This window comes from Thalassotalea ponticola (genome assembly GCF_041379045.1).
Classification (GTDB): domain Bacteria; phylum Pseudomonadota; class Gammaproteobacteria; order Enterobacterales; family Alteromonadaceae; genus Thalassotalea_A; species Thalassotalea_A ponticola.
On record NZ_CP166871.1, the window covers coordinates 3,113,220 to 3,228,562 of the forward strand.

The 115,343-nt window shown below is 45.3% G+C and carries 101 protein-coding genes, 3 tRNA genes, 3 rRNA genes and 1 pseudogene (2 of these 108 cut by a window edge); 27 read left to right on the forward strand and 81 right to left on the reverse strand.

All coding sequences use genetic code 11. The features are described 5' to 3' along the window. The 14 genes from ACAY30_RS13705 to ACAY30_RS13770 form a co-directional block, all read right to left on the reverse strand. Positions 1 to 412, reverse strand: partial view of an SDR family oxidoreductase gene (locus tag ACAY30_RS13705; RefSeq protein WP_290252659.1) — the 5' end (the start) only. Its footprint begins 473 nt before the window's first position; 412 of the gene's 885 nt are visible here — the first part of the coding sequence; the start codon lies at positions 410 to 412; its stop codon lies beyond the left edge, outside the window. Positions 413 to 424: 12 nt separating this feature from the next. Further along, entirely contained in the window at positions 425 to 1,579 is a 1,155-nt protein-coding gene (locus ACAY30_RS13710; RefSeq protein ID WP_290252660.1) for an acetyl-CoA C-acetyltransferase, read from the reverse strand. Positions 1,580 to 1,581: 2 nt separating this feature from the next. Beyond that, positions 1,582 to 2,643 carry an acyl-CoA dehydrogenase family protein gene (locus ACAY30_RS13715; RefSeq protein WP_290252661.1) on the reverse strand — a complete coding sequence of 354 codons (1,062 nt, stop codon included), beginning with the start codon at positions 2,641 to 2,643 and terminating at the stop codon, positions 1,582 to 1,584. An 11-nt stretch (positions 2,644 to 2,654) separates the two neighbouring features. Next, the gene (locus ACAY30_RS13720; protein WP_290252662.1) at positions 2,655 to 3,818 is read right to left on the reverse strand and encodes an acyl-CoA dehydrogenase family protein; all 1,164 of its coding nucleotides are present in this window, start codon (positions 3,816 to 3,818) and stop codon (positions 2,655 to 2,657) included. Between the two features lie 8 nt (positions 3,819 to 3,826). Then, a complete protein-coding gene (locus tag ACAY30_RS13725) occupies positions 3,827 to 4,579 on the reverse strand; it encodes an enoyl-CoA hydratase family protein (protein WP_290252663.1) in 753 nt (250 codons plus the stop codon). Next, positions 4,576 to 5,703 carry a nitronate monooxygenase family protein gene (locus ACAY30_RS13730; RefSeq protein ID WP_290252664.1) on the reverse strand — a complete coding sequence of 376 codons (1,128 nt, stop codon included), beginning with the start codon at positions 5,701 to 5,703 and terminating at the stop codon, positions 4,576 to 4,578. The genes ACAY30_RS13725 and ACAY30_RS13730 overlap by 4 nt, the downstream gene beginning before the upstream one ends. Further along, the gene (locus ACAY30_RS13735; RefSeq protein ID WP_290252665.1) at positions 5,700 to 6,575 is read right to left on the reverse strand and encodes an enoyl-CoA hydratase; all 876 of its coding nucleotides are present in this window, start codon (positions 6,573 to 6,575) and stop codon (positions 5,700 to 5,702) included. Before ACAY30_RS13735 ends, ACAY30_RS13730 begins: the two co-directional genes overlap by 4 nt. A gap of 4 nt (positions 6,576 to 6,579) precedes the next feature. Continuing rightward, complete coding sequence (locus ACAY30_RS13740; protein ID WP_290252666.1) at positions 6,580 to 7,395, reverse strand: CoA-transferase subunit beta; 816 nt, start codon at positions 7,393 to 7,395, stop codon at positions 6,580 to 6,582. A gap of 9 nt (positions 7,396 to 7,404) precedes the next feature. Beyond that, a complete protein-coding gene (locus ACAY30_RS13745; RefSeq protein WP_290252667.1) occupies positions 7,405 to 8,280 on the reverse strand; it encodes a CoA transferase subunit A in 876 nt (291 codons plus the stop codon). A 2-nt stretch (positions 8,281 to 8,282) separates the two neighbouring features. Continuing rightward, complete coding sequence (locus tag ACAY30_RS13750; protein WP_290252668.1) at positions 8,283 to 9,191, reverse strand: VOC family protein; 909 nt, start codon at positions 9,189 to 9,191, stop codon at positions 8,283 to 8,285. A gap of 202 nt (positions 9,192 to 9,393) precedes the next feature. Then, positions 9,394 to 11,745, reverse strand: coding sequence for a TonB-dependent receptor (locus tag ACAY30_RS13755; protein ID WP_290252669.1), 2,352 nt, complete (start codon positions 11,743 to 11,745; stop codon positions 9,394 to 9,396). A gap of 460 nt (positions 11,746 to 12,205) precedes the next feature. Continuing rightward, positions 12,206 to 13,138, reverse strand: coding sequence for an OB-fold domain-containing protein (locus ACAY30_RS13760; protein WP_290252670.1), 933 nt, complete (start codon positions 13,136 to 13,138; stop codon positions 12,206 to 12,208). Beyond that, on the reverse strand, positions 13,138 to 14,352 hold the full coding sequence (locus tag ACAY30_RS13765) for a thiolase family protein (RefSeq protein ID WP_290252671.1): 1,215 nt from the start codon (positions 14,350 to 14,352) through the stop codon (positions 13,138 to 13,140). The genes ACAY30_RS13760 and ACAY30_RS13765 overlap by 1 nt, the downstream gene beginning before the upstream one ends. After that, on the reverse strand, positions 14,352 to 16,199 hold the full coding sequence (locus ACAY30_RS13770; protein WP_290252672.1) for a long-chain-acyl-CoA synthetase: 1,848 nt from the start codon (positions 16,197 to 16,199) through the stop codon (positions 14,352 to 14,354). The genes ACAY30_RS13765 and ACAY30_RS13770 overlap by 1 nt, the downstream gene beginning before the upstream one ends. A 208-nt stretch (positions 16,200 to 16,407) precedes the next feature. On the opposite strand from ACAY30_RS13770, the gene ACAY30_RS13775 reads away from it, so the two are divergent. From ACAY30_RS13775 to ACAY30_RS13785, 3 genes are read left to right on the forward strand one after another with little or no spacing between them, the layout of a single operon-like run. Continuing rightward, positions 16,408 to 17,250, forward strand: a complete 843-nt coding sequence (locus ACAY30_RS13775; RefSeq protein WP_290252673.1) for an alpha/beta fold hydrolase — start codon at positions 16,408 to 16,410, stop codon at positions 17,248 to 17,250. A 13-nt stretch (positions 17,251 to 17,263) separates the two neighbouring features. Continuing rightward, positions 17,264 to 19,381 carry an FAD-dependent oxidoreductase gene (locus ACAY30_RS13780; protein WP_290252674.1) on the forward strand — a complete coding sequence of 706 codons (2,118 nt, stop codon included), beginning with the start codon at positions 17,264 to 17,266 and terminating at the stop codon, positions 19,379 to 19,381. 12 nt (positions 19,382 to 19,393) lie between these two features. Continuing rightward, positions 19,394 to 20,530 carry a dienelactone hydrolase family protein gene (locus ACAY30_RS13785; protein ID WP_290252675.1) on the forward strand — a complete coding sequence of 379 codons (1,137 nt, stop codon included), beginning with the start codon at positions 19,394 to 19,396 and terminating at the stop codon, positions 20,528 to 20,530. 68 nt (positions 20,531 to 20,598) lie between these two features. Here ACAY30_RS13785 and ACAY30_RS13790 read toward each other — a convergent pair whose 3' ends face one another. Next, positions 20,599 to 20,736: a hypothetical protein gene (locus ACAY30_RS13790; RefSeq protein ID WP_290252676.1), complete on the reverse strand. Its 138-nt coding sequence runs from the start codon at positions 20,734 to 20,736 to the stop codon at positions 20,599 to 20,601. A 281-nt stretch (positions 20,737 to 21,017) separates the two neighbouring features. Here ACAY30_RS13790 and ACAY30_RS13795 point away from each other — a divergent pair, with 281 nt between their 5' ends. After that, complete coding sequence (locus tag ACAY30_RS13795) at positions 21,018 to 22,178, forward strand: IS256 family transposase (RefSeq protein WP_371189934.1); 1,161 nt, start codon at positions 21,018 to 21,020, stop codon at positions 22,176 to 22,178. A gap of 145 nt (positions 22,179 to 22,323) precedes the next feature. On the opposite strand, the gene ACAY30_RS13800 is transcribed toward ACAY30_RS13795, so the two are convergent. The 6 genes from ACAY30_RS13800 to ACAY30_RS13825 all read right to left on the reverse strand — a co-directional run bounded on the left by ACAY30_RS13800 (position 22,324) and on the right by ACAY30_RS13825 (position 27,862). Then, a tRNA-Tyr gene (locus ACAY30_RS13800) sits at positions 22,324 to 22,408 on the reverse strand. 10 nt (positions 22,409 to 22,418) lie between these two features. Further along, positions 22,419 to 22,533 (reverse strand): 5S ribosomal RNA (gene rrf / locus ACAY30_RS13805). A 92-nt stretch (positions 22,534 to 22,625) separates the two neighbouring features. Then, positions 22,626 to 25,510, reverse strand: a 23S ribosomal RNA gene (locus tag ACAY30_RS13810). Between the two features lie 551 nt (positions 25,511 to 26,061). Then, positions 26,062 to 26,138 (reverse strand) — tRNA-Ile (locus ACAY30_RS13815). 32 nt (positions 26,139 to 26,170) lie between these two features. Beyond that, positions 26,171 to 26,246 (reverse strand) — tRNA-Ala (locus ACAY30_RS13820). A 76-nt stretch (positions 26,247 to 26,322) separates the two neighbouring features. After that, positions 26,323 to 27,862, reverse strand: a 16S ribosomal RNA gene (locus ACAY30_RS13825). Together the 16S, 23S and 5S rRNA genes with 3 tRNA genes alongside form the textbook arrangement of a ribosomal RNA operon. A gap of 800 nt (positions 27,863 to 28,662) precedes the next feature. On the opposite strand from ACAY30_RS13825, the gene ACAY30_RS13830 reads away from it, so the two are divergent. Next, positions 28,663 to 29,115, forward strand: a complete 453-nt coding sequence (locus ACAY30_RS13830) for an RNA-binding protein (protein ID WP_290251684.1) — start codon at positions 28,663 to 28,665, stop codon at positions 29,113 to 29,115. Between the two features lie 74 nt (positions 29,116 to 29,189). On the opposite strand, the gene purD is transcribed toward ACAY30_RS13830, so the two are convergent. The 6 genes from purD to prmA all read right to left on the reverse strand — a co-directional run bounded on the left by purD (position 29,190) and on the right by prmA (position 35,794). Then, positions 29,190 to 30,482, reverse strand: a complete 1,293-nt coding sequence (gene purD, locus ACAY30_RS13835; RefSeq protein ID WP_290251685.1) for a phosphoribosylamine--glycine ligase — start codon at positions 30,480 to 30,482, stop codon at positions 29,190 to 29,192. A gap of 29 nt (positions 30,483 to 30,511) precedes the next feature. Further along, positions 30,512 to 31,324, reverse strand: coding sequence for a class I SAM-dependent methyltransferase (locus ACAY30_RS13840; protein WP_371189935.1), 813 nt, complete (start codon positions 31,322 to 31,324; stop codon positions 30,512 to 30,514). A 134-nt stretch (positions 31,325 to 31,458) separates the two neighbouring features. Beyond that, a complete protein-coding gene (gene purH / locus ACAY30_RS13845) occupies positions 31,459 to 33,045 on the reverse strand; it encodes a bifunctional phosphoribosylaminoimidazolecarboxamide formyltransferase/IMP cyclohydrolase (protein ID WP_290251686.1) in 1,587 nt (528 codons plus the stop codon). A 378-nt stretch (positions 33,046 to 33,423) separates the two neighbouring features. Next, complete coding sequence (gene fis / locus ACAY30_RS13850) at positions 33,424 to 33,711, reverse strand: DNA-binding transcriptional regulator Fis (protein WP_135438976.1); 288 nt, start codon at positions 33,709 to 33,711, stop codon at positions 33,424 to 33,426. A gap of 16 nt (positions 33,712 to 33,727) precedes the next feature. Next, entirely contained in the window at positions 33,728 to 34,696 is a 969-nt protein-coding gene (gene dusB, locus ACAY30_RS13855; protein ID WP_290251687.1) for a tRNA dihydrouridine synthase DusB, read from the reverse strand. A 213-nt stretch (positions 34,697 to 34,909) separates the two neighbouring features. Continuing rightward, on the reverse strand, positions 34,910 to 35,794 hold the full coding sequence (prmA, locus tag ACAY30_RS13860) for a 50S ribosomal protein L11 methyltransferase (RefSeq protein ID WP_290251688.1): 885 nt from the start codon (positions 35,792 to 35,794) through the stop codon (positions 34,910 to 34,912). Positions 35,795 to 35,949: 155 nt separating this feature from the next. On the opposite strand from prmA, the gene ACAY30_RS13865 reads away from it, so the two are divergent. Together ACAY30_RS13865 and ACAY30_RS13870 are read left to right on the forward strand one after the other, a co-directional pair. Then, complete coding sequence (locus ACAY30_RS13865) at positions 35,950 to 36,885, forward strand: bifunctional precorrin-2 dehydrogenase/sirohydrochlorin ferrochelatase (RefSeq protein WP_290251689.1); 936 nt, start codon at positions 35,950 to 35,952, stop codon at positions 36,883 to 36,885. A gap of 283 nt (positions 36,886 to 37,168) precedes the next feature. Next, positions 37,169 to 38,479 (forward strand): alpha-amylase family glycosyl hydrolase, encoded by a 1,311-nt coding sequence (locus ACAY30_RS13870; protein WP_290251690.1) that lies wholly within the window; start codon positions 37,169 to 37,171, stop codon positions 38,477 to 38,479. Positions 38,480 to 38,550: 71 nt separating this feature from the next. Here the strand turns inward: ACAY30_RS13870 and ACAY30_RS13875 are convergent, their stop codons facing one another. Next, a complete protein-coding gene (locus tag ACAY30_RS13875) occupies positions 38,551 to 40,104 on the reverse strand; it encodes an AbgT family transporter (RefSeq protein WP_290251691.1) in 1,554 nt (517 codons plus the stop codon). A 119-nt stretch (positions 40,105 to 40,223) separates the two neighbouring features. On the opposite strand from ACAY30_RS13875, the gene ACAY30_RS13880 reads away from it, so the two are divergent. Beyond that, the gene (locus ACAY30_RS13880) at positions 40,224 to 40,775 is read left to right on the forward strand and encodes a hypothetical protein (protein WP_290251692.1); all 552 of its coding nucleotides are present in this window, start codon (positions 40,224 to 40,226) and stop codon (positions 40,773 to 40,775) included. Positions 40,776 to 40,851: 76 nt separating this feature from the next. Here the strand turns inward: ACAY30_RS13880 and ACAY30_RS13885 are convergent, their stop codons facing one another. Beyond that, positions 40,852 to 41,349 carry a lactoylglutathione lyase family protein gene (locus tag ACAY30_RS13885; protein ID WP_290251693.1) on the reverse strand — a complete coding sequence of 166 codons (498 nt, stop codon included), beginning with the start codon at positions 41,347 to 41,349 and terminating at the stop codon, positions 40,852 to 40,854. Between the two features lie 94 nt (positions 41,350 to 41,443). On the opposite strand from ACAY30_RS13885, the gene ACAY30_RS13890 reads away from it, so the two are divergent. Continuing rightward, the gene (locus ACAY30_RS13890; RefSeq protein ID WP_290251694.1) at positions 41,444 to 42,319 is read left to right on the forward strand and encodes a LysR family transcriptional regulator; all 876 of its coding nucleotides are present in this window, start codon (positions 41,444 to 41,446) and stop codon (positions 42,317 to 42,319) included. 346 nt (positions 42,320 to 42,665) lie between these two features. Here the strand turns inward: ACAY30_RS13890 and ACAY30_RS13895 are convergent, their stop codons facing one another. Beyond that, entirely contained in the window at positions 42,666 to 43,103 is a 438-nt protein-coding gene (locus ACAY30_RS13895; RefSeq protein ID WP_290251695.1) for a hypothetical protein, read from the reverse strand. Positions 43,104 to 43,114: 11 nt separating this feature from the next. Beyond that, positions 43,115 to 43,513 carry a phosphoenolpyruvate carboxykinase domain-containing protein gene (locus ACAY30_RS13900; protein ID WP_290251696.1) on the reverse strand — a complete coding sequence of 133 codons (399 nt, stop codon included), beginning with the start codon at positions 43,511 to 43,513 and terminating at the stop codon, positions 43,115 to 43,117. A gap of 345 nt (positions 43,514 to 43,858) precedes the next feature. Between ACAY30_RS13900 and ACAY30_RS13905 the strand changes: the two genes are divergently transcribed. After that, positions 43,859 to 45,112 carry a trypsin-like peptidase domain-containing protein gene (locus ACAY30_RS13905; protein ID WP_290251697.1) on the forward strand — a complete coding sequence of 418 codons (1,254 nt, stop codon included), beginning with the start codon at positions 43,859 to 43,861 and terminating at the stop codon, positions 45,110 to 45,112. Further along, positions 45,103 to 46,080, forward strand: a complete 978-nt coding sequence (locus ACAY30_RS13910; protein ID WP_290251698.1) for an FHA domain-containing protein — start codon at positions 45,103 to 45,105, stop codon at positions 46,078 to 46,080. Before ACAY30_RS13905 ends, ACAY30_RS13910 begins: the two co-directional genes overlap by 10 nt. Positions 46,081 to 46,165: 85 nt before the next feature. Here the strand turns inward: ACAY30_RS13910 and trpS are convergent, their stop codons facing one another. Further along, positions 46,166 to 47,170 (reverse strand): tryptophan--tRNA ligase, encoded by a 1,005-nt coding sequence (gene trpS / locus ACAY30_RS13915; RefSeq protein ID WP_290251699.1) that lies wholly within the window; start codon positions 47,168 to 47,170, stop codon positions 46,166 to 46,168. A gap of 20 nt (positions 47,171 to 47,190) precedes the next feature. Next, positions 47,191 to 47,868, reverse strand: a complete 678-nt coding sequence (gene rpe, locus ACAY30_RS13920; RefSeq protein WP_290251700.1) for a ribulose-phosphate 3-epimerase — start codon at positions 47,866 to 47,868, stop codon at positions 47,191 to 47,193. Between the two features lie 293 nt (positions 47,869 to 48,161). On the opposite strand from rpe, the gene ACAY30_RS13925 reads away from it, so the two are divergent. Beyond that, positions 48,162 to 48,815: a TorF family putative porin gene (locus ACAY30_RS13925; RefSeq protein ID WP_290251701.1), complete on the forward strand. Its 654-nt coding sequence runs from the start codon at positions 48,162 to 48,164 to the stop codon at positions 48,813 to 48,815. A 146-nt stretch (positions 48,816 to 48,961) separates the two neighbouring features. Beyond that, positions 48,962 to 49,147: a DUF2970 domain-containing protein gene (locus ACAY30_RS13930; protein ID WP_290251702.1), complete on the forward strand. Its 186-nt coding sequence runs from the start codon at positions 48,962 to 48,964 to the stop codon at positions 49,145 to 49,147. A gap of 14 nt (positions 49,148 to 49,161) precedes the next feature. Here the strand turns inward: ACAY30_RS13930 and ACAY30_RS13935 are convergent, their stop codons facing one another. The 8 genes and pseudogenes from ACAY30_RS13935 to ACAY30_RS13970 form a co-directional block, all read right to left on the reverse strand. Further along, positions 49,162 to 49,989, reverse strand: coding sequence for a Dam family site-specific DNA-(adenine-N6)-methyltransferase (locus ACAY30_RS13935; RefSeq protein WP_290251703.1), 828 nt, complete (start codon positions 49,987 to 49,989; stop codon positions 49,162 to 49,164). Positions 49,990 to 50,064: 75 nt separating this feature from the next. Then, complete coding sequence (gene aroB / locus ACAY30_RS13940) at positions 50,065 to 51,126, reverse strand: 3-dehydroquinate synthase (protein ID WP_290251704.1); 1,062 nt, start codon at positions 51,124 to 51,126, stop codon at positions 50,065 to 50,067. A 4-nt stretch (positions 51,127 to 51,130) separates the two neighbouring features. Then, entirely contained in the window at positions 51,131 to 51,649 is a 519-nt protein-coding gene (aroK, locus tag ACAY30_RS13945) for a shikimate kinase AroK (RefSeq protein WP_290251705.1), read from the reverse strand. Positions 51,650 to 51,847: 198 nt separating this feature from the next. Beyond that, positions 51,848 to 53,908 carry a type IV pilus secretin PilQ gene (locus ACAY30_RS13950; protein ID WP_290251706.1) on the reverse strand — a complete coding sequence of 687 codons (2,061 nt, stop codon included), beginning with the start codon at positions 53,906 to 53,908 and terminating at the stop codon, positions 51,848 to 51,850. 29 nt (positions 53,909 to 53,937) lie between these two features. Beyond that, positions 53,938 to 54,483 (reverse strand): pilus assembly protein PilP, encoded by a 546-nt coding sequence (locus tag ACAY30_RS13955; RefSeq protein WP_290251707.1) that lies wholly within the window; start codon positions 54,481 to 54,483, stop codon positions 53,938 to 53,940. Continuing rightward, positions 54,483 to 55,082, reverse strand: a complete 600-nt coding sequence (locus ACAY30_RS13960; protein ID WP_290251708.1) for a type 4a pilus biogenesis protein PilO — start codon at positions 55,080 to 55,082, stop codon at positions 54,483 to 54,485. The genes ACAY30_RS13955 and ACAY30_RS13960 overlap by 1 nt, the downstream gene beginning before the upstream one ends. Continuing rightward, positions 55,082 to 55,660, reverse strand: a complete 579-nt coding sequence (locus ACAY30_RS13965; protein WP_290251709.1) for a PilN domain-containing protein — start codon at positions 55,658 to 55,660, stop codon at positions 55,082 to 55,084. Before ACAY30_RS13965 ends, ACAY30_RS13960 begins: the two co-directional genes overlap by 1 nt. Continuing rightward, positions 55,648 to 56,730, reverse strand: a pseudogene (locus ACAY30_RS13970) (pilus assembly protein PilM). The gene ACAY30_RS13965 and the pseudogene ACAY30_RS13970 overlap by 13 nt, the downstream one beginning before the upstream one ends. A 122-nt stretch (positions 56,731 to 56,852) precedes the next feature. Here ACAY30_RS13970 and ACAY30_RS13975 point away from each other — a divergent pair. After that, positions 56,853 to 59,447: a penicillin-binding protein 1A gene (locus ACAY30_RS13975; RefSeq protein ID WP_290251710.1), complete on the forward strand. Its 2,595-nt coding sequence runs from the start codon at positions 56,853 to 56,855 to the stop codon at positions 59,445 to 59,447. A gap of 119 nt (positions 59,448 to 59,566) precedes the next feature. On the opposite strand, the gene argH is transcribed toward ACAY30_RS13975, so the two are convergent. The 5 genes from argH to argC are packed head-to-tail and all read right to left on the reverse strand — an operon-like array spanning position 59,567 to position 65,512. Then, positions 59,567 to 61,504, reverse strand: coding sequence for an argininosuccinate lyase (gene argH, locus ACAY30_RS13980; RefSeq protein WP_290251711.1), 1,938 nt, complete (start codon positions 61,502 to 61,504; stop codon positions 59,567 to 59,569). A gap of 1 nt (position 61,505) precedes the next feature. After that, on the reverse strand, positions 61,506 to 62,720 hold the full coding sequence (locus ACAY30_RS13985) for an argininosuccinate synthase (protein WP_290251712.1): 1,215 nt from the start codon (positions 62,718 to 62,720) through the stop codon (positions 61,506 to 61,508). A 42-nt stretch (positions 62,721 to 62,762) separates the two neighbouring features. Next, a complete protein-coding gene (locus tag ACAY30_RS13990; RefSeq protein ID WP_290251713.1) occupies positions 62,763 to 63,674 on the reverse strand; it encodes an ornithine carbamoyltransferase in 912 nt (303 codons plus the stop codon). Positions 63,675 to 63,702: 28 nt separating this feature from the next. Continuing rightward, complete coding sequence (argB, locus tag ACAY30_RS13995) at positions 63,703 to 64,485, reverse strand: acetylglutamate kinase (RefSeq protein ID WP_290251714.1); 783 nt, start codon at positions 64,483 to 64,485, stop codon at positions 63,703 to 63,705. Continuing rightward, positions 64,475 to 65,512, reverse strand: coding sequence for an N-acetyl-gamma-glutamyl-phosphate reductase (gene argC / locus ACAY30_RS14000; RefSeq protein WP_290251715.1), 1,038 nt, complete (start codon positions 65,510 to 65,512; stop codon positions 64,475 to 64,477). Before argC ends, argB begins: the two co-directional genes overlap by 11 nt. Positions 65,513 to 65,785: 273 nt before the next feature. Here argC and argE point away from each other — a divergent pair, with 273 nt between their 5' ends. Then, positions 65,786 to 66,940, forward strand: coding sequence for an acetylornithine deacetylase (gene argE, locus ACAY30_RS14005; protein WP_290251716.1), 1,155 nt, complete (start codon positions 65,786 to 65,788; stop codon positions 66,938 to 66,940). Between the two features lie 19 nt (positions 66,941 to 66,959). On the opposite strand, the gene metF is transcribed toward argE, so the two are convergent. Both metF and metB read right to left on the reverse strand, forming a co-directional pair. Continuing rightward, complete coding sequence (gene metF, locus ACAY30_RS14010; protein WP_290251717.1) at positions 66,960 to 67,841, reverse strand: methylenetetrahydrofolate reductase; 882 nt, start codon at positions 67,839 to 67,841, stop codon at positions 66,960 to 66,962. 45 nt (positions 67,842 to 67,886) lie between these two features. Beyond that, the gene (metB, locus tag ACAY30_RS14015; protein WP_290251718.1) at positions 67,887 to 69,041 is read right to left on the reverse strand and encodes a cystathionine gamma-synthase; all 1,155 of its coding nucleotides are present in this window, start codon (positions 69,039 to 69,041) and stop codon (positions 67,887 to 67,889) included. Positions 69,042 to 69,234: 193 nt separating this feature from the next. Here metB and metJ point away from each other — a divergent pair, with 193 nt between their 5' ends. Beyond that, on the forward strand, positions 69,235 to 69,561 hold the full coding sequence (gene metJ / locus ACAY30_RS14020; RefSeq protein WP_290251719.1) for a met regulon transcriptional regulator MetJ: 327 nt from the start codon (positions 69,235 to 69,237) through the stop codon (positions 69,559 to 69,561). A 68-nt stretch (positions 69,562 to 69,629) separates the two neighbouring features. Here the strand turns inward: metJ and ACAY30_RS14025 are convergent, their stop codons facing one another. Then, positions 69,630 to 70,877 carry a malic enzyme-like NAD(P)-binding protein gene (locus ACAY30_RS14025; protein WP_290251720.1) on the reverse strand — a complete coding sequence of 416 codons (1,248 nt, stop codon included), beginning with the start codon at positions 70,875 to 70,877 and terminating at the stop codon, positions 69,630 to 69,632. A gap of 190 nt (positions 70,878 to 71,067) precedes the next feature. On the opposite strand from ACAY30_RS14025, the gene ACAY30_RS14030 reads away from it, so the two are divergent. Then, on the forward strand, positions 71,068 to 71,652 hold the full coding sequence (locus tag ACAY30_RS14030; protein ID WP_290251721.1) for a hypothetical protein: 585 nt from the start codon (positions 71,068 to 71,070) through the stop codon (positions 71,650 to 71,652). Positions 71,653 to 71,764: 112 nt separating this feature from the next. Here ACAY30_RS14030 and ACAY30_RS14035 read toward each other — a convergent pair whose 3' ends face one another. The 11 genes from ACAY30_RS14035 to ACAY30_RS14085 form a co-directional block, all read right to left on the reverse strand. Beyond that, positions 71,765 to 73,063: an adenylosuccinate synthase gene (locus ACAY30_RS14035; protein WP_290251722.1), complete on the reverse strand. Its 1,299-nt coding sequence runs from the start codon at positions 73,061 to 73,063 to the stop codon at positions 71,765 to 71,767. Between the two features lie 144 nt (positions 73,064 to 73,207). Next, on the reverse strand, positions 73,208 to 73,363 hold the full coding sequence (locus ACAY30_RS14040) for a DUF2065 domain-containing protein (RefSeq protein WP_371189936.1): 156 nt from the start codon (positions 73,361 to 73,363) through the stop codon (positions 73,208 to 73,210). Positions 73,364 to 73,532: 169 nt separating this feature from the next. Then, positions 73,533 to 74,417 (reverse strand): protease modulator HflC, encoded by an 885-nt coding sequence (gene hflC / locus ACAY30_RS14045; protein ID WP_290251724.1) that lies wholly within the window; start codon positions 74,415 to 74,417, stop codon positions 73,533 to 73,535. A gap of 2 nt (positions 74,418 to 74,419) precedes the next feature. Beyond that, positions 74,420 to 75,577 (reverse strand): FtsH protease activity modulator HflK, encoded by a 1,158-nt coding sequence (gene hflK / locus ACAY30_RS14050; RefSeq protein ID WP_290251725.1) that lies wholly within the window; start codon positions 75,575 to 75,577, stop codon positions 74,420 to 74,422. Positions 75,578 to 75,694: 117 nt separating this feature from the next. After that, positions 75,695 to 76,981, reverse strand: a complete 1,287-nt coding sequence (hflX, locus tag ACAY30_RS14055) for a ribosome rescue GTPase HflX (RefSeq protein WP_290251726.1) — start codon at positions 76,979 to 76,981, stop codon at positions 75,695 to 75,697. A 30-nt stretch (positions 76,982 to 77,011) separates the two neighbouring features. Continuing rightward, positions 77,012 to 77,254 (reverse strand): RNA chaperone Hfq, encoded by a 243-nt coding sequence (gene hfq, locus ACAY30_RS14060; RefSeq protein ID WP_290251727.1) that lies wholly within the window; start codon positions 77,252 to 77,254, stop codon positions 77,012 to 77,014. Positions 77,255 to 77,437: 183 nt separating this feature from the next. Beyond that, on the reverse strand, positions 77,438 to 78,391 hold the full coding sequence (gene miaA, locus ACAY30_RS14065; RefSeq protein WP_290251728.1) for a tRNA (adenosine(37)-N6)-dimethylallyltransferase MiaA: 954 nt from the start codon (positions 78,389 to 78,391) through the stop codon (positions 77,438 to 77,440). A gap of 24 nt (positions 78,392 to 78,415) precedes the next feature. Beyond that, the gene (gene mutL, locus ACAY30_RS14070; protein WP_290251729.1) at positions 78,416 to 80,326 is read right to left on the reverse strand and encodes a DNA mismatch repair endonuclease MutL; all 1,911 of its coding nucleotides are present in this window, start codon (positions 80,324 to 80,326) and stop codon (positions 78,416 to 78,418) included. Continuing rightward, entirely contained in the window at positions 80,326 to 81,633 is a 1,308-nt protein-coding gene (locus ACAY30_RS14075; RefSeq protein ID WP_371189937.1) for an N-acetylmuramoyl-L-alanine amidase, read from the reverse strand. The genes mutL and ACAY30_RS14075 overlap by 1 nt, the downstream gene beginning before the upstream one ends. A 38-nt stretch (positions 81,634 to 81,671) precedes the next feature. After that, entirely contained in the window at positions 81,672 to 82,145 is a 474-nt protein-coding gene (gene tsaE / locus ACAY30_RS14080) for a tRNA (adenosine(37)-N6)-threonylcarbamoyltransferase complex ATPase subunit type 1 TsaE (protein WP_290251731.1), read from the reverse strand. A 24-nt stretch (positions 82,146 to 82,169) separates the two neighbouring features. Then, positions 82,170 to 83,660 (reverse strand): NAD(P)H-hydrate dehydratase, encoded by a 1,491-nt coding sequence (locus ACAY30_RS14085; protein WP_290251732.1) that lies wholly within the window; start codon positions 83,658 to 83,660, stop codon positions 82,170 to 82,172. Positions 83,661 to 83,679: 19 nt separating this feature from the next. On the opposite strand from ACAY30_RS14085, the gene queG reads away from it, so the two are divergent. The 3 genes from queG to ACAY30_RS14100 all read left to right on the forward strand — a co-directional run bounded on the left by queG (position 83,680) and on the right by ACAY30_RS14100 (position 88,112). After that, positions 83,680 to 84,822 carry a tRNA epoxyqueuosine(34) reductase QueG gene (queG, locus tag ACAY30_RS14090; RefSeq protein ID WP_290251733.1) on the forward strand — a complete coding sequence of 381 codons (1,143 nt, stop codon included), beginning with the start codon at positions 83,680 to 83,682 and terminating at the stop codon, positions 84,820 to 84,822. Positions 84,823 to 84,983: 161 nt separating this feature from the next. Further along, a complete protein-coding gene (locus ACAY30_RS14095; protein ID WP_290251734.1) occupies positions 84,984 to 86,996 on the forward strand; it encodes a DUF3857 domain-containing protein in 2,013 nt (670 codons plus the stop codon). A 12-nt stretch (positions 86,997 to 87,008) separates the two neighbouring features. Next, on the forward strand, positions 87,009 to 88,112 hold the full coding sequence (locus ACAY30_RS14100; protein ID WP_290251735.1) for a hypothetical protein: 1,104 nt from the start codon (positions 87,009 to 87,011) through the stop codon (positions 88,110 to 88,112). 172 nt (positions 88,113 to 88,284) lie between these two features. Here ACAY30_RS14100 and ACAY30_RS14105 read toward each other — a convergent pair whose 3' ends face one another. The 6 genes from ACAY30_RS14105 to ACAY30_RS14130 all read right to left on the reverse strand — a co-directional run bounded on the left by ACAY30_RS14105 (position 88,285) and on the right by ACAY30_RS14130 (position 93,400). Further along, positions 88,285 to 88,488, reverse strand: a complete 204-nt coding sequence (locus ACAY30_RS14105) for a YcxB family protein (protein WP_353958585.1) — start codon at positions 88,486 to 88,488, stop codon at positions 88,285 to 88,287. Between the two features lie 314 nt (positions 88,489 to 88,802). Then, entirely contained in the window at positions 88,803 to 89,165 is a 363-nt protein-coding gene (locus ACAY30_RS14110; RefSeq protein WP_290251736.1) for a hypothetical protein, read from the reverse strand. A gap of 111 nt (positions 89,166 to 89,276) precedes the next feature. Continuing rightward, positions 89,277 to 89,645 carry a hypothetical protein gene (locus ACAY30_RS14115; protein ID WP_290251737.1) on the reverse strand — a complete coding sequence of 123 codons (369 nt, stop codon included), beginning with the start codon at positions 89,643 to 89,645 and terminating at the stop codon, positions 89,277 to 89,279. A 103-nt stretch (positions 89,646 to 89,748) separates the two neighbouring features. Then, positions 89,749 to 91,854, reverse strand: a complete 2,106-nt coding sequence (locus tag ACAY30_RS14120) for an ATP-binding protein (protein ID WP_290251738.1) — start codon at positions 91,852 to 91,854, stop codon at positions 89,749 to 89,751. A 147-nt stretch (positions 91,855 to 92,001) separates the two neighbouring features. Then, positions 92,002 to 92,376 carry an energy transducer TonB gene (locus tag ACAY30_RS14125; RefSeq protein ID WP_290251739.1) on the reverse strand — a complete coding sequence of 125 codons (375 nt, stop codon included), beginning with the start codon at positions 92,374 to 92,376 and terminating at the stop codon, positions 92,002 to 92,004. A 520-nt stretch (positions 92,377 to 92,896) separates the two neighbouring features. Continuing rightward, positions 92,897 to 93,400 (reverse strand): hypothetical protein, encoded by a 504-nt coding sequence (locus ACAY30_RS14130; RefSeq protein WP_290251740.1) that lies wholly within the window; start codon positions 93,398 to 93,400, stop codon positions 92,897 to 92,899. A gap of 127 nt (positions 93,401 to 93,527) precedes the next feature. On the opposite strand from ACAY30_RS14130, the gene ACAY30_RS14135 reads away from it, so the two are divergent. Then, the gene (locus ACAY30_RS14135; protein WP_371189938.1) at positions 93,528 to 94,682 is read left to right on the forward strand and encodes an IS110 family transposase; all 1,155 of its coding nucleotides are present in this window, start codon (positions 93,528 to 93,530) and stop codon (positions 94,680 to 94,682) included. A gap of 401 nt (positions 94,683 to 95,083) precedes the next feature. Here ACAY30_RS14135 and ACAY30_RS14140 read toward each other — a convergent pair whose 3' ends face one another. The 3 genes from ACAY30_RS14140 to orn form a co-directional block, all read right to left on the reverse strand. After that, positions 95,084 to 95,557 (reverse strand): hypothetical protein, encoded by a 474-nt coding sequence (locus tag ACAY30_RS14140; RefSeq protein WP_290251859.1) that lies wholly within the window; start codon positions 95,555 to 95,557, stop codon positions 95,084 to 95,086. Positions 95,558 to 95,835: 278 nt separating this feature from the next. Beyond that, positions 95,836 to 97,500, reverse strand: a complete 1,665-nt coding sequence (locus ACAY30_RS14145) for a hypothetical protein (RefSeq protein ID WP_290251858.1) — start codon at positions 97,498 to 97,500, stop codon at positions 95,836 to 95,838. 161 nt (positions 97,501 to 97,661) lie between these two features. Beyond that, positions 97,662 to 98,207, reverse strand: a complete 546-nt coding sequence (gene orn, locus ACAY30_RS14150) for an oligoribonuclease (RefSeq protein WP_290251857.1) — start codon at positions 98,205 to 98,207, stop codon at positions 97,662 to 97,664. A 126-nt stretch (positions 98,208 to 98,333) separates the two neighbouring features. On the opposite strand from orn, the gene rsgA reads away from it, so the two are divergent. Genes rsgA through ACAY30_RS14165 form a run of 3 tightly spaced genes read left to right on the forward strand, consistent with a single transcriptional unit; the run spans position 98,334 to position 101,022 of the window. Further along, positions 98,334 to 99,365: a small ribosomal subunit biogenesis GTPase RsgA gene (gene rsgA, locus ACAY30_RS14155; RefSeq protein WP_290251856.1), complete on the forward strand. Its 1,032-nt coding sequence runs from the start codon at positions 98,334 to 98,336 to the stop codon at positions 99,363 to 99,365. 57 nt (positions 99,366 to 99,422) lie between these two features. Further along, positions 99,423 to 100,289: an archaetidylserine decarboxylase gene (asd, locus tag ACAY30_RS14160; RefSeq protein WP_290251866.1), complete on the forward strand. Its 867-nt coding sequence runs from the start codon at positions 99,423 to 99,425 to the stop codon at positions 100,287 to 100,289. A 4-nt stretch (positions 100,290 to 100,293) separates the two neighbouring features. Beyond that, positions 100,294 to 101,022, forward strand: a complete 729-nt coding sequence (locus ACAY30_RS14165; protein WP_290251855.1) for a glycerophosphodiester phosphodiesterase family protein — start codon at positions 100,294 to 100,296, stop codon at positions 101,020 to 101,022. A 52-nt stretch (positions 101,023 to 101,074) separates the two neighbouring features. Here the strand turns inward: ACAY30_RS14165 and ACAY30_RS14170 are convergent, their stop codons facing one another. The 12 genes from ACAY30_RS14170 to gspC are packed head-to-tail and all read right to left on the reverse strand — an operon-like array spanning position 101,075 to position 112,559. Further along, entirely contained in the window at positions 101,075 to 101,821 is a 747-nt protein-coding gene (locus ACAY30_RS14170; RefSeq protein ID WP_290251854.1) for a type II secretion system protein N, read from the reverse strand. A 1-nt stretch (position 101,822) separates the two neighbouring features. Then, positions 101,823 to 102,296, reverse strand: a complete 474-nt coding sequence (locus tag ACAY30_RS14175; protein ID WP_290251853.1) for a type II secretion system protein M — start codon at positions 102,294 to 102,296, stop codon at positions 101,823 to 101,825. Next, entirely contained in the window at positions 102,293 to 103,537 is a 1,245-nt protein-coding gene (gene gspL, locus ACAY30_RS14180) for a type II secretion system protein GspL (protein ID WP_290251852.1), read from the reverse strand. The genes ACAY30_RS14175 and gspL overlap by 4 nt, the downstream gene beginning before the upstream one ends. Then, positions 103,538 to 104,647, reverse strand: a complete 1,110-nt coding sequence (gene gspK / locus ACAY30_RS14185; protein WP_290251851.1) for a type II secretion system minor pseudopilin GspK — start codon at positions 104,645 to 104,647, stop codon at positions 103,538 to 103,540. After that, positions 104,637 to 105,257 (reverse strand): type II secretion system minor pseudopilin GspJ, encoded by a 621-nt coding sequence (gspJ, locus tag ACAY30_RS14190; protein ID WP_290251865.1) that lies wholly within the window; start codon positions 105,255 to 105,257, stop codon positions 104,637 to 104,639. Before gspJ ends, gspK begins: the two co-directional genes overlap by 11 nt. Then, positions 105,257 to 105,631 carry a type II secretion system minor pseudopilin GspI gene (gene gspI / locus ACAY30_RS14195; RefSeq protein WP_290251850.1) on the reverse strand — a complete coding sequence of 125 codons (375 nt, stop codon included), beginning with the start codon at positions 105,629 to 105,631 and terminating at the stop codon, positions 105,257 to 105,259. The genes gspJ and gspI overlap by 1 nt, the downstream gene beginning before the upstream one ends. Beyond that, complete coding sequence (gene gspH, locus ACAY30_RS14200) at positions 105,618 to 106,196, reverse strand: type II secretion system minor pseudopilin GspH (protein ID WP_290251849.1); 579 nt, start codon at positions 106,194 to 106,196, stop codon at positions 105,618 to 105,620. The genes gspI and gspH overlap by 14 nt, the downstream gene beginning before the upstream one ends. A 19-nt stretch (positions 106,197 to 106,215) precedes the next feature. After that, a complete protein-coding gene (gene gspG, locus ACAY30_RS14205) occupies positions 106,216 to 106,680 on the reverse strand; it encodes a type II secretion system major pseudopilin GspG (RefSeq protein ID WP_290251848.1) in 465 nt (154 codons plus the stop codon). 10 nt (positions 106,681 to 106,690) lie between these two features. Continuing rightward, a complete protein-coding gene (gene gspF, locus ACAY30_RS14210; protein WP_290251847.1) occupies positions 106,691 to 107,905 on the reverse strand; it encodes a type II secretion system inner membrane protein GspF in 1,215 nt (404 codons plus the stop codon). 5 nt (positions 107,906 to 107,910) lie between these two features. Continuing rightward, a complete protein-coding gene (gspE, locus tag ACAY30_RS14215; RefSeq protein ID WP_290251864.1) occupies positions 107,911 to 109,485 on the reverse strand; it encodes a type II secretion system ATPase GspE in 1,575 nt (524 codons plus the stop codon). Further along, a complete protein-coding gene (gene gspD / locus ACAY30_RS14220) occupies positions 109,478 to 111,595 on the reverse strand; it encodes a type II secretion system secretin GspD (RefSeq protein WP_290251846.1) in 2,118 nt (705 codons plus the stop codon). Before gspD ends, gspE begins: the two co-directional genes overlap by 8 nt. A 13-nt stretch (positions 111,596 to 111,608) precedes the next feature. Next, a complete protein-coding gene (gene gspC / locus ACAY30_RS14225; RefSeq protein ID WP_290251845.1) occupies positions 111,609 to 112,559 on the reverse strand; it encodes a type II secretion system protein GspC in 951 nt (316 codons plus the stop codon). A 390-nt stretch (positions 112,560 to 112,949) separates the two neighbouring features. Here gspC and hslR point away from each other — a divergent pair, with 390 nt between their 5' ends. The 3 genes from hslR to pckA all read left to right on the forward strand — a co-directional run. Beyond that, on the forward strand, positions 112,950 to 113,360 hold the full coding sequence (gene hslR, locus ACAY30_RS14230) for a ribosome-associated heat shock protein Hsp15 (protein ID WP_290251844.1): 411 nt from the start codon (positions 112,950 to 112,952) through the stop codon (positions 113,358 to 113,360). A 7-nt stretch (positions 113,361 to 113,367) separates the two neighbouring features. Next, positions 113,368 to 114,219, forward strand: a complete 852-nt coding sequence (gene hslO / locus ACAY30_RS14235; protein WP_290251863.1) for an Hsp33 family molecular chaperone HslO — start codon at positions 113,368 to 113,370, stop codon at positions 114,217 to 114,219. A gap of 233 nt (positions 114,220 to 114,452) precedes the next feature. Next, positions 114,453 to 115,343, forward strand: partial view of a phosphoenolpyruvate carboxykinase (ATP) gene (pckA, locus tag ACAY30_RS14240; protein WP_290251843.1) — the 5' portion only. The gene runs 717 nt beyond the window's last position; 891 of the gene's 1,608 nt are visible here — the first part of the coding sequence; it begins with the start codon at positions 114,453 to 114,455; the stop codon falls past the right edge of the window.

Below are 115,343 nucleotides of genomic sequence, written 5' to 3' on the forward strand. Positions count from 1 at the left end.
TTTCGCCCGCTTTGGCTAAATCGCGCCAATAACGCACAGCGTGAGAACTTATACAGAAATGGCCTTTGAGGTGGATGCGCATAATATCATCCCAATCTTGTTCAGACATTGAGGCAAACATCTTATCGCGATTAATACCGGCGTTATTGACCACTATGTGTAAACCAGCAAACTCATTTATTGCGTGTTCGACAATGCCTTTACTTGCCGCATAGTCGGTGATATCGGCCGTATTAACAATAGCGCGACCGCCCTTGGCTTGAATGTCCTCAACCACAGCCTCGGCTGCCTGATAATTAATATCATTAACTACCACCGCACAGCCGTGGGCAGCGAACACCTTAGCGTGAGCTGCGCCTAAGCCACCACCGGCTCCAGTGATAATAGCCACTCTGTTTTCAAGTAACGACATAAGTACTCCTCATTAACCTAATCGTTCAATAATGGTGACATTGGCTTGACCACCACCTTCACACATAGTCTGCAAGCCAAAACGGCTTTGACTGTGTTCTAATTGATGTAATAAGCGCGTCATCAAACGCGCCCCACTGGCCCCTAATGGATGACCTAGTGCAATCGCACCACCGGCGGCATTGACCCGCGAAGGATCCATATCCATTTCGTGTTGCCATGCCATAACGACTGATGCGAACGCCTCATTAACTTCAGCGTAATCGATATCACTGATCCGCATGCCTGCTTTTTTCAACGCGTGATGTGTCGCCCCAATAGGGGCGCGTAAGTGCCAAATTGGGTCATCGCCGTACACACTGAGATGGTGAATACGCGCTCTCGGCGTCAAGTTATAGCGTTTTAATGCTTGTTCAGAGACGATCAGCATCGCCGCCGATGCATCACAAACTTGGCTTGATACAGCCGCGGTAATACTTGGATATTGTGCAAATACCGGCTCTAGCTCAGCCATTTTAGCCAAATTCGCTTGACGCGGTGTTTCGTCCTCGGCCAGTAACTGATGAGCGACAATTTCTCGGCTAAACAAACCAGCTTCGCGCGCTGCTATTGCGCGAGTGTGACTTTCGGCTGCAAAGCGCTCCATATCAGCTCGAGAAAATTGCCAATGATCAGCAATGCGTTGTGCCGCGTAAAACTGATCAACGGGCTGATTGCCGTAACGTTGCTGCCAACCTTCACTGCCGGCAAATGGCGTGCTAAAGCCCAACGGTTGCCCCGCGAGCATGGCCGATGAAATAGGTATTTGCGTCATCGTTTGCACGCCGCCAACGGCTATCACATCTTGGGTGCCACTCATCACCGCTTGCGCAGCAAAATGAACCGCTTGCTGCGATGAACCACATTGGCGATCAACGGTGGTGCCGGGCACATTATCCGCCAACCCCGCAGCCAACCAGCTGGTGCGCGCAATGTCACCCGCTTGTGAACCTATGGTATCAACACAGCCAAAAATAACATCATCGTACTCGCTATCTGGAATATTATTCCGCTCAACTAAAGCCTTTAAAATGTAGGCACCTAAATCAATGGCGTGCACGCCGGCAAGGCTGCCTTTGCGTTTGCCAGTAGGGCTTCGCACCGCATCTACAATGTACGCTTGACTCATAATCACTCCTGTACAAAGGTCGCTGTTGGACCTATCTCGGCGCCATCGGCGGTGATGTGATCGAAAAGAACTTGCTGATGATAGCCGTCAACACCCCAGTGTGATTGCAAAGCATAACAGCGCTTCATAAACATTTGTAAGTCAACTTCCCAGGTGTAGCCCATTGCACCGTGCACCTGAATGCCGTGTTTGGCCGCTAGAGCCCCTGCGCTGCGGCACAGCAACACGGTTTCAGAGGCGTGTAATTGAGCAAGCGGATGATCGTTTTGCATCGAGTAGGCGGCGCGGTACAGCGCGGGTTTGGCAATCTCTATTTTACTGGCCACATCGGCGAGTTTGTGCTTGATTGCTTGGAAACTACCGATGGGTTTACCAAATTGCTTGCGCTGAGTGACGTAATCGATACTCAAGTCCAACATGCGCTGTGCTAAGCCGATCATTTGTCCGGCATTGGCCAATGTGCCTTGTGTTTGTGCTCGGCGCATTAAACGCTGTGCAGCACTGCTGTCGGCAATGAGTGTAGCTTGACTGTTCTTGATCGCCATCGCATATAAACGGCGCGACGTATCGATACTGCCATTCAAGGTTAACTCTACATCCTCAGGAGACAGTGCATACAACCCATCGTTATCGAAATGTAAAATCAAGTCACATAAGTGCGCATCACCAACCAACGGGTTACTCGGGTGCGAGACAGCCACCCGCAATTGGCCAGTACAGATTTGTTCTAACCATTGCGATTTCTGTGGCACGTCATCGGCTAAGCCACTGATAATGCCCACACCAATGTAGGCGGTACCGATTAACGAATCTGGAATGGCGTAATAGCCCAATTCTTGACTCATCAAAGACCACACTAAGTCGCCCATCGCCAAACCGCCGTACTGCTCGTCTATCGACAACGCGGTTAATCCCTGTTCGACCATTGCTTGGCGCAACTGGGGTGATCGACCAGAGTCCTCTTGCCATATTTCACGCAGCACTTCTGGCGCTGCTTCTGTCATTAAGAAGCGATTAACGGCATCGCGCAACGCCAATTCGTCTTCGCTAAAAGTAAAGTCCATGATCACTCCGTTTATCTTGGTAGGTTAAGTAAGCGTTCGGCAATGATATTGCGTTGAATTTCATTGGTTCCCGCATAAATAGGACCCGCTTGTGCAAATAAAAAGCCCTCAAGCCAGTCGTGATCGCTATAGGCAAACGGCGCATCGTGTAAAAGTTCCGCACGAGGACCGAGTATGCGCATCGCCGTTTCGTGAATTTTCAAATCGAGTTCCGACCAAATCACCTTGTTGATACTTGATTCAGCCCCGATTTGTTCGCCGTTTTGCAGACGTCCTACCGTGTAATAAGCTGATAATGCGTAGCTTTGTGCGAGATTCCAGCACTCAAGCACATCATTGCGAATACTCGGATCTAAGTCGCCTTGCTGCTGATGTTGCTTGTATAGCTCGACCAATTTTTTTGCTGGTTGCTGAAAGCGCGCAGGTGAGCGCAACAACAAGCCGCGCTCAAAGCCGGCTGTCGCCATGGCCACTTTCCATCCCTGCCCTTCATCACCGATGCGGTTTTCAACCGGTACCCGTACTTCGTCGAAGAAGATTTCAGCAAATGCATCTTTGCCGTTGAGTGCTTTGATCGGCCGAATGGTCACGCCTGGAGCATCGAGCGGTACCATGATGTAAGACAAGCCGTGATGACGACTCGATTCAGGATCTGAGCGGAACAAACCAAACGTCCAATCGGCGAAGGTGGCTCTTGTTGACCACGTTTTTTGACCACTGATAACGTATTCATCACCATCGCGAATGGCTTTACTGCGAATCGCCGCCATATCAGAGCCGGCATTGGGCTCTGACCAACCTTGCGCCCACATATCTTCAGAAGCAGCCATGCGTGGTAAGAAACGTTGCTTTTGCTCTTGGGTACCAAATTCCATCAACGTTGGTCCCAACAACAATTGACCATTTTGGTTCACCCGCATCGGCGCGTCAGCTGCGTAATACTCTTCCTCAAAGATCAACCACTCGATTAGGTCACAACCGCGACCTCCAAGGTGCTCTGGCCACATCACCATTGAATAGCGAGCATCAAATAACACTTTTTCCCATGCGCGATGTTGCTCAAAGCCTTCTTTGGTGTCGTAGCTTTTCAATCTTTGCTTCGGTTTGTTTTCCGCTAACCACGTTCGCACTTGTTGGCGAAATTGTTGTTGTTTTTCAGTAAATTTTAATTGCATTACTCACCTCAAAATTCAGCATCGCGCTTTTCGACAAACGCACGTCGAGTTTCCGCCGAGTCGGGAACCGTGTACGCTTCAAGAGTAAACCCCTGCTCCCAACGATACTTCTGTTCTAAATCGCCATCCTCGATACCGTTTAACGCTTCTTTGGCGATGCGAATCATCGCCGGACTTTTAGCGGCAATTTTTTCAGCGATAAGACGCGCTTCACTGGCGAGCTCTTCACGAGCGCAGATTTTTTCTATAAAGCCGTAACGATCGGCTTGCTCTGCGGTAACGGTTTCACCGGTAAAAAACATGTAACGCACCTTTTGTACCGGAAATAACCGCTGTAAGTGCGCACCGCCGCCCATAGCGCCGCGGTCAACTTCTGGTAAGGCAAAGCTTGCACAATGCGACGCTAATACGATATCGGCGGCACCTGTCATACCAATACCACCGCCCAGTACATAACCGTGTACGGCAACAATCACCGGCACCGGACAACGGTGGATGGCTTTAAATGTTGCGTAGTTACCCGCATTTACAGAGACGATGCGCTCTGGATGCTGGTCTAATTCTTTGATATCGACTCCCGCGCAAAAACCTCGACCTTCTGAACGCAAAATAATCACGCGAACATCTTGGTTGGCGCCAAGCTCGTTAATGATATTGGCCAATGCATGCCATTCTTGACTATCAAGTGCATTGACAGGCGGTTTATCAATCACGATTTCAGCAATGTGATTGGCGATATTATTGGTAAATGCGTTACTCATAATGAGGCTTCCTTATCTGCAAAATCGACGTCTTGACGGGGTTGCTTTGCCATAAACGCGTTTAATAGGGGAGTTAGACACTGATTCGCCTCAATGATGATGCTGTTAATGAGGGTTTCAACGCTTACCAGCGAATCAATGCATGCGGCGACTTGCCCGCTGGGTAAAATACCTTGTTGCGGTTGCCCTTCAACCATAGACTTTTGCAACAGTACCGGCTGATTAGCCGCCATGACCAATTCAGATACCGCCTTGGGGTCGTCTTTAATCCCCTGCCACAACAGTTTCATCATATGCGACAACGACATGTCTGTTGTCGTCTTCCATTGCCATGCACTTTTCAAAGCAACGAATAAACGCGACAGCCCACTGCGAGACTCCAACTGGCGAATAAAGTCATTGCTGATCATCCGGTGGCGCATGCCATCAACGGCTTTAGTGACTTTTATTTGGGTCGGGTCTTGTGTGGCCAAATATTCGGCTAGAGTTGCTTGCGGCGTTGGCGAGTCCGTGGTCATCATAAACCGCGTACCCATGGCAATCCCTGCAGCACCAGCGGCTAGAGCAGAAGCCAATCCTCGTCCGCTCGAATAGCCACCGGCGGCTATAACCGGAACATCGACGGCTTCAATAACTTGGTTGAGTAATATAGCCGTTGGTACTTCGCCAGTGTGGCCACCGCCTTCACTACCTTGAATGACGATCATATCAGCGCCTAGTGCTATCGCTTTTTGAGCGTGCTTCAATGCGCCAACAGTCGGAATACACAATACGCCAGCAGCTTTTAGGCGAGCGATGGTTTGTTGATCTGGACCCCGTCCATAGCTAACCGCTTTGAGTTTATATTTAATCGCCAACTCTACGCATTGCATGGCATTCGGTTGAAACATGTGAAAGTTGAGACCAAAGTTACTGCCGCCGGTGCGCTCAACAATGGTTTTTATCTGGGCTTCAAGCTCGTCTTGTGCAATAGTCGCACCGGCTAAAAAGCCAAAACCGCCGGCGTTGGTGGTGGCACTGACCAAATTGGCATCAGACACCCAGCCCATCGCTGTTTGAATAATCGGATAGCGACAATTTAATCGACGAGTCAACTCTGTTTCGATAAATGCTTGTTCGCTCATGACTCCTCCTGCTTAGCTGCTTGCGTCTTGTTCGCTGCAGCCATAGCCTTGCCATCAAAGCCCGCTAACTTATCGCCAGAGACAAGTTCGTTGTGCACATGCGCAAAGTGGTGGTAGCCAAACACCATATCCATAGTATTGCGTTTGCCCATATTATCTTCAGCGGTGTTAATCACTTGCTTGGTCAACTGTAAACCCAAACGCGGCATTTGTGCAATCCGCTGTGCCACATCCATTGTCGTGTCGAATAGTTGCTCGCGCGGTACCATGCGGTTGATCATGCCCACTTGGTAAGCGCGTTCTGCCGGCATGCGCTCACCGAGAAATAAAAATTCTTTAGCGATACGCGGTGGCATTTCGTAACAGTGAGCGAAGTACTCAACCCCAGGAATGCCCATTTTCACCACAGGGTCTTGAAAAAACGCATCATCGGAGGCGACGATCAAATCACACACCCACGCCAGCATTAATCCTCCGGCAACGCAGGCGCCTTGCACCATAGCGATGGTAGGCTTGGGGATATCGCGCCAACGACGACACATTCCTAAATAAACTTCCTGCTCACGAGCATATAAAAACTCGCCACCCGGCTTATTGGTGTGATCGTACCAAAGGTGTTTGCGCTCAAACGTTTGATCGACATCGCGACCTGGGGTACCGATGTCATGCCCAGCAGAAAAATGCTTTCCCGCGCCTGCTAAAATGATAACTTTAACCTCATCGTCATCAACAGCTTTGGCAAATGCAGCATCCATGGCATAGGTCATTTTTGAGTTTTGCACGTTGTTGTAACGCGGTCTGTTCATGGTGATAATGGCAATATTGTCGCGCTTTTCATATTCGACGATGACGCTATCTTGTACTTCACTCATGCGATTATCCTTGTACCGACGCCGCTAGACCATCGGGGTTGCCTTTGATCTGCATCGCGCGTTGATTATGTGGGTCAAACTGTCGAATAATGGCTAATTGCTCCGCCGTGGGATGAGCCGTTTCACCAAGATCAGCGATTTTACATAGGGCAAAAGAGGTATTTTCTTGCACTTGTTCAAAGGTCACGCCCGGATGCAAACTGATAACGCGAAGCTGTTTATTCGGTCCGTTCCAATCCATAACACACAAGTTGGTAATCACCAGACGAATGTCGATATCGTCAAAACTATATCCTTTTGGCAAACGCTCTGGGTTGTAACCAATGGAACAAACCACGTCACACTCGCCCTCTACAAACACTTTCTTGTTGTGATTTGGAACAAAGAATGAGTTGGCATGAGAGATTGAATTCCCCGGTAGGCCGCGCACACCGAGCATCTGAATTTTTGGTTGCTGATAATCATTACCAATGGCTGAAATATTGGTTTGGCCAAAGCGATCAATTTGGGTTGGGCCGATCATCGCATGGCGTTTGCCACTCCACACGTTGTCAAAGATACGTGCAAATCCCATCCACGACTCATTCGCTTGTACGAAGGCTCCATCGCGCTTACCCAGAGGATTTGGCTGTGCCAACATATAGGCCTCAGAGTCGGTCATCATTAAATCAGGATTAAACGTTTGCTTAGCTAAACTAGCCGCTAGGCGGGGTAATACGCCAATTCCAGTAGCGAGATTTTCGCCGTCGTTGCGAAACGCTTCTGCCGCTGCGCAGATCATTAATTCAGCCAGGGTAAATTGTTGAGTTTCTACTGTCATGTTCCGTCCTTAATATACCGGCAGGGCTAATGATTGAATGTAAGCAAGTCCGCCAACAGCCGACTGGTAAGCTTGTTCATCTTGGTTATTGATAAACTGCTCAGCGTACCCTGAAAAGCCACCCTCTTTAGCCGCTCGGCTATACGCCTTAAAGTGTTCTACGTCAAACCCGTATTCAGGTTGACATGATGTTGGATGTGCACCGCCAGGAATATGAACAACACCAGTGGTATGATTGCGCTCCCAATGCACGCGGTTTGCTTGTTCGGCTTGGTAAAAATGATCGCTATCGACCAAGTTTTCGGTACTGACAAATGCTTTATCAGCTGCCCTTACAAACCATTCGTCCATAAAGCAATCCGGCGCATTAATTTGACACACCCCGTGTTGATCAGCGCTATTGACGTGGACTAAAGCGACATCCAGCTTAATGGCTGGCATCGCCACCCATTCTTTATCGTCATAAGGGCTATTAATTACTTGAATATCGGGATTATGGGTGAGGACATCGGTACCTAAGCCGACGGCAGTTGGAATAAACGGACAGCCCCAAGAAGCAGCGCGCAATCCGTGTAACAACATACCTTCGTCAACTTCCATTACCTCAATACTGCCACTTTGACGAGCTTGTCGAAAAAACGGCTCAAGTGGAATAAAGTCAAGGGAAACAAAGGCAAAGATGACTTTTTTAACTTTACCAGCAGCGCATAACATACCCACATCAGCGCCGCCATAGGCAACGATAGTGAGATCCTTAACATCGGAATTTAAAATAGCGCGAATTAACGCCATCGGCTTGCGACGAGGACCCCAACCACCAATACCAATGGTCATGCCGTCGGTTAAATTTGCCACGACATCAGCAATAGACATTAACTTGTTCATTATTACTCTGCCTCTTGTTCTGCTGTTACTTGGCCGACGCTAAAATCGTGTCCCCAAAGGCTAACGCGAGTAAATTCAAATACCGAGTGCTCTTGCCAGTCAACTTGCAATCCACCATAGCCGTATTCCATGTCAAAGCCCGATGGCGTTTTCATATAAAACGAAATCATTTTGTCGTTTAAGTGCTGACCTAAGGTCGCAGATAAGGCGACACCGTGTTGCTCAAAGCGATCGTACGCGCGACCTACTTCGGTCATATTTTCCACTTCCACCATGGTGTGAACGCAACCGCTTTCTACTGGAAAGGCGCAAATTGCCAAGCTGTGGTGTCTTGGGTTGTTGCAGTGCATAAAGTAAATCGGCAACGGGTCAGCGTCTGGCGTCGGTTTAAAGTTAAAAATATCACTGGTTGAGAAACCCAATACGTCCTCTAAAAATGCCAGTGTTTCGTCAAATAATGGTGCTGGTAAGACCGTGTGACCTAAACCCATTTCACCGGTAACAAATTTACCAACGCCTTGTGGAGAGATGAATGGTTGGCAATCAGAGCAGTGGCCCCAAAACAATTCATGGGTATTACCAGAAGGATCTCTAACGATGGCGATATCTTGTACACCGCGCTGTTGACATTGCACTTGATTAGCTTTTTCCCAGCTCACTCCTTTGCTTTGTAATTCATTTACAGCACTATCAAAGTCGGCTTTCGATGCTAACTCCCAGCCTGACGCCAAGTAGCAATCACGTTCCCCTTCGAGAATTAGAAAGCGAAATGGACGATCATCCATTTTCACATATAAGCCACCTTGAGGAGCTGGGCTAACCATCATGCCTAATACGTTTTCGGCGTAGTCTTGCCATTTTTTTAAATCGGTAGTTTGTGCAACAAAATAACCTAAAGCTTGAATATCCATTGAATTCTCCGGTTTCTTAACTGTTAGCCATTATTGATAAACGGTGCTACAGACTCATCGTCCGTAAAGACTAAAATTTGTCGGTGGATAAAGAGCGTTTCAGCCGGTGAGTAAAGTGTCTGAAATACATAGAAAAAACGGGCATGTCACAATGACATGCCCGCTTGCGTATGATGTAGAGTTGTTTAACTCGCTAAGTTGACTAGAAGGTGTATTTGACGTCAACTCCCCAAGTTGCTGGCGTCCCGTATGTTTGAGCATCGAAGAACGACATGTTTGCGCCGTGAACGATGTACTCTTCATCGGTAATGTTGCGTCCCCAAGCAGCGACGTTTAACGTTGAGCGCTCACCAACATTGATATTGGCTAAACTCAATCGCGCATTTAGCAGTTGATACGCATCTGCCACTAGGGTTGGATCCGATACCGAGAATTGGTATTCGTCGACTAACACGTAATCGGCGTGGAAAACCAGATCACCCCAACCCATCTCAGCAACGTACCAGTCCATCGCTAGAGTACCAGAATAAGACGTCTGATCGGTATATTCAGGATCCGTGTACTCGGTATCTTGATAACCTAAGGTCGCCGTAAACGATAAGTCTGGCGTGGCAATGAACTTAGCATCAACCTCGATGCCTTTGGTTTCTGACTCACCAGTATTACGAGAAACACGGATGCTACCGACCAACTCAGTTTTCTGCAGGTTGGTATTGTCGTTGTAGAACACCGCGGTGTTAAACATTAGGCGGTCGTTAAAAGAAACCGACTTCATACCAATTTCATAAGCGACTGTATCTTCCGGATCAGACGGTGTTAGTGTACCTTCAAAGTTAGCACGACCCGTTGATAAAAACGCAAAGCGATCGATAGAACCTGGATTAAACACTCCTGACGCATAACCTTGTTGAATACTTGCGTACAGTGTTAAGTCGTCATCATACAGGTAGTTGGCAACTAACGAACCAACCGTTTTTGACCAGTCTTTTTCAGATTTTAGATCGTTGCGCAACATAACATCCGGCGCGGCTAAGTTGGTTAGTGAACGATCGTCTTTGGTATGACGCAAACCAGCAATAATATTTAACTTGTCAGTTAATGCGTAATCGATATTACCATATACGGCCTGTGATTCTGCCGTGACTTCGTAGAAGTTACCAAAGGGCAGAGGGTCGGCAAATAGAATATTCGCACCTTGACCGGTAAAGATACTCAGTGCCCAAGGATTGATTTCTCGTCCCTCTTCTTCAAAGTAGTAATACCCGGCCACATATTTAACTTTGCCGTTGTTAAAATCACCTAACAGTTGGAACTCTTGTGATGTTTGATCTTGCTCTTTTGTCCCCTTAAAGTGAAAGCCTGGCAAGGTAATAACGTCATTGGGGTTAACACTCGGTGGCATGGTTGAAAAGTCTAACGCATAGCCAAAATATGCGCCGCCGTCCAAGTCTACACCGTCGAGAATACGAGATTCATAGTCGCGATAAGAACTGATCGACTTAAACGTATGATTATCAGAAAAATCCCACGCGACCGTCAGGTTATGACCTGTGATATCGACATGTTCTGCGCCGTGATTGTCCAGTTCAAATTTCGTTTGACGACTTGAGTCGTGTTCATTTGCCGCCATCATGGCAAACACATTACCGGCGTATAAGGTATTGTTGCCGAGAAATAACGTCGGTACCGTTGGGTCGGTAAAGGCTTCGCGCACATTACTAATTTGTACCGGAATAGACACTGATTCACTGTCGGTTTGATCATAGCTGTAATCGACGGTGAAGTTATCACCTGAGTAGCGCAAAGCAAAGCGCAGCGCGTCCAAATCTTCTGCGCCTAGGTGTTTTTCTTTGGCACCTTCAAAGGTATTCTCAGCCCAGCCATCTTGCTGGCCGTGCATATACGTTAACTTAGCGGTAAAGTTAGCAAACTCACCAGTATCAATTGACGTTTTTGATTTAAATTCGTTGTATGAGCCCACCGTGAACGTTTGATTAAACTCAAACTCTTCCGACGGCTTTTTGGTCACTAAACTCAACGCACCACCGGTGGTGTTTTTACCCCAAAGAGTACCTTGCGGACCACGCAATACCTCAACTCGCTCTAAGTCGACCACGTTAAATATCGCACCCGCGTTTCTAGCCAAGTACACACCGTCAAGGTAAATACCAACCTTGGGGTCAATCGCTAAAGATGGCTCGGTGACTCCGAGACCGCGAATATTAATGCCCACGTTAAACGAACTACCAATCGCCGGAGAAATGCGCACGTTAGGAGCCAGCGCATTGATGTCGCTGATGTCTTCAATGCCAAATTTTTCAATCGCTTCAGGATTAAATGCAGTGATTGCCACTGGCGTTTCTTGCAAAGACGTCACCCGCTTTTGCGCGGTAACTTCAATGCGTTCAATCGTGGATTTGTCGGCGTTTTCACTCTGTTCTTGAGCGTAGGTAGTGGAGGCAAACAAAGCGCCGGCAATAGCAAATGCTATCGGTGCAATGGCAAAGCGTCCTCGATTATTTCCTGCTGTTAACTTCATATGATGAATATCCATTTGTAGTCGTTATTATTAGATTTTTACGATCTTGTTGTAATCATTTGTATGGAACATCAAAGTTGTATATCTATTAACCAACTGCCTCATCGTCCGTTTAGACTAAAAATCCACCACTGACGAACTCATCGTCCGTTTGGACTATGACGAGATTTGGTGGGCCTTTGTTATCGCGACAAATGCGTTACAAAACAACGCCTAACAAAGGGAAAATAGGGTGAACATCGGCGAAAACATCGAATATTCACCTATTAATAAGCACAAATTGATTGCACTAACGAGCGACGGGGAGCGACGGGAAAAATCTACATGAGCTGTCAATGACCAGGTCAACGGCGCTAAACCGAGTCGCGAGGTTGCGCTGCTGCAACAGGAAGATGATCAGAAGGTGGTAATAAAAAAGTGCTACTTGCAACGAACGCAAGTAGCACTAACCGAGGGAGAAACTCTAACTAGGGCGTTAGCGATAGTAGATAACTAGCTCATTGATCACCGATGGCCGCTCTGAGCCGACCACGTGAGTGTGCACTTCAAGGATAAGCTGTACCCCTTTAACACCAACATCAACACTCTTTACACGAGCTCGCGCATGGATTTGAGAGTTAACCGGCACCGGTGCGGGAAAGCGCAATTTATTCGAGCCGTAGTTGACCATGGTATTAAAGCCGGTAATTTCATAGCCAAGCGGTAATGCCAATCGCGATTGTAAAATTTGTACCAAAGCGCCATGTGCAATAGTCGAACCGTACGGGCTATCGGTTTTCGATTTTTTCGGATCAGTGTGAATCCAATAATCATCACCTGACAACGCGGCGAACTCATCGATCAATGATTGGTCAATAGTAATTGTATTACTCCAATCAGTGAAGCTATCAGAGACCAAACCGTGCAGCGCTGCTTGATTGGCTAAGGGAACAATTTTTTGTCCTTTGTCGTTGAGTGGCAGATCTGCTAGCGGGTCGCGATATGGGCGGTGGGTTAAATTGTTGTTGGCCGCAGTAAAGCGAACCAGCGCATCGCCGTTGTCGGTGACCGTATCAAATACCGCTTGTACTGCCATGCCAATGCGAATATCGGATTCTTCAACGCCTATTAGCGTTGTGTTCATGCGAATCCCTTCGGCCAGTTCTACTACGGCAAGGATTTGCGGCGCCTCGTCGGCAAACTCTGCCATGGTCGGGATTCGCGCCACGGTAAAGCTATACAATGTCCCCTTGCCTGTGACTTCGCGCCACTCAAGTGAATGCGAAAAGCAATGCTGGCAATGGTTACGCGGGTAAAACGTCCAGCGGTGACAATCGCCACATTGCTGGGCGGTTAATTTACCTTGCGCTAAATTATGCCAAAACGGCTTAGAGATCGGTGTTTGAACTGGTAATGGTTTCGCGCTCATTACGCCCCTCCTTGTAAAACGATGGCACCTTGTTCACTCATCACCCCACCCGTGCCGGTAACAAATACGTTATCGCACGTACCTAATTGGCGCGCACCCGCACGACCGCTGATTTGGTGGAATGCTTCTATAATTTGCGACATACCTCCGGCCGCACCAGACTGACCAAAGCTCAGTTGACCACCGTGGGTATTAAGAGGGAAATTACCGTTAAAGGTTAAATCGTTTTCCATCAAAAATTTCATTCCTTCACCTTTTTTACAAAAACCTGCGTCTTCTAGCGACAGCAGTACGGTAATGGTGTAGCAATCGTAGATTTGCGCGGCGTGGATATCACTCGGCTTTAAACCGGACATGGCAAACGCCTTTTTCGCAGCTTCAGCAACTGGTGTTACTGTCATATCTTCGGCATACGATGGTGACTTAAACGACAAACGTTCGCCGAAACCTTTGATATACGCAGGGCGATGATTGGTGCGCTCTAACAATTCTTCGCTGGCAACGATCACGGCTGCGCCACCGGCAACAGGCATAACAATTTCCAATACGCGCAATGGATCAGCAACCATTTTTGACTCTAAAACATCGCTAATAGACAGCGGTTGGTTATAAAAAATAGCGTCAGGATTACTCAGTGCATTGGTGCGTTGATCAACCGCTAATTTAGCCATCGCTTCAGGTGAATAACCATATTGCGCCGCATAGCGCTGAGCGATCATCGCATAACCGGTATTTTGCCCCATGTGGCCATAAGGCAAATCAAATTCGGCCTCAGGTGCACCATAGCGCGTACTGTGACCACCGTACTTCATCGCCTCGTACAACCAGGCCGGATCTTCGTTCGGAGCAAAAGGCGCCATTCGTGCTGGTATAACACACAACACCGCTTTACAAACGCCTAATTCTATTGCCGCTGCAGCTCGCCACAGCATACCAACGCCGGTACAACCGCCTAAGTCCACCACTTCAGCAAAGTTAACACCAATGCCAAGATACTCCGCCGCCATCGCCGGTACAAATACCTCGGCTTCGTGAAATTGAGCCCCATTAACCACAAGGCCATCAATATCACTGGCTTCTAGTCCACTATCGCGCAGTGCTTGATGAGCGAGATCGGCAACCTGCTCTAAGTGAAACATCTGCTTTGCGGTTTTATATTTTTCTGGTTTATATTGCGCAGCGCCAACTATTGCTGCTTTTCCTGCAAGACCCATTAAGCCTCCGTCGCTAAAAATTTTGGTAAACCAAGGCGTGCTAATACGTGTTCGTTGTACTGCACATAATCACCAGCGCTATCGTCTTTAACATACAGCGGGTCATCGCATAACTCTGGTGAGTAACCTTGCTTTTGTAAATCAACTTTTCTCAATTTAAACGTTGTTGTCATATCAGCTTGCTCACTGACTCGCACGAATAGTGGGGCGGCATAGTGAGGTAGTTTTTCGGTTGCTAACTGATAAAACTGCTTACTGTTAAATTGTTTATTTGGCTGCATGACAATACTCGCCATGCCTGCCCGCCCCTCGTGTTCCGGTACCAGTACGCCGTAAACATTGATAAACTCAGCGTCTTGGTAATCCGTTAAAATGGTCGCCACCTCTTGCGTTGATACATTTTCACTTTTCCAACGGAAGGTATCGCCAATCCGATCGACAAAGTAAAAGTAGCCATCGGCATCATAGCGCAGTAAATCACCTGAGCGCCAATAAGCATCGCCTTGAGTAAACACATTGCGAATAATCTTGCCTTCGGTTTCGCGCTTGTTGGTGTAGCCTTCAAACCGGCCGGCACCTATATCGGGGTGATTAATGATCATCCCCAGCCCCTCGCCCACTTCACCAGGCTGGCACAAAATACAAAAGCCATTATCATCGCGGATGTAATCATTGGCCTCAACGTCAAATTGGACTAAGCGAAAATTAGTTTTCTGCCAATCGGGAATGCGTCCACAGGAACCAATGTGATTATCCAAATTAATCAAATTGGTATTCGACTCGGTAGATCCCCATCCCTCGTATATGTCCATCTCGCCGTAGGCTTCAATCCAGCGTTGCCAACTTTCGGCGCTCAAGCCCGCGCCCATCATAGCCCGTAAGCGATGTGCTGGCGCTTCAATATTTCGATTGAGCAAGTAGCGACAAATTTCGCCAATGTACTGACAAACCGTCACTTGGTTTTCGGCTATTTCTTGCCAAAACTTCGACACACTAAATTTGCGACGCACAACAATCGCTCCGCCACACGCAAGTGCGGTTGACGTCACTGAGGTTGCGGCTGCGCCGTGGTACAAAGGTAGACAACAATAAAAGACATCATCGCTTGTCGCATCAATTGTCACCTCCATGACATCGCCCGAACACAGCCAGCGCAAATGGCTGTATACGGCTGCCTTTGGCAGTCCCGTTGTACCTGATGTAAAAATTAACAGCATCGGATCTTCAGCAACAATATCGGCTCGACTACTCGCATCAAACTCTGCACTCGTCAGCGCTGATAGGCGCTGTTCAAGGTCCTTTGAAAACTGGCTACTAAGATTATCACTGATGTCGGTTTCAACATCGCTTAGCCGCCAAAAGCGACTGACGTCGAGTTCAGGCGTTTCGATAAAATTATTGATGCATTCATCGCCAACAATCACCCCTTTCGCTTCTGTGCTGTTAATGGCATGGGCTAACGGTACACCCGATACGTGAGTATTTAAAAATGCGGTAACGGCGCCAATTTTGGCCAAAGCAAACCAAACGATGAAAAATTCCGGTCGGTTTTCCAACGCCATGGCACAGGTGTCACCAGCTCTGAGGCCCAAGCTATGCAACACCTGAGCATAACGATTGGCTTGCTCATTTATTTGCTGGTAGGTTATTGCCTTACCTTGGTAAATAATAAACGGCTTATCTGCATGTAATAACGCTTGAGCTTCGAGGCGATCTGCAACCGTGTATTGCTGTTTCGGCTTGATTCGCATTGCCGCACTAGCGCGCTTATCCATTTTTGCTTGAGTAACCTGCCGATCAACGACTGTTGTCAGCGCCGGTTCTTTGGCCATCAAATTTGTTGTCATAATGAGGTCACCTCGTATCGAGTCAAAATTCGTCATTTTCTCACTGCGACAACTATGCCCCTATGCGGCAATCACTAACATCGTCCATCTCGACTATTTGCTCTAACGGATTTACCACCTAATTCCCTTGGTCTAAATGGACGATGAGAACGCTGCGTTGAATTCATAGAATCGAGCGATAGGTTAGAACTAGCAAAGGAATTTACACATGACAAACGATCCATTTTCGCATCTGCCCGAGGGGCATTATACCGACCTAGAAAACGGCATTCGTGTGCATCACCTCGATATAGGTACTGGTCCTACGGTCATTTGGCTACACGGTAGCGGCCCGGGTGCGAGTGGTTACAGTAACTTCAAGGGTAATTATCCGGTATTTGCTGCAGCAGGTTTTCGCAATATCGTGCTTGATTTACCTGGCTTTGGCCGCTCTGACAAACCTGATGACGTCCATTACAACCTCGACTTTTTCGTTGAGTGTTTAAATCTCTTTATTCGCCAAAACGAACTGTCTGACTGCATTTTGCTCGGTAATTCTTTGGGTGGAGCCATTGCACTTGGGCAAACCTTAGCCCACCCAGAGACCGTAGCCAAGCTCATTCTTATGGCACCGGGCGGTGTTGAAGAACGAGAAACTTACTTTCAAATGGAAGGTATTCAACGCATGGTCTCGATATATAATGAAGGCACTATGGACAAGGATAAGATGCGCAAGGTGATGAGTTTACAACTCTTTGATGCAAATGGTTTAACCGACGACATTTTGACTGAGCGCGTTGCGGTTGCAAAAACGCAACCTGACAATCTATTTAATACGATGATGGTCCCAAACATGACAGAGCGCCTACACGAAATAAAGGTAGACTGCTTGGGTTTTTGGGGGACTAATGATTGCTTTAATCCGCGTGAAGGTATGTATAAATTCCTTGATAATATGCCGCATTGTAAATTTATCATGGTCAATCAATGTGGCCACTGGGTTCAAGTTGAACACAAAGATTACTTTAATCGTATGTGCTTAGACTTTTTACTGCATCCGACCGCTTGCTAAAAAGGAATACCACATGGCAATTTTCAAACACCTTACTCAACCTGGGCGAATCGGCAGCCTGAGTTTAAAGAATCGCATGATTATGGCACCTATGGGGTCTAATTTTGCCGAGAGCGACGGCCAGTGTTCTGAACGCATCCAAGCGTTTTATGAGCAACGCGCCAAAGGCGGTGCAGCAATGCTAACCATGGGCGTTGTCTCTGTAGCCTACCCTCATGGAACGGCAGAGCCATACCAAGTTGGTATCTCAGATGATAAATTTATTCCTGGCTTAAAACAGCTTACTGATCGAGTTCACAAACACGATTGTAAAATTGCCGTTCAATTACAACACGCTGGTAAAACCGCAGTGCGCGATCTCGCTGAAGGCAGAGAGATTTGGGTACCGTCAATGCCAGCGCCTCACAAAACCGATATGATGAATGATTTGACCAAATCAGAATTATCTAGGTTTATTCGCTCTGCCGGTACGTCAGCTCCAAAGATTCGAGTCATGGATAAAGCCGACATTGAGCAGATGATTAGTTGGTTTGCCGATGCCGCTGAACGCGCCGTTAAAGCAGGATTTGATGCGATAGAACTGCACGCCGCCCACACCTATATTATTGCCGGCTTTTTGTCAGCGTTTACCAACAAACGAGATGATGAATACGGTGGCCCAATTGAAAACCGGGCGCGACTACTTTTACAAATTATTGCCGCGGTACGCACCAAAGTACCGGCCGATTTCCCACTGTGGTTACGCCTCGACGCCCAAGAGTTGCGAATGCCTGGTGGCATCACTATCGAAGACTGCCAAGCGGTCGCCAAAATGGCCGAATTGGCTGGCGTCAACGCGGTTAGTGTTTCTGCATATGCTAACCCCACCAAAGGCGACGCATTTACCGAAGCGCCATTAGTACACAAAGCGGGAGGCTTTTTAGCATGGGCCAAAGCCGTTAAACAGCACGTTAATATCCCGGTAATTACGGTCGGTCGTTTAGAGCCAGATGTCGCTGACTCAGCAATAGCCAATGGTGATTGTGATTTTGTTGGCTTTGCCCGTAAACTGCTAGCTGATCCGGAGCTGCCAAATAAAGTTGTCGCACAATCGCCGGAAAAAATCCGCCCATGTATATACTGCTACGCGTGTGTCAGCCAAATATTTGTCAATGATCGGGTCAAATGTGCTGTTAATCCGTTTACCGGACAAGAAAGCGACCTGGCGATCACTGCTGCCAGCAAATCCAAACACATCGTTATTGTCGGTGGTGGTCCAGCAGGTATGGAAGCTGCCCGCGTATTGTCGCTGCGCGGCCACAGAGTAACCCTGTGTGAAAAAAGTAGCTATTTGGGTGGCACCTTATTTTTTGCCGCTCTAGCTTACCCTGAAAATGGCGCGCTACTCGATTATTTGGTTGGCGAAGTGCAAGCTGATGACAATATTACTGTCAAACTCAACACCCGTGTCGATGCATCAGTACTGGCAGCTTTAAATGCCGATGAAGTAATTTTGGCCGTTGGTGCAAAGCGCGATGCAATTGATGTACCTGGCGCCGATCAAAATCACGTTTGGTCAGGAGAGGAACTGCGCCTGTTAATGACAGGTGAAGGCGAACACATTGCCAAGCAAAAACTCAACTTAAAACAAAGAATGATGATGAAGTCTGGTTCCCTTATTGGCATTACCAAGAGTACAGACGCGTTACAAACACTGTCAAAAGTCTGGATGCCATTAAGCAAAGATGTAACCATTATTGGCGCTGGCCTAGTGGGTCTTGAGTTGGCTGAATTTCTGGTTGAACGCGGCCGTAATGTGACCGTCCTCACCGATGAGGAAGTCGGCTCGGAAATCTCGATTGTGCGTAGATGGCGGGTACTTCAAAACTTGAAGCAACATCAAGTGCAAATCATTCGCCAAGCGAGAATACAACAGATTACCGATAAAACCGTTGACTACCAAGATCACAACGGCGATCTGCAATCAGTTAACGCAACATCCGTGATCATCGCCAAGGGCGCCAGTAACAATCTTCAGGCAGCTCAACAACTGCAAGGGAATTACACCATTCACAACATTGGCGATTCATTATCTGTTGATTACATCGAAGGCGCATTAAAGTCAGCAACGCGCTTAGCATTAACACTGTAAGGGAATGATGTTATGAAAAAATGGCTTTACTCCGCATTCGGCGCCGCAATATTGGCTGCGGGTTACGGTATTTACCACATCGAAACAGAGTATGCTGGTATTGGGCTACCGTGGAATAGCCGCGTCGATTTACCGACTTTACCTCAATATGACAACGTTAAAAGCAAGTTAGATGAGGGTGACAAGGGGATTATCTATTTCCCATCGAAAAGCCCTTATGACTTTAGTGTGCTTCTTACTGACTTTGACAATAGCGTCGAGTCAACAGGCATGGGCACCTTGTATTTCCCTGAAAATGCAAGTGAGCTAGAGCCAGTTCCGGCAATGATAATTTTGCATGGTAGCGGCGGTATTCGAGAAGAGCGCGAGCAAGGTTACGTTAAGCTATTTAACAAACTCGGTATTGCTGCGTTTGTGTTAGATTATTACACGCCACGCGGTGTAACGAACGACCATAAGTATTTGCAGAAAACCCTCTCCGCATCAGAAACAGATATCGTCGTTGACGCGTATAACGCATTAAAAGTTCTATCAACACATCCTCGTATCGACGCTACTCGTATCGGCGTTACCGGCTACTCTTATGGCGGCATGGCAACGCGTTATACCATGGATGCACGGGTGAAAAGCATTCTCGCTCCGGAGCATCCTGGCTTTGCATTACACGCTGATTTTTACGGTCCTTGTCATCAAACACTAGGGTCAAACCAAACTACGGCTAAACCTTATTTAGCGATCTTTGGTGACAGTGATAACAGTGTTAATCCAACGCTGTGTAGCCAAGTACACCAAGCACTAGAGGATGCGGGCAGTGATGTTGAGGTTCTAATAATTGCCGGCGCTGGACACGCGTGGGAAAATAATCAACCGCGTAAGGAAAGAGATTTTCCGTATATCAAAGAGTGCCGTTTTAGTTTTCAAGCGGAAACGGGTTTGCCCACCATTAATGGTCAACTAACCAGCTATGCGGCCAATAATGCCACTCGCGAAGAGCGAGCTTTCGCTCGTGCCAAAGTGATGATGGATGCACCTGAATGTATCGGCAAAGGATACATTATTGGCTTTGATGAAAATGCTGATAACAAGGCGAAAGCAAAGCTTACTGAATTTGTTAGCAAGCACTTACTCAACGCAAACTCAACTTCCTGATAATATCCGCTTTACTAGATTAAAGCCCTCGTATGCGTGGGCTTTTTTACTAAACAATTACTTACTACCTACCAACTCGTCTGATGCAATTGATAGTCACTACAATGCAGGCCATTGGGAATGCCATGGTAAAGCCAGATTGCCAAAATTTCATTAATTAACCCATATGCTCGTTGATGATCAAAATCGTCAACAGGGAGCGACATACTCACTCAGTTACTTGCTGCTTGCTTGCTTGCTTGCTTGCTTGCTTGCTTGCTTGCTTGCTTGCTTGGCACATCTATTGATAAAACAAGTTATGTGTCGTCAACAAGTGTGTTTACTTAAGCATATTTAAACAAAAAGGATATTACCAATGCGGCTTTTTACAGGTGTTTGTACCATACCGTCCCACTGAAGTGTGTCCGATTGGACAAATAAAAAAGTCTCTCTTAGTTTAGTTGATAGTTTCGACCAAAAAACATTCAACAAGAAACGGAGAGAGACTATGACTAATTTAACGCTGAATAGTAAACAAATTCAAGCAGCATTGGATTCATTAATCGAAAAGCCTGGTGGTCTGAACCAAGTCTTAGAGTTGGCGCTTAACTCTTTTATGAAAGCTGAGCGTTCAGAGTACCTCAGAAATTCGCAGGGAAATAAGGGAAATGGATTTAGGCCCGTTACAGGATTGGGCATTGGCGAAGCCTTAACTCTACAAGTTCCTCGTGATCGGCTAAACCAATTTAAGCCTTGGATCCTCAATGTAATGAGAGAGCAAAGTGATACGTTAAATGAGCTTTGTTTTGAGCTTTACGCAAAGGGGTTAACAACCCGAGATATCGAATCTGTAACCGAATCCATTTATGGTCAAAAGCTCTCTCGAAGTGCGGTATCACGCATCACCAAAAGTCTTTATAAAGAAATGGAGGACTTCAGAAAGCAGAAGCTGTGCGAGTACTATCCCATCATTTATCTTGACGCGACATTTATCAAAACAAAGCGTGAAACAGTTTCTAGTGAAGCCTATTACATTGTGCTGGCCGTTAAGCATGATATGACTCGAGAGGTTATCGGTATCTACAATGCGCCAACCGAATCGGCGTCAAATTGGGATGACATATTATTAGATTTAAAAGAACGTGGCCTTAGACAAATCGATCTCGCTGTAATTGATAACCTATCAGGCTTAGATTCTGCCATAGAACGGCATTATCAATGTCGAATTCAAAAATGTGTTTTGCATTTGAAACGCGACATCTTAAAGAAAGTGAAAAAGTCTCATCGTAGTGATGTTGCTGAGGATTTAAGGTTTGTATTCAACTTAGACGATCAGTCTGATGATCGAGAAGAGTTTCAGATCCGGGCGAAGTGGTTATATGAAAAATGGGGAAAACGATATCCTAGCTTTAAAGTGTTTACAGATGAGCTATACATGCACTATTACGCGACTTATTTGGACTTTGAGCCGATGATCCGAAATATGATTTATACTACCAACTGGATTGAACGATTAAATAAATCATTCAAACGTACACTAAAAATCAGAAACTCAATGCCCAGTGTCAATTCTGTGTTAACCATTCTGAGTAAGGTTGCGTTGGATATGAACCAAACGACTTATCAATATCCAATAAGTCGTTTTGAGAAAAGTAACTTATTTAACTAGAGTGTTTGAAACTGAAATTAAAATAAGAGAGACACACTTTCTGGGACGGTACCGTTTGTACACTAAGGCGTGTAGTGTTATATGGCACAGAGTTAAATAGCGCGTAAAAGCAAAAAAGCCCGCTATATAGCGGGCTTTTTATATATGGTGGAGGGAGGTGGATTCGAACCACCGAAGGCGGAGCCGTCAGATTTACAGTCTGATCCCTTTGGCCACTCGGGAACCCCTCCAAAATTGGAAGCCTGGCGATGACCTACTCTCACATGGGAACTCCCACACTACCATCGGCGCTACTTCGTTTCACTTCTGAGTTCGGCATGGGTTCAGGTGGTTCCAAAGTGCTATTGTCGCCAGACAAAAAACGTTTCAATTCGGAAAGCGATATTTACTCAATTCTTAATCATGCGTGATGATTATCAGACCATACGAAAACCTCTTGGGTGTTGTATGGTTAAGCCTCACGGGCAATTAGTACAGGTTAGCTCAACGTCTCACAACGCTTACACACCCTGCCTATCAACGTCGTAGTCTCCGACGACCCTTTAGGGGACTTAAAGTCCCAGTGAGAACTCATCTCAAAGCCTGCTTCCCGCTTAGATGCTTTCAGCGGTTATCAGTTCCGAACATAGCTACCCGGCAATGCCACTGGCGTGACAACCGGAACACCAGAGGTTCGTCCACTCCGGTCCTCTCGTACTAGGAGCAGCCCTCTTCAATTCTCAAACGCCCACGGCAGATAGGGACCGAACTGTCTCACGACGTTCTAAACCCAGCTCGCGTACCACTTTAAATGGCGAACAGCCATACCCTTGGGACCGACTTCAGCCCCAGGATGTGATGAGCCGACATCGAGGTGCCAAACACCGCCGTCGATATGAACTCTTGGGCGGTATCAGCCTGTTATCCCCGGAGTACCTTTTATCCGTTGAGCGATGGCCCTTCCATACAGAACCACCGGATCACTATGACCTACTTTCGTACCTGCTCGACGTGTCTGTCTCGCAGTTAAGCTGGCTTATGCCATTGCACTAACCGTACGATGTCCGACCGTACTTAGCCAACCTTCGTGCTCCTCCGTTACACTTTGGGAGGAGACCGCCCCAGTCAAACTACCCACCAGACAGTGTCCCCATCCCAGATTATGGGACCAGGTTAGAACATCACGCATACAAGGGTGGTATTTCAAGGATGGCTCCACAGATACTGGCGTACCTGCTTCAAAGCCTCCCACCTATCCTACACATGTAGGAGCAATGTTCACTGTCAAGCTATAGTAAAGGTTCACGGGGTCTTTCCGTCTAGCCGCGGGTATACGGCATCTTAACCGCAAATTCAATTTCACTGAGTCTCGGGTGGAGACAGTGTGGCCATGATTACGCCATTCGTGCAGGTCGGAACTTACCCGACAAGGAATTTCGCTACCTTAGGACCGTTATAGTTACGGCCGCCGTTTACCGGGGCTTCGATCATGAGCTTCGCTTGCGCTAACCCAATCAATTAACCTTCCGGCACCGGGCAGGCGTCACACCGTATACGTCATCTTACGATTTAGCACAGTGCTGTGTTTTTAATAAACAGTTCCAGCCACCTGGTTACTTCGACTGGCCTCAGCTTAGGGAGCAAGTCCCATCACCAGAGCCAGCGTACCTTCTCCCGAAGTTACGGTACTATTTTGCCTAGTTCCTTCACCCGAGTTCTCTCAAGCGCCTTAGTATTCTCTACCTAACCACCTGTGTCGGTTTGGGGTACGGTTCCTTATAATCTGATGCTTAGAAGCTTTTCCTGGAAGTATGGCATCAACAACTTCAACTCCGTAGAGTCTCGTCTCGTATCTCAGCCTTGAGGAAATCCGGATTTACCTAAATCTCCAGCCTACATACTTTCACATGGACAACCAACGCCATGCTTGCCTAGCCTGCTCCGTCCCTCCTTCGCAATTATAAGAAGTACAGAAATATTAATCTGTTTCCCATCGACTACACCTTTCGGTCTCGCCTTAGGGGCCGACTTACCCTGCCCTGATTAACATGGGACAGGAAACCTTGGTCTTTCGGCGTGGGGGTTTTTCACCCCCATTATCGTTACTCATGTCAGCATTCGCACTTCTGATACCTCCAGCATGCTTTACAACACACCTTCAACGGCTTACAGAACGCTCCCCTACCACTTAATCCTAAGATTAAATCCGCAGCTTCGGTGCTATGTTTAGCCCCGTTACATCTTCCGCGCAGACCGACTCGACTAGTGAGCTATTACGCTTTCTTTAAAGGATGGCTGCTTCTAAGCCAACCTCCTAGCTGTCTGGGCCTTTCCACATCGTTTCCCACTTAACATAGACTTTGGGACCTTAGCTGGCGGTCTGGGTTGTTTCCCTTTCCACGACGGACGTTAGCACCCGCCGTGTGTCTCCCGGATATCACTCACTGGTATTCGGAGTTTGCAAAGGGTTGGTAAGTCGGGATGACCCCCTAGCCTTAACAGTGCTCTACCCCCAGTGGTGTTCGTCCGAGGCTCTACCTAAATAGATTTCGGGGAGAACCAGCTATCTCCCGGCTTGATTAGCCTTTCACTCCGACCCACAAGTCATCACCGCATTTTTCAACATACGTGTGTTCGGTCCTCCAGTTGATGTTACTCAACCTTCAACCTGCCCATGGGTAGATCGCCGGGTTTCGGGTCTATGCCCTGCAACTAAACGCGCAGTTAACACTCGCTTTCGCTACGGCTCCCCTAATCGGTTAACCTTGCTACAGAACATAAGTCGCTGACCCATTATACAAAAGGTACGCAGTCACCCGAAGGCTTCCACTGCTTGTACGTATGCGGTTTCAGGTTCTATTTCACTCCCCTCACAGGGGTTCTTTTCGCCTTTCCCTCACGGTACTGGTTCACTATCGGTCAGTTAGGAGTATTTAGCCTTGGAGGATGGTCCCCCCATATTCAGACAGAATTTCACGTGTTCCGTCCTACTCGATTTCACGGTAAGGTCATTTTCGTGTACGGGACTATCACCCTGTATCGTCAAGCTTTCCAGCTTATTCCACTAATTCACAAACCGCTTAAGGGCTAATTCCCGTTCGCTCGCCGCTACTAAGGAAATCTCGGTTGATTTCTTTTCCTCGGGGTACTTAGATGTTTCAGTTCTCCCGGTTCGCCTCGTTAAGCTATGTATTCACTTAACGATACCTGCCTTATGACAGGTGGGTTTCCCCATTCGGAAATCTGTGCCTATAACGCCTTTTATCGGCTTAACACAGCTTATCGCAGATTAACACGTCCTTCATCGCCTCTAACTGCCAAGGCATCCACCACATACGCTTAGTCACTTAACCATACAACCCCAAAAAGTTTCGCTTGTCTTTTGCGTTATTAGCTGCGTTACGCTTGATGTTCGTTGGTCATTACCCGAAGGTAACTCCCTGTCTCACATCATCGCAAGCCTTGCTACTAAAGCAAAATCTGTGCAATACAGTTGCTGAGTAATTTGGTGACAAAACCAAATTCAAATGTATGTCTGACATTTTCACGCATTCATTAAGAATGTTCCAAACAAGGATGTTTGGATGTCGAATTGTACACGGATGTACTTAATTCGACCCTTGAGTATTGATTTTTTTAAAAATCATGAAGAATTTCTTCTTCGTTGGTATTTATATCTTATGCAACACCGTGCGACACGTTGTTGCCAATATAAACACCGGGTTTAATATCAGCTTTCCAAATTGTTAAAGAGCAGTGAGTCAAAAAACTCAAAGGTAAGCATCACCTTGCTTAACTTTAAGTTCTCTTAAGAAGTATTTATTTAATTCTTCTTTACGTTATGTTGATGACGCCGTGTACTTCAGTACACAAGTTATCAAGATGACTTAAAGAAGGATTAAAATGGTAGGTCTGAGTAGACTTGAACTACCGACCTCACCCTTATCAGGGGTGCGCTCTAACCAGCTGAGCTACAGACCTACTACGTAGGTATTACTACCAAGTTCAGTAGATGGTGGAGCTAAGCAGGATCGAACTGCTGACCTCCTGCGTGCAAGGCAGGCGCTCTCCCAGCTGAGCTATAGCCCCACTACTGAGTACTTCTTTCACGTTCGTTATCGATGCAATTTGTGTGAACACTCAAAAGACAGTGTTTTACTTAAGGTAAGGAGGTGATCCAACCCCAGGTTCCCCTAGGGTTACCTTGTTACGACTTCACCCCAGTCATGAATCACAAAGTGGTAACCGTCCTCCCGAAGGTTAAACTAGCTACTTCTTTTGCAACCCACTCCCATGGTGTGACGGGCGGTGTGTACAAGGCCCGGGAACGTATTCACCGCGGCATTCTGATCCACGATTACTAGCGATTCCGACTTCATGGAGTCGAGTTGCAGACTCCAATCCGGACTACGACGGACTTTATGGGATTCGCTCCACCTCGCGGTCTCGCTGCCCTTTGTATCCGCCATTGTAGCACGTGTGTAGCCCATCCCGTAAGGGCCATGATGACTTGACGTCGTCCCCACCTTCCTCCGGTTTATCACCGGCAGTCTCCTTAGAGTTCCCGCCCGAAGCGCTGGCAAATAAGGATAGGGGTTGCGCTCGTTGCGGGACTTAACCCAACATTTCACAACACGAGCTGACGACAGCCATGCAGCACCTGTCTCAGAGTTCCCGAAGGCACCAAACTATCTCTAGTAAGTTCTCTGGATGTCAAGGGATGGTAAGGTTCTTCGCGTTGCATCGAATTAAACCACATGCTCCACCGCTTGTGCGGGCCCCCGTCAATTCATTTGAGTTTTAACCTTGCGGCCGTACTCCCCAGGCGGTCAACTTAGCGCGTTAGCTACGCTACCCACGAATCAAGTTCACAGACAGCTAGTTGACATCGTTTACGGCGTGGACTACCAGGGTATCTAATCCTGTTTGCTCCCCACGCTTTCGTGTCTCAGCGTCAGTATTTGTCCAGGTGGCCGCCTTCGCCACTGATGTTCCTTCCAATCTCTACGCATTTCACCGCTACACTGGAAATTCCACCACCCTCTACAATACTCTAGACAGCCAGTTCGAAATGCAGTTCCAAGGTTGAGCCCTGGGCTTTCACATCTCGCTTAACAATCCGCCTACACACGCTTTACGCCCAGTAATTCCGATTAACGCTCGCACCCTCCGTATTACCGCGGCTGCTGGCACGGAGTTAGCCGGTGCTTCTTCTGCGAGTAACGTCACAGCTAGCAGGTATTAACTACTAACCTTTCCTCCTCGCTGAAAGTGCTTTACAACCCGAAGGCCTTCTTCACACACGCGGCATGGCTGCATCAGGGTTTCCCCCATTGTGCAATATTCCCCACTGCTGCCTCCCGTAGGAGTCTGGGCCGTGTCTCAGTCCCAGTGTGGCTGATCATCCTCTCAAACCAGCTAGAGATCGTCGCCATGGTAGGCCATTACCCCACCATCTAGCTAATCTCACTTGGGCTAATCTAAAGGCGAAAGGTCCGAAGAGCCCCTCCTTTGGTCCGTAGACATTATGCGGTATTAGCAGTCGTTTCCAACTGTTGTCCCCCACCTTAAGGCATATTCCCAAGCATTACTCACCCGTCCGCCGCTCGACGCCTTCTAGTAAACTAGAATCGTTTCCGCTCGACTTGCATGTGTTAAGCCTGCCGCCAGCGTTCAATCTGAGCCATGATCAAACTCTTCAATTAAAAATTTAATCTACTCAATGAATTCTGTTGCATTTGACATATGTCGTTTGCATGAACCTCATTAAGATTTTGAATAGTGGTAAAACTACGTATCTTATGAATGCTCACACAAATTGCATGATAACTATTTGTTAAAGAACCGATTCTTAATGAATCGAAGCCAATCAATCGCACTCGTTGTTGGCGTTGCTTTTCGTTGAAAGCGGATGCGCATTTTACGCATCTGAGTTTTGATGTCAACCGCTTTTTGAAAGTTTTTTGAAAAACATTTTCAAATCTTTCGGTGACCGCTAAGCCCGATGTTTTCTGACTTATCTGTTCAAAACCCCTTCGTTGGCTGTGCCGTTGAAGTGGATGCGCATTCTAGGGATTTTTGGCCCAACGTCAACTCTTTTTTGCGAAAATATATAATAATTTTATCAAGCCAAAGAAATCGCCCACTTTTTAAACACAAATGTAACTTTCCGCTAACTTTTCGCTGTATGTACGCCGACGATCACCTACGACTAGAAGATGTGTTTACTCATCGTGGGTAAAATGAAGACGAGAGCTCAATCAGCTTGATTACGTAATACGGCACAGTATAAATGTAGCGTTATCAAGTTTATTGAGGCTCAAAACATCCAACAATATTCAGACACGTGGACTACTCGACTGCTAGAGATATCTCTACTAGCGTCTTAATTCGATAAAATGGTGTTGTTTTTTATAGTATTTTTAATATTTCCCATTGCAGTTTGTTAAAATGCCGTTAACATAGGAGTGTTGGAATAATAAAAAGTTATAATCAGGTAGGTACCATGAGAGCACCTTTAGCACTATCGTCTGCATTCATTGCCATCGCCATCACTGTGATTGGCTACTTCACTGCATCACTAACATCCCTCGATCAAAACGCAATCGCTATAGGCTTGTTTGTGGGCGCCTTTATTTCGCCTTTGCTAGTCAAGTTTATTAACACTAGTAAATCAGACAGCACTCCTGCTGTCATGACAGATGTCAAAACTCTGTATGTCGGTAACCTGCCATACCGTGCAAATGAAGCTGCTGTACGCGAATTGTTTTCGGCTCACGGCGCTGTGCAGTCAGTTCGCTTAATGAAAGACAAACATACTGGTAAACGCCGAGGCTTTGGTTTTGTTGAAATCGCCGAAGCTGATGCCGAAAAAGTTATAGATGCACTTAACGACACCGAATTTCAACAACGAACATTAAAAGTAAGAGAAGCAAAAGAGCGCAGCACACCACAATAAGCATCGCCTCGAGGTTGGCTCACCAATATAAAAAAAGCGGCTTATTAGCCGCTTTTTTACTACCGATAATGTAGTTATCCGTTTTGTTGCTCTCGTGCGATAGCTCGGTAGGCGATGTCAGTGCGAAACTCAACACCTTGCCAAGTGATTTGCTGTAATAACTCGTAAGCTGATTTTTGTGCATCAGTTACTGTATTACCAAGTGCTGTTGCACATAATACACGACCACCAGCAGTGACCACTTGACCATCTTTAATGGCGGTTCCCGCATGGAAGGTTTTGCGATCTGATAAGGTATTCAACTCAACACCTGAGATCACATCACCTTTGTTGTAGCTCCCCGGGTAACCACCCGCAGCCAATACCACACCAACTGCAGCGCGTGAATCAAATTCAATTTCAGCTTTATCTAATTCGCCTTTACAAGCGCTAATACACAGTTCAACAAGATCTGATTGTAAACGCATCATGATTGGTTGCGTTTCCGGATCACCAAAACGGCAGTTGTACTCGATCACCTTTGGCGTACCGTCAGCTGCAATCATTAAGCCCGCGTATAAGAAGCCTTTGTATGGTGCATCTTCTTTTGCCATACCTTCAACGGTTGGCCAGATAACTTCATTCATAATGCGATCATGAATTTCAGCGGTCACAACTGGCGCTGGAGAGTAAGCCCCCATACCACCGGTGTTTGGACCTTGGTCACCATTGTAAGCGCGCTTATGATCTTGGCTAGTCGCCATTGGTAGCACGTTCTTACCGTCAACCATAACAATGAAGCTCGCTTCTTCACCTTCAAGGAACTCTTCGATAACAACACGATGACCAGCATCGCCAAAGGCGTTACCAGCTAACATGTCCTTAATCGCCTCTTCAGCTTCTTCAAGTGTCATTGCAACAATCACACCTTTACCCGCTGCTAGACCGTCAGCCTTAACAACGATAGGCGCGCCTTGTTCACGTACGTAAGCAATAGCAGGGTCAATTTCAGTAAAGTTTTGGTAAGCGGCAGTCGGGATGTTATGGCGCGCTAAAAAGTCCTTAGTAAATGATTTTGAACCTTCTAACTGAGCAGCTTTTGCACTCGGGCCAAAAATCATTAAGCCTTCGGCTTCAAATGCATCAACAACACCATCGACAAGCGGTTGCTCTGGGCCAACAATAGTCAAGGCAACGTCATTTTGTTTGGCAAACGTTACCAGTGCGTCGATATCACCGACGTTGATAGCAACGTTTGTTAACTTGTTTTCATTGGCAGTACCAGCGTTACCTGGTGCGACAAATACGGTTTCAACTGAACTTGACTGAGCAGCTTTCCACGCGAGCGCATGCTCGCGCCCGCCACTGCCAATAACTAATACATTCATAAATATTCTATCTGTTGGTTATTAAGCCGCTACTTAACAGGCTTAACAAATTTCAATGTCATACGATCACTTTCACCAATAGCGAGATACTTTTGCTTGTCTTGTTCACCCAAGCGCAGTACTGGAGGCAATGTCCAAACACCTTTCGGATGTTCTGCTGTATCTTTTGGATTAGCATTGATTTCACTGCTTTCGACAAACTCAAAGCCAGCTTGCTGTGCTAATTCAATTGCTAGTGCTTGTGGAAAGTAACCACTTTTAGCATGTGTTTCTAAACTGTGTGATTCGGGCATGCGATGCTCAACAACACCGAGTACACCACCTGGTTTTAACGCTTTATAACTGTCGATGAAAACCTGCTTCACACCTTCCACATCCCAATTGTGAAGGTTTCGAAATGTAACTACTAGATCGGCACTTGCTGACGGTGCGAGTTCACTCTCTTTACGCGGGGTAAAATCAGTCAGCTTCACTTCACTAAAGATCGGATCAGCGGCCAGCTTTTTTTCTAAGCTACGACGCGATCGACTGTAGTAGTTATCTTCGCCTGTATCTGGGTAATGAGCGCCATACAACGTGCCCTTGCCCTTTAATGCAGGAGCGAGTATCTCAGTGTACCAACCTCCACCTGGGGCTATCTCTACTACGGTCATTTGCGGTTCAAAACCAAAAAATTGCAATGTTTCTAGCGGATGGCGATATTGATCTCGTGCTTTGTTCTTATCACTGCGGTGTTCACCGGCAATAGCTTGCTTTAAAGCAGTCTCAGCACTGTGGTCATCCGCATAAGCAAAACAGCTCGTCATTACTAAAACACTGGCTACTAAGGTTTTTATTTGCATGTTTTTCTCCTAACCCATTTTAAAATTAACACTAGTTTTACAACTAGTTATAACAGATAAATGGTAATTAAAGAAACTTTGACAGCAATAGTATTCATCAGACGCGCCGTAGAGCGCGTCTTCAGTTTTACAGATTAGTGACGGAAGTGACGCATACCTGTGAAGACCATAGCAATGCCATGCTCATCAGCTGCAGCGATAACTTCTTCGTCACGCATTGAACCACCTGGTTGAATAACGGCGGTAATACCCGCTTCAGCAGCAGCATCTAAGCCGTCGCGGAATGGGAAAAATGCGTCTGACGCCATAACTGAACCTTTGACTTCCAGGTTTTCGTCGGCGGCTTTGATACCCGCGATTTTAGCCGAGTAGACACGGCTCATTTGACCGGCACCCACGCCGATAGTCATGTCGCCTTTTGCATAAACGATCGCATTTGATTTAACGAATTTCGCCACTTTCCAGCAGAATAACAAGTCGTTCATCTCTTCTGCGGTAGGTTGACGCTTGGTAACAACTTTTAAGTCGTCCATGCCAACCATACCTTGGTCGCGATGTTGAACTAACAAGCCACCATTAACGCGCTTTAACTCATAACCTGTTGTCGTATTATCCCACTGACCACACTCTAACAAGCGAACGTTTGGTTTAGCCGCGACAATTTGTTTCGCCGCTTCAGAAATGACTGGAGCAATGATAACTTCGACAAATTGACGCGAAACAATGGCTTCAGCGGTATCGGCATCTAACTCTTGGTTAAAGGCGATGATGCCACCAAAAGCTGATGTAGGGTCGGTTTTAAAGGCTTTTTCGTACGCTTCTAAGATATTTTCGCCCAGCGCTACACCACATGGATTAGCGTGCTTAACGATAACACAAGCTGGCTTGTCAAACTCTTTAACACACTCTAAAGCGGCATCAGTGTCGGCGATATTGTTGTAAGACAAGGCTTTGCCTTGAACTTGAGTCGCGGTAGCAACAGACGCTTCTTCAGGTTCCGCTTCTACGTAAAAAGCGGCTTGCTGATGAGAGTTTTCACCGTAGCGCAAATCTTGCTTTTTAATAAATTGAGTGTTGTAAGTGCGAGGGAACTCTGACACTGATTTATCTTGATCGCCATAGGCAGGTAGCATTTTGCCAAAGTAATTAGCAATCATACCGTCGTAGCTCGCAGTGTGCTCAAACGCCGCAATCGCTAAATCAAAACGCGTTTGATGAGTTAACGAGCCATTGTTTTCTGCCATTTCAGCTAATACGCGACCATAATCCGATGCGTTAACAACAATAGTCACATCTTTGTGATTTTTAGCTGCTGCTCGCACCATCGTCGGGCCGCCAATGTCGATATTTTCAATCGCGTCTTCTAGGCTACAGTCATGCTGTGCGACGGTTTTGGCAAATGGGTAAAGATTAACCACAACCATATCGATTGCTGAAATCTGATTATCAGCCATAACGGCCTCATCCATATCGCGACGAGCTAAAATACCGCCGTGAACTTTAGGGTGCAGTGTTTTAACACGGCCATCCATAATCTCAGGGTGTCCAGTGTAATCTGATACTTCAGTTACCTTGATGCCCTTTTCGCTCAGTAGCTTCGCGGTGCCACCAGTTGATAAGATATCAACGCCTTGAGCCACTAGCTCTGTTGCGAACTCGACAATACCGGTTTTGTCAGAGACACTTAGTAACGCGCGTCGAATTGGACGTGGAGTTTCCATAGTTATTGTTTACCTTTTAAAATGCGTAGTCATTAATAATTGCGGTTATTAATCGATATATCACTGCTCACCTGTAACGTGTGGTGAATCAGTCAATCGCGATGTGTGTACTCTTAGTGGCACATTACCCAACCGCGATAACAGGGTTATTTGTTATATTTTTTCCGTCCCTGGAAATAGCAGAATATTGTCTCCCTGATTATTCTGTATACATTCCGTCCCTGGAAATAACAGAATATTGTCTCCCTGATTATTCTGTATACATTCCGTCCCTGGAAATAGCAGAATATTGTCTCCCTGATTATTCTGTATACATTCCGTCCCTGGAAATAAAAAAGCACCCTAAGGTGCTTTGAGGCAGACAACTCTGCCCGCGAATTAGTTCATGCCGTATTTTTTCAGCTTCTTGCGCAATGTACCGCGATTGATACCCAACAAGTTTGCCGCTCGGGTTTGGTTACCGCGAGTGTACTGCATTACTTCTTCAAGCATCGGCGCTTCAATTTCTGATAATACTAATTCGTACATATCATCTACATCGTTGCCGTTAAGTTGTGACAAGTAGTTTTTAATCGCTACTTTTGCTTGCGTACGTAAAGGTGATGCCTTGGTCTGAGTTTGCAGGTCACCGATAACAAATGGAGAAGTAATATTTTGTTCAAACATAAAGTTCAGACTCTTTTTAATTAGTTAAATTATCAAAAAACACATTCAATGCATCAAGTTGCTGTTGTGGTAACACTAAGGCATTAAATGTAGAACGAAATTGTTTACCCTGATCGTGCGTTTGCAAGTACCAGGAGACGTGCTTACGGGCAATGCGAACCCCCATAAACTCGCCATAAAATTTGTGCAATTCATTGACGTGCGTTAGCAAAATTTCTCTTACTTCAGCAATGTCAATAGCGGGTAATAGCTGCCCTGTTTTTAAAAAGTGATTGATCTCTCTAAAAATCCAAGGACGACCTTGCGCTGCTCGACCGATCATCACTGCGTCAGCTTGCGTATACGCCAATACCCGCTCTGCTTTTTCAGGGCTGGTGATATCACCATTGGCAACAACAGGAATAGTTACCGCCTGCTTTATCGCTTTGATGGTATCGTATTCTGCTTCGCCTTTATAAAAATCACTGCGGGTACGGCCGTGCACGGCTAATGCTTGAATGCCGTTATGCTCAGCAATTTTGGCGATTTCAATACCATTGCGACTATTTTCACACCAACCAGTGCGAATTTTTAACGTCACCGGAATATCCACGGCGTTAACCACAGCTTTAATTATCTGCTCAACCTGCTCAGGTGCTTTCAACAATGCGGAGCCGGCTAACTTTTTATTCACTTTTTTAGCCGGGCAGCCCATATTGATATCAATAATTTGGGCGCCATTTGCCGCGTTGTGTTGGGCTGCAAAAGCCATATCATCAGGATCAGAACCGGCTATTTGCACTGAGCGAATACCCGCTTCATCACTGTGCTCCATGCGCCGTTGTGATTTGTCCGACGCCCAAACTTGAGGATTCGACGATAACATTTCACCAACGGCCATCCCCGCACCTAATCGACAACACAATTGTCGAAATGGTTTGTCGGTAATTCCTGCCATAGGGGCAAGGATTACATTACTATCAAGGGTATGAGGACCAATCTTCACGTGATGTTTTTTTGAGCTAGTGCTTAAAAGGGCGCTAAGTTTACGTCTTTTTTTGACGAAATAAAAGTAGATAAATTGAGCAATAGGTGTTTTTTTTATGAGTTTTTTTATTGACTTTTATCAATTGCCTAATTAGCAAAAAAAATGGTGGTAAATTCTCTACAAATACCACCAATTCATTACATTTTCATCGATAATGCGCAAACGTGTTAACTAGTTGTTACGTTTACCGTTGAGTCGCACCCACTCCTCTTGAACCGTGATTGGTTGCATATCACACCATTGGCCGTACACGTTCAACAACTCATTGCCTTGTTCTTCTAAAATGCCAGACAGAGCAAGTAAGCCACCGGGTTTGAGATAATCAATGATCACTGGTGCGAGTTCGCGCAAAGGACCTGCGAGAATATTAGCTACCACCACATCGGCTTGCAGTTTTGGTTGATTTTCGGGTAAGTACAACTTCAAGCGATCAGCTACTCCATTGCGCATGGCGTTAGCTTCACTTGCTTGCAATGCTTGTGGATCAATATCAATTCCGATCACTTGTTTTGCCCCGAGCTTTAACGCCGCAAGAGATAAAATACCCGAGCCACAACCAAAGTCGACAACGGTTTTATCGCGTAAATCTAAACCATCAAGCCAGGTCAAACACAATGCGGTCGTTGGATGAGTTCCGGTGCCAAACGCCAAACCGGGATCGAGCATAACATTAACCGCGTCGGGCTCGGGAACATCGCGCCAACTTGGGCATATCCACAATCTTTGGCCAAATTTCATCGGATGGAAATTATCCATCCACTCCCTTTCCCAATCCTTGTCTTCCAGTTGTTCCAGTTTGTATTGCAACTGTTTACCATCGGGGTGAATGCGCTGCAAATAAGCAATAGCTTTATCCATATCGCAACTGGCGTCATATAGTCCCATCACCACAGTGTTGTGCCAATAAACAACTTCATCACCGGGTAGCGGTTCATAAATGGGCGTATCTTTGGCATCAATAAATGTGACCGCCTGAGCGCCACAGGCCATTAACCAATCAGAATATTTTTCTGCTGTCTCTTCATTTGCTTGCAGACGCAACTGTATCCAAGGCATAACATCTCTCAAAACTAAGTTATATGCCTTTATTTTATCACCGTTGACTAAAAATAGGGGACTCTTCTATCTCATTCAAAATAAATATTTTATATCGGTATGGATTCCCTCTAAAGTAACATCAGATACACTGAGTTCTGAAAGTCGAGACGTCGATGCGTTATTTACCGATATTTATTGATGCTGAAAAAATTACCGCACTGGTCATTGGCGGTGGCGAGATAGCCGCGCGAAAATTAGAGTTACTGGTGAAAACTCCAGCTAAAGTGAGCGTGCTAAGTCCGGTATTGTCGGATAGTTGTCAGCAGTTGCTGACACAGCATCGCGTAACGTATATCGCCAACCACTATCAGCCCGGTAGTATTGGCGAACAATACAATCTGGTTATTGCCGCCACCGACAATGGTGAGATAAATAAGCAAATAGCAACAGAGTGTCAGCACAAAAACATATTGTTGAATGTTGTCGACGAGCCAGCGTTATGTACCTATATAACGCCGGCCATTATCGATCGGAACCCGATACTGATCGCGCTTTCCAGTAGTGGCAGTGCGCCGATGCTATTGCAACTGCTCAAACAACAACTTGATCTCCTATTACCTGCCGATTACGGCAAACTCGCGGCGTTCATGGGTAAACATAGGAAACAGGTGCAACAAAGCATCCCAAACTTTTCTGCTCGGCGAGCGTTATGGCAACAAGTGGTGCAATCAGAGATTGGCCAAGCAATTTTTGATGACGATGAGCAACAGGCAGAACTCGGGTTTGATGCATTACTCGATCAGCAACTGCAAAAGCACAACAAGCAAACCGTTACCCTAATTAAATTGAGCACCGAACACGTCGATGATCTCAGTTTACGAGCTTATCGAGCTCTGCAAAGCTGCGATGCGGTTTTATTTGAACCGCAATTGATGAAAACATTCAGTGATTACTGTCGCAAAGATGCCAATAAATATCCAAGCTTAGATAGCAAAAAAATGGACGAGCTGAGTCAACAAATGAATGTGTGCATCCTAGTCAAAAGTGAAGATGAATATCAGCGCATCAAACAGCATTGCCTACTCAATACCATTTATTGCGGCCATTAATACGAGCTAAAGACTACAATAGCTAAGATAATAATGTGCGATATTCTACTCTGCATCAGGGCTATGTCTTGCAACATATATCGATACATAACGCGCAACTTCTTTGCCCCACCCGACATCAATTGATACCTATTTATAACGGCTAACACACGTTAATTCTCTTTTCGTTAATAATTACTAGGGACTGTTGATAGCAACTACAATGAAAATAACGACCAACGCCCTGCTGTCTTAGCCAATGTTAACCTTAGGTTTAGCCAGCTGTGCCAATAACGAAAGTACAATGCAAACAAGTAATCCATACCAACCCAAACCTTATGTGAAAGTGCAACCTCCTGATTGGGTGAAAAACGCGACTATTTACGAAGTAAATATTCGTCAATTCACGCCACAAGGTACGTTCAATGCGTTTAGCGAACACCTGCCGCGTCTAAAACAGTTAGGCGTTGATATTTTGTGGTTGATGCCTATTCACCCAATAGGTGAAATGAACCGCAAAGGTAACATCGGCAGTTACTACTCGGTAAAAGACTACAAGGCTGTGAACCCTGAGTTTGGCACCATGGAAGATTTCAAGGCCCTTGTTGATAAAGCCCACAATATGGGTATGTATGTGATTCTAGACTGGGTTGCAAACCACTCAGCTTGGGACAACCCATTAACTCTCACTAACCCAGAGTGGTACAGCAAAGATCACAATGGCAGCTTCCAACCAACACCATGGTGGGACTGGTCTGATATTATTGACTTTGACTATCAACATCCTGGTATTCGAGAGTACATGACTGGTGCCTTGAAGTTTTGGGTAGAACAAGCCGATGTTGATGGCTACCGCGCCGATGTCGCCGGTTTCATTCCCACCGATTTTTGGAACCATGTCCGCATCGAGCTGGATCAAATAAAACCCGTATTCATGTTAGCCGAATGGGAATCTCGCGATCTGCATGAATACGCGTTTGACATGAGCTATTCGTGGAAACTCCACGATGTCATGGAAGACGTGGCACATGGTAAGAAAGATACCAGCGCCTTGTATCACTATTTCGCTAAAGAACTGAATTCATGGCCGGCTGATGCCATTAAAATGAACTTTGTTGACAATCATGATAAAAACTCATGGGAAGATACCGTGTTTGTGCGGTTTCAAAACGCATTGAAACCAGCCATCGTATTAACCGCGACAGCTGAAGGGATGCCATTAATCTACAGTGGTCAAGAAGCGGGCCTCGACAAAGCACTCGCATTTTTCGAGAAGGATGAGATCACCTGGCAAGAGCATGAAATTGGCACTCTTTATAAAACCTTGTTTGGTTTGAAGCACGATAATCGAGCGCTGTTCAACGGTAACTGGGGTGGCCATATGATGCCGGTACCGAACAACCAAAGTGAGTCGGTATTATCTTTCGTTCGTGAAACGCATAATGACAAAGTATTTGTCGTTTTGAATTTCTCTGACGCTGCGCTAACCGTTGAATTTGATGAGACTATTCAATTGGGCGAATATACCGAGTTATTTAGCAATGAAAAAATAGCTATTCGCCTAACAAGCCAATTATCGATTGATTCTTGGGGTTATAAAGTATTGGTCAAATAGGCAATAAACCAATATCAACCAAAAAAGGATGCGTTTGCATCCTTTTTTGGCTTATGCGGATATTTTATCGATTAGCCCGGCATCTGATATTCATATGGCGCTTGGATACCCAGCGGGATGCCAATACTCCAATACACCAATAAGAAAATCGTCCAAACCACGAGCATCACTAACGTATAAGGCATCATCATCGACGCCAAGGAACCGATTCCCGTCGACTTAACATAGCGTTGGCAATAAACCACCACTAGAGGGAAATACACCATCAGCGGAGAAATGATATTCGACACTGAATCACCGACGCGATAAGCAGCTTGAGACAGCTCAGGAGAAATACCGACAACCATGAGCATAGGCACTAACACGGGGCCAATCAGGGCCCACTTAGCCGATGCCGAACCAACCAGCAAGTTGACAAATGCGGTTAGCAAGATCATACCGACGATGGTTGCTTCGCCGGGTAAATTTAAGGCTTTTAATCCTTCTGCGCCATACAGTGCTAACATCGTACCAATATTGGAATTGCCAAATGCCGCTAAAAACTGCGCACAGAAAAATGCCATGACTATGTATGCGGCCATGGTCTCCATGCTTTTTGACATAGCTTTGACAACGTCGTTTGAGCTGTTAAATACGCCAGCCATTTTACCATATATTAATCCTGGAATGATAAATAACACAAAAATCAGTGGCACGATCATTTTCATTAATGGTGCGTTAAAAGCGGTGATTTCACCACTTGGCGATCGCAACGGTGAATCGTCAGGGTAAACCGCTAACGCCAGTAAGGCCATACCAATGATCATCGACCAACCCGCCCAGCGAAACGCCTTTGCTTCGCGCGCTGAAAACTCGCCCAAATCGTGTGGCTCTTCAACATCGTCATTGAGGGCGACATTGCTCAACCGCGGCTCAATCAGTTTTTCAGTAACCCACCAACCGACTAAAATAACCGGGATAGAACTCAATCCGGTAAAGAAGATATTGGCCAGCGGATTGACCAGATAATCCGGGTCGAGAACTTGCGCCGATGTTTGGGTAAAGCCCGCCAATAATGGATCGATTCCGGAAGGGATAAAGTTGGCAGAAAAGCCACCTGACACACCGGCAAAGGCAGCGGCAATACCCGCTAATGGATGTCGCCCTGCTGCGTGAAAAATAATGCCCCCCAAAGGAATAACCAATACGTAACCGGCATCGGCCGCAGTATGTGAGACAATGGCAACTAAAATTACCATCGGCGTTAGTAACTTTGCTGGAGTGAAGGTAAGCATTTTCTTTAGCCCGGTAGTAATAAAGCCACTCGAGTCTGCTACCCCCACACCTAGCACCGCAACCAAGACCAGTCCCAACGGTGCGAATGAGGTAAACACCGGTACCATATTGGCCATAAAACTTGCCAACGCATCGCCAGTTAACTGATTATTAATAATCAGCGCTTCGCCGGTTCTTGGATTAACCAAGTCAAAACTGACTTGTGCCAGTAATGCCGATAACAACCAGACAATTATCAAGGCCCAAAAAAACAATACCGTAGGATCGGGTATTTTATTACCGACAACTTCAATACCATTGAGAAATCGATTGATAAAACTGCGTTTACCATCAACCTGTGTTGATTGCATAGAACACCTCACAAAAATAAAACGTTGTTTTATATCAACCAATTAAACGCAACTTTGCAAGTCAATTTTTGTTTTTGCTATGCTTAACGGTATTTAGATGGTCTGGGCCAAATCAAATAATGAACGCTAGTGTTAACGAGATACTCAATTTAGCATCGTGCAAAGATACCTTTGCCATTTGTGATTTTGCTATGTTGACGATTTACGATGACAACTTCTTTGTCCGCAACGACTATGACATATTATCGCTTGGACAACGACAGCATCTGCAAAAGCACTTACTTGGCTTAGGCTTTAAACAAAGCTCTGGTAAGGTAATGCAAAAAGGTAATATTTGCGTTGAATTCCCCACCCCAAATCGGCTGTTAAGCGCCTCCGCATTCCAAGCTGAGTTTATTGCGCCCTTTCGCACACATGCCTTTGTCGTTACGCCAACGATGTTTGCTGAGGCGCTTTGTTATGCTGCCGTACAACAACCAGATGCCGAGCTAGATGCTCTTGAGCTACAGCTGAAAACATTAATCGAGCACTGTCCATTTAATCTCGAATTGTGGCAAATACTCGCCATTAATACGTCGATTGAAACCCCGGTAAATAGCTTACTACCTGCATTACAGCAACATCAAGCCAAAGTGATAAGTAGCCAGTTTAAAAACAAACGGGCCTATTAGCACCCCCTTGTTTGGGCCAAAAAAAAGCACCGTTTACAAAATAGTTTGCAAACAGTGCTTTGGCATTGATAAAAAATTAATAAGCCCCAGCAGAATAGGTTAGCTCATAACTGTGACTGTAAATTTCTAAAATATTACCAAACGGGTCTTCCATATAAATCATCCGGTACGGCTTTTCGCCTGGATAGTAATAGCGGGGTTTTTCCATGCGTTTCTTACCACCTGCAGCAACAATTTTTTCAGCTAACTCTTCTACATTTGGATCTTGTACACAAAAGTGAAAGATGCCGGTTTTCCAATACTCAAAATTATCTTTGGGATCTTCTTGATTGGCAAATTGGAAAATTTCAACACCAATGCGATCACCAGTAGACAAGTGAGCAATTTTAAAATGCCCCCAGCCCGCACCAAAAACATCGGTACACATCTCGCCGATTGGGCTGTCGTCTTCAACAATTTCTGTTGGTTTCATAATTAAATACCAACCGAGTACTTCAGTGTAAAATTTTACCGCTTTTTCAACGTCTGGTACTGAAATACCGATGTGTGAAAACGTGCGTGGAAATGCAGACATGCTCTATTCTCCTATTAAAAAGTCAACCAAAGTATAGACTCTAAAATAAAGCATGGTAAATTATCATTTATCATACTTTTCATTACGTAGCGTTATGATAAATACCACGTGGTTAAAAACATTTTGTACCTTGGTTGATATTGGTCACTTCACCCAAACTGCCGAATCGTTGTATATGACTCAGCCAGGAGTAAGCCAGCATATAAAAAAGCTAGAGCAGTCACTAAAAACACAACTGTTGCTGCGTCAGGGTAAATCATTTTCACTAACGCCAGCAGGGCAGGCTCTGTATAAACAGGGAAAAGAGATCTTACTGGCACTAGATTCCGTCGAGCACAGCTTGAATAAAGATGATCCGCACAGTGGTAGCGTGACCCTGATGTCGCCGGGTAGTATTGGTCTGAAGTTGTATCCTTTCTTGCTCGATAAACAACGTCAATTCAAACAACTGATAATCAATTATGGATTTTCATCGAATAGCGCAATTATTGACAGTTTACTGGCGGGAAAGTGTGACTTGGGGATCATCACTCAGCAAATCACCTCAACCGACTTAATCTATCAGCAGGTTGCAACCGAGCCATTAGTGTTGGTGACCGCTGCTGGCATTAACGATATCAGTTGGTCAAATTTACAAAAATTAGGTTTTATATCGCACCCCGATGCAATGCATCACGGCAATTTATTACTGGCGGCAAACTACCCGCAATTCAAACACCTTAGCGACATTACGCAGCGTGGCTTTTCAAATCAAATAAGCCTTATTTTAGAACCGGTGTGCCGAGGCTTAGGCTTCACCGTATTACCCCTACACGCCGCCTCCGCATTTACCAATCAGGCGGATATTACTATTCATCAATTGAACCATCTGGTGAGCGAGCCAATCTACATCTGCTATAGACGATTCACACCATTAATGGCGCGACAGCGATTAATTATTGACTGGATAGAACAACAGCTAGCTTTGTAGCGTTACCGACCAGCAAATACAAATAACTCGATAGTGTGCAGCTGTTACTACCGAGACCTGCTTGGTTATCCATCACCAGGCTAACACGGGTGCTGTCGCGTGTTGCTCTTGGTGTCATACATCTACTGACAGATAAAATCGCTTCAATCATGACTAAACTGTGTTGTTTAGTCATCTAAATTGATCTGTTTTAACACAGAGTAAAACGATTTTAGCCTCAGCCCAAATGGCACAGCTATTTGTCACACTAGCGGCGTTAGCATTCTCTCAGTTGGGAAAAACAAACGTCGCTCACGCTGCTTTGCTATTACCATAAATAGCTTATGCCAGAAAATACAAATATATCCTAGGAATCTAAATCACTGTCCAAACTATTGGCTAGCTGGTTGCTGTCTTGGTGGTGTTTTGCTACCGCTTTATCCAACCAAGCGATGGCTTTTTCCCGTCCCATTTGCAAACCGCAAAAGGTTTTTAGATTCCACTTATCGGTCTCTCTCAAAGCCAGTAAGTCGTTGGTTTTTTGTTCCGCTTCACTATTGTAATGAATCACCGCCATGGCCTTTAAATGGCTTAGCGATGCTATGTGCAGCTTCGCTTCAAAGGTGTAGCTGTAATTATTTAACTTATTGATAAGTAGACCAAATGGGCGATCAAATATGTTTAGCAATAATTCGTCGTACTCTTCGCACATTTCCAAACTCATATGAGTGCCTTCATCAATAATCACTTCAGCGATGTGATCATTTAGTAAATTGATCACACCAAAGCTCATCTGAAATTTCATACTACCTCGTTTTACGCACTTTGATTTTGAGTTGTAAGGTTTAAGGCTAACCAGTGTTGGGCTTTCATTCGTCCTAATTGGTAGCCACAAAACGCTTTAAGGGATATGGGTTTATTGCGCAATAGCCGAATAAATCGCTGGTTTACTAAATCATTGTCAGGTGAGTAACTAACCGCCGCAATTGCACTGACACTGTCATTTTCTAGCACCCGTTCGATCAACGAGTGTTCAAAGTCAGAGAAATTAATTTGGTTAACTAATACACCGTATGGCTTTTCAATGTGCTTATCTATCACAGAGCGATATTCGTCGTAACACGTGTGATCAAACCGCGAATTGTGATCTAGGCACAACTCAATAATGTTATCGGATAACTGGTGCATAATGCCAAATGATAATGTATGTTTCATTCGTCCCTCTCATCAAGTCACTTGTTATTGCTCTAACTACTTTTTCACTTTTGGGGGCTGTCATCGATACACACATGCTATCTGTGCTCCGTTTGTTAACTCACACAAAAAAAGCCGTGTAATTAAACCAATGGAGTAATAAGATAAACTGATGATATGAAAAATTAGCGCATTTATGTTTTTATATACTAATAACCTAGACCAGCTTTTTGCAAAAAGCTAATAAGAACAATCAATTTTTGTAACTTTTTATGAATTTTTTATGACAGTGACTCAACCTAATAACACTAGGGTAGCTTGTGAAGTGTATCACCCTTTGTCGACTCAATTTACTTGGACATGTTTATGAGACTAATAGCCCTGTTGCTTTGTTTACTTGCCAGCTCAGTGAGCTACGGTGCAGATAAAGCGCAACAAATCTTCCACGACCTTGCGCCCGCGTTATTCCAAATTCGCTTAATCGACAAGGCAACGTCAGAAAAATCCAGTATAGGCTCTGGTTTTCAAATAAATGAACAGGGTTATATCGCAACCAATTACCACGTCATTGCTGGCTTTGCCCAATACCCTGACAAATACATCATCGAATACGAAAATCACCTTGGTGAAAAAGGCCTACTAAAACTAAAAACAGTAGACGTTATCAATGACTTAGCCATCGTATTAAAACAAGACAATATTGTAGATACCCACTTTTCACTAGCGCAAACACCACCGAGCAAAGGTGAAAAGCTTTACTCATTAGGCAACCCTCACGATTTAGGCATGATCGTCGTACCAGGCACCTACAACGGCCTTAAAAAGGAGTCCTTCAATCAGCGCATACACTTTACCGGCTCGGTAAACCCCGGCATGAGTGGTGGCCCGGTGGTCAATGAATTTGCACAAGTAGTCGGTATCAACGTCGCGTCTTCGGGTAATCAAATTGGCTTTTTAATACCCGTAGATAAGTTACAAAGCTTAGTATCGTCATTTAGCCAACAAGTAAAACAAACATTTACCCAACAAATCGCCACTCAATTGCATCAATACCAACGCCATTTATACAGCCAACTCATGGATGTTGCATGGCAATTAAAACCGTTTTCATCGGCATTAATAGCCGATACATCGGTTGATTTTATTCGTTGCTGGGGGGACTCTAATGCACAGCTGGTCGATGAGTTAATGTTTAAGGCGGTGACCAACTGCCAGATGGAAGAGTATATTTATCTGTCCGATACCTTTTCAACCGGCACCATCGATATGGAGTTTCACTATTTTGAATCAAAGCAACTACCCAGTGATCGGTTTTATCAAATTTATCAACGCTATATCAACGATGCTCGAGCCAGTAACAACGCTGGAAAAGAAGATGTCACAGAGTTTTCTTGTCACCATGATATCGTCACCAATAACTCTGAGCAAATTCGCAATAAAGCCATTTACTGTGTACGCGGCTATCGCAAATATGAAGGCCTATACGACATTCTCTACATTTCTGCCTCAGTCGATAAGCAAAACAAGGCGATTGTCGGACATTACACCCTGTCTGGGGTCGATCAACAATCAGCTAAAGCCTTTAATCGCAAGTTTATGGAAGCTGTGACATGGAATTAATAATTGAAGAAATAAGTCGTAACCGAAAAGTCAAAGCTCGCCACAAATACGCAAGCGAACAGATTACTATCGGCCGAGGCTACCACAATGATCTCATTTTAGTTGACCCGCATATTTGTGCTGAACACTTAGCGTTAAAAGCGCAGGATGGCCAATGGTATGTAAAAGATCTCGATTCCGTCAATGGCAGTAACCTAGACGGTAAACGAGTTGACACCCACTGGCAACAAATTCGCTCTGGCGACGTCATTCGCTTGGGTAAAACTCAGTTGCGCGTTATGCTCGCCAACCACCCTGTCGCGGCCAGTATCACGTTAACCAAAGTCGAAAAATTTGTCGAAGCCTGTGGCCGATGGCCGATGATCATCGCCATGGTATTACTATTTTTTCTCATTTCTTACTATTTGGCCTATTTACAAGTTACCCAAGTTGATATTCCGTACAGCCAATTGTTTATGTCGGTGTCTTTCTCTACCTTGGCCTATGCGATGTGGCCACTACTGTGCTCACTTTTGGCATTTTTAAATAAAAATGAGGCGCGTATTGGCAGCCAAATTGGGGTGAGTTTTCTTATCCTCAATCTGTTTTGGCTGGTGGATTTCATCGATGCGACGTTAGCGTTTAACTTGTCCAGCAAAGTACATTGGCAATGGCTGATTGACGTTTTGTATATCGTCCTCACCTTCAGCCTGATCTGGTTTAACTTGTATATCGCATTTTCCCACAGCAGTTGGCGACGCATACGCATCGCAGGCTTGGTAACAACGGTTATTTTTGCCGGTTTGTACTTGCAAGGCGCAAGTGACAATATCGACTTTAATCCGCATCCGAGTTACGACGCGACGATTCTGATGCCAGCACTGTCGTTTAGTACAGCCAGTTCAACCGAGCAATTTATCAATGACACCGATGAATTATTCATCCAAGTTAACGAGCAACGGGAAAAGCTCGATAATAAGAATAAGTAATTAATAGCTGGCCATTGTAGAGATAAAAAAACCGACAACAACAGGTGTTGTTGGCGGTTTTTTTTAATTCAAATACTGAGCGACTTTAGGGCTTAGCGATAAAGCCCACCGCATCATATACCGACGCCAATACGTTACTGGCATGTGCTGAAGCTTTATCAGCACCTTCTCGCATCACTTGGTTTAGGAAAGCTTGGTCATTGCGATACTGCTGGTAGCGCTGTTGTATTGGCTCGAGCATAGCGACAACGGCTTCGGCTACATCACCTTTTAAATGGCCATACATTTTGTCTTCATACTGAGGTACAAGCGATTCAATCGATTGTCCCGTTGCACATGACAAGAGACTTAGCAAGTTTGATACACCTGGCTTTTCTTCAACGTTGTAATAAATGCGCGCTTGCTCATCAGAGTCGGTAACGGCACGTTTGATTTTTTTTGTGATTTTCTTTGGATCTTCTAACAAACCAATGAAATTACCCGGATTGTCATCTGATTTAGACATTTTCTTCAACGGGTCGAGTAGACTCATCACCCGGGCACCTGTCTCCGGAATGTACGGATCGGGAACATTGAAGGTTTCGCCGTATAAATTATTGAAGCGATTGGCAATATCACGTGCGAGTTCCAAGTGTTGCTTTTGATCTTCACCAACTGGTACGCGGTTTGCCGAATACAACAAAATATCAGCGGCCATTAATACCGGGTAGGTAAATAAACCCGAGTTGATATCCGCACCGGCCTTACTGGACTTGTCTTTAAATTGAGTCATCCGGTTTAACTCACCCATTTGGGTGTAGCAGTTTAATACCCACGCTAATTGACTGTGCTCCGGCACTTGTGATTGCACAAAGATCGTGCTTTTTTGATGATCCACACCACACGCTAGATACAAGGCTAAGCCATCTAGTACGGCATTGCGCAATTTCTCTGGCTCTTGGCGCACGGTAATTGCATGCAAATCAACCAGTGAATAAAAACACTGATGATCGTCTTGCATTCCAACCCATTGGCGCAACGCACCAAGGTAGTTACCAATAGTCAGCTCACCTGATGGCTGACATCCACTTAATACGATTGGCTTAGTCACTTTTTGTCCTTATAACATTGCTAGCATTGATCGAGTTGCGCCAATTGGGCGCGCATAGCGTCTATCACTGCTTTATAATCGGCTTGAGCAAAAATTGCCGAACCCGCAACAAACATATCTGCTCCTGCGGCGGCAATTTCTTTAATGTTTTCTACTTTGACACCGCCGTCCACTTCGAGGCGAATATCATAACCACTGTCTTGGATTCGCTGCTTTACCTGACGCAGCTTAGTGATCGTTGTCGGAATGAAGCTTTGTCCGCCAAACCCGGGGTTAACAGACATTAATAAGATCACATCCAATTTGTCCATCACGTAATCTAAAACGTGTAACGGCGTCGCAGGGTTTAATACCAACCCCGCCTTACAACCATTATCTCTAATTAACTGTAGCGTTCGATCGACGTGATCACTGGCTTCAGGATGAAAGGTAATAATATCAGCGCCAGCATTAGCAAACGCGGGTACTAATGGGTCAACGGGTTTAACCATTAAATGTACGTCAATGGGTGCGGTAATGCCATAGTCGCGAAGCGACTGACAAACCATAGGCCCAAACGTTAAGTTGGGGACAAAATGATTATCCATTACGTCAAAATGAATGACATCTGCTCCCGCGTTGAGAACATTGGTCACGTCTTCACCCAAACGGGCAAAGTCTGCCGATAAAATCGATGGGGCAATTAAAAATGACGACATAGCGTAAACCTACGTTGATTAAAGTGCATACTTTAGCAAAATAAAGGGCTATTAGAGAAGTCTCAACGACAAAATTGTCGGATAAGGTGACCTAACACCGCACAAAAAGTGACCATCGCGCACTAAAAAAGCGCATTTGCCGTTGCTAAACAGCACTAAACATCACTAAAACGAATCTCTCCTCCCCGTTTAATCAGTGCTTTCAGCCTATTCAAGATGTTTGGCATCAAGTTTGCAAAAGTCATAACAGAACAAAAAATCATTTAATAAATCCAACTTGCACAGGTGAAAATATGAATAACACAATCAACAAATCCGTTTTAGCTACCGCTTTAACTTTTAGCTCGCTGATCGCGACCGCGCCAATTGCACAAGCAGAAGTGAGTGCCAACGTGGGTGTTGTTTCGCAGTACTTTTTCCGCGGTATCGCGCAAACTGGTACAGCCTCTGCCAGTGCAGGTGTGGATTATGAAAACAGTGGTTTTTATATCGGCACTTGGGCAGCTGATGTAAGCGATGGCTTGGAAGTTGACCTTTATGCAGGTTACGGCTTTGAAACCGATGCAGGCTTGGGTTTGAGTATCGGCGCAACCACCTACCAATACACTGGCAACTTCGACTCCGCCTACAACGAGCTTAATCTGGGTGTTAGTTTTGGCATGTTCTCAGTTTCCTACAACATTGGTACCCATGAAGAAGATAGTGGTTTGGGCATCCCAGAATCTGACTATGATTTTTTAGCACTAACCGGTGAGTACGAGGGCTTTTATGCCACCTACGGCACCTGGGGAAAGGACTTTGATGGTGATTACATCGAAATTGGCTATGGCGCTGAAGTTGCAGGCTTCGACGTCGGTGTTGCGATTATTAAAAATTCAGAAGAGCTTGACTTAGAAACCTTTGAAGGTGATGAGTCAATGGTATTTAGTCTGAGTAAGTCATTTTAACAATCGCTTAGCGCAACTAAACATCAGCTACGCCGGGTCTTATTCCGTATGTAAGTGTTAAAAATGTGGAGTAAGACTTTGCTCTGTTTGATATTTTCATTAGTCCTTGTATGCTAGACATAACAGTGCCAACAAATGCAATCACAATGAAATTCAGACAGCTCATTGGTAGCCTAATGGCCGCCCTCATTGGCGTACAAAGCGAGCGCAATCGACAGCGCGATTTTTACCATGGCAAAGCGAGCCACTTTGTCATTGCCGGCGTCATTGGCGTGGTGATATTTGTCGTATTGTTACTCGTAGTAGTGCGCACTGTTATCAGCGTCGCATAGGCATTGATCTGCCGCTATCGCTTGGGCTTGTAAAGCGCGAGTAGTTCACCGACTTTGTTACGGGCACTGCCTTTTTGACTGATGGTTCGGGCGACTTTTATCGACTTGATGTGATCTGCATGCTCATAAATTTTGCGAGTCCAAATCGTATCGTGATTTGAGATCAATACGGTGACGTTTTTCGCACGTGTTACTTCTTCAGCCGCATTGGCTAAATCCGCTTGCTCGTCTAGGCCAAAGCCGTTACCTGCATAACTGGTAAAGCTGGCCGTTTTACTCAATGGCACATAGGGTGGATCGCAGTAAATGACATCACCGTCTTCAGCGCGGGCAAAGGTTTGACGATAACTTTCACAGACAAAGTCACTCACTTGTGCTTTTTCAGCAAACGCCAACAGCTCCTTTTCAGGAAAATAAGGACGCTTGTATTTGCCAAACGGTACATTGTAGCCGCCCTTAGAGTTGTATCGACACAGACCGTTATAACCATGGCGATTCATATATAAAAACAACAGGCTGCGCTGATAGGCGTCGTCGGATGCATTAAATTGACTGCGCAAGTGATAATATTGCTCGGCCTGATTAAACTGCTCACTGAACAGCTTGCGACAATCAGCGATAAATTTATCTGGCGTGCTTTGCAGGGTTAAATAGATATTAATCAAATCGCGATTAATATCATTGAGCAAGTAGCGATCGTAGTGGCTGTTTAAAAAAATGGAGCCTGCACCGACGAACGGTTCGATGAGACGCTTACCCTTAGGTAGCATTTGACCTATGGTATCACTTAGCGTGTATTTACCTCCGGCCCACTTGAGAAAGGCTCTTTGCTTTTGCGTCATTGTATTGTTCTTATACGGCTTATGCCCTGAGGGGAAGTAGGCGCTACAGGGTGCTCTGAGATCACCACAGTGTTTTTAAATCACTTGCTGCAACTGTTCACGGCTTATGTTATCAAAAATCTCAGTTTTGCCAATAGATGTTGGAATAATTAGGCGAATTTTCCCATTGAGATTTTTCTTGTCCCTAACCATGTGCTTGAGATAGCTTTCAATGTCCATGGTGCTAGGACCTTCGGTGGGTAAATCAAAATAGCGCAACAGTTGTTCAATGCGTTTGACTTGCGATGAGGTGATAAAACCTAGTACGACTGCCAAATTAGCAGCTTGTACCATACCTGCAGCAACGGCTTCGCCGTGTAGCCACTTGCCATAGCCTTGCTCTGCTTCAATTGCATGGGCAAAGGTGTGGCCTAAATTAAGCAGTGCTCTTACGCCGGATTCGGTTTCATCTTGGGCGACGATATTGGCTTTGTTCTGACAACAACGTTCGATCATCGTCGCTAATACCGAGCTGTTGCCCTGCTTGATCGCGACTTTGTTGGCTTCGAGCCAGGCAAAAAATTCGACATCGCCTAATATGCCGTATTTGATCACTTCGGCCATACCTGCGGCAAATTCTCGCTTGGGTAAACTGACCAGCGATTGCACGTCAATAAGTACAGCTTTAGGCTGGTGAAACGCGCCAATCATATTCTTACCCAACGGGTGGTTAACCGCTGTCTTGCCACCAACGGATGAATCCACTTGCGCCAGTAACGTGGTGGGCACTTGAATAAAGTCAATACCCCGCTGATAGCACGCGGCTGCAAAGCCGGTAATATCACCAATGACTCCGCCACCAAGCGCAATTAAAGTTGAATCTCTACCGTGCAGCTTAGACAAAAGGTGAGCCATTATTCGTTCAAAATTGGCCAGTGATTTTTCTTGTTCCCCATCAGCTAACACAACGACATCAACGTCGTAGTTGGTCAACTGCTGTTGCAATGAGGCTAGGTATAAGTCAGCAACAACCGCATTGGTAACAATGCAAACTTTATTGCCTTTGATATGTGAAGTAATAGGGCTGTTTGATAACAGCCCGGAGTCAATATAGATAGGGTAACTGCGAGAACCGAGTTCAACTATCAATGACGACATGTAATTAGAAATCCAACTTCTCAACGATTTTATTAGCGACTACTTTAGCGCTTTGATCGTCAGTTTGTACGACGTGATCTGCGATTTCTTCATACAGTGGATTGCGTTCTTTAGCTAGACGCTCTAATACAGTACGGGAATCTTCTTCCGTTTGTAATAGTGGACGGCGACGATCTCGCTGGGTGCGTGCTACCTGCTTATCAATGGTCGTTTCTAAATACACCACAATACCGCGAGCAGATAATCGATTGCGAATTAAATCACTGATCACAGAACCACCACCTGTAGCCAGAACGATGCCTTGCATTTCACTGAGATCTTCAATGACTTTTTCTTCGCGTTTTCTAAAGCCTTCTTCACCCTCTAGATCAAAAACCCATGAAATATCTGCGCCCGTACGGCGTTCAATTTCCTGGTCTGAATCATAAAAGTCCAGGTGAAGTTTGTCGGCAATTTCTCTGCCAATTGTGCTTTTACCTGCTCCCATTGGGCCGATCAGGAAAATATTACGTTTTTCTGCCATGAGCTTACTTTACTACTCGTAAAATTGTTAGTTAACGGAAATTGAGGACTCTCCTCGATAAAATTAAGGGCGCAATTATCGCAAGTTATTCAGACTAATTGCAAGCTTCTGCTATAAAAAAACACAATCTGGGCAGCCAACACATATACATTGTTGTCGTAACCCAGATTGATTTTACAAGCCGTTAACCGTTAAGATTTAAAAAGTTTCTGTAACGATACGTGGCGTCACAAAGATAAGTAATTCTTTTTTCTCGTTAAATTCACTATTTGTTCGGAATAACCAACCAAGATATGGAATGTCTCCCAATACTGGTACCTTAGATACAGCGTTGATTATTTGTTGTTGATAAATACCGCCAAGTACAATGGTTTCGCCGTTATTTACCAACACTTGCGTACCTATTTCTTGGGTATCAATCGCCGTTGCTACGCCGGTACCTGTTGCTACCGTATCACCACGGGTATCTTGAGTGATAACCAAATCGAGAATGATTCGATTATCCGGCGTGATTTGTGGTGTCACGCGCAAGCCTAAAACCGCCTTCTTAAAGGTAACCGTTGTCGCACCGCTTGACGCTGCCTGAACAAACGGAATTTCCGTACCTTGTTCGATGTACGCCTCTTTTTGGTTTGACGTGGTGATCCGCGGGCTAGCGATAATTTCACCCTTGTTTTCTTGTTCCATTGCCGATAGCTCAAGGTCAAGAATGGTGCCATCGGCTAAACGCGCAACTTGAAAGGCAATGCTACCAGCTGGGTCGGCAACCGGTAAATTAACATTTAGACGATCGTTAAGAGAAGGGACAACACCTATGCCATTGTTAGCAGTACCATTGACTAAGTCAGCGGCAGTTAAATTACCAGACGTAGCGGTGTCGCTGCCGTTGTGGGTCATGCCCCAACGAATACCCAACTCTTCACTAATATTGTCCTTTACCGTTACCATGCGCGATTCGATTACCACTTGGCGAATTGGAATATCCAATACCTTCATCATACGCTTGATATCTTCGATACTTTTCGCGGTATCGCGAATCAGCAAGGTGTTGGTGCGCTCATCAACGGTAACACTGCCGCGTTCAGACAATAAGCTGGTATCTTCATTTTTCAACAAAGCGGCAAAGTCGGCTGCTTTAGCGTAATTCACTTGTACGTATTCTGCGTACAGCGGCGCTAATTCCGATACCTGTTTCTGCGCTTCTAGTTCTTTCGCTTCACGGGCAACGAGTTCCTCGTTCGGCGCAATCATCAAGATGTTACCATCAAGACGTTTACCCAAGCCTTTTACTTTAAGAATTATATCAAGTGCTTGGTCCCATGGTACCCCGTCAAGGCGCAAGGTAATGTTACCGCCAACGGTATCGCTAGTGACCAAATTAAAGCCATTGTAATCGGCGATAATTTGCAATACCGTGCGAATAGGAATGTCTTGAAAGTTTAGCGATATTGCTTTACCGGTAAACTCTGTACCATTTTCAATATACGATTTTTTCTCCTCTTGCTCGGTTAACGTAAGAGAGAAAATATTATCGATTTGATCGTGCTCGTAAGTTACTGGTTTACTGGTGGTAATTTCAATTCGAGCGTTGTTGCCGTCTTTAAACGTTTCAATATTAGACACCACAGTGCCAAAATCGGTTACATCTAATTGATACAACAAGTCGTCGATTATCGAGGTGTTGTAAAATTCAACATTGATTTTGCCGAGTTTGTTGCTGACGTCAATGGCCGACTGACTGTCGTCTAGGTAGGCTAGTACTTGGCCACTGGTGCCGTCGCCTTTGCGAAAATCAATGGCTTGTATATTGTTGATAAAACCGTCACTTAAATCAGCTTCAACACCACGGCGTTCAAACGTTGAAGCGCCGTTTAACAACAACACGAACTTGCCGTCAACCACATCAGCGTCGTACAGTTTCAACTCGTCGAGAAAAATAGTTGCGGTAACTTTACCGCCCACTTGTTGTACGTCGATATACTGCACACCCGCGTGATTAACCTGAGTCTGTGACAATGGATCAACAAATCCATCGGCGTCAAAACTTACTTCAATGCGCGCCGGATCAGAGAAGCTTTGCACTTGAGGTGGTGAGCTTAACGCTTGCTCAAAACCAAAGGTGAATTCAACTTCATCGTTTAGCAAGGTATTGTAGTAAATGTCGTTTAACTGACCTTGTGCGATACTTGAGAAAGAACAGATCGCTAGCGCCGCACCAAACGCCGAGTTTAATAATGGTTGCTTAATTCGGTTTGACATTATTCTTTTTTTTCTATCAAAACTAAACATTAATTCCCTTGCCCCTCTTGATTCGAGTCTACCATGGAAACGGTTGTTTCTCGTTCTACCCAACAGCCTGCGCCATCGGGAATTAATTCTGCAATGATAATTTCTTCATCACTAACGTTAGTAATACGACCGTTGTACAAGCCTAAGTAACTACCAATTGAAACCCTATGCAAGGTTGAATCACCCGCTTCAATCAACGCCCAAATGATTCCCTCTTCACCTAGTGTGCCACGCATGTTCAAGCTTTCCAACGCAAATTTTTCCAATGGTTGCTTGCGGCGACGAGGATCGGGGTGTAGACAATCGGACATTTGTTGCATTTTTTCCTGTATTGCTTCAGGTTTTGGCGCTACAAAAGGACTGCGCAACGCAAATGCCGAATAATCAAAGTGATTAAATTCTGTAATCGTCGGCATGGGTTCGATGCGATTTGGCGTAGAGGCTTTAATTTTAGCAATATGCTCTTGCAAATCGGTCTTGTCATCAAAACACGCCGTCAACATAAATATAGGTAACACGGCCAATAGCGGCTTGGTAATACGCATTATTTGTCAGCCTCCCTATATCGATATGTTTTCGCTTGCAAGGTCAAGGTTAGCTTGTCGTCTTTACCCGCTGTTTCATTGACAATTGAAAAGTCGTGTAGGGTGACGATACGCGGTAGCCCTGAGATCTTACTGACGAACTCACCAAAGTCGTGGTAACTGCCAACAACCTGTACTTTAATCGGTAATTCAACATAAAACTCTTGTTGAATTTCCGGTTGCCAGTTGAGCTTTTTGAAGTCTAAGCCTGAGGTTGTACCGACAAAAGTAATGTCATCGAGTAAACCTGGCGTCTCATGACTTTCAGGCAGTCGCTTAATCTGATTGGAAAAAAGCTCTTCAGCTTCTTCCATTTGTTCGCGAAACAGTTCAAGGTTTGCCGATACATAATACTTGGCTTCAAAGTCGGTTTTTAGCTTTTGTTCACGAGCGACTTCTTGCTCAAGCGTGGTGATCTTGTCGCTAACCATCAAGTAGTAGACAAAATATGAAACAAAAACTACCAGAACAATGGCTAAAATGCCCTTTGCTAATGCAGGCCATTGACCGATATTATTCAGATCTAAGTCATTTAATTCTGATAAATCGATATTCTTCATTATCGGCTCCCTGCTTCACTAAGAGATTGCTGATCAAGAAGACCTTGAATGCGTAGCGTCATTTTAAAGTCACTGAGCAACTTATTGGTGTTACCGGTATTGGTGATCGATTCAAGTTCGGCATCCGCCAGCAATACTGAGCTTTGAACTTCGCGAATCAAGTTAGCAAGTTGGTTGTTTGACTCACTTCGACCTTCAATAAGCAACTGGTTATCTTGCTTAGTCAGTTTGGTCAGATAAACCCCTGCCGGAACAATTTTTGCCACTTCGTCAAGAACCTGGGTACCAACGTTACGGCTTTTCTGCAACTGCTCAATAAGTGTCATCCGTTGGATCAGCTCTTTTTTACGCTGCTCTAACGTTTTAATTTCAGCAATTCGAGCATCAAGCACTTTTATTTCATTGGTTAAAAATTGATTTCGCGCTCGCTGGCCGTCAATCTTGGCCTGAAAGTATTGGGAGATCAAAAACACAATTAACGCACTCAACAGAGCTAACAAAGTCAGCAGTGAAAAATATTGTTGCTGACGCTGACGTTGAGCCTCTTCGCGCCAAGGCAGAAGATTTATATGTGGCATGATGAAAAACTCCTTAAGGCTAAGCCCGTTGCAACCATTAATTGCGGGGCAACACGACTTAAGTCTTGTAAATTTATCTGCGCACTAACCTGAAGCTGATGAAATGGATCGGCAATAACCGTATGGATACCGAGTTCCTCTGATAACAGCTATTGAATATTTTCCATATTGGCGGTGCCACCCGAAACAACCAGATAATCGAGCTTCTCTTTGCCGCTAAAGGTGAGATACATTTGAATTGCACGGCGAATTTGTTGAATTAGCGTGGTTTGAAACGGCGCTAATACTTCGAAGGTGTAGGTCGGTGGTAATTCACCCGCTATTTTTTCTCTTTCAGCCTCTTCGAAGCTTTTGTTGTAATACGATACGATTGAGCGCGTGTACTGCTCAGCGCCAAACAATTGGTCACGCGTGTATATGCTGGTCTCGCCATCATTGACGGTGAGCAATGTCATGGTCGCGCCGATATCAATAAAGGCGACCGATTTATCCACCGCGTCATCCGGTAAACTCGACATACAAAGCTCTGCAACGCGACTTAAGGCATAAGACTCGACGTCTACCACTTTGGTTTCAAACCCACCGGAATCAAGGGCGGCAACCCGAGCTTCAACGGTTTCAGTTCGAGCAGCGCTTAGCAACACGTTGACTTTGCTTGGATCAGATTCGTTAACGTCGAGGCGTTCAAAGTCCAAGCTGACTTCATCGAGAGGGTAAGGGATTAAACTGTCTGCTTCGACTTCGATTTGGCTAGCGAGCTCATCTTCAGTGAGACTCACATCCATGTAGATGGTTTTGGTGATCACCGTAGAGCCTGACACGGCAACGGCGGCATTTTGCACCGCGGCGTTAATCTGTTGGCGAATTTTACGAACCACGGCTCCGACAGCTTCGATGTCTTGAATTTTGCGGTCAACCACCGCCCCGCGAGGGATCGGCTCAATTGCATAAGCGTCTAATTGGTAACCGTCTTTTCCTTCACTGAGTACAACGGCTTTGGCTGAATGCGATCCAATGTCGATCCCAACCATTTGATTAGCAGCGCTTTTATTCCATAACTTACTAAGCATATCGTCCCGTGAATTATAATTATTATTGAGTTGATAATATCGATAAAATGACATTAATTACAGCGTTTATCAATATTAACTGTTATATTATCGCTAGTTTTTTCAAATTGGTAGTAATTTTTGTGCAAATTATCAAGTGGTTATTAAAAGTTTCCATTGTTATTACCCTACTAGGCATCACCGCGGTAGGTGGCTTCTATCTTTACATGAAAAAAGATTTGCCAAGCGTTGAAGTATTAAAAGACATTCAGTTGCAAATTCCGATGCAAATATACTCTAACGAAGGCAAGTTAATTTCCCAATACGGTACTAAGCGCCGCATCCCGGTGAAGCTTGAAGACATGCCGCCAAAGCTGATTCAAGCCATTTTAGCAACCGAAGACAATCGCTTTTACGAGCACTTCGGCGTTGACCCTATCGGCATGTTACGGGCCGCTTTTTTATTAGTCACCAGCGGTGAGATTCAAGGTGGTGCAAGTACCATCACCATGCAAACAGCGCGCAATTTCTTTCTTACCCGCGAACAGACTTTTATCCGTAAGATTAGAGAAATATTTATTTCATTGCACATGGAGAGCTTGTTAACTAAGGACGAGATTCTCGAGCTGTACTTAAACAAAATTGAACTCAGTCATCGCGCATTCGGCGTCGGTGCAGCTGCACAAGTATATTACGGAAAAGAACTTGACGAGCTAACTCTAGGTGAAATTGCGGTTATCGCTGGCTTGCCAAAAGCGCCGACTACATACAATCCAATTAGCTCTCCAGAACGGGCGAAATTTCGTCGTACCACAGTGTTACAACGCATGCTGGTTAGTGGCTATATCACCGAGCAGGAGTATGACCAAGCCAACAACGAAGACATTCACACCAAGCGACACGGCGTAAACATTGAAGTTGAAGCACCTTATGTGGCATCACTGGCAAATAAGCGTGTTCTAGAAATGTATGGTCGCGATTTTGCCTACGGCAAAGGTTTGAAAGTCTACACCACGGTGCAAGCGGATTTGCAACAAGCGGCCAATCAAGCGGTGATTGACAACATATACGCCTACGATCAACGTCACGGCTATCGCGGCCCGATTAAGCGCTTGTGGTTAACCGAGCAAGATAGACAAAAGCTACTCGCCCAATACCAAACCTTCGCCTCGGCACAGCGCCTCGCACAAATGCAAGATGAGTGGGCTCAGCTACCGAGCTCGCCAATCACCAAAGCGCAAATCGAAGAGCAGTTAAACGACATTCCGACGTATAACGACTTACAGGCTGTAGCCGTTTTATCGGTAGAAGAGCAATCGGCACAAGTCATAACCGCAACAGGAGAGTCAGTTACGCTCACTTGGGATGGGCTCAAATGGGCTCGGTGGTTTATTGATGACAAAACCCAAGGCAAGGCTCCCGACCTGGCTAGTGAGATCGTCAGCGCTGGCGATATTGTCTACGTGCGACAGCTCGGTGAGGACAACTGGTTGTTGAGTCAGCTCCCCGAGGTATCGGCAGGGCTCGTTGCCATCTCACCTGATAACGGTGCCATTTTGGCCAGCGTTGGCGGCTACAGCTTTAAACAAAGCCAATTCGATCGTATCACCCAAGCCAACCGCCAAATGGGCTCTAATATTAAGCCGTTTGTCTATTCTGCTGCTTTAGCCAATGGCTATACGCTGGCGTCTTTGGTTAACGACGCACCAATCAACCAGTGGGACAAACGCTCGGGCTTTGCTTGGCGACCTAAAAACTCACCGGCTGTTTACGAAGGGCCACTTCGCGTCCGTGTCGGACTGGCGAAATCGAAAAACGTCATGTCAATACGGTTACTGCGCGGCATGACAATTGACGCGCTTATTGAGCACCTCAGCCTGTTTGGATTTAATCAACAAACTTTACCGCGCAATGAATCCATCGCATTGGGCTCAGCTTCGGCAACGCCATTACAAGTAGTAACTGGCTACGCTTCGTTTGCCAACCAGGGATATTTGATCGACCCCTACGTTATCGACCGCATTGAAGATGCCAGTGGCAATATTATTTATCAAGCATCGCCACCCGTCGCTTGCTACGCCTGTGAGCAGGCGCAACAACAGTATGCCAACAGCTTTGAAAGCAGTGAGCAGTTAGATGTTGATTTGCTAACCCAACAAGTAGCACCGCGCATTATTAGTCGCGAAAATGCATTCTTGGTTACCCAAGCGATGAACAGTGTTATTTGGGGTAGCGGTGGCGACTGGTCTAAGGGAACCGGTTGGATTGGTACCGGTTGGCGAGCTAAATCACTAGAGCGCCGGGACTTAGCCGGTAAAACAGGTACCACAAACGAATCAAAAGATGCCTGGTTTAGTGGTTTTAGCCGTCACTTGGCGGCGAGTAGTTGGATTGGTTTTGATGACCCTAGTCGCACCTTGGGTCGCACCCGCGTCAATAGTAACCTAGGTAAAAATCAAACCGCTGGTGGTGAAGCCGGTGCCAATGCCGCGCAACCAGCGTGGATAGGTTTTATGAAAACCGCATTAGAGCAGTTTCCCTACGCGCCATTTGAGCAACCCAATAATATCGTCTCAATTCGCATCGATAAACAGACTGGTAAACGCACCAATAAGAGTGATTCAAGTTCGCGCTTCGAATACTTTATTATGGGTACCGAACCACAAGAATGGGTGACAGAAGAGAATGTAGAGCAGTTACTTGAAAGTAACGACCAAGACGAGCCCGAAATTTTCTAACAACGCTACCGCACCAGTGAGCGAGCTCGATTAGCTCACTGGTCGGTTTTTCTCTGTTATCGCAATCGCTCGTCGCCGCTTTGCTATTACCGTTTTGCGATAAGTAAAAAGCAAATCATCTATTGGCTGTTACTCGACACGCGACTCGCGCCATCTTTTGACTGGCTAAACATTAATACCTGATCGCCGTTCGCTTCTGTGTCGTTGACTACACCTTCACTACTGCCAATACAGTAAATGAGAGCAACCTCATCACAACACTGCTGACGCGGACACAACTCGCAGTCTTTCATCACTTTTTCCGGTAAACGCGCCTTGTCACTCAAGTGAAAATCGAGCTTTTCAAAAAACGCCGGCTTGCGTGTTAACACAAATACCTTACTCAACGCCAGTTGCTTGGCTCGGCGAATCAAAAACTGACACAATTCAACGCCATACCCTTTGCCCTGATGACTGTTCTCTACACCCAGTGAACGTATTTCGGCCAGTCCCGTGCTGTAGATGTAAAGTGCTGCGCAGGCAACAACTTGGCCCTGCTCTTCAATGACTGCGAAATCGCGAATGGATTTGATCAAGTCGTCTTCGCTGCGCGGCAAGTTTTCCTCCCGGCTAGCAAAATAGCTGACCAAGCGATTTATCGCCCGCAAGTCGGTGAGTTTGGCATCGCGCACCCGGTAACTTGCTCTGCCTAGCGCTAACCGCGTTTGCTCTATCGCCTCGCTCACCTGTGCTAACCCGGTCCCGCCAATCGCTTGGCGCTTATTGACCAAGTATTCCAACTCTAAAATGGGATACACATCGTCTTCTATTAGGGTGGTAAATTGATGAAATTCGTCGATGCGCAAATTTTCAAGAGGCTCGCTCTGAGCAAGGGCGTAAACCACTATTGCGCCGGTAATATCATGGGCTGTTCTAAATGGCATTCCCTTTGCTACTAGGTAGTCAGCAAGTTCTGTTGCATTGGCATAGCCTTCACAAGCTGCTTTGCGACACTGGGCGTCGTTGAGCTCAATGCTATTGGCCACTTCGCCGGCCATCTCAAGGCAACTATACCAAGTGTGCAATGCGTCAAATAAGCCTTGTTTATCCTCTTGCATATCTTTGTTATAGGCCAATGGCAAGCCCTTCAGAGTAACCAGTAGTCCCTGTAATGCCCCATAAACCCTGCCGCATTTGCCTCGAATGAGCTCTAGTGCATCGGGGTTTTTCTTTTGTGGCATCAGCGAACTACCCGATGTGACTTGATCGCCCAAATGAATAAATCCCGCCTCACCTGAGTTGAAAAAAATCAGATCTTCGCTAAAACGCGACAGATGCATCATGCCGGTTGCCGCAACAAACAGTAATTCAGCAACGTAATCTCTGTCCGATACCGCATCCAGTGAGTTCAAGCACGGACCATCAAAGCCCAACTGCTGAGCCAAGGCGACGCGGTCAATATCGTATGCACTGCCCGCCAGCGCGGCACAACCTAACGGGCACTGATTGACCCGCTTACGCGCGTCTTGCAAGCGGCCAATGTCGCGCTGAAACATTTCAACGTAGGCCATACACCAATGCGCAAAACGAACCGGTTGCGCCCGCTGTAGGTGGGTATAACCAGGTAATATGTGATGTTTGTGGTTTTCCGCCAAATTTAACAGAGTATTAATGGTGCTGTTTAACAGATCGAGTAATTCATCCACTCGTTGACGACACCACAAGCGCAAATCAGTACTCACTTGGTCATTTCGACTACGTCCGGTGTGTAGCTTGCGGGCAACATCACCAACCATGGCAATAAGTTGCGTTTCGACAAAGCTGTGAACATCCTCAGTCTGTGACTGACTCATATCAATGTCGCCTTTGCCAACTTGTTCAGCCAGCGTCAGCAATGCATTTTGCAGAGTCTGTTGCTCTTTTGCGGTTAGCACCCCAACTTTACAGATAGCCTCTGACCAAGCAATAGACGCTTCGATATCTTGCTCGAGTAAAACAAAATCAAACGCTAATGAGTCGTTAAATCGTTTGAATCTGTCGCTGCTGGCTTCGACAAACCGACCACCCCATAATGCCATATCACTTCTCCCTCTGATGCAATGCTTTAATCCGACTGGCAAGGCTAAACAAGCGTATAAAGCCTTCTGCGTGTTGTTGCTGATAAACGTCATCCGCGCCAAATGTCGCAAACTCCTGTGAGTAAAGACTATTCACTGAGCGGCGTTGAATTACCGTTGCGTTGCCTTTGTACATTTGTAACACGACATCACCGCAAACCTGTTCAGCCAGCGTTTGGCAGGCAGCTAGCTGTGCTTTAGCAACGGGCGTAAACCAACGGCCATCATAGAGCGTGTGGGAAAATTCAAGCGCAATTGACTCGCGAAATTTTAAGCTCGATTTATCGTGAATCAACGACTCTAACGCTTTATAAGCACTCATTAAAATAGTGCCTCCAGGGGTTTCATAACAACCTCGAGATTTCATCCCAACGAGGCGATTTTCGACGATGTCAATTCGACCAATGCCGTGCAGTGACGCTTTGTCATTGAGGTACTGCAACGCTTGATAAGCGGGCATCTCTTGCTCATCAACACTGACCAAACGGCCTTGCTCAAAGCTCAGCACGATCGATTCAGCTTCATCCGGTGCGTCCATGGGATCTTGGGTTAGGGTCCAGATCTGTTTTGACGGTGGGCTCCACAGGTCTTCTAACTCACCACCTTCATGAGAGATATGCCAAGCATTGGCATCTCGACTGTATATCTTCTCTAATGACGCACTACAGGGTATCTGCCGTTGCTGTAAATAATTGAGTAAGTCTTCTCTTGACGCCAGTTGCCACTCTCGCCACGGGGCAATAACTGTTAACTGCGGTGCTAAGGCGGCAAAACACGACTCAAACCGCACCTGATCATTGCCCTTTCCTGTGCATCCATGGCAAAGCGCATCGGCACCCAGTTGCAACGCTAAGTCAACTTGCGCCTTGGCGATAACGGGACGTGCCATTGCGGTACCGAGCAGATATTGTCCCTCGTAGACCGCGCCGGTTTGCACAATCGGATAGATGTAGTCTTCGACAAACTGCTGTTTTAAATCAACCACATAACAACTGCTCGCCCCAGATTGCAACGCCTTTTCTTCAATACCATCTAACTCGTCTTGACCTTGACCAACGTCAGCGCAAAAGGCGATCACTTCGCAGTTGTTGTAATTTTCCTTTAACCAAGGAATGATCGCTGACGTATCCAAACCACCTGAATAGGCTAATACCACTTTATTAATTTGCTTTTTCATCGTTAAAACTCTTTTTTATCCGCGTGTTGCCAACGCTTTTGATTAGGTTAATAAGTTTGTCAACAGCGCACTTTGAGCCCACATCCGGTTTTGCGCCTGTAACATCGCGATACACTGAGCTGACTCAAATACACGACGACTGATTTCTTGCTCGACATGCGCTGGCTGACAATGCATCACAACCTCTGCATTGGCATGCTTAACTAAGTCGCTGTTGACCTGATATGGCATAAAAATATCGAGGCGTTGTTCGATTGCTTCTTTATCCCCCATCGACAGCCAGGTATCGGTGTAAATTACCTGCTGATTTTGCGCTGCAGCAAGGTCGTTACTGAACACAATTCGACTGCCACTTTGCGCACTGATGATCGCGCTTTGTTGGGCAATTACTGGATCAACCTGATATCCCTCAGGGGTAATAATGGTAACGTTGACACCAAGTAGTGCCCCCATAATCAACAGCGATTGAGCCACATTATTGCCATCGCCAACAAAGCATAAATTCAAGCCTTTAAGGGTGCCGAATGTTTGGGTTAACGCCATGTAATCAGCGAGCGCTTGGCAGGGGTGGTAATCATCGCTTAAGGCATTGATAACCGGTACGGTTGCGTGAGCGGCGAGTTCATTCAATGCGGATTGGTAAAAGACTCGAGCGACAATGGCATCACACCAGCAACTCAAATTTTGGGCTAAATCACAAATTCGTTCACGTTCGCCTAACAAGCCATTTTGCTGGCCCAAATAAACGCTATGACCACCGAGCTTGGCAATGCCAACGTCAAAACTCACGTGCGTTCGCAACGACGGTTTTTCAAATAACATGGCAATCGACTTACCCGACAACTGGTTCTGATAATTTTTTGTCTGTGCTTTTATGTCTATCGCTGTGGCAATGAGCGAGGTCAGTTGCTGCTGATCTAAATCATTGTCTTTTAAAAAATGCTGTAACGACATAGGTACCTTCCAATTATTAATTATAAGTTTAGATGTTAGGAATAATGCGGGTACCAAATTCACCACCTGAATACATTTGCAATAAATGTTGTGGTGTTTTCCAACTGGTAACCGCGATACTTCGTCGCAATCTCGTTGCCGCTTCCAAGGCGGCGTTGACCTTGGCTACCATCCCTTCGCAAATCACCCCTTCGGCGATCAGTTGTTGGGCGTGTTGATGATCAAGTGAGCGAAGACAAGCATTATCTGCACCATAGACACCATCGATATCAGTTAAAAAAACCAATTCCGCCTGCAATAACATGGCTATGACGACCGCGGCATCATCCGCATTGACATTGACCAGTGAACCGTCGTTAAGCGCCCCTATTGAGCATACAATCGGTAAACACCCAGCACTGAGTAACGCGTTTAGCAACCACGGGTCGTTCGGTTGTGTTACACCCACTTGCCCCAAGTGCGCATCTCTAGGTTGGCATGTTGTTGTTTGTCCATCGTGTAACGCCACACCGACGGCCATAACGCCGGCTCGACTCGCCGATGCCACCAACTGTTTGTTGACGTCTCCTGCTAACACACCACTGATAATCGGCATATGGGATTTTGGAGTGATGCGCAACCCCGAGTGTTTTTCGCTAACCAAGCCGGCTTGTTTGAGCATTTTATCAATCATCACGCCGCCGCCGTGAACCAAGGCAATACGCACTGATTGTTGTTGAAGTTGGGCAATCACCTCAAATAACTGGCTTATCGCCTGCCGCTGTTGCAATATTGCGCCACCTACTTTTATCACCAGTGTTTTATCGCTCATAATGCCCCCTAATTAAGGCGGTCGACATAGCATAGCCAAAACGCATGTTGAAACATTGCACCGCTTGTGATGCAGCCCCTTTTAGGAGGTTATCTATTGCGCAACACACCACTAGGGTCCGTTTCTGTTGCTCATATTGCCAATGCAAATCGGCAAAGGGGGTTAGCGCCACGTTATCTATTTGCGGCCACTGGTTCGCTAAACGCACAAAAACCGACTGTTGATATGCCTGTTTAAACGTTGCATCAACCAACTCTTCAGTTGCATCACTCACTAACTTAACGGTTGTGGTTGTCATCAATCCGCGCTTAAACGGGGCAATATGCGGATTAAATACTATTTCAATATCTTGATTTCCGGCGTGTTGCGATATCTCCGGCTGATGGCGATGACTGAGAATATTGTAGGCTCTGAGGCTGACTTCGTTAAAACTGGTCGCAAGTACAGGCGAACGACCTGCGCCGCTTGCGCCACTGATACCATTGATTACCACAGCCTGGGTATTGTCTAGCAAACCGCTCTGGCACAACGGCTTGATCGACAATAAACTGGCGGTCGGATAACAGCCCGGTAAGGCGATAAGCTCAGCGTTGTCTAATTCGCAGTCGGCGAATTCAGGTAAGCCATAAACCGCTTGTTCTAGCAACTGAGGGTGTTGATGGTCAAAATCATAATAAGCCCGATAGTCTGCCGTTTGCTTAAGTCGAAACGCACCAGATAAATCAAACACGCAAATACCTAATTCGATAAAAGCGTGTGCCCACTGCTGCGAGTAGTGGTGAGGCGTGGCCATAAACACGGCATCGAGCTGTTGATGATGGCGCTCCAGCCACTGCCAAGAGAAAGGCTGAAGGTGGAAATCACACAAACCCAGCATCTGCGGATATAAATCGCTAAACCGTTGGTGTGCACTTGAACTGTGTTCCGACACCAGTAAATTCAGCGTATTTATTTGAGGGTGACAGCTCAGCAATTTAACCAGCTCAGCCCCGGCGTAACCGCTTGCACCTATTATCGCCACATTCATTTACCAACCTTCCCCAAATGCAATTTTATTCACCTTACAAAAAACCATTTAGCTCGCCGCCAAATCGCCGTCTCGCTACAGGCCAAACCGAAAACACGATCCAACAGATAGTTACCAAACGTAGACAATCTAAAAAAATAACCGTCAACGACGAAACGACCACAAAAATTCAATTCGCTCAGTTGACGATTAATAAAAAGATAACAATATAATAATATTTATGCAATATTATAGAATAATTATAATTTAACAGACGATAACAAAGAGCGTTTGATGACATCCACATTACCTAACTTGCAACAGGCACTCAGCCAGTTAATCGCTATGCCGTCGATCAGTTCAGATAGGCTCGACTTCGATCAATCCAATTTACCGGTGATCGAGTTATTAGCGAGCTGGTTTGAATCACTGGGCTTTACTATCAGCATTGACCAAGTGATTAACACCAACAACAAATACAATATGCTAGCTACACTTGGCTCTGGTGAGGGGGGGCTATTACTATCTGGGCACAGTGATACAGTACCTTATGACGATCAGGGCTGGCTCACCGATCCATTCAAATTACGGTTGATAGACGACAAATTCTACGGTCTTGGCAGTTGTGATATGAAAGGCTTTTTCGCCTTTGTATTGCAGGCGTGTACCGCCATTCCTCGGCATAAGCTCACTAAACCTCTGTATATATTGGTCACCGCAGATGAGGAAACGACCATGGCTGGCGCGCGCTTTTTCGTCAAACAGCAATTAGTCAAACCCGAGGTCGCCATTATTGGTGAACCCACTGAGTTGAAGCCTGTGCACATGCACAAGGGTCATATGTCGCATCGCATAACGGTGCGCGGCAAGTCCGGTCATTCAAGCGACCCGGCCAATGGTCTCAATGCAATTGAGGTTATGGTGGAGGTTATTCAACGCTTGCAACTACTGCGCAAACACTTACAGCAAAATTACCGCAACGCGGCGTTCAGCGTGCAACAACCGACGCTAAACTTAGGTGCGATAAAGGGCGGAGATAACGCCAACCGCATATGCCAAGATTGCTACCTCGATATTGACCTGCGGGCCATACCGGGTATTGCCGATGAAGATTTATTGGCGTGGCTTGCCGATGCGCTATTACCGATTTGTAAACAACACCCCGGTAGTATTCAAATGCAGCCACTACACGCCAGCTCGCCAGCGTTTAAAGAAGCACAGGATAGCGAGTTGGTGGTCAGTGCCCAGCGCTTCTCTGGCCATTGTTGTCAAGCCGTTAACTACGCTACTGAGGCACCATTTATTCAGCAATTAGGTTGCCAGACGTTGGTCTTGGGGCCGGGCTCAATTGACCAAGCCCATCAAGCAAATGAATACCTACACGTTGATCAAGTTGAACCGACCTTGGCGTTATTACACCGGCTAATTACTCATTATTGCTGCGCGTGAGCGCACTTATCATGTTGCGTTAAGGTCTAACGCCGAGAGTGTGACAAATTGCATAGGTTAACTCTGAGCGATTCAAGGTATAAAAATGAAAGTCATTTACCCCCTCACTGCACAAAATTTTAACCTGCTCCATCGCAATATTTGCCCCCACTAAGTTGCGCGTGGTTGGGTCGTCATCTAAGCCCTCATAAAGCTGCCCCATCCAGTCTGGGACACTCACATTGGTAAGTGCTGCAAATCGCTTCAACGTGGCAAAATTTGAAACGGGTAATATGCCGGGCACAATATCGACATCAATACCTACCGCAACGCAGCGATCGCGAAAGCGCAAAAACGCGTCCATATCAAAAAAGAACTGGCTAATTGCTCGCGTAGCTCCCGCATCAACCTTGCGCTTCAAATTAACCAAATCAAATTGTGCATTAGGTGATTCTGGATGCGTCTCTGGATAAGCGGCGACCGAAATCTCAAAGTCAGCCACCTGCTTTAACAAGCTAACTAGGTCATTGGCAAACATCGATGGTTTACTCTGGCCGTCAGGTAAATCACCGCGCAATGCAACGATATGACGAACGCCACTGTGCCAATAATCCTTGGCAATATCGATGAGTTGCTCGGTCGATGCATCGATACAGGTTAAATGGGGTGCCGCTTGTAGGTCAGTCTGAGCTTGAATGCGTTTGATAACTGAGTGAGTGCGATCTCGGGTGCCACTTCCCGCGCCGTAGGTAACCGAGACAAAACTCGGATTTAACGGCGCCAGTCGTTCTACCGATTGCCATAATGTCTGTTCCATTGCGGCGCTATTTGGCGGAAAGAACTCAAATGACACGTTTAAATCGCGATCTAAATCGCGAACGGTGCGGTTTAATAATTCTAGCTGTCGAGCTTTCGCATTCATAACACACTCCTGCTGTTATTGATCGAGTTCTATAAGTCAAAGCTGTTAAGTCAAAGCGTCTAACGCCTGTTTGAGATCAGCGACGATATCAAGTGCCGACTCAATCCCCACTGATAAGCGCAGTAACGACGGCGAAATTCCCGCTTGTTGTTGCGCTTTGGCATCCATGCCTGCGTGAGTCATCGTTGCTGGATGAGCAATAAGCGATTCCACCCCGCCTAGTGATTGAGCCAAGGTAATTAAGGTTAACGAGCTAACAAACTGACGCAGCTGCTGATCTTGTCCCGCCAGTTCAAAAGACACCATAGAGCCGTAGCCAATTTGTTGTTTACTCGCAATATCATGCCCTTGATGATCGCTAAGCCCCGGATAGTACACTTTCGCCACCTGTTTATGGGTGGTTAGCAACTGCAGTACCGCTTGGGTATTAGCACTGTGCTGCACAATGCGCAGCGGCAGCGTTTTTATACCGCGTAGGGTTTGATAAGCATCAAACGCACCGCCGGTAACACCGATGCAGTTTGCCCACCACGCTAGCTCTTCACCAAGCGCTCGATGTTTGCAAATGAGAGCGCCACCAACGACATCCGAGTGGCCGTTGATAAACTTGGTGGTTGAGTGAATAACAATATCTGCACCGTGCTCTAACGGTCTTTGTAGCTCTGGCGATAAAAACGTATTGTCGACAGCAACAACGGCATCAACACAACGTGCCAACTCACAAATTTGGGCGATATCAACAATGCGCAGCAATGGATTACTTGGCGTTTCAACAAGTATCACCTTGGGCTTTTTACGCAATGCCAAACGCACTGCGTCAAGGTCGGTTTGATCGACGATATCAACGATAAACTGGCCGCGTTTGGCCAAATGGGTGAATAACCGGTAACTACCACCATAACAATCGTGGGGGATCAAGATTCGATCGCCACTGTGCAATAGTTGACACAACAGTAAAATCGCAGCCATACCGGTATTGGTAACGATTGCATGTCGCCCACCTTCGAGATCGGCTAAGACACTGGCGAGTGTATAGGTAGTCGGATTTGCTGTGCGCGCATAGTCAAACTGACGTTTTTGGTTAAAACCTTTGAGGCTATACGTCGTCGACATGTGTAGCGGTGCCACCACGGCACCGTAGTGCGCGTCGCGATTAATGCCCGCTTGAGCGGCAATGGTTGCACTTTGTCGCTTACTCATCGTCAGCCTCTCAAAATAGATGTTTAGACGTCTATAAATCTATAACTAAAAAATCATCCGGTCAAGAAAATATAGACATCTAAACGTCTTTGCTGTTGAATATTGACTAACATCGCATATTCAGTACAATTTGTAGAACAGTTATCAGCGCCAATATTGCCACTGATACATTGCAAAAATTAAGGGAACTCAAATGGCTGACTGGAACGGTGAATACATTAATCCATACGCACCACATGGTAAAAAAAGTGAGCAAGTGAAAAAAATCACGGTCTCCATACCGCTGCGCGTATTAAAAGTACTGACGGATGAAAGAACTCGCCGGCAAGTGAACAACTTGCGTCACGCAACCAATAGTGAATTATTGTGTGAGGCATTTTTACATGCCTTTACTGGGCAACCCCTGCCCAGCGATGAAGATCTGGCTAAAGACAACGAACATCAATTGCCAAAAAGTGTGCGCGAAGCGCTAGAGCAACAGGGCATTACCGATTTTTCCCCGTTTGAAGAAAACGACTAAAAAAAAAGTGCGTTATACGCACTTTTTTTATGTCTTGGCAAAATCTAGACCACACAGAGCTGCAGACCCTAGTCTATATTCATATAGTTAGTCGGCAGATCGATGCCCGCCACACCAGACTCGACAGCGGCTTTTGCCACGGCCAAGGCAACTTTTGGTAGTAAGCGAGGATCCATCGGTTTGGGAATAATGTATTGCTTGCCAAATTCTAATGTTGCGCAGCCACTGGCACGCAGCACAGAATCAGGAACGTCTAAGCGGGCAATTTGACGAATCGCCTCAACAGCGGCAACTTTCATCGCATCATTGATTTGTCGAGCTCGAACGTCTAGCGCCCCGCGAAAGATAAACGGAAAACACAACACGTTGTTGACCTGATTTGGGTAATCGGAACGGCCTGTGGCCATAATTAAATCATCTCGGGTAGCGTGCGCAAGTTCAGGTTTTATTTCAGGGTCGGGGTTAGAGCACGCGAATACAACCGGATTTTCAGCCATCAGTTTTAATTGCGGTGCAGATAACAAATTAGCACCCGACACTCCGACAAATACGTCGGCGCCATCGATGACGTCGTCTAGGGTACGCTTGTCGGTATTGTTGGCAAATAACTTTTTAAACTCATTTAAATCATCGCGACGAGTGTGGATGACTCCCTTGCGGTCAAGCATGTAGATGTTTTCGCGTTGCGCACCACAGGTGATCAGTAGCTCCATGCAAGCGATAGCGGCGGCGCCCGCTCCCATACAAACAATCTTGGCAGACTTGAGTTGCTTACCTTGAATGTCTAGCGCATTGAGCAAGGCGGCGGTAGTGACAATCGCGGTACCGTGTTGATCATCGTGAAAAACAGGGACTTTACAACGCTCTATTAGTGCTTTTTCGATGGCAAAACACTCAGGCGCTTTAATATCTTCAAGGTTGATCCCGCCAAAGGTATCGGCAATATTCGCTACCGTATTAATAAAGTCTTCTGTGGTGTTGTGTTTAACTTCGATATCAAACGAGTCGATATCGGCAAAGCGTTTAAACAACAGCGCCTTGCCTTCCATTACCGGTTTCGAGGCCAGAGGTCCTAAATTGCCGAGACCGAGAATAGCTGTGCCATTACTGATCACTGCGACAGTATTGCCTTTGTTGGTATAGCGATATACAGCATCGCTGTTGTCAGCTATTTCGCGCACTGGTTCAGCCACACCAGGGCTATACGCCAGAGACAAATCATCAACCGTATCTGCCGCCGTAGTCAGGGCGACACTGATTTTGCCGGGTTTCGGGTGAGCGTGGTAGTCGAGGGCTTTTTGACGAAGATCTGTCATTGATATATCCTTTGCTATTAAGCTATAGGTTGTTATGTGTATCGGGGATTGTAATTTTTCCGTATGTTACATGAAAACTTACCAAATAGTTATCAGAAACAGGTCGTACTTTATCGACCGAGCTAGGGTCTTACCAATATCCAACCGAGCGGTTAGGCTGAGTCAACACAACAATAACAGAGAATCTTTTATGATAGGTAAAGCACCGGTCTTATTTGCCGTTGCCATCGCGGTCAGTCTATGGCCATTGACAGGCAACGCCAACAGCCAAGCTCAACACCAGTTCTTTCAGTCGTTGACGCGATTGTGTGGTCAAGCGTTTTCAGGGCAAGTGATCACCGATTCAAGTGATAGTGAAAACTTTGCCAATAAGCAGCTAATTATGCATGTGCGACAATGCTCAGAGAACGCAATTGCAATTCCTTTTTATGTCGGTGACGATGCTTCTCGTACTTGGCTGATCACTAAAACCAATGATGGCTTGCAACTTAAGCACGATCATCGCCATAAAGATGGCACAGCTGATAAGTTGACCATGTACGGTGGTATCACTGAGGATGACGGTTGGCCACAATTACAAAGCTTTGTCGCCGATGATGACAGTAAGCAACTGTTTGTCGAAATGCAATTATTTGAATCAATAGATAATACTTGGCGAATCGCAATTTACCCTGAGCGCTTTAGTTATCAGTTAGTACGCTCTGGACGGGTGTTTCGAGTAGACTTTGATTTAACCAAACCAATTCCCCCACCTCCACCACCTTGGGGTCACTAATCGCCCTGCACCGCATCGCTGCGCATTGCGCAGAGCAAATAGGTTGTGAGAGAAAGACGAGAAGTGTGGAAACAAAAAAGCCGGCTAATGCCGGCTTTTTGTTTGAATCATTTTACTCGTCAAATGGATTGACTAAAATCATCGTTTCAACTCGGTCAGGACCCGTTGAAATAATATCAATCGGCACGCCGGTTACTTCCTCTAAGCGCTTGATATACGCTACCGCGTTGGCAGGAAGTTGGTCAAAAGACGTTGCGCCAACGGTTGACTCGTCCCAACCAGGCATAGTTTCGTATACCGGCGTAATGTTCTCATAACCTTCAGCGGCCATTGGTGGTACCGTCAGTACCTCACCATCTGCTGTTTTATAGCCAGTACAGATCTTTAACTCTTTTAATCCGTCAAGAACGTCAAGCTTGGTTAAACAGAAACCACTAATCGAGTTTACTTGTACTGCACGGTGCATAGCTACGGCATCGAACCAACCACAACGTCGCTCTCGACCTGTTGTTGCGCCAAATTCATGACCAACGGTACCCAAGTGATTACCGATTTCATCGTTTAATTCGGTTGGGAACGGACCTGAGCCTACGCGCGTTGTGTACGCTTTAGTGATACCAAGCACGTAATCAAGGTAGCGAGGACCAAAACCACAGCCTGTTGCTACACCGCCAACGGTGGTATTTGATGAAGTAACATAAGGATAGGTACCGTGATCGATATCAAGTAATGTGCCTTGTGCGCCTTCAAACATGATTGACTCGCCATTTTTGCGAGCTTGATCTAGCGTCTCGCTGACATCGTTCATCATCGCAATGATAGTCGGTGCGATAGCCATCACTTCTTGGTAAACGGTTTCAACGTCTAGAGCGTCTGCTTTGTAGTAGCTGGTTAGCACAAAGTTATGGTATTCCATAATCTCAGCTAATTTTGCTTTGAATGATTCAGCATCTAATAAATCGCCAACACGAAGACCGCGACGGGCAACTTTGTCTTCGTAAGCAGGACCGATACCGCGACCTGTGGTACCAATCTTCTTCGATCCACGAGCGTGTTCACGAGCATTGTCTAAGGCAATGTGGTACGGCATGATTAACGGACAGGCATCACTAATAAGCAAACGCTCGCGCACTGGAACGCCGCGCTCTTCTAGCATGCTAATTTCTTTCATTAACGCTGTTGGGCATAACACAACACCATTACCGATCAAGCATTTAACGTTTTCGCGTAAAATACCTGATGGAATTAAATGAAGTACGGTTTTTTCACCGTTTACGATTAGAGTATGACCCGCGTTGTGACCACCTTGATAACGAACAACGTATTTCGCTTTATCCGTTAACAAGTCTACAACTTTACCTTTACCTTCGTCACCCCACTGGGTGCCTAAAACAACGACGTTTTTGCCCATAATATATTTTGCAAATCACCAAAAAAATTGAGGTCGAATTCTAACAAATACATTATCCTAGATCATCTTTTTTGTGTGATTTTTTACCTTCAATTGTCAGCGAAAAGTGACGATAAATTAAGTTATCGCGACCAATAGATAAGACTAACCGTACAACCACAGCATAATGATAGCACCTAATCCTACCAATAGCAGACCAATTTGGCGGATTTGGCTGGTTGGCTCATTGGCCAGTTTTAACATAAAACTCTGCCAGCGATTTGGAAAGAGCAATGGCGCAAGTCCTTCAAAGATAAACATAAGTGCAACCGCGCTTAGTAAAATGTCATAGCTCATCGTGGGTATAGTCAACCGTGGTAAGTACAACCCTAAGCAACACAGTTACCGCGATTGACGGCAGGATGAATCGGCTTATTGGCTGTTGTGTTATTGATGAAAAAAAGCCCACAAACATGTGGGCTTATTTCGTTTACTGGTCTTTACTGTTGTCTTTGAGATAGTGGAAAAAGTCACTGTCTGGTTTGACAATCATGATGTCGCCCTTGTTGCTAAAGCTTTTTTCATACGCTTCTAAACTGCGCACAAAAGAATAGAACTCAGGATCTTTGTTAAATGAATCAGAGTATATCTTAGCTGCTAGCGCATCACCCTCACCTCGTACTTCAAACGCCGTTTTATTGGCATCCGCTATCATGATGGCGATTTTTTTGTTGATCGTCGCTTCAATTACCGCCGCTTTCTCACGACCTTTCGAGCGATGCTCTTTGGCAACAACTTCACGTTCTGCACGCATACGTTGGTAAATTGAATTACTAACTTCGCCAGGTAAGTTAATGCGCTTTACGCGGACATCGATAACTTCAATACCCAACTCCGCCTTTGACGACTCAGCGCTGACCATGGCTTCTTCCATTAGTGAATCGCGGTCACCCGATACGATTTGTTTAATGGTGCGCGAACCAAACTCCGTTCTCAAGCCGTTGTTTACCTTTTGCTTTAACAACACTTCGGCATTGTTAAAGTTACCACCACTGGTACGCACGTAGAACGTCGGGAAGTCAACAATACGCCATTTGACGTAGCTGTCTACTAACACGTCTTTTTTCTCAGCAGTAACGAAACGGTCTGCTTGATCATCAAGGGTTTGAATGCGCGCATCTAGCTTATTTACACGCTCGATAAGCGGTATTTTGAAGTGCAAGCCAGGTTCGTAAATCTTTACATCACCATTGCTGTCGCGTTTGATTTTAGAAAATTGAAAGACAATCGCTTTCTCTGCTTCGTTAACCACAAATACCGATGATACGGTCAATAAACCGAGTACAACTAGCACAATAAGTGAGAAATTCTTCATGATTAATTACCTCCTCGGTTAAAACGATCATTACGCGAAGAGTTTGAATTTACGCTCGAGTTTTGTCCTTGTGTCGGTACACGCGGAACGAGAGGAGCAGCTTCTCGTTTGAAGTTTTGCACCGCACCTGACGCTTGTTGTTGCATAATTTTGTCGAGTGGCAAGTACATCATGTTGTTACCGCCTTCAACATCAACCATAACTTTTGACGTGTTGGAGTAAATCTTTTCCATTGCGCTTAAGTACAAGCGTTGACGAGTTACCTCTGGTGCCGCTTGATATTCCGGTAGCAATTTATCAAATTTAGCCACATTACCTTGAGCCGCGAGTACCACTTGATCGCGATACGCTAGCGCTTCTTGTTCGATGCGTTTCGCCTCACCTCGAGCCTTCGGCTCGGCTGATAGCGCATACGCTTCAGCTTCTAGAATAAAACGCTCTTCGTCCTCTCGTGCGGCAATCGCATCGTCAAAGGCGTCTTTTACTTGTTCAGGTGGACGGGCATCTTTAAAGTTAACATCGGTTAATAATAGACCCATGTTGTAAGGCTCGATTACCTTTTCAAGTTCTGCGCGAACCGCTTGACGCACGCGTTCACGACCTGAGGTAAGTACCTCATCCATTTTCGAATGACCGACAACATAGCGAATAGCACTATCAAATGCGTGCTCTAAACTGCCATCGGCATCAGTGACGTTAAACAAATAATTGCGCGCGTCAATAATCCGATACTGTACTTGCATCTCAACACGCACGACGTTTTCGTCTTCGGTCAGCATAAAACCGCTAGCGGGTAAGTTACGAGTGGTTTGCACATCAACCGGGATTACGCGTTGGATAAACGTCGGTTGCCAGTGAATACCCGGTTCAACCAACCCGTTAAACTCACCAAATTGCAAAACCACGCCTTTTTCGGCTTCTTTGATAGTGTAAAATCCACTGATCGCCCAAACCACCAAGGCAATAATAACGATCAAACCGGCACCAAGGCTGCTAAATTTATTGCCGCCAGATTTGCCCGGTTTGTTACCACCAAACACGCCGCCAAACTTGTTGCCTAAATCTTTAAGCAATTCATCGAGATCCGGTGGACCTTGATCACGCCCACCTTTGTTTTTCCAGGGATCATTATCGTTCTTCCCCGGTTCATTCCAAGCCATTCTGGTCTCCGTTATTAGCAATTGTTATTGTCAGGCAAATCATTGCCTTATATTAAATCAATTATAGTCAATTAATAATACTATCAATAGCCTAGGGGTTGTGTATTTTTGCAACCCCTAACGCTGGATAAAGGTTTCAAGTTCCGCTTTACCAGCTTTCAGTAATTTGTTCCACTCGCGTTCAGGCAGCGTTATTCTCAGCAAGCAGTTGCCATGCTCGTCATATTGCTCGTCCTTTATGCAGTGTAGTTGATAAAAGGTACCGCGCCATTTGCCGTTCACTGGCGGAATTTTTAATGTGTAATCAACAACATCTACCGCAAGTAACTCGCTTAACGCTTGATTCAACAGCTCTATGCCCAAATTTGCTTGCGCTGACAACCAAACGCGAATCGGCTTGCCGTGCTCGTCTCTGTCAATACGCGGCGCTACGTCATCGAGTTTATCAATTTTATTACAAACCAATAATTGTTCGATGTCATCGGCACCTATTTCGGTCAACACGCTATCGACTTGCGCCATGTTATCGGCTCGTCTTTCATCTGCAATATCAACAACATGCAACTGTATTTCGGCCTCACGAGTCTCGGTTAATGTGGCTTTAAATGCGGCCACTAGATCATGGGGCAAATGACGGATAAATCCCACTGTGTCAGCTAGAATAATCGGTCCAACATCCTCTATATGGAGGCGACGTACAGTTGGATCAAGGGTTGCAAATAATTGATCGGCTGCATATACCTGTGCGTCGGTAATGCGATTGAATAGGGTCGACTTACCGGCGTTGGTATAACCAACCAATGATACGGTTGGTATTTCTGCTCGTTCGCGCGCGCGGCGTCCTTGTTGCCGTTGCTTTTCAACTCGCTCTAATCGCTGTCTTATGGTTTGCATGCGTTCGCGCAGCAGTCGCCTATCCGTCTCCAACTGTGTCTCACCGGGCCCGCGCAAACCAATACCGCCTTTTTGACGCTCAAGGTGAGTCCACCCGCGAATCAATCGGCTACTGATATGCTTTAATTGCGCCAGCTCAACTTGCAATTTACCCTCATGGGTGCGCGCTCGCTGGGCAAAAATATCGAGAATCAAGGTTGTTCGATCGATAACCCGACATTCACACAGCGCTTCGAGATTTTTCTCTTGAGATGGCGATAACGCATGATTAAATAGGATCACATTGGCATTAAACATGTTAACCGCATCGCGAATTTCTTCCGCCTTACCCGAACCGACAAAATATTTGGGATGTGGCGTATCGCGCTTTCCGGTAACAACATTTAACGCAGTAACGCCCGCAGAGGACACCAGCATTTCAAATTCTGATAAGTCTTCGCGAGCGTTTTCTTGAGGAAAATCTATGTGAACAAGTACTGCTTGCTCACCTGCTTGATGTCTATCAAACAAATGAACAACTCCAATTCATTTTCATTAAATCTATTCCGCAGATTGATTTCCATCAGCAGGCGCTGTATTCACCGCTCGTGACGGGACGACAGTCGAAATTGCGTGCTTATAAACCATCTGACTAACTGTATTTTTTAATAAAATTACAAACTGATCAAACGACTCTACCTGACCTTGCAATTTAATACCGTTCACTAAGTAAATTGCTACAGGAATGCGGTCGCGACGTAATGCGTTTAAAAATGGGTCTTGTAGTGATTGCCCTTTCGCCATTAGTTTGGCTCCTTATTGTTATTGTTAATCCAATTAACTTACCTTTGATATCAATTAAGCCATCAACCTAGATGACCGTCTCCCCACGCTTTTCGAAAAGCGATGAGTGAGCTACATACAACGAGCTTTTTAAGTATACACGAGAATTTTAACTTTGCTAATCAAGAAACTAAGAGTAAATAATTAAAGTTTATTCGATTCGTTTATAACCTCTAAAACGCGATCTAAGTTGTTGTCATCATTGGTAGTTAACCATGTTAAATTCGGCCAACTTCGCAACCAGGTCAGTTGTCTTTTAGCCAATTGGCGGGTGGCACAAACACCTCTAAAGACCATTTCATCACGATCGTATTCACCGTGTAGGTATTGCCACATTTGACGATAGCCGACACAGCGTATAGACGGTAAATCGTCGGTTAAGTCACCGCGTTTAATTAAGTTTTCAACTTCCTGCTCAAACCCTTGTTCAAGCATGATGTCGTAACGCAACTCAATGCGTTGATGTAATTCGCTGCGCTCTGTTGGTGCTATCGCAAATTGAACAATATTTCCTTCTAGCCCCTGCCCTTTGGTCGCCGTCAGTTGCGTCATTGTTTTGCCACTAATGCGATAAACTTCGAGGGCGCGCGTTAGGCGCTGTGGGTCATTGGGGTGGATGCGCTCAGCTGACACGGGATCAACTTGTGCTAATAACTGATGAATATACTGCCAACCGTGTTCGGCGGCTTCTGTCTCGATTTGTGCGCGAATGTCGGCATCCGCCTTGGGTAACGGAGAAATGCCTTCGAGCAAACTTTTAAAGTACATCATCGTCCCACCAACGAGTAGCGGAATGCGACCTTTGCTTTGAATGTCGGCAATTTCCTTTTTTGCATCGCGAACAAAATCCGCTGCCGAGTAGCTGTCGGCAGGGTCGATAATATCGACTAATCGATGCGGATACTGGCTGAGCTCATCCGCCGTTGGCTTGGCACTGCCAATATCCATGCCTTTGTAGATCAACGCTGAGTCGACACTGATGATATCGCAAGGTAAAACATCACAAAGCTTGAATGCCAAGTCTGTTTTACCCGAGGCGGTGGGTCCCATAATACAGATAATGGGTGGCTTGGACACTGCAGATAAGTGCTGATTCATTTGCTCGCTCGCAGATAACAAGGTTTAAGACTGAAGTTGCTGAGCCTCAGATGTAAGGTCTATTACCTTTGAATTCAAGCGTATGTAGGTAAAAAGATCAAAGTTTTCTAATTGAGTCGCACTGGCAATAAGCTTTTCAACCATCGCCAACTCAAACCCTTGGCGACATTTTATCTCTGCTACCGCACCAAGCCAATGTTCGGTTTTCTCGGCGTTGTGTTGGCGCAAGTGGTTCAATAAGGCGATAAAACTTTCACTAATGTCTTGTTCTCGCATTTGCGCTGGGTACTGTTTAATCACCACTTTGCCCGCTGAAACGGCTAACTGAATACCAATAAACTCAAACTCTTGTATATGTTGTTCGATAAATTGCCGTTGTTCGCTGTCTAATTTTACCGCGACCGGTAACAACAGGCGTTGTGATACTAAGCCCTGGGGATACTGACTGCTCAATTGCCAGTGAAATAGTTGCTGACGCAGTGGCTTAAAATTACAGCAATACAAGGTATCGCGACATTCGAGTAATACAACATGGCCATCAATCAAGCGAAACAAGCTGACATCGCTGTCAACGCTGGTGCTAACGTCGATATTACTCGTGCGCTCAATCGCACTATCACCGCCAACCCCTTGCGTTAGAGAGTGCGATGGCGATGGTTCACTGTCCGTTGGATTAGCGATATTAACGTCATCGCTAATAGACATTAACTTGTTATAGTTATTGACCGCTTGTTCACTGATGCCTTGTTTATAGCCGTAGCCTCGACTGTGAAAATCTCCGCTGGTCTGTCTTGGCGACGAACTAGATTGACTGCGCAAAGGCTGAATGTACGACTCTCTATTATCAGTAGCAAGTTGATTACCAGCGTCTGTCGATGGCGAGAAATTGGCTTCTTGAGCAATTAATTCACCCGTTTGGGTGTCGACTAATAGTGCGTCGCTAGCTTGCAAGGTGTGATCTATTGCCGCTACGATAAAATCGTGTACTAAGCGGGCTTGGTGAAAACGCACCTCGTGTTTTGCGGGGTGAACGTTAACGTCGACATCTTTGTGATTCAACTCCAAATACAAGACAAATGCAGGGTAATGGTCACCACTTAACAAATGCCCATACGCTTGTCGGATGGCGTGATTGATCAATTTATCGCGCATCATCCGCCCATTGACATAACTGTAGGCGAGATCGTTTTGATTGCGAGCACTACTGGGCGAGCCGATCCATCCCCATAAACGCATGCCGGCGTGCTGATACTCAATCGCCATGGCGTTATCGATAAACGCTTGCGAGCAAATAGCGGCAATGCGCTTTTCAATTTGTTTGTCGGTTTTGGCACTGCGATAGGAGCGCACCGTCTTGCCATTGTGATTCACCGTTAGAGTCAACTCCAACTTTGATAAGGCAATGCGTTTGATCACCTCATCAATATGGGCAAACTCAGTTTTTTCGGTGCGCAAAAATTTTCGCCGAGCTGGCGTGTTAAAAAATAAATCTTCAACATCGATGGTTGTGCCATTGGGGTGAGCCGCTGGTTTTACTTCAACGTCCATATCGCGACCATGCGCACTGGCTTGCCAAGCGGCATCTTGTTGTACTGGCTTAGACGTCAGGGTGAGACGAGAAACCGAACTAATACTGGCCAAAGCCTCACCGCGAAAACCCAAACTATCGATGGCTTCAAGATCATCTAACGAGTGTATTTTACTGGTTGCATGACGGGACAAAGCAAGGGTTAATTCTCCTTTGACAATGCCGTGACCATTATCGGTAATGCGGATGCGCTTGCTACCGCCTTTTTCGATATCCACGATAATTTTACTGGCGCCGGCATCAATGGCATTTTCCACCAATTCTTTCACCACCGAGGCCGGTCGTTCAACAACCTCACCGGCGGCTATTTGGTTAGCCAAGCGAGCAGGCAGAATTTGAATCGCCATTAGTTTACTCGAGGAATGGTCAAGGTTTGCCCGACCCTCACCACATCGGTTTTCAGATTATTGGCCAATTTTAACTGTTGCACCGACACATTGTAGCGCTGAGCGACAACGGATAGCGATTCGCCACGGCTAATCTTATGCTTTGTCGGCCGCATATTGGCAATCAGTGAATCCTGCGGAGGATAGTCATAGAAATGCTTTTTAATGCCATTAAACATCGCTTTAGCAAGTTTTTCTTGATGAGTTCGAGACATTAAATTTTTAAAGTCATAAGGGTTTGAAATAAAACCTGTTTCAACCAACATTGAGGGAATATCTGACGATTTTAACACCGCAAGACTGGCATTTTGCGGTTGCGTCTTGTGCATTCGGGTAACTTTTTGCAGCTCTGCGATAACGTTACGAGCAATGCGATCGCTAATTTCCAGTGATTTATCTTTGGTTAAGTCGGCAATAAAGACCGCTAAATTATCGTCATTGGTGCGCTTGATAAGCTCTCCACCACCACCGAGCAATTCAGAGTTTTTCTCGCGATTTTTCAGCCATTTGGATAATTCAGATTCGGCTCGTCTGTCGTTGGCAATCCACACTGACGCGCCTCGCGGCCGCGGCGAGTGAAACGCATCGGCGTGAATAGACACCAAAAAGTCGACTTGTTTTTTGCGCGCCAAACGGGTTCGTTGATTGAGGTTGACATAGTAGTCACCGGTGCGAATCATTTCCGCTTTCATGCCTGGCTCTGCGTTGATAATACGCTGCAAGCGCTTGGCGATCGACAGCGTTATCTTTTTTTCGTGGGTGCCACTTTTCGATATTGATCCAGGGTCTTCACCGCCGTGGCCCGCATCGATACCGATGACAATGTCCCTATTTTTAAGACGTGGTTTGCGCGTTACTAACGGCGTTTTTTGGCGGTCGTGCAAATCAACAACAAGGCGATTGCCGTATGGCCCCGTCGGTGGTAGCGCGAAAACTTTTTCATCATATTGATTGCTCAAATCAAGTACGATGCGCACCGCGCGCTTGCCTTTACTCAGGCTGGTGCGAATGCGTTTAATGCGATCGCCGTCTTTGGGCAACTGTGTTAATTCAGCAATGTTATCGGTGTTTTTAAAGTCGATGACTAAACGGTCGGGTTGCTTTAAAAAGAAGTACGAATAATCTGGCTGATCACTCAAGTCAAACACAACACGCGTGTTGTCTGGAGAAGGCCAAATACGCACGCCTTCAATCATGTTTTGCGCCAAACCTGTTAAGCTGTACAAGGAAAGCAATAACAGCAGTACTGTCCTAAAAGCCGTTTTCATTACTCGTAACCCTACGTTATTATTATTAATTGTCAGTATTACATTAATGCTTGAATAATGCGCTCACCCGATTCAGAGTTGGCGCGCAATTCAACGTTCCGTTGGTGACCATTGTATACCAAGTCTATAATAAGATCCTCTGTGGGCAAAAGACCAGTACCTTTTTCGGACCATTCGACAAAACAACAAGATTTTTGTAAAAAATAATCTCGAATCCCCATGTATTCCAACTCTTCAGGATCAGCTAAGCGATATAAATCAAAGTGATAAATATGCCATGGAGGTAACTCGTATGGTTCTACTAGAGTATATGTTGGGCTTTTCACATTGCCCTTATGCCCCATGCCTTGCACAAAGCCACGCGTTAATGTGGTTTTTCCTGCACCCAAATCACCGTGTAAAAAAACCACTAAATTAGCGAGGTCAAGTTGTTTTACTGCGTCAGCTAAAGCAGCGCCAAAAGCAACTGTTTGCTGCTCATCACGCAATGCCTTGCTAAGAGTCAGAGCCATAATTTAATAAACCTTGAAGCAATATTAGTATTGATTGACGAGTTGCCTAATGTACACCATTAAGTCGGATGGTAACATACCTTTTACCCCATCGACAGCCGCCATATCCGCAGCCCGACCGTGTAGATAAACGGCACAGCACACCGCATCAAATAAAGATGTTGATTGTAAACTTAAAGCACTGATGATGCCAGCTAATACATCGCCCATCCCTGCAACCGCCATGCCGGGGTTACCACTGGTATTAATGGCCACTTGTTGACCGTCGGTGATCACCGACCCCGCCCCTTTCAGAACGCAAATAGCATTGTACTTAACCGCTATCGCCTTAGCTGAGGCAACGCGATCCGCTTGTACATCACCAACATCACAAGAGAGTAACGTCGCGGCCTCTTTAGGGTGTGGTGTCAATACCCAATTGTCACGTGATATGGGCTTATTGGCCAATAAGCTCAGTGCGTCGGCATCAACCACAACAGGGGTATCAAACGCCAGTAAATTCATCCGTGCATTGGCATAAACATCGCGACCAAGGCCGGGTCCAAGACAAATGCTATTCACCTTTGCCAGTAGCTTGCGAGTCGCTTCATCATTATGGGTGACGTCAACTAAGATCGCCTCGGCAATTGATGATGCAACAACGCTACTCACACTGGGGTGACAATCTATCATAACCAAGCCAGCACCGCTGCGGTAAGCGGCTGTTGCTGCCAAACGCACAGCACCTGACATGCCCTTATTGCCGCCGACCACCAACACGGTGCCGGAGTCGCCCTTGTGTGATGCCAATGCTCGGCTAACCAGCGCCGTATTACCGGCACCAATCACCTTAACATCTGGCGGAACCAGTAAACCAAAGGCGCGTTCCATTCTCAATCCAGCGAAGTACATGTCGCCACAGTAGTTTTTACTTTGTCCGGTGAGCAAGCCCTGCTTTAAGGCGATAAAGGTAACCGTAGCCGAGGCCCGAACGCAAATGCCCATCACTTGACCGCTATCGGCATTGAGGCCGGAAGGAATATCCAAACTTAAAATAGGGATTGGCAATTGATTAACCAACTTAATTAGGTATTGATAGTGTTCTCGCACCGTACCGGTAATCCCGGTACCCAGTAAAGCATCGATCACCACATCCACCCGTTGAAAATCAACGTCGCAAATTTTGCTCAACATCCCCCCAGCCGCTAAGAAGTGCTGACACGCTCGGGCAGCATCGCCACAATAGTCGTTGATAGCGCACACGCTGTGCACATAGACCGCCATGCCCTGTTTTAGTGCCTGAGTAGCCAGAACAAAACCATCTCCGGCGTTGTTACCGCTGCCGCAAACCACCAATACGGTTGAGGCATCAGACCAAAGGTGACGCATTAAATTAAAGCTTGATTGACCTGCCGCTTGCATTAACGCGTACATGCTGACGCCTTGCTGCTTAGCAACAACCGGCTCATTTTTCCGAACCGTATCGGCGCGATACGCAAACTCTGGTATACTGGAGTCCAACTTTACTGGCAACATTGCAACGCATAACACCTTAATGAGTGATTTAGTATCTATTAACTATCAAGTACTTGCCGAAAAAATCAAGACGTGGGGTAAAGAACTTGGTTTTAGCCAAATTGGCATTTGCGATATCGACTTAAGCAATCACCAAGAGGCCCTTGATACATGGTTAGCCAAAGGGTATCACGGCGATATGGACTACATGGAACGCAACACACAATTGCGTACGCATCCCGAACAGCTACTCCCCGGCACCATGAGAGTTATTTCTGCGCGCATGGACTATTTAATACCGGATGCCAAATTTGCCAGTACCTTAGACGATACCAATAAAGCCTATATTTCCCGTTATGCACTTGGTCGTGATTACCATAAGCTGATGCGAAATAGGCTAAAAAAGCTCGGCGAAAAAATCAGCAAACATTGCCAGTCGCTCAATTACCGCCCGTTCGTTGATTCGGCTCCTGTGTTGGAACGACCACTGGCAGAAAAAGCCGGCCTAGGCTGGGTTGGCAAGCACTCACTACTAATAAACAACGAGGCCGGTTCGTGGTTTTTCTTAGGCGAGCTATTAGTCGACATTCCTCTCCCCGTTGATCAGCCAAGCACGAATCAGTGTGGTAGTTGTGTTGCGTGCATTAAAATATGTCCAACACAGGCCATTGTTGAGCCTTACGTTGTTGATGCGCGTCGTTGTATATCCTATCTCACTATAGAACACCGCGGGATCATTCCCACTGAGTTTCGCTCGCTACTGGGCAACCGCATATATGGTTGCGATGACTGTCAGCTGGTGTGCCCGTGGAATAAATTTGGTCAAATAACACAAACCGATGACTTCAAACCGCGCAACAATTTCGATACGGTTGAGTTGCTCGATTTGTTTGCGTGGAGCGAACAGCAGTTTCTCGATAACACGCAAGGTTCGCCAATACGCCGAATTGGCTTCGAATGTTGGCAACGCAATATTGCCATCGCCTTGGGCAACGCCGCCTACAGCGATCAGATCATCGACCAATTAAGCCAAGTAAGAGCACACTGCAGCCCCATGGTCGGTGAACATATCGACTGGGCCATTGACCAGCAATTAACCAAAAAACGACAACTGAACCAACACTCTCGCTTGACCGCACGACTGATTCGCACTGTCGAAAAAGGTCTGCCAAGAGACGCCTAACAAGGCGTTTTAGCAACAGCCCTTTACCATCGCTAAGGCGTTGATCAGATTAAAATTAAATTGACCATTAATAAATCACAAGTGTTTACTTTTTAAACGCTTGTGTGTTCAAATGCAGGAAGGGAATAACACATAAGCGAACCTCGAAAAGGACTGTTACCATGCGAACACCGATACTTTTGCTACTGTATACAATCGCTGTATCCTGCTCACTTATCAACATTAGCCAAGCATTAGCCGATGAAAAGCCGGTGGTAAAACAGCCTGCCAAGTGGGTAAAAATAGCAGATGTCAGCGTTGCCAATAGCGTTGACCTCTACCAGCCGGTGAGCTATTTGTTACTCGATCGTCAGGTTAATAATACGCTGGCCAACAAGCAAAAATACTATCGCTATACGTATCGCTTAAACAACACGTCCAGCGTTGTGGATAATGCCAACATTCGCATCAGCTTCTCGCCTGACTACGAGTCATTAATACTGCACCAAATTAATATTATTCGCGATGGTAAAGTACTGTCCCGACTCGATATCAACAAAGTCAAAATAGTCAGCGATGAGAACCAGCAAGCGAGTAATATCCTCAACGGTCAGGTCGCGGCATTACAACTAATTGAAGATGCACGGGTTGGCGACATTATCGATTACAGCTACACGATTGAAGGCTCTAATCCAGTATTTGCCAACAATTTTTCGTATATCGCACCACTTGGTTGGTCAATTAGTATTGCCGACGTGCATTATCGATTTGTTGTTGACGCCAATATGCCATTGCAAAAAAAGGTATCCGGTTTAAATGTGTCACTGGATGAACAACGCATTGGCGATCAAAGAATCCTCAGCCTCTCGCTAACAAATACCACAAAGCGAGTGCTTGATGAATACGCACCGACGTGGCACAACCCTTATCCTTATCTGCAGCTAACAAGCTACCAATCATGGCAAGACGTTGCCCGTTGGGCGAGCGCACTGTTTAATGTTGACAGCCAGCACACTGAATCGCTAGCCGAGTTTATCGCATCAATACAAACCATGGAGCAATCAAAAGCAATAGAGGAAGCCATTCGATTTGTGCAAGATGATGTACGTTATTTTGGTATTGAAATAGCCGAAAACTCGCATCGACCACACCCGCCGAGCGAGGTTTTTGCCAAGCGCTTTGGCGATTGTAAGGACAAAACGGTGTTATTGGTTACTCTACTCAATGCCATCGGTGTCGATGCGTCGGCGGCTTTGGTATCCAGTGAGATGCAAAACAGTATCAATGATTACTTGCCAACACATGCGTTATTTGATCACGTCATAGTCAAAGCAACCGCAGATGACAAGACCTATTGGATCGACCCTACCATTGCATATCAAGGGCTTGGCGCGGACACTTTGTATCAGCCAAATTACGGCAGCGCGTTAATTGTCGAACCGCAGTCGACGGCACTGGTCGTTGCTCAGCCTGATGTCGAGCAAACGTCGGCCGTTCACATTGAAGAGCAACTTACCGCGGCCGATTACTTTTCCCCGGTCAAATGGCAGATCAGCACCACTTACAAGCACCGAGAAGCAGAGGCCATGCGTTATCAAATTGCCGCGGTAGGGCTCGAGCAAATGGCGCGACAATACCTCAACTATTACGCAAAAAAATACCCGCTTATTACACCAATGGGCGATCTTGTCATTGATGACGATCGCCACAGTAATCAAATAACTTTAACCGAATACTATTTAGTGCCGCAGTATTGGCAACACGAGCAACAGGACGCAGGCTTTACCCTAATGGCAGATCACCTCGTTGCCTACGTGAAAAAGCCGACGACAATAAAGCGTCGCGATCCCTATTGGTTACACTGGCCTTTGGTAATCGACCACAGTGTAAGTATTCAATTTCCTGAATACGTTCGCTTTGACTCATTACAAGATTTCGCCTTGAACAATGACTATTTTCAATTCAATGCCACGTTAAGCCAAGACAAACGCACGCTAACCTATCGCACTCATTACCAAAACAAACAAAACGTAGTTGCCGCTGCAGATACCGGCCGCTTTGTGCAAGATCTCGATAAGTTAAACAACTACCTCGGCTATCAGCGCAGTGTGCTAAAAGTAACCGAAGATCCAGGGGTTAATGAAATGCAAACATTGCTCAAGCTACTCAATAAACGCTCACTTGCCAACGACTAAAGGGACCTGAACATGACCAAAAAGTTACTGTTAATAACATGGATGGCATTGGCGTTAGCTGCCTGTAAATCAACCGAACAACCGATCGCGAGCGCAAGTTCAAATAAGATAACCCCGTTGCAGTTTAATCTATATCTCGAGGCGTTATTACAACAGCACGACATCAACGCATTAATGTCACTGTACTCTATCGATAAAGCCATCACCCAGCGACAAATAAGCCGAATACAGAAAACCTATGGCCAACAGTGGGCGGCGAGTTACAGCGAAACCCTGTTTAATGCTTTTGCCGACCAAAACATTCAGTGGGTCTATCAATCAAGCCGACCAGGCGGTACCAATACTGTCAAAACCTTATTTCGCGGTAATAGCGACGACGGTTTTTACTTTGTGGAAATTGAGATTGACCAGCGCACGTATCGAATTGTTGATACCCATGACTTAGCTTTTAAATACAGCACCACAACCTTTTTACACCAAATAGCCGATATCGCTTTTTGTGATGTCGATAGACGCCTCATTTGTACGGTAAAAGACGCCTATACAGGTATCTTGATGGCAGCAAATGAAAAGAACAGCCAAGCTGTAATAAAACACTATCGCATGCTAACCGAGCAGCAACGGGCATTAGATCTAGTGCGAGACTTAAACAGTCGCCTCGTGTCATTGCACAGTGATTGGTTACCGACAGAATTTGTCTCAGAAGTTGCCACTGACTTAAGTCAGTACGACAGCTGTTCATACAACCTTGAAAGCATCCTACTTGCGCAAAAATCATTCGAAAAAGCACTGTTTTGTATTGATAGCGCGCCAACACAGGTGCGCCATAATGCGGTGATGTTCTTGGAGAAAGCCTCGATATATCAAGAAATGCAACGCTATCAAACATCGATAGACATGGCTCATCAAGCTATATCCAACGAGCCAACATTACCGCATAGCTACATCATTTTGTTAATGTCAGCTGCTGCTGAGCAAGACTTTGAACTCGCCGTTGCGACTCTTAACGTACTAAGCGAGCGTTTTTCAATTGAGTTTGACGAGCCAACCTTAATCGAAATGTTTGGTAATGACGACCTAATCAATAGCGATATATATCAAAGTCAGCAAAGTTAAAGCGCTGGCAGGAAAAGTCATTCACAAATAACAGCACTGTCATTGCGGCAAACGCCGCAATGACATTCGTTTCGAGGTGACTCTGTAAGGGTCGAATTGTGTCAAGTATCGTCTTTCAACCCTGATCAGTCATACTATTAACTTTTCAGGTATGTGTTTATTGAGCAGCTTGTTAGGTTCGAATTAATTTATTATGGGCATAGCCTTTAAACAAATATTGATTATTTTCACTTAACACTCGCTTTGGTAATGGCATTGAACCGCGATTAGTTTTAATAACGTATGAGTCTTTTAATTCAATTACCACTTCTATTTCATCCCATAACGTCTCAAGCTCCCCAATTTTTGAAGCTCTTTTAATAGCGTGTTCATCTATTTTAAAATCACATACACCAACTCTGAATTTTTATACTTAAATTGGATTGAACCAATTAACCAAAGAAAAAATTGGTTATGTAACCTTTCAAATACTTTTTTTAGTTTGGGATCTTGGGCAAAGTATTGCCTCAGAATGTCGAGATATTCTTGTCTTTCATAATCAACTTTGACATGTATCAATTGCCCACCTCCTTATGGTTTAATGCGAACAACGCCCGCCTAACAGGCGCAAAACGCTTAGCTATAATTGCTAGAAACAAGCACAAGCCAAGCTGTAGACGTCCCATCCATAATTGACTTGTTAGCTAGCAATTACTCTTGATTGACCATTGGCTTTAGTAACCCTAATGGTGCTAAGTAAGATAAAGCAATAACTACAGCAGCAAACAAAAACCAACTAATTTCTCTTAATGAAAATACAATTGCAGCAGAATTACCAACGAAGAACGCAAATAAAGCTGCCATAAGAATTTTAGGAATAGTTGGTCTTACGCCGATTCTTTTTACGCCGAAATGAAAAGCAATTGCTGATGGGATAGCCAAAACGACTGCACTTATAAGTACATTAATTATCAACGCCAAACTTATAGGGAGGCTTTTAGTCAAGTTTAAATACGTTAATATCCCTGTGATAAGAAACATTGATATGCCAAATATAATTGATGATTTCTGCATAATTCCTTTTGCCTGCTAACGCCTCGTTAAGAGGCAAAAAATTGTTGGCTAAAATTGTGTAGCGAAGCGAAACCGAGCCAAGCTTTAGCAGTCCCGCGCTTAATTGGCTTGTTAGCTATACTTTTCTTTATTGAACATTTTAGGCATTCGAACTGCTGCAACAAACGCAATAATGAAGACTACTGCGACATATGCAAACCAAGATATTTGGTACAACCCCAATAAATTACTTAGTGTGTGTGACATAAAAAATACTAAGGTTGCAGAGAATGCCAAATGCTTTATAGCCAAAGATTCTTTTATTTTAAGTTGCCCTAAATAAAAGCCCACACCACCAATTAAACCAGCAACGATTACACTTACGGCGATATTTAGAATACTAATATCTACACCCGATTTATAAACAGAGTAGTAACGCAGAAGAAAGCCGAAAGTAATTAGAAATGCAGTAAATATGCTTGATTGTTTGATAATGCTCAATGGAACTCCTTGCATAGCTAACGCCCGCAACAGCGGAAAATTGTGAGCGCAGCGAGTAATTTTTCCGACTGATTGCGCTTGTTATAAACCAACTGCACTGGCACTAGGCTTTATCTTGGTCAAATGGAATTTCTACAACGACCGGCCTTTCAGATTTTACTACCTTGCCGAAAACAACCGCTTGGAGTTTCTTTAAGTTAGGAACCATTTCAGCGCAACTGGAACCAAATACATTCTTAAGAAAGCTAATGCTCGTATCATCGTAACATGCAAAGCTGACAATGGAATTACACTGAGTTAACACAGTTTTACTAACATTTGCTGTCCTTTGAGCTAAAACAAGCAACCCGACGTTGTACTTTCTTCCCTGCAGAGCAATTTGTGCTATTTTGGCAACCAATCCTTTTGAAGCAAAATCAGACACTCCCATCGTTGCAGACTCAGGCATTATCGTATGTGCCTCTTCTACCGCAACTAGAACCTTTTTAGAATCATCGCCAAAGCTCTCTTTGGCAATATTTAATAAACAGGACATATAAATTTCAGTGATAAATATGGATGCTTGAGAATTCGATATCTCAGGTAATTGAATTAATCCTAATCTATTATTTTCATCGGCCATAAAAGCTCTAAGCTGTGCATCAACGTCAGCTCTTAGTCGATCACTAAAATCTTTTAACGCTGCTTTCTCTTTCCCTGCACCGTACTGTCCAATTTCTACTTCAAAAAGCTTTTGGCTTAAATCTATAGATGTTTGTTCTTGGATAGAAAGGTCCGTTGGAGTTAGATCGGCTAATCGTCCTCTATATTGAGAAGTTAGATCAATACAAATAACTTTTATACCGCTAGATACTGAGTGCCTTATCAAATCAAATGCGAACTCAGTTTTACCTGAACCTGTTACTCCTAAAACAGCCGTATGGAAATTGAAGTTTCCAACAAAATCGCCGACTACAGGAATATTTGATTTAGGAAGTTTACCAAATTGAAAGTCGCTGGGATCTTGCTCTTCTCCATCTAGAGCATCCTCTTCATTGATCAAAGAAAATACAGGCGCATTCATATTTGGAAGCCAATCAAATTTTCTGAACTCCCCGTTTTCTAAAGTTCCTAATTGAGCTGCGTAAGCTATTTGATAGCCATGTTTATCGCCGTCTAAATTTTCCTCAATCGTTGTACCTGCTGATATCTGATAGTAAACCTTTGCTCCATCAATTTTGCACCAAATAAGCATACCATCTGCACAATAGCTATCAGACTTGACTTCAAGTCTGATTCTTCCGATGGATGAATCTTCGGCAACAAAACCAATCAATCTCGATTGAGTGTTTTCTCCTAATAGATTCATTACAGCATCTTGATTTAGCTCTTCCTCAGGCTCATAAATATGACCATCTGCCAGCCCTTGTTTTGGCTCATCAACGACACCTAATAGCATAGCGGTGCCAATTCTTCGCTCATCATTCAAGTGCGAATATAAAGGCAAAACCCATTGCTGGCTTTTATCAACTCTCTGATATATTAACGGCTTACCTTGTTCCCAATCAGTACTTTGGTTTATTGCAAACCTTAGGACACCTGGGTTATCTAGTCTGAGCAATTTACCAATTGGCAAAATTGTTTCTTGAGAGCTAAAGCTAATAGATGAAAGCAGCTGGGGGAGCTTAAGTGGCCATATGGCCATGAAAACTCCCCAAAATATTATGAGATAAACAGCCAATTCAGATTGAATTGAGTAAAAAGCATAAACCCCGAACAAAAAGACTATGGAAAAGATGAGCCTAGACCGACCAAGAACTATTGCAGGTCTATAGAGACGGCTATTCACAACCGATGCGATATCACCAGAGATCCTCCCCCCAGACGTTGCTACACAAACGGTTGAAATTAGAAAAACAACAAGGCAATAAGAAAAAACAGCCCACCATGCTAGAGATGGTGATACATGATATACCCCAAACATTGTTATCCCAGCCATTAATGAATTGATCATTGAATCAGCTGGTTTTGTAAAGAAATGCTCCAATATGGCAGACCCTAGAACTATCAGTAGCAAAGCGTTCTGGAAAATCAATGAATACTTGGAGTCTTGCGGAAGTGGTGAGCCCGTAAACTTCCATGATATAAGCAACGCGCAGAGTAGCCCGATTAACATGATAAAAACGCGAATCATTGGCTTTGTATGATTGTCGCTTATTTTCAAATCCATCTTTATTTCTTCCTTCTTTAGGGTACTAGAGGGCTACCCTTTGGTTTATAACGCCCTGTTAAGGGGCTGATTAATGTTTGGCTAAAATGTGAAGCGAAGCGAAACCGAGCCAAACGTTAGCAGTCCCGCGCTTACACAGTTTGTTAGCTATTTACCGTGAAAAGTCAAAGTTGTTTCCTGCTGCACTTTTACGACTTTTCCATTGTTACACTGTGGTACATATTTCCACTTTTTAAGCGCAGCAATACTTGTACTATCAAATACCCCCTCTGGAACTGATTCTACTACTTTAATATTTTCTGTAGAGCCGTTAGCTTTAACTGTGAATGTTAGTTTTACGTGCCCTTTGACATTTTTTTCCAAAGCGTCAGATGGATAGCGGGGTTCAATCCTTACAATAGGAGCTAAGTCTCTTGTCATTGGCTTACCAAGATCGTCCAAACAATGATTGTAATTACTTGTACTTGTTGATTGACATGCTTGAAGGGTGATAATGGCTGCAATAGTTATTATTATTCTCATGAGTTTCCTTGTGATAGCTAACGCCCGCCTAAACGGCGGAAAATGCTTGGCTATAATGTTTATCGAACGTAGCCAAGCGTTTTACGTCCGATTTTAAGGCACTTGTTATGTGTAAAAAGCACAATGCTGCCTTATTTTTTCTTTTTGGGTAAAGACACACGAAAATTAAATTTTGACACAATGAACATGACTACTGGTGGAAGAAATAAAGTTACGAGGAAAAATACGCATATTGGAGCTAATAATTCCCTAACTTTAATGCTCTCTAAATATGAGTATGCTTCTTCAGTGCCACCACTTAGAAAATTTAGAAGCAGCATTAATAAAAATAGCCCAGCTACAACTAACATAAGTCGAATAGTTAACTTACCACTATTTATTAAGTAACTCTTGAACATATACGCCTAAGTTTGGTTTACACATAACGCCTGTATAACTGGCGAATTGAAGTTGATTGGCTTTTTGTGCTATTTAAGCACAAAAACCAAGCGACGGAAATGGAGTCCAGTTGATACACTTGTTATGTGCTGGACTCGAATACTGCATTATCAAATAACTCGCTAAATTTGGTAGCTACAAGACTAACACCATTTTTCTCTTTAATTGCAGACAACATATCCTCTGGGTTTTGAGCAGCATCATGCCAGACTTCATATACTGGCGGATTACTTCCATCCATTGGATTGAAGGCAAAACAGTTTCCTGCCCAGTTTGAACCATATCCAAAGGTGAAATAGCCGATTTTTAATAGATGTATTCCAGGATATGACTCAAGATTGCATTCATTTAAAAGTGATGTGTCCAATAGAGTAATTTCTTCAACCCCATCGAAATCATCTTCTCGCGGGAAAGCCTGCCACCCAACGTTTAACCCTGATAAAGGCATAGTTGTGACTATGTCGATGTACCATTCTGGAATTAGGCCGCCTAGCTTTGAATTAAGGTCCTCCAAGACATCTCTATCTAAGACTTTCCCTGTTTCATCATTCTTCTCTAGAAATTCTCTAATTGATTCTTTAATCATGGAGCGATGTCTAATTCTTGGGGCACATAGACATAATGACTCCCCACGAGGTGCTAGCCTCCAATCGTGGGTTAGCTTAAAGCCAGAGCCATAATTAGTTTGTTAAATAACTAAAGCGGAGGCTAGCATGAATAAACATAACATACTTTTCATAGGGTTAGATACTCATAAAGAATTTTCTCAAGTCGCACTACTTGAAGATGGGCGTGGTGTGAAAGCTGTTAATTACGGCAAAATAAAAAGCACCAAACAATCCTTTATTAAACTCGCTAGAACACTTCAATCAAAATACCCAAGCGCAACACTTCATTTTGTTTATGAAGCAGGTCCTTGTGGCTATTGGGTTTATCGGTTGTTAACAAGCCTTGGACACTGTTGTTATGTGGTAGCTCCTTCTCTTATTCCTAAAAAACCTGGCGAGCGAATTAAAACCGATAAACGCGATGCACTGAAATTAGCTAAATTACTCAAAGATGAAGAGCTAACCGCTATCTATGTGCCTGAACCAGATGATGAAGCTATCCGCGACTTATCTCGCGCAAGAGACCGCGCTATGAACGATTTAAAAGATGCCAAATATCAACTTAAGGCGTTGTTTCTGCGCAATCATATTCAATGCAAGGTTAATGATAATTGGAGCAATCAACACTTACGTTGGTTAACCGAATTGGTTCTGCCTCACCCGAGTCAGCAAATCGTCCTAACAGAATACATTGGCACCATTACTGAACGCTTAAAGCGACTACAGAGGCTAGATAACGAATTGCACAATCAAATCAAAAACTGGCGCTTCTATCCTGTAGTAAAAGCCATTCAAGCTATGCGAGGTATTCGCATTGTTGCCGCCACTGGGATCATTGTTGAGCTTGGCGACTTACGCCGCTTTGATCATCCACGAAAATTAATGGCCTACTTAGGTCTTGTTCCATCAGAGCATACCAGCAGCGACAAGCGAAAACTTGGTAACATTACCAAAGCAGGAAACACCCGCGCAAGGCGTTTATTGGTGGAATGCGCTCATTCCTATAAACACAAACCAAACGTATCGACAGAGCTTAAAAAACGGCAAGAATCCATCAGTAAAGAAGTTAATGATATCGCTTGGCAAGCTCAATTACGTTTATGCCGTCGATACCAACGATTGATGGCAAGAGGCAAACACCGAAGTGTGGTGGTAACGGCTATCGCCAGAGAGCTGATTGCTTATATTTGGGCAATATCTAGGGAAGTCGCCGTAGCGCCAGTAAAACCTGAACTGCGTATTTCTAGGGTTCCGGCATGATAGAAAGATTTGAGATAGCACATTGGATCAAGCATCGGCTGTGGCACAACTCCCGAGGGCGTTAGGCTGGCAGGGTTAAGTCATTAACCTTGAACCGCGAACATAGACTGAAGCACGGTGCCACGACGAAACAAGTAAGGTAGGCTCTGTTAATCAACAGATTAATAATCCACGAATACCAGCAAGATAACCGACGAAATTACTGGCTTCATTCAATGTGTTAACTCATTTATTTGAAAGTAAATAAGCAATGGCGTGAAAATAAATGCTAGGGAACAGTGTGATTTTTCTTGACGTGGGGAGTCATACCAACGCCCCACTAAGGGGCAAATAATAGTTTGGCTATAATATGGAGCGCAGCGACAAAAGCCAAACTTTATTTGTCCTGCTTAAGTGGCTTGTTAGAAGCACTTTATCACCTCTATAGCGACATTACATTGCTCAAGGTAACCTGTAAGTTCAGTTGTATCTGCATAGTCAGGGCAATACCCCATATTAACTGACTCTATAGAACCCGAAGGCTTAATTTCTACATCTAAATATGAAGCCACCAGTTTTTCATTTCGAGATTCGCTCCATGTAAAATGGAATTTAGTATTATGCGATTTTAGAAATAAACGATCAGGCTTGTGATATTTACTGGTAGTGGAACTTAATGAAATATCATTTTTTGTTAAGGTGATTTCCGCTTTACGTATTGACCATGAAAGTGGCCATTGCCTAGTAGTTTTTACAACCAACTGACAGCTACCGACAATTGGACTGTCCACCATCGAAGAAACAATTCCATCGTATTCCATATTTTTTAAACTTGCCGATGACGCTTGGCTAAACCATATAACAATTATGATTATTGGAATCCATTTACGATCCATGATGATACTACCTGCTTCCTGTGCTTCTAACAGTTTATTAGGCGGATATATTCCATGTTAAAACACTGACTTTATCCACTTATTTAATAAAAAATAATAAGTTATCCAACTTAATTAATTTAATTCAGTAAGATAGCTAGTTTAATTCTTTGATTGAAGATGAAAGGTAGCAATTATCCGCCTTTCACACATTCAAATTAATTGAAGTGAAATTCAAACTGAACGCCTTAAATCACAATTAACACTAATCAAGCTATTTTGTTAGCGACGAGCGAGTATCACACTTCGGCGACAAACTCACCAACCTCTTTAATTGCGGCATTCATTTCAACGAGCAAGGGTACGACTTGTTGCATATTGTGTTGTTGGCTGACCGTTTGCATTTGCTCACATACTTTAATCAAGCGCGGGGCAGAAAGAATGTTAGCCACCTTGAGGATTGCTTCGTTTAACTGAGTCACCTTGGCCATATTTTCATGGGCAAGCGCTTCTTTTAATTTGGCAAAATTTTTGTTGTTGCGCTCGATGTAATCATCAAGCATATAAACTGCCATGTCGGTACTGCCGTGATACTTATTGAACTTGTCTAAGTTCATCACCAAATTATTTACTTTATAGAAGCTCGGCGTTGTCTCCTCGTTATCTAAGTCAATCTCGGCTATGGTCTCGTTTTTAACCTCAGGCTTAGCGGCCGCCTTGGCGGTTTGTTCATTCAAAATACTATTAAGTCGTTGCTGTTCTTCAGCTTTGTTATTTTGCTGTGCTTTTTCTATCGCTTGCTGCGCTGCGAGTTGGGCGCGGATATCCGCACCGCCTGATTGGTACGCGTAACGCACCAGCACCATCAAGCGCCAAGCAATGACACCACAAAATACGAGTAAACCAATAATCACCGACCAGGTGAAAGACATCATGGTCGACTCTTTAACTTGGGTGTTGAACACCGGCAGAGTTAGAGAGAATTCTGGTAAGGCATAGAACGTTGGTTGCTCGATTAACTCAACCGTTTGTGATAAAAAGCGCTGATACTGTTGCAATTGCTCGATCACCATGTTGTTAATCGCGTTTTCTTCTCGCCATTTGGCAAATAGCTGTCCCGAACCCATCAATTGATTGGTGATATCGGCAACATCGGTTTGCAGCTGCTTATGCTGCTCGTCGCTCTCGTTGGCAAGCTGTTTGTTTATATCGCGTGTCAGTCCAGCAATTTCGGTTGATATTTGATTAAACTGGTGACTGGTTTTAGCATTGGACAACTCAATTAACTTGTTTTCAATTTGCAGTAGTTGCTGATAAATTTGTTGGTAAAATTGTCCGTCATTAACATGCGATAGCATGGTATTTAAGGTATCAGTCGACACCCCATTTTGATTATTAACTACTGAAATTGGCTGGCGATTCAATGCATTAATTGAGCTTTCGCGCAACTGATTAACGCGGTAAATCAACTCACCAAGAGCGACCATGTTGGCGTTGTATTGGTTGCTTCGCGCTTGGCGCATCAATAACAAATCATCGACCCAATTAACAAAACCCTTATAGCCGTTGGCAAACTCCTGCGCTTGGCTAGCAATCTTCTGAGAATGAGCATCACGAAGTGAGTTACTACTTACTTCGATTTGTTTTTCACTCAACGCAACAATATGCTCCCAAGCACCTTTTAAATCTTCTAACGGCTGTTGCAAATTTTGGTCGCCCATCGCTAACTGTTGAGCAACTAACTGACGATCGAGGTCGGCCACACTTTGCATTAATTGTGCGTTGTTTTTGATAAATGGAATTTGCTGTTGCTTGAGAAACTGAGCTCGGTCGGCTTGTTGATTGTGCAACCACAGCGACATGGTAATGAGCAAGAGCATCGCCGCCAACAGGCCGCTAACATAGAGCAGCGCTTTAGATAGCAGTGACACTGGCGTTTTAAGGTGAGTGGATGGCTGAGTCATGCCATAAATCCTTTATTATTCTTATCGAGTCGATTCTGGTCAATACGCTGTTAACGCTACAAGTACTGACGAATCAAAACCACAATCCGTTGTCTTGCTATAGGTTACTATAACTCGCACAACAAAATCGAGCAATAACTGTTCTAATATTGCATAAAGCCCTAAATTTTAAAAACATATTGGCGATAGGTACGCAGTTCTTCTATTGATTCACGAATGTCATCTAACGCCAAGTGAGTTCCGGTTTTCTGCACTTTATTGAGCAATTCAGGCTGCCAGCGGCGGACTAATTCTTTAATGGTACTAACATCAATATTGCGGTAGTGAAACCAAGACTCAAATTCTGCCATATAGGCATTGATAAAACGTCGGTCTTGACCAATGGAGTTACCACACATAGGTGAAACACCTTTCTCTACGTATTGAGAGACAAAGTCTATGGTTTGCTGTTGCGCTTGTTGCAGAGTAATGGTTGACTGTCGACAACGCTCAGTTAAGCCACTTTTACCGTGTTGTTCAATGCACCACGGATTCATATTGGCTAATGTCTCGTCGGATTGTGAAATGGCGATCACTGGACCTTGAGCAATAATATTTAAATTGGCATCGGTAATAATGGTCGCGATCTCTAAAATAACATCGCATTTTGGATCAAGTCCGGTCATTTCAAGATCTAACCATACAAGATTTTGCTTATCTACTGCCATTGTTGTTACCCCGTGTCCGTTAGTGCGGTGTTATACAGATCATTTTCATTATTGTTCGCTGCAGAGTATAATACGGCATATCGATAATCATTCATATATTTGAATAATCAACCTAAGCAATTAATTGTGGCTAAAGCGAAAAAACTGACCAAAGGGCAACATCGACGCATCAAGAAAAACCTTGCCGGAAAATTAAAGCAAAACAAACAAGAATTGTGGCAAGATTCCGAACTAGGCGATGCCGAACAAGGCGTCATCGTCAGCCGTTTTGGCCAACACGCCGACGTTAAAAGCAGTACCGGTGAGATCATTCGCTGTAATATCCGCCGCACCGTCGACTCGCTAGTCTGTGGTGACCGCGTGCAATGGCGTCCCGGTAAAGAAACCAAGCACAGTGTGAGTGGCGTTATCGAAGCGGTGCACGAACGAATATCCGTACTTTCTCGACCTGATGTCTATGACGGGGTCAAGCCGATTGCCGCCAACATTGACCAAATTTTTATTGTCTCTTCTGTTGTGCCAGCGTTTAATCCCGACATTATCGATCGCTATCTCGTCGCAACCGAGCTGACCGGCATAAAACCGATCATCGTACTCAACAAAGTTGACCTGCTCGACGACGAAACTCAGCCACTGATTGACCAGCACCTATCGCTGTATCAAGCAATTGGCTATGAGGTGCTAAAAGTTAGCTCAAAGCACAGCCAAGGCCTAGATGCCATTGAGCAACGCCTAATAGATAAAACCAGTATCTTTGTTGGTCAATCAGGGGTAGGCAAGTCGACACTCGTCAATCAACTGATGCCCGAATTGGATTTACTGACCCAAGAAGTGAGCAATGTTTCAGGTCTTGGTCAACACACCACCACCGTCGCACGTCTATACGATTTTCCGGCAGGTGGCTTCCTTATTGATTCACCGGGCATTCGCGAATTTGGCTTGTGGCATCTCACCCCAGAACAAGTAGACCGAGGATTTATCGAATTCCAAGAGTACTTTGGCTACTGTAAGTTTCGCGATTGCAAGCATCAAGACGATCCGGGTTGCGCCCTACAACAAGCGGTTAACGACGGACATATCAGCCCGTTGAGGTTTGCCAGTTATCAACGAATACTTGCCAGCCTAGATAGTAATACTCTAACATCGCGTTTTAAATAACCTATAATAACCAGACCTGAGCCTTGCTTAGGTCGCAAAAAGGAATCCCAAGTGTCATTGGATAATTTAAAAATTGCCCTGCAATATGCCATGCCCAAAACCACCTTATCGCGTTTAGTCGGTAAGTTCGCAAGCGCTAAAGCTGGTGCGCTAACCCATTTTGCGATTAACCGTTTTATTAAAGCGTACGGCATCGATATGAGTGAAGCAAAGTTGGAAAATGCGCAAGATTTTGCCACCTTCAACGACTTTTTCACCCGAGAACTCAAAGACGGATTGCGCCCAATTAATCCAGATAGCAATGAAATTTGCTTTCCCGTCGATGGCACCATCAGCCAACAAGGGGATATTGTTAATGACCAAATTATTCAAGCAAAAGGCTTTAATTATTCATTAGAAACTTTGCTTGGTGGTGATGTCAAAACCGCCGCACCGTTCCAAGGAGGTAAGTTTTCAACGATTTACCTCGCACCGAAAGACTATCACCGCATTCACATGCCAATGAAGGGCACCTTGCGAGAAATGATTTTTGTACCAGGAGAGCTGTTTAGTGTTAACCCACTAACGGCGGCTAATGTACCAAATCTGTTTGCTCGTAACGAACGCGTCGTTACCATTTTCGATACTGCTATTGGCCCGATGGCGCTGGTTTTAGTGGGCGCGACTATTGTTGCCAGTATGGAAACCGTTTGGGCTGGTACAATTGCGCCCAATGGCGGTAAATCACTGCAGCGTTGGCACTACCCTGCTGAGGGCGAAGCCGGTGCAATTACCTTAGAAAAAGGCGCCGAAATGGGACGTTTCAAATTGGGCTCAACAACCGTGTGCTGTTTCCCAGAGGGAACAATGGAGTTTTGCCGCGAAGATGGCCCCGGTAAGGTAACTCGATTAGGTCAACCTTATGGTTATTTGTCAGAAGAGTAATTAAATGCTAGTCGTCGCTCACCGTGGGGCAAGTGGCCACGAGCCTGAAAACACCCTATTAGCCATTGAAAAAGCACTTGAAATGAACGTCGATGCCATCGAAATTGACGTTCATTGGGCTGATGGTGAGCTGATCGTTATTCACGATCGCAATGTTGGCAAAACAACCAATGGACAAGGCTTGTTGTCAAAACTTACCTTTGCCGAAATTCGCCAACTCGATGCCGGCAAAGGGCAACGAGTACCAACGTTAGACGAAGTATTACAGCTGATCAATGGGCAATGCCCGGTCAATATCGAATTAAAAGCAGATAAAACGGTAGTCCCCACCCTAGCGTTAATTGAAAAAGCAATTAAAGACTATCACTTTGATTACAACAAGTTCTTAGTATCGAGCTTTAATCATCACTTGCTGTTTCAAGTTAAGACATTAAATCCTGCGATTCACGTTGGCGCGCTAACCGCGAGCTGCCCATTGGATTACGCCGCTTTTGCCGAAAAGCTCAGTGCCTACAGCGTGCACATTGACGTAGACTTTATTAACAAAGCCTTTGTCGACGATGCACATCAGCGCGGCATGAAAGTCTTTGTCTATACCGTAGATGATGAAGATGACATTATCGAGATGCATCATTTAGGCGTCGATGGCATCTTCAGTAATTACCCCACCCAGTCACTGCTAAAAATAGCCCATTTGACATCCGCACCAAAGCCCGAAGCACCACTGCGTTAAGCGTTTACACAGTGGCGTCGACTAAGCCTTTCGATGCAGTTAGATGCGGTGGTTAAATGCGGATCCGGTAACGGCCTTGATTATCTTTACGCCCCATAAAGCCTAGCATTGGCTCAAGCGCTTGCGGAAACTGTTCGCCTGGCGTCAAAAAGCCGTTGGCCCTCACTTGGCGACCATTGAATGACGCTTTGAGCTCGATACCAAGTCCATTGTCCTTATTGACGTCGAGTACCACATCGCCTTGTTGACAACTGATATCGGCATCAAAATCGCCAAGCGCAACGTACTCGCCAGTGGCGTTTATCTCGGCTTGTTGCCAAAGCAGATCACCCGTCGCCTGTTCACACACTGCTTGTCCGGGAATAAAGTTTTCCAGTGCTAACTGCAGTTGCCCTTGTGCCTGAACATCAACCATCAAGTTGAGCTGACCGACAACGTAATCCGCATCGGCAGTAATTTCAACATTGCGCAATGATGGCGTAGCGAGCAAATTGCTCGCCGTCAACTGACCTTGATAGCCAAGTCGCGGCGCGCCAAACGTGACATCGGCGGTTGGGTTTAACAACAATAAAGACAGGGGTTTGAGCTGCCATTGCACCTGCTCAACTGAGTGATCACCAAGGCGCACCACATCGGCTTTGCCAGAAAACACCGACCCCGATACCATACCTAGATAGACGCCTTTGGGTAAATCGACATAGCTCAGTACTTTTTTGGCCGGTGCCAGCACCACGACAAACAGCACATACAACAATAAAAACGCGAATATTGGCAGAATGTATTTCTTTACGACTGACATATTAACCCGCCTTCACTAATTGCAATCGACGCACCGATACCGTACCTGGTCGAGAGCCTTCACTTAAATCAATTGAATCAACGCGCACTGACTCTTGGCTGCTCAAGGCATTGAGCCAAATTAACAACCCGTTGAACTCCACTTCATCAATCCAAACTTGCAAGTCATCACCTTGCGGTTGCATGCGAGCAATGGCTATCGACGAGCGCCGTGCCGTGCGACTGACAATGCTCGACAAGCTGGCGCCATTGGTCCGCACCCCTTGGGTGCTGGTTTGCGCTTTTAACTTAGGAATGTTTTCACTAACCCAAAGGGCAAGTTCTTGTTGTTTGGTCAATCGCATTTGGGCTTTGTCTAACTTGTCGTTAAGCGGTTGCCAAATAAGCCCGTAGAATGCGGCTATTAACACCACAACCGCCAGAATACTGACCAAGCGCTGCTCTTTTTGATTGAGACTTAACCACCACTGCTTCATGCTTTGCTCCTAATACTGAATGAGCCACTGATCAAATCACCTTGATTGTTTTGAGCGCCAACTTTCACCTCCAAGTCGGCGGCTTCTAATTGTTGCTTAAACTTTTCAAAGCTCTGGTAGTCTTTACCCACTACCGATAAGCGCAACTCTTGTCGTTTGCCGTCAAAGCGCATGGTATTCGGTTTAATTTGGGTGACATTTTCAAACGCCGGCTGCACCGCCACCAACATCGCCAAGAAGCCAGCGTCTGTATCACTCGCCCCCGTTGCTGCTAATTGGTTTTGCATTTGTCGTTTTAACGTTGTCAGCCGAACTCGTTTAGTTTGTGGAAACGCCTGCATGTAATCGCGCTTGATTTGCTCACCTATTTGCGCTTGTTGAGCCTGCAATTGGTTAAGCTCGATAACTTTGCTGACCACGGTCAATATCACCGCGAGAACAGCCATAGCGGCAACTTTAAGCCACATGGTGACAAACGCCGGTCGCTCATCTTTTATGTGGTATTGATTTTGTAATAAATTACATTGGGCCTGCTGGCTGTGCTGTGCCAGTAATAACAGTGGCAATGGACAGCTTTGTTCAACCAGTTCAACGCGATCATTAACCGTTGTATCGACCGGACTATAGCAGTCTATTTGTAAATGACGAGGCTCTTCATCGTCTTGCTGACTCGTTTGTTCAACAATATCGTCGATGACTTGCGGTAATAGATCTCGGTTTACGACACAGCCATTGAAATCATCAAAACGCACAATGTATTGGTTATCAATAGCGACAACACTGACATCGCCATGGCGTGGTAAACACAACACATCGGGAATAAAATGGCGCACCTTGATCTCGGCATCATTAAACCACGATAACCACGTTGCCATTTGTTGATGACTGACATAAACGACAAAACAATTGTCATCACCGCGAAAGCCTTGCGGCCGAGATGCGTAGGCAAAAAACACAGTTTCAACATCTTGCGCCAGCTCTTCCTCTATCATATAAGGCGTCGCTGCGCGAATCGCACGGTCATTTTTACCTGGCACTTTGAGCCGACGAAAACCAAGCACGGTACTGTCAATCAGTACTTTGACATCGCGCCCTTGAATTTTGTCCTGCAGAGTCACTAACTGATCTTTGTCGGTTAATTCACCACTGGCAATTTCATCGTGGTGTTCATTGGATACAATTAACCATTGTAGCGGATCGTCTGGCATGGCTGAGATGCGTATATATACTGTTTCCCGCATTTAGTTAGCTCCAATTATCCGATCTATTACATGAATAGATTCATCTTTATTAATTTTCATAATTGATTTCATACTGAAATAGCTGTCATTAAATGACGTCTTGGTGGTTAACATAAAATAGTCACTGTCTACCACAAATTGTTGTCGCCATTGCTGTACGTTATTTATTCCCTTCAACGCACTGTTATTGTAAAAGTCAGTTAAGTCTTTAAAGCCCTGTTCAGGTCTCTCAGCCAATATATCTTGCGCTTTGCCTTCATCTATACCGCCTAACAGTGCTTGCAACAGTTTAATACGCGATTGATCAATGGTATTGATATTTATTTGATGCAGATACGAATTGGGGATCGCACACACGTAGTCTTGCATCGCCAGTATAGCTGCAGCGCTAAAGTGTTCGACCAGTCTTAACTCATTGACACTGGTCATTAAACTATTGGCTGCTAAATACGGATATTGCTTAGCCGCGTAGTCACTGTCTTCAGCGCCGTTGGGTGACACCAACACCGCATCGTCATCGAGCCAATCTTGTAATGCATCGGCCATAGATTCAGCCGTATAGCGATCGACACCTTCAATCTCTAACAAGGTTAACAACTCTATAAACGATTGTTTAGCTTTGTTTTTTATTTCTTTTCCTGATTCATTATCGGCATCCTCATCGGTTTCGTCAGCTGCCGGTTGCGCATTGTCGTCTTGCGGTGCGTCTTGTTCGTCGCTGTCAATTGGCAAATCATCTCGACTCTGCTCGGGGTTCACCAGTGCATTGACATTAAAACACGACTGCAAGTCGGTTATTTCACCGCTGATTTCACCTAAGTCCACGGGAAAGGCTTTTTCTCCCTCGGCCCAAGGCTGACCTAGATGGGTAACTTGTTTGTTGTTTTCGCCTTTAAACGACAGACTTAACACCGATTTAGCAAAGGCTTCAGCGCCCATTGCATACCAGTATGCCTGTTGGTTTGAATTGAGGTTATCCGTGCGCTGCACTTGAAAAATTAGCGCTGAGCTCATTCGACTGGCGACAATCACACACAATGCGATGATCAGCATAACAACGACCAACGCAACCCCGTGTTGCGAATTTTTGTTAACCGAGTTAATCATCATTTGCGCCTTGTTCTTGGATCACCCCAGGCACTAAAAACTGGCGTCTAATCACCCCCATATCTGGCAGGGTGATTTCAATTGCCAATGCTAGCGGTAATTCTGTTTCTGGCAGTGACTTGACCCAGTTTTTACCGTTGTAAAATTCAAAGTCTACTTGCTCGACGTTATCCAGTAACGGCCTGACTTTGGGCTCGGTACCAATGACTGAATCGACGAACGTATAGTGCAAGCGATTGAGCGTTGTTTCCTCCAACTGATACATCACCGCTTGCACATCCGAACGCGGTAGCAACAAGCCAGGGTTGCGCCACCCCTTGCGCACAAAAGCGATACCGTGGGTATTAGTTGAGTAGGTCGACTCGTTGCTAAAGATAAAGCGCGACAGCGGTGCCTCGCCGTTCAAGCGCACCGAGCGCTTCGTCATTTGCAACACGTCGCGTTCGATCACCAAAAATGCCCGCTGTAATTGAGTTAAGCGGTCACCTTTTTCTGCCGTTACCTCACTCGATGCATTGAGTGTTGACAACACGGATGTGGTACCCAACGAAATCATCGCAAAGATAAAAACCGCAATAACAACTTCAATTAAGGTGAAACCTCGTTGATTCATCACTGCCTCGCCTTGGGATTGCTGACGTAGGTGATCAGGCTTGCTAACGGATATTTATCGCTTTGTTCTAGTCGCACCTCAACGGTGACTGCTCGCATATTTTTATCTTCTGTGGCCTCAACAATGCGTTGCCAGTGCCATTCGTGCCCAGCCATTTCTGCGCGGCCCGTTTTTTTTGTCGGTGGCCATTGCGCCTGTAAATTAGTCTCAACCAGTTGATTGGCTGCCACCCAAGTCGCCAGCGTCTGCGCTTCGATACGAGCGGTACCATTGACACTGGTACTGGCAATACTCAACACCGCTGTGCCAGCTAAGGCAAATACTGTGAGCGCGATTAACACTTCAATTAAGGTAAACCCCTTAGCCTTTTTCATAGTCTAAGGGTCCTTGTACGGTTAACGGCAATGAATAGCTTGCACTCACTTGAAAGTATATCGGCTGCTCGAAATTATCATCAAAGATAAAGCGCAGTTGAAACGGGGTTATTTCACCACTGGAGAACAAATACACTTGCGGGTATATCGGCTCCTCGCCTTGGTCAAAACTTTGCTCCGTTTCAAATTCGCTGAACATCTCTCGATCAATAGTCATCGCATCCGCATCAAGGTCCAGTTCGTCGAGAGTCAGCTCTAATGCATACGGCTCATTGAAACTTTGGTTAACAAATAGCTCTTGATCGGGTACCTGTTGCCAGCGCTGACCATTAAAGACGAGAAATTGATAGCTGTTGTCTTTAACGTAAAGGCCCAGCTCTAAATTGTTCAGCAGCGCGTATTCACTCGCCAGTGAAAATGTGCGCGCGAAGTATTGGCTGTGCTGCTCGATTTCATCGCTGGCATCGGTGCCGCGAATATTAGGTATCACTACGCTGTACATCATGCCGAGCACAATGAGTACCAGCATGATTTCTAACAGTGTAAATCCGTTACCGCGTTGCACAACCATTCCCTATAAGCGTTTAGTCAAGAGAGCCAGGTCCACCTGCTTGCCACTCTTTGATATTCCAGTTACCAATGTCGTCATCAGTACCCGGCTCACCGTCTTCACCCGCCGAAAAAATGTCATAGCGACCGAACTCACCCGGGCTGATCAGGATGTAATCATTGCCCCAAGGGTCTTGGGGTAAACTTGAAATGTATCCACCTTCCAAGAAACGACGAGGAAGCGGTTCGATATCGGTTTCCTCAACTAACGCTTCTAGGCCTTGTTCCGTGGTAGGAAATTTAAAGTTGTCGGCTTTGTAGGTTATCATCGCTTTCTCTAACGCTTGCACATCAGAGATCGCTTTTTGAATGTTGGCGCGATCTAGATTTCCCATCACGTTAGGTAACACCATTGCCCCTAACAACCCCAAAATAACGATTACAATCATAATTTCAAACAGGGTAAAACCGCGAACGTTTTTGCGTTGTTGCACTTTCATTTGTTACACCTTATATCATTGTATTTAACTGCAGTATTGGCTGTACAATGGCCATTACTATAAATAAAACTACGATCCCCATAGTGACCATGAGCGCTGGCTCAAATATTTTTAATGAAATATTGACCAAGGCTTCAAATTGGCGATCTTGGTTATCTGCGGCTCGCGCTAGCATAGATTCAAGCTCACCTGATTTTTCACCACTGGCTATCATATGGACCATCATCGGCGGAAATAGTTTGGTCTGCTTAAGTGAGGCCTGTAAACTTGCCCCTTCCCTGACCTTGTCAGCCGCTTCGTTAACGCGCAACTTGATAAAGTCATTGGTTAACACTTCACCGGCGATACGCATACTCTCAAGCAATGGCACCGAGCTGGCGGTTAATATGCTCAAGGTTCGGGCAAAGCGCGCCGTGTTAAGACCTTTCGTCACTTTGCCAGTGACTGGCATTGATAACGATAACTCGTGCACTTTCATGCGAAATGCTGGCCGCTTCATCATTTGTTTAAACACCGCGATGGCTACGATAAACAAACCCAGAATCCACAGTATATAATTTTGTAAAAATTCACTGACACTAATTAAAAACTGAGTTGTCGCTGGTAACTGCTCACCCAAATGATCAAATTGACCAACAATTTTGGGCACCACGGCAACCAGTAATACCACAATAACCGACACCGCGACTAAGGTCATAATCATCGGATAAATAGACGCTTGCATGATTTGCGAACGCATATTTTGACGTTGTTCAGTATAATCAGCCAAGCGGTCAAGGACGGTGTCTAAGTGTCCTGATTTTTCACCGGCTGCCACCATAGCGCGAAACAGCTTGTCAAAGACGTGGGGAAATTCAGCCATCGATTCCGCCAAGCTAAAGCCCTCGTTAACTTTAGAGCGCACCGACATGATCATACTTTTCAGTTTGTTTTTTTCACATTGCTCAGCCACCGCCATCAACGACTCTTCAATTGGCAAGCCCGACTCAACCAAGGTTGCTAATTGACGGGTAATTAACGCCAATTCTGTTGCTGATATCTTTTGTCTACCAAAGCCTGAGCGGCCGCTTTCTTGCTTTGCTTTGGCCAACGACGGGGTGACTTCTATTGGGATTAACCCTTTGTCGCGCAACATCGCACGAACTTGTTTGGCATTGTCACCCTCGACAACGCCTTTGTTATTCTTACCGCGGCTGTCTATCGCTTGATAATCAAAAGCTGCCATATCAATTAATCTTCTCGGGTAACCCGCAATATTTCTTCTAACGTGGTGATACCTGCCAGCACCTTGGCAAAGCCATCGTGGCGAATACTCGGTGTATTGGCGCGCACGGCATTGACGATTGCCTGTTCACCGGCATTGTTTTGAATCAGCTCGCGAACTTTGTCATCGACAAGCAATAATTCATGAATTCCGGTACGACCGCGATAACCCAAGTACTTACAGTGCTCACAGCCAACGGCGCGGTAAATGGTTGGTCGAGCGTTGCTGTCAACGTCCAGCAAGCGCGCCTCTTCATCACTTACCACATGTGCTTCTTTACAGTGCGGACAAAGGGTGCGCACCAGTCGCTGTGCTAATACGCCGAGTAGACTTGACGATAATAAGAATGGCTCGATGCCCATGTCTTCTAGTCGCGTAATGGCGCCCGCTGCGGTATTGGTGTGCAGAGTTGATAGCACTAAGTGACCGGTTAAACTGGCTTGTACGGCAATTTGCGCCGTTTCTAAATCGCGGATTTCCCCCACCATAACCACATCGGGGTCTTGACGCAATATAGCGCGCAAGCCACGAGCAAAGGTCATATCAACTTTCGTGTTAACTTGTGTTTGACCGATGCCATCGATAGCAAATTCAATCGGGTCTTCGACCGTTAATATGTTGCGCTCCGTGGCATCGATTTGGGTTAGCCCGGCATACAAGGTGGTACTTTTACCAGAGCCCGTCGGCCCGGTTACCAAAATAATCCCATGTGGCTTATTAATGACGTCGGTGAATTTTTGCCTTGCTTGATCGGTCATACCTAAATCGGTGAGGTTTAACCGCGCCGCGTTTTTATCAAGGAGGCGCAGTACCACGCGTTCACCGTGACTCGATGGCATGGTTGAAACCCTGACATCAACCGCACGGCCGCCAATAACCAAAGAAATACGACCGTCTTGAGGAATGCGCTTTTCGGCAATATCCAACTTGGCCATAACCTTGATTCGCGACACCAACATCGATGCAAGTTTGCGATTGGGTTTTAATATTTCACGCAAAACGCCGTCAATGCGAAAGCGAATCTTGAGCATTTTTTCATAGGTTTCGATGTGAATATCCGATGCGTTTTCCTTAATCGCTTCCGATAGCATTGCGTTGATCAGTTTAATAATCGGTGCATCATCTTCGTTTTCTAATAAATCTTCTGCATCGTGAATTTCATCTGCCAACGAATATAAGTTGGCCTCATTACCAATGTCTTCCATCAACTGTTGAGCTTCAGACGAATCGCGCTGATAGGCGATGGTTAGCAAGCGCTCAAACTCGTCACTCGCGTGTTGTTCAATGGTAAATGGCTTAGCTAGGATGCGCTGAACTTCGAGCAACACCGGCAAAGCCACTCGGCCACTGCTGTGCAGTATCAGTTGCTGTTCGCTTTGTTCGAGCAACACTCCGTAGCGCTTGGCAAAGCCAAACGGCAGGCGCAAGGGTTGCTCTGACGGCAACGGTTGCTGCTCGTCGAGTAACTCATCCGGACTGGTTAATGTCGCCGCTAACTGCTCTGCGCTGTTATCCACATCGCTTTGTTGCTGATTACTCATCATCGCCTTCTGCTGTTTCAATGACCGGCTGGTCAAGCTCTTCTGTTGCTCGTTGTTGCATATACTCATCAAATGACGGTGGTAATTCAAGGTCGTCTTGCCACTGTGGCATTAACGGTAGCTTCTCGTCGTCGAGTAACGACAAGCCTTGTTCGCGCTTGCGCAATTCTTGCGCGCGCATGTAGTTGTAACGCTGTTTGGTTATCGCATCCATCGCCGTACCCTCGCGAATGATGGTCGGCTTGAGAAATACCATTAGGTTGCGCTTACGCGATGTCGTGCCAGTTGAGCGGAATAATGCACCGAGTAATGGTATATCGCCCAAAACTGGAACCTTTTGCATTGACTCTTGCACGTCTTCGTCAATGAGGCCACCAAGAATGATGGTTGCGCCGTTATCCGCCATAACTGTGGTTTTAATTTCGCGCTTGTTAATGGAGATATCCACGCCCGTCGCACCACTAACTGACGACACCTCTTGTTCAATAGTCAATTGTACACCACTACCTTCGTTGACTTGTGGCGTCACTTTCAGTTTAATGCCCACTTCTTTGCGATCAACGGTGGTAAATGGATTGCTGTTATTACTGCCAGTTTGCGAGCCAGTAATAATTGGCACTTCTTGACCGACGATAAAATACGCTTCTTCGTTGTCGAGGGTGGTGATGCTTGGAGTCGCCAAGATATTGGAATTGACGTCTGAGCTAACCGCTTGAACGATCGCCCCCCAATCGTCTTTTACCACGCCAAACATCATACCGCTAACATTGCCCAGCAGCTGCGCCAAAATGGTGTAATCACCGCGTTTTTCGGGGTTGTTCGATTGGGTTATTGAGCCGTCAGGATTGGTAATAGTGGTTTGCGAAGAGTCCTCAGGCTCTGCCGCCACAACGCCGGCAGCGACACCAGAAATAGGCACAACACCATTGTTAAACTGGGTAAAACCACCGTCCTCATGTCCCCACTGAACGCCAAATTGAGCCCCGTCTGATTCAAATACCTCAACAATAATGGCTTCAACAAGTACTTGCGCACGGCGAATATCTAGCTGCCGAATAACGGCCTCCAATGAGCGCAACATATCAGGCTCTGCGGTAATGACTAACGTATTGGTATCGTCGTGTGCTTCAATCGAGATATTGCGATTAGCACCACTGCGACGCGCCGTTGTCGTTGCGGTGGTCGCCGCCGAAGTATTACTGTTTTGGATGGTTTCCGATACCGATTTCATCACCTGGACCAAATCCGCTGCTTTGGCATACTTCAAATAATACACACGCGTATTGCCAGAACTCTCTAGTTCGCTGTCGAGTTTGGAAATCAGCTTGCTAATGCGCTGCCGCGCCTTGAGCTCACCTGATACGATAACCGAGTTCGTTCGCTCATCGGCGACAATTTTAGGGATTAAAAACGCAGGGGTATCAGACTTGCCACTGGCGGGTTTGTTAATGTTTTCAATAATGCGCACCATTTCACCGGCCGATGCATATTCCAACTTGATGATTTCAACACCTTGGTCACCGGCGCGGTCAACCCGTTGGATGATATTCGCCAAGCGATTAACCACAGCGGCAGTACCGGTCATCATAATAACGTTTGACGGTTCATAGTGAACCACATTACCACCACCGGCTTGGTCACTTAGCTGACGTAACAGCGGTGATAATTCCCGTACCGAAACATTCTTAACTTCAATAACGCGAGTGACCATTTGATCACCAATTGCCGAGTGATCGTCACCAACTACTGGAATATTTGCCGTCTTCGCGTCTTTGTTGACCACAACCTTTAAAATGTTGTTTTCCATTTCAACAACGGAATAACCATAAACGTCAAGGACGTTTAAAAAGAATTGATAGTATTGTTCTTCGGTCAGTAAGTCGTAACTGCGGACATTAACCTTACCGCGGACTTTTGCATCAATAATAAAGGTCTTTTTTAAATTTTTACCAACGATATTAATGAATTCATTAATATCTGTACCTTTAAAATTAGGAGAATACTGTGTCGCATAAGCGTGGTTCACGTTTAAGGTACACGTCAATGCCAGAGCGGCTAACACACTCGCTGAGGCTTTTTTTAGTTGTTGTGCGCAAGTTGTTCGGCGCATGAATGTGCTCCAGTTAATTATCCAGTCCTAGTGAAATATCGTGTAACTCACCTTGGCGATCGACTAATATGTCGATCTGCTCAGCTACTTTTAATTCGATTAGTGCTTGTTGCGCTTCGCGCATATCGGTTAAATCACGACCATTAATTTGTACCGCCACATCGCCAGGTACTAAACCGACTTGTTTAAAAAACTCCGGTTTACTGCTCGGCATCAAGCGATAACCGACAATTTTACCGTCAACTCTGTGCGGAGATACTTTTATGTAGTCGGTGATCTTGGTGGGATCTTTAGCGATATCGGCTCGCAATTCGGCGATTTTCTCTTTAATGCGTTGCTGTTTAACAGGTTGTGGCCCTGGTGGCTTGGTGTTGCGTGTTTGCTTGATGTCTAGCTGCGGCCGGGCTGTTGAGCTAGTGGAGTTAGCGTTAATTTGCTTCGTGTATTTAAAGCCGTCAAGCATCAAGGTTTCCATGTTGCCAGCCGTTTCGATAATGACACGATCGGGGTGAACCTGCTTTAACACTGCCCGAGTCCCAGTTATTTTATCGTCAATACCATAGGTTTGCTGTGATCCCTTCGACTCAATAATCGCGGCAGCAACTGCATCATCAGTTGACGCGACGACTCCGGTTAACGTCAGTTGCAGTTTGGTTTCTGGCGCCGATTCAACAGTCTTAACAGGCGCTTTTACTTCGCTTGGTTTAACAAACTTACCGAACAAATTAAGGTCGCGGATAACACTGACATCAATCGTTGGCGAGCTTGACGATAATTGATTACTCGATGTCTGAGTAGACTTTGGCAGTGGTTTCACCTGTTCGGGAATAACAAGCCAAGTGACAGTTGCCGCCCAATATGCAAGATAAATAACGATTGTGGTAATAAGCGCGCGAGCTAAAGCCTGCATAGGTAGCTTTTGCCATACTTGTTGTATTTGAGAATGTAGTTGCGCTAAGTCCATAAATCGTTTTCGTTATTTATATTATTATCAAAGATTCTGTTGCTGATAATACTGAACCCAGCCAGCACTAACAAGTGCTAGCTAAGGCCAATAATGCGATTTACCGCAACTTATCTATACGGTTTCTCGCTTTCGTCCCATCGCTTGCAGGCATTTGTCTACATATATTACGTAGTATGGGCAAATAAATCATACAATCAAATGAAACCACCTAAAGCTATCATTAAAGCCCCCTCGATTGACAGAAAATTAACAATATTTTCGCCAATGCCCCCTCATTTGCTAAAAAAACAATCAAAGCGTTGCTTTTTTAGCCTAGTTAAAGCCGTTAAGTGGCGAAAAATTCGCATTTGTGGTAAAAAGAGGCGTTATTTTTAGGCTGAGATCACTGTGAGTAAAAAATCAAACCACTACATTGAAGACAGCGCCGTACGCCTCGACAAATGGTTGTGGGCAGCGCGCTTTTACAAAACCCGAGCGATTGCCAAGCAAATGATTGATGGCGGTAAAGTGTTTTACAATGGACAACGCAGCAAATCCAGTAAAAATGTCAACATTGGTGATAGAATTAAGGTTCGACAAGGCTATGACGAACGCGAAGTCATTGTCGTCGAGCTTGCCGATCGCCGCCGCGATGCGAACTTTGCTCAAACACTGTATAGCGAAACGGAACAAAGCATTGAAACCCGAGCTGCCAATGCTGTCGCGCGCAAGCAGGGAACCTTACTAAATCCCGCTAGCGAAACTAAGCCGGATAAAAAACAACGTCGTAAACTCAGAGAATTTAAAGAAAGGATCTAACGTGACAATACAAACTGATGTGTTGAACCGCTTCCTGTTTGAAGACCTACACGCCCGAGGCGAATTAGTTCAACTAGACCAAAGCTTCAAACAAATTGTTGAAAACCACAACTATCCCGACGCTGTTAAACAGTTACTCGGTGAACTTATGGCCGCTACCTGTTTGTTGACAGCCACCTTAAAGTTTGAAGGTGAAATTGCGGTTCAAATTCAAGGTGATGGACCGGTGCAATACATGGTAATCAATGGCGATCACCAGCAACGCATGCGTGGCACGGCCAATATTAACGGCCAAATTACAGGTACCAGCCTCAATGATCTGATGGGTAACGCAAACATGGTCATTACGGTAATGCCTAAAAACGGTGAACGCTACCAAGGCATTGTCCGTTTAGAAGGTGACTCTCTTGCAGAGTGTATTGAACACTACTTTGCCACCTCGGAGCAGTTGGCTACCCGTATTTGGTTATACGCAGACAGCTCCGAGATGCTCGCTGCAGGAGCACTGGTTCAGGTGCTCCCAGATAGCGAAGACAAAGATCAGCAAATGCTAGATTTTGAGCATATTTGCCAGCTAACCGCTACGTTAAAAGCCAGTGAAATCTTTCAATTACCTGCCGAAGAGGTGCTCTATCGCCTTTACCACGAGCAAACGGTTCGCGTATTCGACCCGCAGTCAGTAACCTTTGTCTGTGGCTGTAGTGAAGACAAGTGCTTGACCGCCATTGCCAATATTGGTCAAACTGCAATTGAAGAGCACTTAGCAGAGCATGGCGAAATAAAGATAAACTGTGAGTTTTGCCTTAAACAGTATCATTTTGATCGAGAAAAGTTAAAACCACTACTTAAACCGAACTAAAGTAGCCATTTCTGGCTAAGAAATTTGGTGTAATTTTACTACTAAAATGGCGTTAAACCGTAGATAAACTGTTATTTTTACGACAATTAACGCCATTTATGAAAGCCCTGCAAAAAACTTCCATTACTTACTTCATTTCCCTTTTATTTAACGCCCACATTCGTTACTATTTGCCCCATAAAACGCTCTTTTAGAGTGAATAATCTAAGAACTAACGCTGGGAGCCTTCGGGGATGACGACTGCTAAAACCATAGACTTGTCGCAATACGGTATCAACAACACATCTAACATTGTTTACAATCCAACTTATGAACAGCTTTTTGAAGAAGAAACCAAACCTGAACTAGAAGGTTTTGAAAAAGGCACCGTGACCAACACGGGTGCTGTTGCCGTCGATACGGGTATTTTTACCGGGCGTTCACCAAAAGACAAATACATCGTCCGCGACGATGTTACCCGCGATACGGTATGGTGGTCAGATCAAGGTCAAAACGACAACAAACCAATGAGCCAAGAAACTTGGCAGCAGTTAAAGACGTTAGTTACCGAACAGTTATCGAATAAGCGCTTATTTGTCGTCGACACCTTCTGTGGTGCCAATGAAGACACTCGTCTGAAAGTGCGCTTTATTACCGAAGTTGCGTGGCAAGCTCACTTCGTAAAAAATATGTTTATCCGCCCAACAGCAGCGGAACTGGAAGATTACCAACCTGACTTCGTCGTCATGAACGGTGCGAAAACCAGTAACCCTAACTGGCAACAACAAGGTCTAAATTCAGAAAACTTTGTTGCCTTTAACCTGACTGAGCGCATGCAGCTAATAGGTGGTACTTGGTATGGCGGCGAAATGAAAAAAGGTATGTTCTCGATGATGAACTACCTACTGCCATTACAAGGCATCGCCTCAATGCACTGCAGTGCCAATGTGGGTAAAGATGGTGATACGGCAATCTTTTTTGGCTTATCAGGTACCGGTAAAACCACCTTGTCTACCGATCCTCACCGCCAGTTAATCGGTGATGATGAACACGGTTGGGATGACAATGGTATATTCAACTTTGAAGGTGGTTGTTATGCAAAAACAATCAACTTGAGCAAAGAAAATGAGCCCGATATCTACAAC

Excerpts from the sequence above, each read along its gene's own strand:
- ACAY30_RS13710 (WP_290252660.1), bottom strand. The coding sequence starts at position 1,579 with ATGAGTCAAGCGTACATTGTAGATGCGGTGCGAAGCCCTACTGGCAAA.
- ACAY30_RS13715 (WP_290252661.1), bottom strand. The coding sequence starts at position 2,643 with ATGGACTTTACTTTTAGCGAAGACGAATTGGCGTTGCGCGATGCCGTT.
- ACAY30_RS13720 (WP_290252662.1), bottom strand. The coding sequence starts at position 3,818 with ATGCAATTAAAATTTACTGAAAAACAACAACAATTTCGCCAACAAGTG.
- ACAY30_RS13725 (WP_290252663.1), bottom strand. The coding sequence starts at position 4,579 with ATGAGTAACGCATTTACCAATAATATCGCCAATCACATTGCTGAAATC.
- ACAY30_RS13730 (WP_290252664.1), bottom strand. The coding sequence starts at position 5,703 with ATGAGCGAACAAGCATTTATCGAAACAGAGTTGACTCGTCGATTAAAT.
- ACAY30_RS13735 (WP_290252665.1), bottom strand. The coding sequence starts at position 6,575 with ATGAGTGAAGTACAAGATAGCGTCATCGTCGAATATGAAAAGCGCGAC.
- ACAY30_RS13740 (WP_290252666.1), bottom strand. The coding sequence starts at position 7,395 with ATGACAGTAGAAACTCAACAATTTACCCTGGCTGAATTAATGATCTGC.
- ACAY30_RS13745 (WP_290252667.1), bottom strand. The coding sequence starts at position 8,280 with ATGAACAAGTTAATGTCTATTGCTGATGTCGTGGCAAATTTAACCGAC.
- ACAY30_RS13750 (WP_290252668.1), bottom strand. The coding sequence starts at position 9,191 with ATGGATATTCAAGCTTTAGGTTATTTTGTTGCACAAACTACCGATTTA.
- ACAY30_RS13755 (WP_290252669.1), bottom strand. The coding sequence starts at position 11,745 with ATGGATATTCATCATATGAAGTTAACAGCAGGAAATAATCGAGGACGC.
- ACAY30_RS13760 (WP_290252670.1), bottom strand. The coding sequence starts at position 13,138 with ATGAGCGCGAAACCATTACCAGTTCAAACACCGATCTCTAAGCCGTTT.
- ACAY30_RS13765 (WP_290252671.1), bottom strand. The coding sequence starts at position 14,352 with ATGGGTCTTGCAGGAAAAGCAGCAATAGTTGGCGCTGCGCAATATAAA.
- ACAY30_RS13770 (WP_290252672.1), bottom strand. The coding sequence starts at position 16,199 with ATGACAACAAATTTGATGGCCAAAGAACCGGCGCTGACAACAGTCGTT.
- ACAY30_RS13775 (WP_290252673.1), top strand. The coding sequence starts at position 16,408 with ATGACAAACGATCCATTTTCGCATCTGCCCGAGGGGCATTATACCGAC.
- ACAY30_RS13780 (WP_290252674.1), top strand. The coding sequence starts at position 17,264 with ATGGCAATTTTCAAACACCTTACTCAACCTGGGCGAATCGGCAGCCTG.
- ACAY30_RS13785 (WP_290252675.1), top strand. The coding sequence starts at position 19,394 with ATGAAAAAATGGCTTTACTCCGCATTCGGCGCCGCAATATTGGCTGCG.
- ACAY30_RS13790 (WP_290252676.1), bottom strand. The coding sequence starts at position 20,736 with ATGTCGCTCCCTGTTGACGATTTTGATCATCAACGAGCATATGGGTTA.
- ACAY30_RS13795 (WP_371189934.1), top strand. The coding sequence starts at position 21,018 with ATGACTAATTTAACGCTGAATAGTAAACAAATTCAAGCAGCATTGGAT.
- ACAY30_RS13830 (WP_290251684.1), top strand. The coding sequence starts at position 28,663 with ATGAGAGCACCTTTAGCACTATCGTCTGCATTCATTGCCATCGCCATC.
- purD (WP_290251685.1), bottom strand. The coding sequence starts at position 30,482 with ATGAATGTATTAGTTATTGGCAGTGGCGGGCGCGAGCATGCGCTCGCG.
- ACAY30_RS13840 (WP_371189935.1), bottom strand. The coding sequence starts at position 31,324 with ATGCAAATAAAAACCTTAGTAGCCAGTGTTTTAGTAATGACGAGCTGT.
- purH (WP_290251686.1), bottom strand. The coding sequence starts at position 33,045 with ATGGAAACTCCACGTCCAATTCGACGCGCGTTACTAAGTGTCTCTGAC.
- fis (WP_135438976.1), bottom strand. The coding sequence starts at position 33,711 with ATGTTTGAACAAAATATTACTTCTCCATTTGTTATCGGTGACCTGCAA.
- prmA (WP_290251688.1), bottom strand. The coding sequence starts at position 35,794 with ATGCCTTGGATACAGTTGCGTCTGCAAGCAAATGAAGAGACAGCAGAA.
- ACAY30_RS13865 (WP_290251689.1), top strand. The coding sequence starts at position 35,950 with ATGCGTTATTTACCGATATTTATTGATGCTGAAAAAATTACCGCACTG.
- ACAY30_RS13870 (WP_290251690.1), top strand. The coding sequence starts at position 37,169 with ATGCAAACAAGTAATCCATACCAACCCAAACCTTATGTGAAAGTGCAA.
- ACAY30_RS13875 (WP_290251691.1), bottom strand. The coding sequence starts at position 40,104 with ATGCAATCAACACAGGTTGATGGTAAACGCAGTTTTATCAATCGATTT.
- ACAY30_RS13880 (WP_290251692.1), top strand. The coding sequence starts at position 40,224 with ATGAACGCTAGTGTTAACGAGATACTCAATTTAGCATCGTGCAAAGAT.
- ACAY30_RS13885 (WP_290251693.1), bottom strand. The coding sequence starts at position 41,349 with ATGTCTGCATTTCCACGCACGTTTTCACACATCGGTATTTCAGTACCA.
- ACAY30_RS13890 (WP_290251694.1), top strand. The coding sequence starts at position 41,444 with ATGATAAATACCACGTGGTTAAAAACATTTTGTACCTTGGTTGATATT.
- ACAY30_RS13895 (WP_290251695.1), bottom strand. The coding sequence starts at position 43,103 with ATGAAATTTCAGATGAGCTTTGGTGTGATCAATTTACTAAATGATCAC.
- ACAY30_RS13900 (WP_290251696.1), bottom strand. The coding sequence starts at position 43,513 with ATGAAACATACATTATCATTTGGCATTATGCACCAGTTATCCGATAAC.
- ACAY30_RS13905 (WP_290251697.1), top strand. The coding sequence starts at position 43,859 with ATGAGACTAATAGCCCTGTTGCTTTGTTTACTTGCCAGCTCAGTGAGC.
- ACAY30_RS13910 (WP_290251698.1), top strand. The coding sequence starts at position 45,103 with ATGGAATTAATAATTGAAGAAATAAGTCGTAACCGAAAAGTCAAAGCT.
- rpe (WP_290251700.1), bottom strand. The coding sequence starts at position 47,868 with ATGTCGTCATTTTTAATTGCCCCATCGATTTTATCGGCAGACTTTGCC.
- ACAY30_RS13925 (WP_290251701.1), top strand. The coding sequence starts at position 48,162 with ATGAATAACACAATCAACAAATCCGTTTTAGCTACCGCTTTAACTTTT.
- ACAY30_RS13930 (WP_290251702.1), top strand. The coding sequence starts at position 48,962 with ATGAAATTCAGACAGCTCATTGGTAGCCTAATGGCCGCCCTCATTGGC.
- ACAY30_RS13935 (WP_290251703.1), bottom strand. The coding sequence starts at position 49,989 with ATGACGCAAAAGCAAAGAGCCTTTCTCAAGTGGGCCGGAGGTAAATAC.
- aroB (WP_290251704.1), bottom strand. The coding sequence starts at position 51,126 with ATGTCGTCATTGATAGTTGAACTCGGTTCTCGCAGTTACCCTATCTAT.
- aroK (WP_290251705.1), bottom strand. The coding sequence starts at position 51,649 with ATGGCAGAAAAACGTAATATTTTCCTGATCGGCCCAATGGGAGCAGGT.
- ACAY30_RS13950 (WP_290251706.1), bottom strand. The coding sequence starts at position 53,908 with ATGTCAAACCGAATTAAGCAACCATTATTAAACTCGGCGTTTGGTGCG.
- ACAY30_RS13955 (WP_290251707.1), bottom strand. The coding sequence starts at position 54,483 with ATGCGTATTACCAAGCCGCTATTGGCCGTGTTACCTATATTTATGTTG.
- ACAY30_RS13960 (WP_290251708.1), bottom strand. The coding sequence starts at position 55,082 with ATGAAGAATATCGATTTATCAGAATTAAATGACTTAGATCTGAATAAT.
- ACAY30_RS13965 (WP_290251709.1), bottom strand. The coding sequence starts at position 55,660 with ATGCCACATATAAATCTTCTGCCTTGGCGCGAAGAGGCTCAACGTCAG.
- argH (WP_290251711.1), bottom strand. The coding sequence starts at position 61,504 with ATGGCATTATGGGGTGGTCGGTTTGTCGAAGCCAGCAGCGACAGATTC.
- ACAY30_RS13985 (WP_290251712.1), bottom strand. The coding sequence starts at position 62,720 with ATGAAAAAGCAAATTAATAAAGTGGTATTAGCCTATTCAGGTGGTTTG.
- ACAY30_RS13990 (WP_290251713.1), bottom strand. The coding sequence starts at position 63,674 with ATGTCGTTACAGCATTTTTTAAAAGACAATGATTTAGATCAGCAGCAA.
- argB (WP_290251714.1), bottom strand. The coding sequence starts at position 64,485 with ATGAGCGATAAAACACTGGTGATAAAAGTAGGTGGCGCAATATTGCAA.
- argC (WP_290251715.1), bottom strand. The coding sequence starts at position 65,512 with ATGAATGTGGCGATAATAGGTGCAAGCGGTTACGCCGGGGCTGAGCTG.
- argE (WP_290251716.1), top strand. The coding sequence starts at position 65,786 with ATGACATCCACATTACCTAACTTGCAACAGGCACTCAGCCAGTTAATC.
- metF (WP_290251717.1), bottom strand. The coding sequence starts at position 67,841 with ATGAATGCGAAAGCTCGACAGCTAGAATTATTAAACCGCACCGTTCGC.
- metB (WP_290251718.1), bottom strand. The coding sequence starts at position 69,041 with ATGAGTAAGCGACAAAGTGCAACCATTGCCGCTCAAGCGGGCATTAAT.
- metJ (WP_290251719.1), top strand. The coding sequence starts at position 69,235 with ATGGCTGACTGGAACGGTGAATACATTAATCCATACGCACCACATGGT.
- ACAY30_RS14025 (WP_290251720.1), bottom strand. The coding sequence starts at position 70,877 with ATGACAGATCTTCGTCAAAAAGCCCTCGACTACCACGCTCACCCGAAA.
- ACAY30_RS14030 (WP_290251721.1), top strand. The coding sequence starts at position 71,068 with ATGATAGGTAAAGCACCGGTCTTATTTGCCGTTGCCATCGCGGTCAGT.
- ACAY30_RS14035 (WP_290251722.1), bottom strand. The coding sequence starts at position 73,063 with ATGGGCAAAAACGTCGTTGTTTTAGGCACCCAGTGGGGTGACGAAGGT.
- ACAY30_RS14040 (WP_371189936.1), bottom strand. The coding sequence starts at position 73,363 with ATGTTTATCTTTGAAGGACTTGCGCCATTGCTCTTTCCAAATCGCTGG.
- hflC (WP_290251724.1), bottom strand. The coding sequence starts at position 74,417 with ATGAAGAATTTCTCACTTATTGTGCTAGTTGTACTCGGTTTATTGACC.
- hflK (WP_290251725.1), bottom strand. The coding sequence starts at position 75,577 with ATGGCTTGGAATGAACCGGGGAAGAACGATAATGATCCCTGGAAAAAC.
- hfq (WP_290251727.1), bottom strand. The coding sequence starts at position 77,254 with ATGGCGAAAGGGCAATCACTACAAGACCCATTTTTAAACGCATTACGT.
- miaA (WP_290251728.1), bottom strand. The coding sequence starts at position 78,391 with ATGAATCAGCACTTATCTGCAGTGTCCAAGCCACCCATTATCTGTATT.
- mutL (WP_290251729.1), bottom strand. The coding sequence starts at position 80,326 with ATGGCGATTCAAATTCTGCCTGCTCGCTTGGCTAACCAAATAGCCGCC.
- ACAY30_RS14075 (WP_371189937.1), bottom strand. The coding sequence starts at position 81,633 with ATGAAAACGGCTTTTAGGACAGTACTGCTGTTATTGCTTTCCTTGTAC.
- tsaE (WP_290251731.1), bottom strand. The coding sequence starts at position 82,145 with ATGGCTCTGACTCTTAGCAAGGCATTGCGTGATGAGCAGCAAACAGTT.
- ACAY30_RS14085 (WP_290251732.1), bottom strand. The coding sequence starts at position 83,660 with ATGTTGCCAGTAAAGTTGGACTCCAGTATACCAGAGTTTGCGTATCGC.
- queG (WP_290251733.1), top strand. The coding sequence starts at position 83,680 with ATGAGTGATTTAGTATCTATTAACTATCAAGTACTTGCCGAAAAAATC.
- ACAY30_RS14095 (WP_290251734.1), top strand. The coding sequence starts at position 84,984 with ATGCGAACACCGATACTTTTGCTACTGTATACAATCGCTGTATCCTGC.
- ACAY30_RS14100 (WP_290251735.1), top strand. The coding sequence starts at position 87,009 with ATGACCAAAAAGTTACTGTTAATAACATGGATGGCATTGGCGTTAGCT.
- ACAY30_RS14110 (WP_290251736.1), bottom strand. The coding sequence starts at position 89,165 with ATGCAGAAATCATCAATTATATTTGGCATATCAATGTTTCTTATCACA.
- ACAY30_RS14120 (WP_290251738.1), bottom strand. The coding sequence starts at position 91,854 with ATGGATTTGAAAATAAGCGACAATCATACAAAGCCAATGATTCGCGTT.
- ACAY30_RS14125 (WP_290251739.1), bottom strand. The coding sequence starts at position 92,376 with ATGAGAATAATAATAACTATTGCAGCCATTATCACCCTTCAAGCATGT.
- ACAY30_RS14130 (WP_290251740.1), bottom strand. The coding sequence starts at position 93,400 with ATGATTAAAGAATCAATTAGAGAATTTCTAGAGAAGAATGATGAAACA.
- ACAY30_RS14135 (WP_371189938.1), top strand. The coding sequence starts at position 93,528 with ATGAATAAACATAACATACTTTTCATAGGGTTAGATACTCATAAAGAA.
- ACAY30_RS14140 (WP_290251859.1), bottom strand. The coding sequence starts at position 95,557 with ATGGATCGTAAATGGATTCCAATAATCATAATTGTTATATGGTTTAGC.
- ACAY30_RS14145 (WP_290251858.1), bottom strand. The coding sequence starts at position 97,500 with ATGACTCAGCCATCCACTCACCTTAAAACGCCAGTGTCACTGCTATCT.
- orn (WP_290251857.1), bottom strand. The coding sequence starts at position 98,207 with ATGGCAGTAGATAAGCAAAATCTTGTATGGTTAGATCTTGAAATGACC.
- ACAY30_RS14165 (WP_290251855.1), top strand. The coding sequence starts at position 100,294 with ATGCTAGTCGTCGCTCACCGTGGGGCAAGTGGCCACGAGCCTGAAAAC.
- ACAY30_RS14170 (WP_290251854.1), bottom strand. The coding sequence starts at position 101,821 with ATGTCAGTCGTAAAGAAATACATTCTGCCAATATTCGCGTTTTTATTG.
- ACAY30_RS14175 (WP_290251853.1), bottom strand. The coding sequence starts at position 102,296 with ATGAAGCAGTGGTGGTTAAGTCTCAATCAAAAAGAGCAGCGCTTGGTC.
- gspL (WP_290251852.1), bottom strand. The coding sequence starts at position 103,537 with ATGCGGGAAACAGTATATATACGCATCTCAGCCATGCCAGACGATCCG.
- gspK (WP_290251851.1), bottom strand. The coding sequence starts at position 104,647 with ATGATGATTAACTCGGTTAACAAAAATTCGCAACACGGGGTTGCGTTG.
- gspJ (WP_290251865.1), bottom strand. The coding sequence starts at position 105,257 with ATGAATCAACGAGGTTTCACCTTAATTGAAGTTGTTATTGCGGTTTTT.
- gspI (WP_290251850.1), bottom strand. The coding sequence starts at position 105,631 with ATGAAAAAGGCTAAGGGGTTTACCTTAATTGAAGTGTTAATCGCGCTC.
- gspG (WP_290251848.1), bottom strand. The coding sequence starts at position 106,680 with ATGAAAGTGCAACAACGCAAAAACGTTCGCGGTTTTACCCTGTTTGAA.
- gspF (WP_290251847.1), bottom strand. The coding sequence starts at position 107,905 with ATGGCAGCTTTTGATTATCAAGCGATAGACAGCCGCGGTAAGAATAAC.
- gspE (WP_290251864.1), bottom strand. The coding sequence starts at position 109,485 with ATGAGTAATCAGCAACAAAGCGATGTGGATAACAGCGCAGAGCAGTTA.
- gspD (WP_290251846.1), bottom strand. The coding sequence starts at position 111,595 with ATGCGCCGAACAACTTGCGCACAACAACTAAAAAAAGCCTCAGCGAGT.
- gspC (WP_290251845.1), bottom strand. The coding sequence starts at position 112,559 with ATGGACTTAGCGCAACTACATTCTCAAATACAACAAGTATGGCAAAAG.